Genomic DNA, 115,343 nt, shown 5'->3' with positions numbered 1-115,343 from the left:
GGAAAAACCTGATAGTGGTTTCCCTGACCTTGTTGATGATCGCCCCATTTTTGTATGCATTGGCTTTCCGGAGAGGACCTTCCCAAACCTATGCGAATATCTGGCTGAAACCTTTGTATCGCGGTCCGCTTCTGGCGCTGATTATTTCACGGATTGCCCTTTCGATCTTCTTTATCGGGTTTGTTTTTGCGAAGTATTATTCGCCGTTGGCGGCATTCATCGGGGTGTTGGTAGCAACCTTGTTTTTCGTTACACAGCGCCACCGTATCAAACGGTTCTACGGGAAAATCGAATCCCGTTTCTTGCTGAACTTGCACGAGCGTGAACGGGCGGAAGAAGAACAGCAAAAGAAACAAAGCGTTCTTGCTCCATGGGATTCTCACTTAACGAAATTTACGCTGGAAACCCGTTCACCGATTATCGGTCAACCTTTGGGGGTAATGAAACTCCGCGAAACGTATGGGGTGAATATCGTGATTATTGACCGCGGCGGACTAACGATCAATATTCCGCGGCAAGAGGAGGTGCTTTACCCGAATGATGTGATTTCCGTGATTGGAACGGATGAGCAGCTTTCCCTGTTTAAAGACGATATCACCGTGAAAGAATCCCAGGAAGAACCGAAATCTGAAGTATCACAGGTTGGTCTGCATTCCTTTTCTATTCCGGCAGATTCTGAGTTGATCGGGCAGACGATGCGGGATTCCAAGATGCGTGAAAGATGCAAGGGAATTGTGGTCGGGTTGGAACGCGATGAAAAGCGGATTGTGAACCCGGATCCGGACATTACGTTCCATGCAGATGATGTGATTTGGATCGTTGGGATCAATAAGCGTATTCAGGTATACCTGAAGGATATTCTTAAGAGTTGATATCCGCCTGAAACACCAGTAAAAAAGGACTTTTTACACATCCTGACAGACTTCGGCGTGAGCTCAGTCGAACGCTATCGGGATTAGAAATTTGTAAAATGGTGTTTTCCGGGATCAAAATTTCCTGATCGTTTGCTAATTACGGTCTTAGTTCTTGACTCTCACAGTCGGGACTCTCATTTCGTCAAATCATTCCTTTTCAAAACGCACCATATCACACTCCGGATTCAGCGGATCGCCGTGAAGCAGGTGATTGACCAGTTCGTGAGCGATTAACGGTGCGATCATGTAGCCTTTCGTACCCAATCCGTTGGCAAAAACCATTTTTGAGAATTCCGGGTGTTTCCCGATCAAGGGCCTTCTGTCCGGAACAGTAGGGCGTACACCGGCGCGGTGCTCCAGGATTTCATATGATTCGGAAGTGATAGACCGCAGGTTTTCAGCAATCGTTTGCGCCCCTTCTTCGGTTGGTTCGGTATTGTCCGTGTCCCAAACATACGTCGAACCCACCTTGAAACGTCCGTTTCCGAGTGGAAGCAGGAAGCACTTGCGGTTCAGAGACTCTTCTCCATAGATTGTGTCAGACTGAATAGTCAGCAACTCGCCTTTGGTTTGCTGCAGCGGCAGATGACTGAAAAGCGGGTTGTACTTTCCGTCTTTCCCTTCGGCAAAGAGGATGAAATCGTATGCTTCGCCTTTGTAAACACCCGTTTGAGGGTCCAGGAATGCGTGATCAAATGTCTCTTCCAGCAAAATCTCTTTCGATGCAAAGTAAGTGCGATTTCCTTCCAGGAAAGGAGTCGTGTCGATATAAGCTGCTTGTTTCACCCTTCCGGTTCCAAAAGTATTTTGCTCTATCGGAAACGTCAAATCGGCATCTGTGAGCTGTTCCATATACGGCTCAAACTCCGGGAGAAGTTGTTTTTTCTGCCAGAATTCCAGTTCCTGCTGCGAAGCAAACAAGCGCCGGATCACCAGGGGATGCAGAAAAGAAGTACCCGTAAGCTGTTCGATTTCCCGGTAAGTCTGATAAGCAAACGGAAGCAGTTCTGAAATACGCCAGCTCAGCGTCATCCTGCGAAACACCAATGGATTGATTAACCCTGCCGCAACTGCGGAAGAAGCATTCCGGTTGTTGTCCAGCAAGCGGACTTCACAGCCCTGTTTCAATAATTCATGACTCAGACAGATTCCTGCCACACCACCACCTACAACCAGTACTTTCATTTAAATAAAGTGAGAATTTAGAATTGAAAATTGAAAAGGTGTTTCGACTTAGTTCGGCAAACTCACTACAAGCCGCTCAACTGCCTTTTCACTTCTCCATTTTACATTTTCAATGAATAAGAGATTACTTTCCAAACTTCATGAAAGGAATAAAACGCGGTGTCTTGCGCTGGTATTCGGCATAATCCGGGTATTTTCCGGCAGAAATACTCTCCGAAAAATCCGAACTTCCCTTAAACAAAATCACCAGCAATAAACAACCTCCCATCGACCAGTTGATCCATTCTCCGGTTGCCACCACGCTGAATCCGTAGAACAGCAGCCAGATCGTTTGTTCCATCGCGTAATTCGGATGGCGTACCAGCTTCCACAAACCGGTATCCACGAATCCTTTGGAATAAGGCCCGAGTGCTTCTCCGTTTTTGAGGCGGCGGTGTTTTTCCGTTTGAAAATTGTACTGCTGCTGGTCGGCAATAAACTCAATCACCACAGCAACAATGATTCCTGCGGCAAGAACCCAGTCCCACAATTGAATCGTTGCCGGTGCAGATTCATACAGACCGGTCAGAGCCGGAAGTGTGAACAAAAAGATCAGTGTATTCTGGTACGAACAGATGAAAAACAAGTTGAACAACATCCACACAAACCGGTTGTTGAAACCAGGTCTTTGACGCAGGATTTCCCAGCGGTAATCTTCTTCTCCGGTCCAGAATTTCCAGGAATAAGCACCCCTTCGTGCAAAATTGTATGTCAGGCGGATTCCCCAAATGGTCACAACGACCGCCATCAAGACCAGGCGCGGAGCGAAATCTCCGGCATAAGCCACGTGCCAGACATAATAAATTGGGATGATGCTCCAGATCTTATCAATCTGTGAATTGTTTCGCGTAATCTCGCCGAGCAGAAAACAAACAGCCGTTACAACTGCCAGAACAATCCCCATTTCCGTAAGCACTTCAGTTTGAAGCGCATTCAATGGAGTGCCGAAATAAAATGACATAACCGGAACAACTACCAGCGTCAAAATCAGGATAAGTATCGTTATTAACATGAGGGAAAGTTAGCATTTATACCGTAAACTCAGATACAATTCAAAATGCAAAATTCAAAAGACGGATTTGCAATTTTTGAATTTTGCATTTTTCCTTTGAAATTTTGGATATTATTCCGCAACAGCTAACACCGCAATGCTGATTTTAGCTTTGGGAAACTGGTTCCGGAGAATCCGCACGCAGGTTTCCAGCGTTGATCCGGTTGTCACCACATCATCTACCACAACTAAATGCTGTAAATTGTGTTCCTGTTGAGTTCGGAGTGCAAAACGGTTTTGCATATTGTCCCAACGGGAAACCCGGTTTTTTTTGGTCTGACTTTCCGTGAAAGAAGTCCGCTTCAAGAGATCCTTCCGTAACGAAACTCCGGAAGCCTGGGTTATTCCTTTGCAGATGATTTCCGCCTGGTTGTAGCCGCGGATAAATTCCTTTTTGGGATGGAGCGGAACGGGAATCAGCGCATCCATATCCGAAAAGGCCGGCAGTTGTTTGAGAATCGTTCCCAATTCCCTTCCGAAGTGCAGCCCGATTTCCGGGTTATTGCCGTATTTCAGTTCGTGGAGAATTTGCTGAGTGGAGTTTTGTTGTTTGAAACGCAGCAAGGCATACGTTCCGGATAAATCCACACGTCCCCAGAACAGCTTATCGAGGTTGGTTGCTTCGGAATACGCTTCGAAATTCGTGTAGGACAATTCACTGATGCAGACCGGGCAGACAGCCAGTTTGGATTGATTGAATTCGTGCCGGCAGATCAGGCAGTTTTGAGGGTAGAGAACATGGAGCAAATCACGCGTCCATTTGTTAAAAACTGAAGCAGGTTTTGTCAGCATAATAGTGTTTATTTGGCATTGCTCACTATCAACACCGCACTGTTGATAGCTGAATAAATATAGTAAAAAACGGAATCCGTATTTCACCTAATTTTATAGGAAAGCCAACTGAAAGTCTTCATCCACTTGAAGTTGGACGAATCTGGATAATTCTTCGATGAATTGCAGATTAGGGGCTGTGAATATCTTTAGGGGGCATGTTGATAAACTCGCTAAGTGTTCATGTTAAAGGCTTTCAAAGTAACGATGTTGAAAACCTCAGACGATTGTGGATTTCTTTAATTGTGAAAGGAAAGAATTTTGACAATTTTTGTAAGCCCCTTTAACCAGAAAAGGAGTTGAATCACTCGACTAAAAATAAAGGGGAAACTAACTAAAAATTTGAAACCGATACAAATTCATCCGTGGTTGTGAAATGACCATGGCATAGGAAATATTGACTTTAAAAAAAACAAATTAACAATGGGACAGGTAGAACCAATCTTAGAAGAAAACAAAAATCGATTCGTGTTATTCCCGATTCAACATGACGATATCTGGTCTTTTTATAAAAAGGCAGAAGCGAGTTTCTGGACCGCTGAAGAGATTGATTTGTCGCCGGATTTAATTGATTGGGAAACGAAGCTGAATGACGATGAGCGTCATTTTGTGAAACACGTTTTGGCATTCTTTGCAGCATCCGACGGAATTGTAAACGAAAACCTCGCAGAGCACTTTCTGGCTGAAGTGCAGTACACGGAAGCGAAGTTCTTTTACGGGTTCCAGGTTGCGATTGAAAATATCCATTCTGAGACCTACTCCTTGTTGATTGATACCTACATCAAGGATACGAATGAGAAAAACCACTTGTTCAATGCCCTTGAAACGATAGACTGTGTGCGTAAAAAAGCAGACTGGGCTTTGCGCTGGATCGATAACGGATCTTTTGCAGAGCGTTTGGTGGCATTTGCAGCAGTAGAAGGAATCTTCTTCTCCGGTTCATTCTGTTCGATTTTCTGGTTGAAAAAACGCGGCTTGATGCCAGGATTATCGTTCTCCAATGAGCTGATTTCCCGCGATGAAGGTCTGCACTGTGACTTCGCATGTTTGCTGTATACCAAACACCTGATCAACCAGCTCCCGAAAGAGCAGGTACAGGAAATTATCCTGAATGCAGTGGAAATTGAGAAGGAATTCGTAACCGATGCTCTTCCTGTGAAGTTAATCGGAATGAATGCGGAACTCATGTCGCAATACATCGAGTTCGTGGCTGATCGCTTGCTGGTGGAATTAGGAAACCAGAAAGTGTTCAATACAACCAACCCGTTTGATTTCATGGATATGATTTCCATTCAGGGTAAAACCAACTTCTTCGAAAAACGCGTTGCAGAATACCAGAAAGCAGGTGTTATGGCGAACAAGGAGAACCAAACGTTTAGTTTAGACGAAGATTTTTAATGCATTATATTACCAATAACAACAACCCAAATAGAGCGCTATGTACGTAATTAAAAGAGACGAGAGAAAAGAGGCTGTGAAATTTGACAAAATCACTGCGCGCATCGTGAAGATGTGTTATGGGCTGGACCCGCTAGTTTCGCCTGAGGCTGTTGCCATGAAAGTGATCGAAGGAATCTATGATGGAGTAACGACGACCGCTTTGGATAACTTAGCAGCTGAAGTTGCAGCAGCTAAAACAATCGACCACCCGGACTATGCCTTGCTGGCATCCCGTATCGCGGTGTCGAATCTCCACAAGGAAACGAAAAAATCGTTTTCCGATGTGATGGAAGACCTGTACAAGTATATCGACCCGAAAACAGGTCAGCGCGCATCATTGATTGCTGATGATGTGTACGAAGTCATTCAGAATAACAAAGAGTTGTTGGATTCAAGTATTATTTACGATCGTGATTTCCGTTACGATTACTTCGGATTCAAAACCTTAACCCGAAGCTATTTGTTGCGCATCAACGGCGAAATCGCTGAGAGACCACAACAAATGCTGATGCGTGTAGCTGTTGGAATTCATAAAAACGATCTGACACAGGCAATCAAGACATACAACCTGATGTCTGAAGGATGGTTTACCCACGCTACGCCAACCCTGTTTAATGCAGGGACGCCGAAACCGCAAATGTCTTCTTGTTTCTTGTTGACCATGAAAGAGGACAGTATCGAAGGAATTTACGAGACCTTGAAATCATGCGCTCAGATTTCCCAGTCTGCCGGAGGTATTGGTTTGGCTCTCCACGATATCCGCGCTACCGGATCCTACATCAAAGGAACAAACGGTACATCCAACGGAATCGTTCCGATGCTGCGTGTATTCAACGACACAGCTCGTTACGTAGACCAGGGTGGAGGAAAACGCAAAGGATCTTTCGCCATGTACATCGAGCCCTGGCATGCTGACGTATTCGATTTCCTGGATTTGAAAAAGAATACCGGAAAAGAAGAAATGCGTGCACGTGACTTGTTCTATGCATTGTGGATTCCGGATTTGTTCATGAAACGTGTGGAAGAAAACGGAGACTGGACTTTGATGTGTCCGCATGAGTGCCCGGGACTTTCTGAAACATTCGGAGCTGAATTCGAAGCATTGTACACGCAATACGAAACAGAAGGAAAAGGTCGTAAAACGATCAAAGCTCAGGATTTGTGGTTCAAAGTATTGGAGTCACAAATTGAGACAGGAACACCATACATGCTGTACAAAGATGCGGCAAACTCGAAATCCAACCAGCAAAACCTGGGAGTCATCAAGTCTTCCAACTTGTGTACGGAAATCATCGAGTACACTGCACCGGATGAGATCGCAGTATGTAACCTGGCTTCATTGGCTTTGCCGAAATTCGTGATGGAAGACGGAACATTCGATCACAACAAATTGTTCGAAGTAACGTACCAGGCAACGATTAACCTGAACCGCATCATCGACGGAAACTTCTACCCGGTAGAAGAAGCACGCAAATCAAACATGCGTCACCGTCCGATCGGATTGGGAGTTCAGGGATTGGCAGATGCATTCATCATGATGCGTTTCCCATTCGAATCTGAAGAAGCAAAAGCATTGAACCGTGAGATCTTCGAAACGATCTACTACGCAGCAATGACAGCTTCCAAAGACCTGGCAATTGCAGAAGGGCCATACGAAACAATCGCAGGATCTCCGGTATCAAAAGGAATCTTCCAGTTCGACATGTGGGGAGTAACTCCTACAGACCGTTGGGAATGGGATGTATTGAGAGAAGAAGTGAAAAAACACGGTGTGCGCAACTCTTTGCTGCTTGCTCCGATGCCGACAGCTTCAACAGCTCAAATCCTTGGAAACAACGAATGTTTCGAGCCATATACTTCCAATATTTACACCCGCCGTGTATTGTCCGGAGAATTCATCATCGTCAACAAGCACTTGCTGAAAGACCTGGTGAAAGAAGGATTGTGGAACAAAGACATGCGCCAGAAACTGATGGCATCCAACGGATCCGTACAAAACATCAACGAGATTCCGCAGTACATCAAAGATCTGTATAAAACTGCCTGGGAAATTTCTCAGAAAGCAATTATCGATCAGTCTGCAGACCGCGGTGCATACATCTGTCAGTCACAGTCATTGAATATTTTCATGGAGAACGCAAACTTCGGAAAATTGACTTCCATGCACTTCTACGGATGGAAAAAAGGGTTGAAAACAGGAATGTACTACCTGAGAACAAAAGCAGCAACAGATGCAATCAAGTTCACAGTAGACAAAGCAGTAACTGAAGAACCTTCACAAGCAACGATTGAAGAACAACAGGCAGCCATTGCATGTTCACTGGATAATCCTGATGGATGTGAAATGTGCTCTGGGTAGGATGTAATCCTACTCAATTCTTGAAAGAATTGACTTTTGGAACAAAAGCAGAGCAATATTCGCCGAAGGCAAATGTGTTCTCTTTGAAACCTGAATAAGAACGTGTGATGTTAATAATTGTGCCGTTTTTATGATGTTACACATACCAATCCTGCGGGTTTTCCCGCGGGATTTTTTTATGTCCGATTACTCATGTTGGTTTGAGTTGCTTTTGTTGTGTCGCCTCGAGTGTCCGGACATTTCTGCTCATGTCAGTGCGAGTTCCCGAAAAGCAGCGTAACGGATTGACGGGAGTATCGAGAACACAGGAGCAATATTGCCGGAGAAATACACCATGCGGCAGTAATTTCACTATTTTTAGGACACGTAAATACACAACCAAAAATGAACTACGAAGCACATTTTGACCAATCCGCTAAATTGCGCGAAAACCATTGGAACAGTATCGGGAAATTGCATTCCGATGTGATTACGCACCTGATCAATCCGGCATTCATGGGCGGTCCGGAATGGCCTTCTACACGCCAGGCTTTTGTGATCGTGGAAACTCCTGCCGGAACAATCCTCGCATCCGATGGACTGAGCGATCCCTACAATGACTTTGATGAAAACCCGGAGAATCAATCCTACAACGGAATTGGTTGTGAATTTTACCTGGAATGTAACGAACAGCTGACCTCTTTTGATGAGGTGAAATCTTCCTGGCAGTTCTCCGTGGTGTACCAGGCCGCGCAACTGGCTGCCGGAAACCCGAATATCGCGTCCATCATCGAAGAATACGGATATGTTTCAACGGAATTATACCATTGCACCGTTCCCGAAGCGTTTTTGAACGAACACGGACGCGCTGGAGTGTTGCTGGGATTATCTTCCCGGAAAGTTCCTTCCCGCCTGCAATTATCGCTGGAAACAATCCGTTTGGTGAATGTGACCTTACTGACCCTGGAAGAGCTGGATTACATCACAACCAATGGAAGCGAAGGCCGCCTCGAAGTTGCCAAACGCCTTGAAGCCCTTGAAACATCCGGGAAATCATTTTTGGAAAGAAAATCAGTTGTTTAAAAAAGCTTTTTCAACAAACACTAGTGATTTTGATCTATAAAGGAAAGAGAGGCGACCGGTAGGGGGATTTATGTACTTTAATCAGGTGACTACAAAAAGTACTTGTATGATTCATAATTTCAGTTCCTGCTAGCAGAAACTCTTTATCTTTCCTACAATACGTAAATATCTGATGCGCTTACCAGTCGCATCTTTACTCTTTAAACAATAACATTTAGCATTTATACTATTAGAAGCGAGTGCAGCCTGTCCCGATTTCTTTCGGGAGTAGCCGAGCTAAAAATTTGCGCATTTGCGGTAAATATAAATTTCGCCTTTTTTCAAAAGAGCTTGGTGTGAGACTGAAGAATGCTGTGTGTCAAAATTTTTCTTGCGAAGTAAAATTCAGAAAGATATACTAGCGAAGCACTTAAAACGTTAGTACCTTAGCATGATGCACGCTGTACGGGTCGCACTTCTATTGCTGATCAGCATATTGGTTTGTTGGGTTCAAGGTTGGACACAGGAAAACGCGTACCGTCAAAAAACGATTCCGGCGACCAGTTCCGTGGTACAATTGGATTCCCTAAGTATTGCCCCGAATTCCTTGATTGTGCGCTGTGGGGATCGCATTTTACTCCCGTATCAATACCTCGTAGACTATGCGAAAGGAACACTTCAGCTCTACGAATCCTGTTCAGATGAACTCCAGGTTTCTTACCGCGTATTGCCTTTTTCCTTCGGGAGAAGCTACCAGCTCCGCGATACCAACATGATTTACACGGAAAACAAAGGAGACCGGGATAAATACCTGATCACCCCGACGGTTGAACCGCTTGATTTGATGGGAGCAAACGGACTCCGGAAATCGGGAAGTATCTCCCGCGGAATCACCTTCGGAAACCGCCAGGATTTGTCTGTCAACTCTTCCCTGAACCTGGAACTTTCCGGGTATCTGGCACCAAATTTACAAGTTTTGGCTTCTGTGACAGACGATAACCTGCCGATCCAGCCGGAAGGAAACACCAATAAACTGCAGGAATTCGACCAGGTTTTTATCCAGTTGTTCAACAACCAGTTCAAACTGACAGCGGGGGATTTCTGGATCAGCAAACCGGACGGTTATTTCCTGACTTACAAGAAGCGCGGACAGGGATTGACAGGAGAATATTTCTGGAAGAAAGACAAAACCGGAACGATTAAAACCCAGGCCAGCGGCGCACTTTCGAAAGGGAAATTCAACCGGCAGATTATCCAGGGAGTAGAAGGAAACCAGGGGCCTTACCGCCTGAGAGGAAGCGAAAACGAACCGTATATCATCATTTTGTCGGGAACGGAACGCGTTTACGTCGACGGGAAATTAATGACCCGCGGACAAGAGTTTGATTACATCATTGATTACAATACCTCGGAGCTGACATTCACCGCACGCAACCTGATTACCAAAGACATCCGGATCGTGGTTGAATTCCAGTATTCCGATCAGAATTACGCCCGCTCGCTCTTCCAGTTTTCAACCACGGCACAAAGTAAGAAGCTGGATTGGTGGGTGAATGCCTATTCGGAACAAGATGCCAAAAACCAGCCCTTGCAGCAAAACCTCACCGATTCACAGAAGAAACTCCTTTCCGAGATCGGAGACAGCATTCAGCTGGCGCGTTATACCACGGTTGATTCGGTGGGATATTCGGAAAACCTGGTGATGTATAAAATGATCGATTCACTCGGTTTTGACAGCGTATTGGTGGCTTCCGTACAGCAAAACCTGGCATACTACAAGGTGCAGTTTTCCTATGTGGGGCCGGGAAAAGGAGATTACGTGTTTGAAAAGTTCAATGCGATAGGTCGGGTCTACAAATGGGTGGAACCGGTCGGAGGTGTATCTGTAGGGGATTATGCCCCGATCTCCCTGATCATTACGCCGAAACGCCAGCAATTATTCACCGCCGGAGCAACTTACCGTGTGAATAACAGGCTAAAAATGACCACAGAACTGGGAATGAGCGGCTACGACAAGAATACGTTTTCGACCCTGGATCGCTTCGACGACCGGGGATTTTCCATGCGGACAAGGATCGAACACAGCAATCCTTTCGGGAAGGATTCCATCCCTGCCTGGAACTGGCAGAAACAAGTGGAAATAGAAATGCTCGATCCGTATTTCAAACCGATTGAGCAATACCGTACCGTGGAGTTTGACCGCGACTGGAACACACGGAATATGAATTATACCGGGAACCAGGTTTTGACAACCCTTGGTACGAGCATCGAGAATAAACGCTACGGAAAGATCGGGATCAATGCGCAGCAATACAAAATCGGATCGGACTTCTCCGGTCTGCGCACCCAGTTTGTGACCAATTGGAGACAAAGTGGTTTCAATGTCAATATTGACGCAAGTTACCTGAGTTCGAAAAACGTGAATACCAACCAGTTTATCCGCCACAGAGCAGATATTTCGAAACAAATCAAAAAAGTACGGATCGGGTACAAAGACGACCAGGAATGGAACAGTTTTGTGCAGGGAGATTCTCTCTTGAGCCTGCAATCCTACCGCTTTTTCGACTACCAGGGTTACCTGGCGATCGGAGATACCTCTTCGGGAGAAATACAGCTGAGTTACCGTGAAAGAATAGACGGAAAATCAGACAGTGTGCGTTTGAAAGATGCGGCAAAAGCACGAACGTTCCGGGTGGAATGGACGAAAACCAACTGGAAGAATCAGCGCTTGTATGTGGTGGCAAACTACCGTGAACTGAAAATCCTGGATACCACGTTGATTACCCAGGCTCCCGAGAATACGACGAACGGGCGGATCGACCACGACATCAAATTCTGGAAAGGAGCTGTGAACCTGACCACGTTCTACGAAGTAGGAGCCGGATTGGAGCAGAAAAAGGAATTCATCTATATCAAAGTGAATGACGGACAGGGTGTGTATACCTGGATCGATTACAACAATGACGGGGTCAAGGATCTGAATGAATTTGAAATTGCGGCTTATGCTGACCAGGCGAGCTACATCCGCGTATTTACACCTTCCAACGACTACATCAAGACGTATTCGAACGAGTACAACCAGTCGCTGATGCTTCGTCCGGAACGCGTGTGGGGAAGTAAAACGGGGTTCCGGAAAGTGGTTTCGCGATTCTCATCGCAGACACGTTTCAGATTGCAGCGGAAAACCAATGTATTCGACGGTGCAAGAGCATACAATCCGTTTGTCGGGAATATCGACGACAATTCATTGATCAGTACCGCAAATGCCATCAAAACGACCCTGTATTTCAACCGGACGAACAACATCGGAGGTGGAGATTACAGCTATGAGAGTACAAAAACAAAAACGCTCCTGGCGACCGGTTTTGACGGGAAAACGAAAGAATCTCATGAAGTCAATGCCCGAATTACGATTAGGAAGAAGTTCAGCTTTCAATCGCAGTTTGAAACCGGTCTGAAAACATCTTCTGTAGATTACACCACAGGCCGGAATTACCGCCTGCACTACTGGCAGGTGAAACCGTCATTTATTTATCAGCCGACTACCGCATTGCGCTTCAGCGTCGACGGGCGGATTGTACGAAAGAAAAACGAAGCGAACCTGGGCGGGGAAGGAGCAGACATTTACGATATCGGGATGACCGGCAAATTCAACCAAACCCAGAAAGGAAGTTTACAGGGACAGTTTAACGTTATCCGGATTGCTTTCCACGGGGATTCGAATACACCGCTCGGATTTGAGTTACTGGAAGCACTGAAACCGGGAGTAAACTATGTTTGGAGTATGGGATATCAGCGATCCTTATCCAAAAACCTGCAGATCTCCATCCAGTACAATGGCCGCAAGAGCGAAGGAAACAAAGTGATCCACGCCGGCGGAATGGAGGTGAAAGCATTCTTTTAAGAGATAAAATGTTCAAAGGGCGGCTTCGACTCCGCTCAGTCGCCAGTTGAAAATCAGAATCTGTTGGGACGTGATGCATCGGAAATTAATCACAATTGACACCCATACTTAATTATTCCCGCAAATGCGCAAATTTTCAGCTCGGCTACTCCCGAAAGAAATCGGGACAGGCTGCACTCGCTTTTGAACCAGGTAAACACAGATTTTTCAGTGTTTACAAAGTAAAGAGGCGACTGGTAAGCGCCTCCAATATTTGTGCATTTGCGGTAAAACATATTACTATAGCATTCTAGAAAGGGTTTGGGTGTGAATAGTACATATGCCCCGATGCATCGCGTACCAACAAAAAAGACCCTCCAATATGAAGGGTCTTCCGTTATAAAATCGTGATTGCTTAATGTCCTTTTTCCTCTTTCGGGAACGTCGCGATCATTTTAGTGTATTCAGTCATCAGCGCTTCTGCTTCCATACGTTTTCCGCGGGCAATATCCGCAGCATTCGTATTTCCGTCTTTTTTCGCCTTTTCCTCCTCTGCTTTGTACTTCTCAATGGAATTTTGCAGGTTGTCTTTCAAATAACCGATGTATTGAGGCATGAACATCTGCGTATACATGCCGCCGGTTTTGTATTCACTCTGGAAGATTGTCAAAGCACGCTGCTGGATTTTCGGTTCCTGGCGGGAAGAGAAGTACGTCAATGAATTCAATACGCCGATTCGGTCGAACCCGCTAACGGTATTGGATTTGAACAGGTTTTCGTAGTATGAAATCTGATCCGCATTTCCGTATTTCGCATAAATCATCCCAATTCCTGCCTGCATTTTCCCGGAAGGTTCTTTTTCCAGTTTCTTACATGCTTCCAAAGCTGCTTTGTTATTCACTTTGGAAAGTTGTGCCAGCGCAGCACTCATCACAGAATACGATTGGTCTTTTTGAAGCATTTCCGTGCACAATTGCTCCAGTTCCGGTGCAGAAAGCAATCCGGACAATGCCGTAATTGCAGCAACACGAACAGAAGAAACAGAATCAGTGCCTGCCATTTGCTTCAAGCGGGCAACCGCAGTTGTTTTGGTATCGCTGTTCATTTTCCCGATTTTATCAATGGCAGTAGAACGGATATCCCAGAACGAATCTTTCAGTGCTTCCATCACGATTCGGCTTGCTTCAGGAGAACTTGCCGGCGTTTTTTGCAAAGCCTGTTTCCGGTGCAGGTAGTGAGTGGAGTTGTTCCATTGGTAAGCATACCAGGAAGCATCTTTTTTCTCCTCCATTTTGCACAAAAGCGCTGCTTCCGCATCAAAGATTACGTTTTTCACCGTTCCTTTTGTCGGGATGGAAACCGTCGTACTTTCATCGTTGAACCAGTAGCGTGCTGTGGTAGCTCCACGGTCATCGTAAACTGTTACGTCAACCGGTAATTTGAACAATCCGAATTCCGCTTTTTGTTTTTGATTCACGGTTACGGAAACCGTATTGTCAGAAGTATTTGTTGCGTAAGAAACATCCAGGATCGGGTGTCCTTTTCCTAAATACCATTGATTGAAGAACCAGTTCAGATCTTCTCCGCTTGTTTCTTCCAGGGCAAGACGCAGGTTGTGGAACTCTGCCGCTTTAAACTGGTTTTGTTTCAAATAACTTTTCAAGCCGCGGAAAAACGCATCGTCACCGATGTATTTACGAAGCATGTGCAGAATACGCCCGCCTTTGTTGTAAGAATGTCCGTCGAACATGTCCTCGCGGGATTTGTAATCAAACCAAACCAGGTTGTGGTATCCGCCCTGATCAGCAGATGCAAAGTAACCCGCAGCTTCCTGCAATGCCTGGAATTCTGCTTCGTCCATCCCGTAGCGGTGTTCGTCCCACAGGAATTGAGAATAGTTCGCGAATGATTCGTTCACTGTCAGGTTAGACCACGATTCACACGTTACCAGGTCACCGAACCAATGGTGGAACAACTCGTGCGCAATCGTTGAATTATCGTTTTCATCCAGCAATTCGCGCTGTGTTTTATAAGCATATTCACCGAAAACAACCGCTCCGGTATTTTCCATCGCTCCGGAAACGTAGTCACGCACGACGATTTGAGAATATTTATCCCACGGATAGTCCACTCCGAGCAATTGGGAGAAGAACCCGATCATCGCAGGAGTTTCACCGAAAATAGCTTTCGCGTCTTTTTCCCACTCAGGCTCTACGTAGTAGTTGACCTCCATTTTGGTTCCGTCCGGACGGGTATACCAGTCTTTCACCACTTTGAACTCGCCAACTCCCATCATGAACAGGTAGGGTGCGTGTGCCAGTTCCTGCTTCCAGTAATCTGTGCGCGTACCGTCTGCATTCTTGGTAGAGCTAACCAATTTCCCGTTGGAAAGCGTGACGTATTTATCCTGAACGGTGATGTAAATTTCTTGTTTTGATTTTGAATTCGGAGAATCAATCGTTGGGAACCAAACCGAATTCGATTCTGTTTCTCCCTGCGTCCAGATTTGAGGCATTTTATTCGCTTCTTCGCCGCGTGGGTTAATGAAGTAAAGACCTTTATCGCTGGTAATCGCATCCGAACCACCGATTTTGCGCTCATCCGGTTTGGCAATGTAATCGATCACTACCGTATAGTTCTCATCCCGCGCATAGGTTTTATCCAGTGTGATGGTCAACACATCCTCCTTGTAATCGAAGGCACATGTTTTCCCGGACATGGAAACACTTTTAATTTCCATTCCTTTTGCATCCAGAACCAAGGTATTGGAAGCACGGTAATGCGGTTTTGCCTGAAGCGTTTCTTTCCCGATCAGCCAGGATTTGCTCCAATCAAAAGATACCTCCAGTTTGGTATTGATCAAATCTGTCAGGACTGTTCTGGAAGCGTGATATACTTTCGGCTGGTCATCCTTCGGGTTGGCAATAGCGGTTGTCGTACCTGACTGGGCAGTATTGCTCTGACTTGCTGCGTGCTCAGCACCAGACTTTTTCGGTTGACAAGCCACTAAAACCAGCGCAACCAGATAACATATTTTCTTCATTTCGGGGCGAATATGATTCTTGAATATTTTGAAGAGCAAATATAGAAAACTATGGTTTTTTTGCAATCTTTTTCTAGATGAATGGACAAATAGTTCGTATTATTGCCACAAAATTCTTACAGATGGAAATAGCTAACTGGACATCGGACGGAGAAGTCCTTCACGCTAACAGAGACGGGGTTCATATCCGTTGGGAAGACCAGCAATTTTTTACAATCACATACAAAGGGAAAAAATTCCGCGGCGAGGTGATGTCGAACCGGATGGAAGAAGGGGTGCTGATCCTCAAATTGAACCACCGGGTATTTGAAGTGAAAAAAGGCGGGCCATTGGATGAGCTGATTGCTTCTTTGGGAATGGACAAGCCGAAACTGCGCAAATTGAAGCAGCTGAAAGCACCGATGCCGGGAAGAGTCGTCAGCGTAGCTGTAGAAATTGGTCAGTCAATCGAAGTGGGTGATCCGTTACTGACTTTGGAAGCGATGAAAATGGAGAACGTACTCAAAGCAGAAGGAGTCGGAGTGGTGAAAGCCATTGCGGTGAATCCGCAGGATGTAGTAGACAAAGGTGGTCTGCTGATCGAATTCGAGTAAGAGAAACAGATCCTTCAGAAACCAAACAGATCAACATAAAAACGGCTCCCATAAGGAGCCGTTAGTCATTTATAAAAATACGTTATTTAACCTTTTGTGGCGAAAAAGCCTTTTGGATAATGGATGGGTACATAGATCCAAATTCTTTGATGCACCATTCCCTCAAGCGCTGAATTTCCTCAGAGTCCGTCATCCATTTGATGGACTTGGACAATTCTTTTTGGAATAATAGTGGGTCGAAACTTACCCGAACCAGAATTTTTTTAGTCAGTTCAAACATGGGGTTTTGTTTAAAATTTCATCTAATATAACGATCACTTTCCGGATTTGGTATTTAGAAAATGTTAAAAGTTCCTTTAACAAAAAACGTGTGCCCGGGATAACCAGACACACGCTTCGATACAGGGGATGTTAAATTTTAATGAAGGTGTTTTTCGATCACCTGGTAAATTTCTTCGGTTGTTTTATCGTAAACGTAGATATACAATTTCATGTTGTCAGCGTTGTACTGATCCGGCAAACGGTAAGAGTAGCTCACAAAATATTTGCCGTTGCTTCCTTTATCTGCATCGGTTAGAACTCTTCCGAATGTTCTTCCGTCGATACAGCCGCGCAGAATGTCACGGTGTACGTATGCCTCGTATTTTCCGTCAGGAGTGTTCGGATCACCCGGGCTTCCGTCCGGATCCATAGATGTTGGAACCAGCTGCGGTGCAACCAGTGAATCTTCGATCAGGTAAACCACCAGGCCCAGATCGCTGGTCAGAGACGCGTCTATTTTGTCGACCTCTGTGTGCAGGAATACTCCGCGTGTAGACGGGAAGTAATTCGCCACAGCCTGGATATTGATTTTCAGACTACTTGCCAGACAGGTATTCGTTTTGTTTGAAATAGCACTTCCGGCATTGGATGTAAACTGGTTGTTTGCTTTTGTTCTGTTGACGCAGAAAGCCGGGTTTCCAAGAAATGTAGATCCTGAAATGTCTTGTCCGAAGTGTTTCCCGATCTCAATCCCCGCGTCGCAATACAATACGGTAGGATATGCCGCAGATGTAACCTGGAATCCGGTCAGACCTGTTGGGCCTGCATGAACTCCAACTCCGTAAATGCGGGCAGGATTCGTTGCGATCAGCTGTTCCATGTTGGCAGTAGATGCGGGGCAGTTCACACATTGGTGTCCCGTAAAATCTTCAATCAGTACATTCCGATCCGTATTGGTATTCTGAGAAAATGTCGGCCACAATCCCTGAGACATGTAATGTGCAGAATCTCCGTCAGGATAAAGACTCCAGTCCAGGGTACTGGAAACCGGGTTTGAAGGATAGGCATTCGTTACCTTGTCGCAGGAAGCGAGTACTGTTGCAAGGACCGAAACGACAATAAAAATCTTTTTCATGTTCTAAACGTATTAATTAGAAACTTTGTGTCAGCGAAACAGTCAACCCGTTCGATGCAGGTACAAATCGGCACACACCACCCACGCAGAACAATCCGGCACGTTGTCTACCGTAGTTCAACGTTACGCGGGTTGCATCTTTAATCCAACCGAACGACCCGATTGCATAATGTACGCGTAAATCCTTGTGTGGGTTTCCGTAGTTGTACTGGTCCATAAATCCGAAGAACCAGTTAGGCGAAATGGTATATTCCAATACCACCGTCACCCAGTCGCCTTTGTCTTTACCGGTTTGGTAGTTAAACCCTGCCATGCGTTTGTTGGTTGTAAACAACGCTTGTACTTCGGCGCGCAGGTTGTGTTTTTTATTGATTTTCCACCCGGTTTCAATCACCCCGATGTGTGCATTGATGATTCCGTGTGCATCTTCCGTGATTTTGGAAACGTCGTTATTGATCGCAATGTTGAAATAGGAAGCGATCATGTAGAAATTCTTATTGAATTTGTAAGTCACGTTCACATTGATATCCTGCCACAGCAAACTATCTGATTTGTCAAACGGATTTCCCTTGTATGCCACACGGGTAGAATCTCCCGGAAGGCCGTAACCTGTTGTGTGTCTGATTGGCAGGAATGCAGTGGAATAGTTGATGTTGATTGGAATCCCATACTTTCCGCCGCCCTTTCCTTTTGGGATCGTGTACAGCACTTCCGTCTGAAATGCAACTTCTCCCAAAGGCTGTGTCGCATAAGGATACAATGTTGCAACCAGGTTATAGGTATGCGTCTTGTTCATCGCAGGCAGGTAGTTGATAAACAAATCCGCCAGGCCTTTTGTGCGGTCGGAGCGGTAGCTCATGTTATCAACGGATTTGGCAGAAACCGAAATTCCCAATCCTTTGCGGGAATACCCGAGATTGATCAAAGCGGCATGCCCTGTATTGTAAATGTATGCGTTGTCCTCACTCGGATCATTGTCCTTGTGTGTATATTCCCCGTTCAGGGTGAATTTCTTGTAGCGCAACCCGATTCTACCGCTGTAAGCAGCCACGTTCTCAGGCAATACATACAAATCGTTATCGTCTTTCTGGTACTTGCTCATGAATGAACCGCCAAGCGTCACATCCAAACCGGTGGAATCCAGTTTTGGGAATAACTCGTTCACGTGGAGCTGTAAATCAACGCCGCGTGTAAGACCGGAGGATTTTACGATGCTTCCTCCCTGGAAGGAATAACGCTGGTTTCCGTATACCGCTTTCAGTTGAACTCCTTTATACGGACGCAGGATTACGCGGGCACCATCCATCGCGTTATCGTAACCGAGGTTGCGGTCTTCGTAAGCACGAAAAGCTGTTCCTGCTCCGAATTGCTCGTAGAAGTTCCCCACGGTGATGTCGATATAGTCGTTTGACCATCCTACGTAGCGCATTCCCAAACCGGTTCCGTCAAATCTGTTCGGATACCCGTTGATTCTCGGGAGGTAGGATTCCATCCGGATTCCCGCCTTGAAATGCGATCCCGAATAGAAGACGTTCATATACGAATTCAGAAGGCCCCGTTCAACGGGCTGGTCAGCCCCGATCAACGGATCCGCTTTCAGATACTGAAAAGTCGCCTCCATATTCCCGGTGATGTTCCCTAATAAATTCGATTGTCCGAGTGCTGTGAGCGACCCGGACAATGCGCAGATTCCTAAAATCCAGTTTTTCATCTATAATAGTAAATGGCTTATGTGGCTACTTATGAACTAATTTCTTGATTTCCTCGTACAACTTCTCTTCGTCTCCGGGAGAATAATTGTTGTGTGAGTAAACGATATTTCCTTTTTGATCTACCAGGAATGTATGCGGTACGTTATTCACACCCATTGCACGTTTGAAATCTCCGTTCGGATCCATCAAAACCAAATATTCCCACCCCTTTCCGTCTACATAAACCGGAACCTGGGCTTTTGTTTTTTCATCGTCGATAGTTACTGCAACCAGCGTTACACCGGTTTCTTCCTGCCAGTCAGGATACAATTCGTGGATGGTGTTCAGCTCGCGTTTGCACGGAGAACACCAGGTTGCCCAGAAAGAGATCACTACAGGTCCTTTGAACCCGAGTTCTGCTGTGTTGACAGCTTTCCCGTTCATATCAACCAGTTTAACGGAAGGAAGGTGTTTTACGATTGTTGTTTGGTGGTCATCCTGAGCCATGGATAAGGTAGAAACCACCAGGCCCAATAATAAGAACGCAATTTTTTTCATAGTTTATATTTTAGCATACAGTTTCAAGATCCATGCCGGATAGTCAAAGATACCTTTTCCTTAACACAATTTTAAACATGTGTTCCTTCGTACTCTTGTATTCCTAAAAAATGTTAAGCTCGTAAAAAGAATTGTAATCCTAAAAATGCAGTTTTCGGTGAAAACTAAACCGTTTAATTGAAAAAACAAACATTTGAATCAAAAAAGAGGCAGTATTGTTATTCCTGGCATTGTTTTTTTGGCAAAAAAATTGTAATCTTACGAATTGATAGTTTATTTGAAGAGGTTGTTTTCAAATTCGGACTATTATATATTTGTGAAAACTAGAAAATCTGAATATGAAAAAATTATACTCCTTATTAAGTATCATGTTGCTGACTGCATCGGTTTCTACGGCGCAGACATATACCTTATATGAATTCGACGGTACAAGAGGGGCTGCCATTCAATCCGGTGATACGATCGTGATCAATAACGGAACAAACCCGGAATACCATTTCAAATTTGAATTGGGTGTTACCGGAAGCACTGGTAGCATTACGTCCAAAGTACGTGTATTGAGAGTAAACCCGAACAACTGTTATACGTACCAGTTGTGCAGCGAGTTGAATCCGGATGATGATTACCAGAACACATGCTGGGACATCAACAGTCCTGATTACATGTCTCCGACATTGACGAATCTGACTCCGTCAACACAAATCGTGTACTATCCGAAAGGAGTTCCTTGTAACGGGTCAACTCAGTTGCGTTTCATCGTGTATGCAAACGATGTCGTAGTGGATTCTGTTGATTACATCATCAACCAGGGAACATTGAGTACTCCGACGATTTCCAAACAACAGGAAGAAGTATCTCTTTCCGTTTACCCGAACCCGGTTAGCTCCTGGATGACGATTTCAACTCAGGGATTGGGAGGAAACTTCGATGTGAAAGTAACAGACGTATTAGGAAAAGTAGTTTATAACGAATCTGTTTCCGGAGCAACAAAGAAAGTAGACGTAAGCGATTTTAAAAATGGAGTTTACCTGGTGACTATTCTTGAAAAAGGAGTTGCCGTACAAACCAAGCGAGTGGTAATTAAGCACTAAGTTGGTGATACATGAAATTGAAAGCCGGGATGTTTGTTCCGGCTTTTTTGTTTGTAGAAAATTCGTGAGCTCAGTCGAACTGTTCCGCAGATCACGCGAATTACACAGGTTTATACTCTTTGCGTTTATTTTTAGTGCACCAGAACCTGAATTCTTGTAAAAGGCGATCATTAGAGGGAATTAGATACTTAATACAGGCAACGACAGAAACATATTCTCCAATAATTTAAGTGGCAATTTTCCACAGAATACGCAGATTATTTGTGGCGTCCGCCACTTAAGCGAGTGCGGTAGCTGAGCAGTTCATCTGCGCATTTGCGGGAAAAATAAGGAGTGCCTGCTAGCAGGTACTAAAATTTTAAATCACGTGGGGATATTTTGGTACTCCTTGTTTTAAGACCTCAATGAATCGATCCCGAAGAACTTTTTTAACTCCGGAACGCTTTCCACGGCACTTTTTGCAAGCGAAGTGAAGCTCGAATCAACAGGCAGTTCAGAAACTTTCGGGTCAACAATCAGTTTTTCACAGGAATTTGATACATAATGAATTAATCCAGCAGCAGGGTAGACATTCAACGATGTACCTATAACGATTAAGTAATCTGCATCGGACAGGGTTTCAACCGCGCGCTCCATTTCGGGAACACTTTCTCCGAACCACACCACATGCGGACGCAAAGGATATCCATCGTCGCATAAATCATTCATGCTGAGTTCCCAGCCTTCAATCGGGTAGTATTTTGCTTCCTGCTTCGGTCCGGAACTTTTCGCATAGCGGATATTTCCATGCAGGTGAATGACGTTCGAAGAACCTGCGCGTTCGTGCAAATCGTCAATATTCTGGGTCACCACCACCACATTGTAGTGTGATTCCAGCTCCCGGAAGAATACATGCGCCGCGTTCGGAAACACTTCCATGACCTGCTTTCTGCGCAGGTTGTAAAAGCGCTGTACCAACTCCGGGTTTGTGTTCCATGCTTCCGGTGTTGCCACTTCTTCGATGCGGTAATTTTCCCACAATCCGTTTGAATCCCTGAATGTTGAGATCCCGCTTTCGGCAGAAATTCCTGCCCCGCTCAATACGACAATTTTCTTTTTCACTGATCTAAATTAACAAATTCCGGCTATTTAGCATTCCAATTTTAATGATTCATTTACATCATTTTATCATTGCTTTAAAGTGTGAAAATAGGTTAATTTGATTTCGTAATAAATCAATAAAACATGAAACAGTCATTACTTTTATTAAGCGGGATGTTTGCGGGGTCGATGACCTTGTTTGCTCAGCAGACTCCTGTTTCCCAAACACCTCAGAACAGAAATGCAGTTCTGGAAGAATTAACAGGTATCCACTGTGGTTACTGTCCTGACGGGCACAAGCGTGCGAACGATATCGCAGCAGCTAACCCGGGACGCGTTGTTTTGGTGAACGTTCACGCCGGAGGATATGCAACTCCAGGAACTGGTGAGCCGGATCTGAGAACTACAGACGGAACAGCTTTGGATGCGTTCTTCAACCCTACAGGATACCCTGCCGGGTCTGTTCAGCGTTATCCGCACTCTTCTGACATGACTCGTATCGCTACAGGTCGTGGAAACTGGCAAGGCCAGGTGACTACTGCTTTGGCAGAAGCTTCACCTGCAAACGTAGCAATGGATGCAACAGTAGATGCTACTACACGCCAGGTAACACTGCACGTAGAGATTTTCTATACCACTCCGCAGCCTGCAGGAACAAACCATTACCTGAACGTAGGGATCCTTCAGAACAACTTCGAAGCAATTCAAAGTAACTACGGAAACTACAACCCGACTGCGATTTTGCCAAACGGAAAATACCTGCACCAGCACATCTTCCGCGGATACATCAACGCAGGAGGTACTTGGGGTGAGCAAATTGACGCTTCTCAGACAGGTGTAATCACTAAAACGATTACGTACACATTGCCTGCAAGCATCAACGCAGTAGATTTGAACATCGGTCAATTGCAGTTCTTTGCAATCTTGCATGAAGGACACAACACGGTAACAACAAGTAAAGTAGTTACAGCTGCTGAAGTAACTCCTACATTGACAAACGTACCTACTGCAACAGCAAGTGCTGGAAGCATCGTAAACGCATTGAACGTATGTGATGGAGGATCAATCACTCCAATCATCAAAGTAACAAACGGAGGTGATGCAATCACATCCATCTCTTTCTCTACCTCTGTAAACGGTGGTACTGCAACTCCTTATACGTATAACGGAAACATTCCTGCATTCGGTTCCCAGGAAATCACATTGCCTGCGATGGTAGTAAATGCTGCTCAGGGTACTAATAACGTTCAGGTAACGATTACTTCCGTGAACGGTGGTGCTGGAAACATCGGTTCTGTTTCTTCTGTTACGAAAGCAATCGACATCGCTTCTGTTGCAATGGGATTGAACGCGGTAGTGAAAATGACAACTGACCGTTACGGATCTGAAACTACCTGGAAATTGTTCAACTCTTCAAATGCAGTCGTTGCTCAGGGTGGACCATACACAGATGCTTCTGCAAGTGGTGCTTATCCACAGGCTGACGTAAACGTAACATTGAATGCAAATGAGTGCTACAAAGCAGTTGTATATGATGCATACGGTGACGGATTCGATTCAGGATACGGAAACGGAGATTTCAAAATCCTGGTAAACGGAGTAACAGTTGCTTCTGTTGCAACATTCTCTAACGGTTCTTCTATGGAAGATGCGATGAAAGTAGATGCTACAGCTTCTATCAGCGAAGCTTCTGCTGAAATCGGAATGTCTGTTTACCCGAACCCTGCTTCAGGATCGGTGAATGTAAGCTTCGACGGAAAAGGTGGTGATTATGTGATCTCTATCCTGGATATCTCCGGTCGTGTAGTTGCGAAACAAGTTGCTTCAAATGCATCCGGTTCAACAAACGTTGCAATGCCGATTGCTGACCTGCAAGCAGGAAACTACTTTGTTTCTGTTGCTCAGGGAGCATCTTCTTACACTCAAAAATTGATGGTGAAATAATCCACATATAATTTGAAGGAAAGCCCTGACATTTATCGTCAGGGCTTTCTTTTTATCCGAACTTTAGTGCTCTTGTATTAAGATTTATTAACTTTAGCACCCCTTACAATCTTATTTTATATGCCAAAAGTTCGTAAACAAGACGCGTTAGATTATCATGCTTCCGGCAGACCCGGAAAAATAGAAGTAGTTCCTACAAAGCCATATGCGTCTCAACGTGATTTATCTCTGGCATACTCGCCGGGAGTGGCTGAGCCTTGTCTGAAGATCGCGGAGAACCCTGCAGATGTTTATAAATACACGAGTAAAGCAAACCTGGTAGCTGTTATTTCAAACGGAACGGCAGTACTTGGTTTAGGAGATATTGGTCCCCTGGCATCCAAGCCGGTGATGGAAGGAAAAGGACTATTGTTTAAGATTTTTGCGGATATCGATGTGTTTGATATCGAAATCGACGCGAAGGATCCGGAATTGTTTATCCAAACGGTGAAGGCAATTGCACCTACTTTCGGAGGAATCAACCTCGAAGATATCAAAGCGCCGGAGGCGTTTGAAATTGAGCGCCGCCTGAAAGAAGAATTGGATATTCCGCTGATGCACGACGACCAGCACGGAACGGCGATTATTTCTGCCGCTGCATTGCTGAACGCGTTGGAGCTGGCAAAAAAGAAAATCGGAAAAGTTAAAATTGTAATCTCGGGAGCAGGAGCTGCGGCAATTTCCTGTGCCAAATTGTATATGGCACTTGGAGCTTCAGTGAACAATATTTTCATGTTCGACAGTAAGGGCTTAATCCATGCCGGAAGAACGGACCTGGACGAGATGAAGCAGCAATTTGCTCCACATAAAAAAGACGTAACGCTGGAAGAATCGTTTAAAGGAGCAGATGTCTTTATCGGGTTGTCAAAAGGAAATATTGTTTCAAAAGATATGGTTGCCTCCATGTCTAAAAACCCGATCGTTTTCGCCCTGGCAAATCCGGATCCGGAGATCTCATACAAAGATGCAATGGCAACGCGTGATGATATTATCATGGCAACGGGTCGTTCGGATCATCCTAACCAGGTGAACAACGTACTTGGATTCCCATTCATTTTCCGTGGAGCGTTGGACGTAAGAGCAACCGGGATCAACGAAGAAATGAAACTGGCTGCCGTGAAAGCGATTGCAAACCTGGCGAAGGAAACGATTCCGGAAGAGGTAATCCAGGCATATGGAGAAAAACACATTGCATTCGGCCGGGAACAAATTATTCCGAAACCGTTGGATCCGCGTTTGATCTACCACGTGGCTCCGGCTGTGGCACGCGCGGCGATGGATTCCGGTATTGCCCGAAACCCGATTACCAATTGGGAAGAATATGAAATGATCCTCAAAAAACGTTTGGGGCTCGACAATAAACTGGTTAGAAACCTGACTGCTAAAGCACAAAGCAACCCGAAACGCGTTGTGTTTGCGGAAGCAGATAACATCAAAATATTAAAAGCGGCTCAGACAGCTTTGGAAGAAGGAATCTGTACGCCGATCCTGTTAGGGAAAAGACGTGTCATCGAATCACTGATCGCTGAATACTCTGTTGAAATCCCGGGAATTGCAATTATCGACCCGAAATCAGATGTGGAAAAAGTCCGCAGACAGGTATACGGGAAAGCATTCTTCGAGAAGCGCAAGCGCAAGGGAGTAACGGAATTCGAAGCCATTCAGCTGATGCGCGAGCGAAACCATTTCGGAGCCATGATGGTGGAAATGGGAGACGCAGACGCCATGATTTCCGGTCTGACGAGAAACTACCGCGATGTAGTGCGTCCGGCAATCCAGGTGATCGGTTTGCAGAAAGACGTGAAAACCGTAGCCGGAGTTTACATTCTGAATACGAAGAGAGGGCCGATGTTCCTGGCAGATACGACCATTAACAGAAACCCGACGGCCGGGCAGATTGCTGAAATTACCTTCAACGTAGCAAAAACACTGCGTAAATTCAAGGTAACGCCGAAAATCGCGCTGTTGAGCTACTCCAACTTCGGTTCCTCACCGGGAGAAGACTCTGAAAAAATGGCGGAAGCGGTGAAAATCCTGCACGAAAATCACCCGACCCTGGTTGTGGATGGAGAATTACAGGCAAATTTCGCGCTGAATAACGACCTGATGAACGAAAAATTCTCGTTCTCCACATTGGCAAACAAAGAAGTGAATACGTTGATTTTCCCGAATCTTTCTTCCGGGAACATTGCATACAAATTGTTGCAGGAAATTACGGAAGGTGATGCAATCGGGCCGATTTTGGTCGGGCTGAACAAATCCGTTCACGTCTTGCAGATGGGATCATCTGTTCGCGAAATTGTAAACATGGTGAAAGTAGCCGTTGTTGACGCTCAAACGAAGTAAGAGAAAACACTGCTTTTGATAAAAGAAAACGTATGATTGCACATCTGAACGGACGCTTAATAGAAAAAAATCCAACCAACCTGATCATCGAATGCGGAGGCGTGGGATATTTCGTCAAAATTTCCCTGAGCACTTTTTCCGCAATCGGTGATTCGGAGTCCGTGAAGGTTCTGACCCAACAGATTATCCGGGAAGATGCACACTTGTTATTCGGATTTGCTACCTCCGAAGAACGCGATGTGTTCAACCTGCTGCTGTCCGTTTCGGGAATCGGCCCGAATACGGCCATTCTGATGCTTTCGTCCATGTCTCCGAATGAAATTGCGAACGCAATACAAACCGAAGATGTGCGTTCTATACAAGCGATCAAGGGAATTGGTGCAAAAACAGCCCAGCGGGTGATTATCGATTTGAAAGATAAGATGTTGAAGGTTGAGTGGGGAGAAACAACAAATATTTTTGCCGGAAACAATACAAATCGATTTGATGCGTTAACTGCATTAATTTCATTGGGTTTTGATAAGAAAACCGCAGAAAAAGCAATAGATAAAATTGCCTCAGGAAATGAATCGGTTGAAGAACTGATTAAAGGGGCGCTGAAAATATTATAAACAACTTGGAAAATAAATTGAACGCTAACTACATTACAAAAATGATACAACTGTTGACCGCGGTTGTTTTCAGTTTTGTATCGTTTGTGCTCCAGGCCCAGAAGCCGGATACGACGAATCAATTGCCATTTCCCATTACTAATCCGCTGGATCCTACTCAAAACAATCCGCAGACATTTGACCTGGGAGACCCGTCGGGGGTGAAGAAGAACATCGTATTTGATCCGATTACCGGGAAATACATCTTCTCCGAGACGATGGGTAACACAAACCTGAATTACCGGAATCCTTCCATGATGACGCTGGAAGAATACCTGGAATACGAACGCCAGAAATCCCTGAAGGAGAACTGGAAAGACAAAATTGATGCTCAGACGGAAGAAGCCAGAGCGCTTGAATTCCCGATTAAAATTCCTTCCAAAGTATTTACCAGTTTCTTCGGATCCGATGAAATCACGATTCGTCCGCAAGGATCTATCGAATTGGCATTCGGGGTAAACTCTTCCCGATACGATAACCCGATCCTGCCGGTGAAGCAGCGAAAAATTACCCGTTTCGACTTCCAGCAGCAAATCCAGATGAACCTGGTGGGACAGATCGGTACCAAACTGAAATTGAGCGCAAGCTACAACACGCAGGCGGCTTTCGACTTTGATAACGTAACGAAATTGGGTTACTCCGGAGACGAAGACCAGATCATTCAGCGCCTGGAATTGGGGAACGTGAGCTTCCCGTCATTCGGATCACTGATTCCGGGATCGCAAACCCTGTTCGGAGCATACGCCAAACTGCGCTTCGGAGATTTGACCGTAGATGCGATCGGAGCTTCTTCCAAAGGAAAACGAACGGAAATCAATATTTCCGGGAAAGCACAAATTCAGCCTTTTGAAGTAACGGCAGACAACTACGAAGCAAACCGCCACTATTTCGTGAACTTGTTCTTCCACGACCAGTACAACACGTCGATGTCGCAATTGCCGAACGTGGCCGCTGAAACGTACATTACGCGGATGGAGGTTTGGGTAACCAACCGGATCAACAATACGGAGAACTCCCGAAATATTCTTGCATTCTCGGATTTGGGAGAAGGAACACCCAACAACATTCAGGGAGGCGTCGTTCCGACAAACCCGGCGAATCCTTACCCGGACAACGATGCGAACAACTTATACAACTACCTTTCGAATGATCCTGCTATCCGTGGGTTTAACGGAGCCGTTTCCGAGCTTTCTTCCCAGGTAGCAGCACCAGGACCTTTCCTTCAGGCAATTCACTACGAAAAGGTGGAAAATGCCCGAAAACTGAGCGAATCCGAATATACCTACAACGCATTGCTCGGGTTCATTTCCCTGAGCCAGCCGCTGAACAACGATGAGGTATTGGCCGTTTCATACGAATATACCTACAGAGGACAGACTTTCCAGGTCGGTGAATTCTCCACAGACGGTGTTGCCGGGCAGAATGCGCTGATCCTGAAATTATTGAAACCAACGATCACCAACCCGACATTGAAGATTTGGGATTTGATGATGAAAAATATTTACTCGATCGGAGCCTACCAGGTAGACCAGACCGGGTTCAAACTGAATATTTATTACAACAACCCGGAAACGTCCGTTTTGGCGCCGATTTTCCCGTATCCCGGATTGGATGACAAGCAGATCATCACCCTGGTGGAAATGGACCGGATGAACGTCAATAACCAGCCGTTCTCAGATGGATTATTCGACTTTGTACCGATTGTTTACAACGGGCAGAAGGCCGAGACCGGGGGTACGATCAATACTCGGAACGGCCGGGTGATGTTTACCACTACGGAACCGTTCGGTCAGGTGCTGAGAGGCAAACTGATCCAGAACGGAATGTCTGATGTCATTGCAAATACGATTGCCTATACCGAATTGTATGACTCCACGAAGACGGCTGCTCAGCAGATTCCGAGCAAAAACCGCTTCACCTTCAAAGGAGAATACCAGTCTTCGATCACGTCCGATATTTCGCTGAATGCATTGAACGTTCCGGAAGGAGCCGTAAAAGTAACAGCAGGTGGAATTCAGCTGACAGAGGGAACGGATTACACCGTGGATTACAACCTGGGACGTGTAAAAATCCTGAACACGGGGATTTTGGAATCAAACACACCGATCAAAATCTCTATCGAGAGTAACTCGGTCTTTGGTTTCCAGTCCAAATCGATGGTCGGGACGCACTTGAATTACCGGTTTAATAAAGACTTTAATATCGGGGCCACCTGGCTCCGCATGATGGAACGACCGGTCACTCAGAAGGTGGATATGGGAAGTGAACCCTATAAAAACAACGTGATCGGGTTTGACATCAATTACCGGACGGAATTGCCTTTCCTCACGAAGCTGATCGACTTATTGCCGGTCATTTCCACGAAGGAAAAATCCTTCATGACCTTCAAGGGGGAATTTGCCCATTTGATTCCGGGAACTCCGAAAGCGATTTCAAAAGCCGGGATTTCTTATGTCGATGATTTCGAAGGAAGCCAGAGTACGATTGACCTGAGAACGCAGAGTGCATGGCGCGTTGCGTCTACTCCTCAGGGACAGTCAGACTTATTCCCGGAAGGATCGCTGAAAACACTGGCAAACGGTTACAACCGCTCCTTGATCGCGTGGTATTTGATCGACCCCTTATTCTATGCGTCCAATAACCTGACACCGCAGCACATCAAGGATGATCCGGCTCAGTTGTTCGACAGCCGTATGCGCCAGGTGAAGCAGGATGAGATTTTCCCGAACCAGCAGTTGACCTACGGATCTATTCCGACGATTCAGATCCTGGAATTGGGTTACTACCCGAAAGAACGCGGGATGTACAATTACGATACAACCTCTGTAAACGCTGACGGAACATTCTCGAACCCAACGGACCGATGGGGAGGAATCATGCGTTCATTGACAACGAATGACTTTGAGCAGGCGAACGTGGAATACATCCAGTTCTGGATTTTGGATCCGTTCAACCAGGATGCGATGGCCGCAACGCCAAACCTGAGCGGTGGAGACTTATACTTTAACTTAGGAAACGTTTCGGAAGACGTACTTGCAGATTCCAGAAAGAGTTTCGAAAACGGAATTCCGCCATACGCAGGAGCAAATTACCCGGTTGTGATCACACCTTGGGCGAAAGTGTCGACTCAGCAAGTGGTTGTAAATGCCTTTGATAACGATCCGAACTCACGGGTGAACCAGGACGTCGGATTGGACGGATACCGCTCTTCAGAAGAGGTAACGACCTATACCGGTTATGTCAACTGGGTTCAGTCGAACGGTTCATTAAGTCCGGAAGCAAAAGCGAAAATGATCGCCGATCCTTCTACGGATGATTACAACTTCTACCGCGATGACCTTTACGACCAGGAGAAACTGAACATCCTGCAGCGTTATAAGAAATATAACGGGATGGAAGGAAACTCTCCTACGACCGAAATGTCGGCGCAAATGAACCCGAACGGAGGAGGTTACCCGACACAGGCCCGTAACACGCCGGATTTGGAGGACATCAACCAGGATAACAACTTGTCGGAGTCGGAAGCATATTTCCAGTACAAAGTGAGTTTGAGACCGTCAGACATGGTGGTTGGAAAGAACTTCATCACGAGTATGGTAACCTACCAGCCTTCCAATTCAACGAAGATTGAGAAATGGTACCAGTTCAAAATTCCGATCAAGGAACCGGAAAAATCAATCAACGGAATCCGCGATTTCAGATCCATTCGTTTCATGCGGATGTTCCTGAAAGGATTTGACGAAGAAGTGATCGTGCGTTTTGCGAAACTGGAATTGGTACGTGGTGAATGGAGAAAGTACCTGCTGGATTTAACCACTCCGGGAGAAGTAATCCAGGTCGATCCGAACCTGACAACATTCAATATCGGGGCGTTGAACTTCGAAGAAAACAACGAGAAACAACCGATCGGTTACCAGATTCCTCCGGGAATTCAGCGTGAGATTGACCCGTCTCAGCCACAGCAGCGCCAAATGAACGAACAGTCATTGACACTGGATGTGTGTAACCTGCAGGATGGAGACGCCAGAGCAGCATATAAAAATGTGCAGTTTGACGTTCGTACATATAAGAAACTGAAAATGTATGTGCACGCAGAAGAAATCACTGCAAATTCACTGCATGACAAAGATTTGACTTTGTTTGTCCGTTTGGGAACAGACTTCGTGGATAACTATTACGAATACGAATTACCGCTTTACCTCACTGCATGGGGAACCAACAATGCAGATTACGTATGGCCGGAGTCAAATAACATGGAGATCATTTTTGATGACCTGCTGAACCTGAAAAAACGCAGAAACGACTTGCTTGGTTCTCCGGGTTCGGGTGTGGCATCAAATGTGGAGTACGTCATTATTGATCCGCAAAATGCAGACCGCCGCATCAAAGTAAAAGGTAGTCCGAATTTACAGGGGATCAAAACGATCATGATCGGTGTACGCAACCCGAGAAAGAACGATCCGAAACCGTGGCCGGATGACGGATTGGCGAAATGTGTTCAGGTATGGGTGAACGAGTTGCGTTTGAGCGATTTCGTTGACGACGGAGGATCTGCGGCGGTTGCGCAAATGCAGGTACAGGCTGCAGACTTCGGAAGTTTCTCCCTTTCCGGGAACTATTCCGGAGTGAACTGGGGAGCAGTGGATTCGCGGGTACAGGAACGCCAGCGAAACCAAAAGTGGGGTATGGACTTCCAAACCAACCTGCAGCTGGGACAGTTCTTCGGAAACCGCGTTAAATTGTCTGTTCCGTTCTTCTACGGGTATTCCGTTGGAATCATCAACCCGGAATACGATCCGTTTAACCCGGATATCAAACTGAGCTCATACGAAGCGGGACAACGAAAAGAGATTGCAAAAGTTGCACAGGATTTCACCGAAAGAAGATCGTATAACTTCCAGGGGGTGAGAAAGGAACGCGGAGCCGGTAAGAAAGCGCATTTCTACGATGTGTCTAACTGGACCCTTGGCTATGGCTACAGTGAAAACTTCCACCGCGATTTCAATACCAATTATGACCGCACGAAACAGTGGAAAGGAAGTTTGGCTTATGGCTATTCATTCGACAACAAACCGTGGGAGCCGTTCAAGAAGACGAAATTCATGCAGAAGTCGAAATGGTGGGGCTTGTTCAAGGAAACCAGCATCGGCTATTTACCGAAAACGCTCGGGTTCACGAATGACATTCAGCGTAACTACAACGAGCGCCAGATCCGGAATACGATCGATACTTCGGCTAACGCATTCCAGTTCAAGCCGGTTTACGTGAAGAACTTCCAGTGGAACAGAGGATACCGCCTTGGGTGGGATTTGACCAAAAACCTGAAGTTGTCGTTCAATGCTACAAACCGTGCGATCTTCCAGGAAGGTGACGGGGAAGTAAACCGCAGAGGGAACGACTCGTTGTACCGGGCTTTCAAGGAAGGGGTGTGGAGACAGATGCGTACGTTCGGAACCACGATGGATTATTCCCACGATTATAACTTCTCTTACAACGTTCCATTTAACCTGATTCCGGCGTTGGACTGGTTAAACGGAAATGCGAAATACGCCGGAGCATACAACTGGCAGCGTGCGCCGCTGGGTCAGGAACAATATGGAAACATCGTTCAGAACAGCCGGACGATCAACGCACAGCTTCAGGCCAATATGACGACGTTGTATAACAAGATTCCGTTCTTCAAGAAAGTCAATTCAGGCGGTGGAAGTGGTGGCCCGGGAAGAGGTGCTCCGGTGCGTCAGAAAGCCGGTGGAACGGATGAAAACAAAGGGGCGGCAGCCGGGAAAGAACCTGCAGCGCCAGCTGAGTTGAAACCGCCGAAGCCTTTGGAGGAAATGACCAAGAAGGAACGGCGTCAGTGGGAGCGTAAGAAACGCAAGTTCGAGCGCAAACAGAAAAGAGATCAGAAGAAAAAAGAGAATAAGGATAAAAAAGTGAATCCGGTTCTTGGTTTCGGAGCGCGCTTGTTGATGAGTGTGCGAAACGTTTCCGGAACGTACAACCAAACGGATGGAACATTGCTTCCGGGATACAGCCAGGAATCGCGAATTTTAGGATTTAATCCGGGATTCGATGCAGGAATGGGTGGATTCATCTTCGGACGACAATCCTATTCCGTAACGGGTCGACAAACAGGTTATGACTTTGCGCGAACAGCTGCAAACAACGGGTGGATGGATTCACTTCCTTCGTTGAACCGCCAGCACTCCATTACACACAGCCAGACATTTACGGGGCGTGCGACTTTGGAGCCGATTAAGGATTTGACGATCGACTTGTCGCTGAACAGAAACATGTCGCAAAACACCAACGACTTCTTCCGTTACAACGATGTGTCAGAGCAGTTCGAATCTCAAAGCCGTTTCCAGACATCTACACTGACGTATTCAACGATTTCGATCGGAAGTGCGTTTGAAAAACTGTCTGCAGGATACGAATCGGGCAACTTCCGGCAAATGAGAGAAACGACGAAGGCCGTATCTGATTTACTTGGAACCGCCAATACAAACTCGGTCGGAAGTACTGGAGGCTACCGCGACGGATATGGAATTTCGCAGCAGGAAGTGGTGATCGGCGCGTTCCTTTCATCCTATACCAACGGGAAATTGAACACCCGCTCGGTGAATCCGTTTGCTGCCATGCCATTACCGAACTGGACAGTGAACTACAACGGTCTGGCGAAATTCGAGAAAATGAAGAAATACGTGAAGAACTTCGTGATTCGCCACGGGTACTCTTCAACGGTAACGCTGGGTCAGGTTCAGTCGAATTTGAATGCGACCTTCGACCAGAATGGTTCTGCTTCTGCGCGTGATTTGAACGGAAACTTCATCAGTGAACGAAACATCCAGACAGTAACCATCTCTGAGCGCTTCTCTCCGCTGATCGGTTTCGATGCAACATGGAATATCAAAAAACAAGGATTGATCACCAAGTTCGAGATCAAGAAAGACCGCTCATCCACTTTGTCCCTGAACAACAACCAGGTGACAGAAGTGTTGGGTAACGAGATCGTAGTCGGTGCAGGATATAAATTCCCGAAAGTGCGTTTGCCGTTCAAGATCGGTAAGAACAAGCCGGAGAACCCGCTGAATATTCGTTTTGACTTCACGTTCCGTGATAACCTGACGGTGATTCGCAAAGTGGTGGAATCTACCGAACAGGCAACGGCAGGTCAGCGTGTGATCTCCATCAAGTCTTCCATCGATTACAATATCGGTGCAAACCTGATGGTGCAGTTCTACTATGACCAGGTGATCACGAATCCGAAGATTGCAACGTCATACCCGACAGGAAATATGAGTACCGGTATTCGTTTCCGCTTTAACCTGGGAGGATTGTAAGATGAACATTCGCGATGCACGTCCCGGAGATGAAACAGCCATTCTCGGATTGATCCGGGAATTGGCGGTATATGAAAAAGCACCGGATGAAGTGATCAATACGGCAGAGCAGCTGCGCACGGATTTATTCGAAGACCGGGTTTGTGAAGCGTTCGTCGTTGAAAACGAGCAATCGGAAATTGTAGGTTTTGCCTTGTTCTATGTTTCCTACTCGACCTGGAAAGGACGTTGTTTGTACCTGGAAGATTTCTATATCCAGCCGGAATTCCGCAGGGGAGGAATCGGTTCCAAGTTGTTTTTAAAAGTGGTGGAAACCGCAAAGAAGTGGGGCGTGAAACGCATGGATTGGCAGGTACTGGATTGGAACGAACCGGCAATTGCTTTTTATCAAAAACACGAAGCTATTTTGGACGGAGAGTGGATTAATGGACGCTTCTTTTTCTAGAATCTAAAATTTTCCGAGTAAATTCGCCTCATGATATTGCGTCCCTTTTTGAGTAATCGTCCGATGGTACTGCTGTTGCTGCTTCCGTTGGTAGCCGGTTTTCAATTCCTGAACGCACATTTTCACTTTCATACGGTCATGGAGGTCGTGGATCTCGGCTTGTGGGGAAAAACCACTTACCTGGGCTACTGGTGGACATCGATTCTGGCTTCCGTAGTGGTTTTGGCCAATGCGGTACAATTGAACTTCTTGTTCAACCAGCATGAATTTCTCGATAAGAACAACTACGGGCCATCGTTATTCTATGTGGTTCTGATGAGTTTTTCGCATTCCTTCTACCAGGTAGATGCGGTGTTGATTTGTCATTTGTTTTTATTGCAATCCCTGCGGCTGCTCTTTCACCTGAAAGGAAATGAAACGAACCTGCAGGCTTCGTTCAACAGCGCTTTTTTTGTTGGGATGTCGGCAACCTTTCTGCCCATGAGTGCCGGACTGATCGTTCCGTTTTGGTTTTCAGCCTGGGCATTGCATCCGTTCAGTTTCCGGCAATGGATCCTGATGATTGTGGCTTTCCTCATCCCGATCGGAAACGGACTGGCTTACTGGTGGATTTCCGGGCACACGATTTCTACCCGCATTTTGAAGCACTCATCCATGATCCAGTACGAGGAAATTTTCTTTTACGGAACGGCTGCAACAATCGTCATTTTGTTCCTGTTGAGCATCATCGGAATCCAGATCCGGGTGCGGGTGAGTAACATTCGATTCAAGAAACTGAACCGGGCGTTGGTGTGGGTTTTGGTCGGAACCTTGCTGCTCGGAGTGGCAGAAATGGTGATTTATCAACAGTCCGAATGGATTAGTTTGCTCTTCGTTCCATTGAGCTTTTTCTTTACATTCGCCTTCATTCACCGGATCTGGCAGCGCGTAGCAAGTATTTTCTTTTACCTCACATTGCTGATAGCTGTTGCTAAATTTTTCCTCATTTCATACATGGTTGTCTGAGCAGATTGACTAACTTTGTGGCCATTCATGAATTGACGGGCTTCCGTCGCAAAAATAGATCAATGAAATTTGGTGTTGTTACCTTTCCCGGTTCCAATTGTGATGAAGACATGGTATATGTCCTTGAAACAATCATGGGCCAGCAAGTAGAACGTTTATGGCATAAAGACACAAACCTGAAGGGAGTGGATTTTGTAGTGCTTCCCGGCGGATTCTCCTACGGAGATTACCTGCGTTCCGGAGCGATTGCAAAATTGTCTCCGATTATGGGTGAGATCGTGAATCATGCGGCTAAAGGTGGTTATGTGATGGGAATCTGTAACGGTTTCCAGATCCTGACGGAAAGCGGTTTGCTGGAAGGAGCTTTGCTGCACAACAACAATCAAAAGTTTATCTGTAAAAACGTGTACCTGAAACCGGCTACATCGAATACGGCTATTACAAAAGGATTGGATGCAAACCGTGCTTATAAAATTCCGATCGCTCACGGAGAAGGAAGATTTTTTGCACCGGAAGACACCATGAAGTCTATTTTGGACAACGACCAGGTTTTATTCCACTATGTGGATGAAGAAGGAACCGTTTCTGATGCAGGCAACCCGAACGGATCGTTGCACAATATTGCAGGAATCTGCAACCCGGGAAGAAATGTATTCGGAATGATGCCTCACCCGGAGCGTGCTGCTGACGGTGCATTGGCAAACGAAGATGGAAGACGTTTCTTTGAATCAATTTTGAAATTCTGTTAATATGCGTATTTTATTGTTGGGTTCAGGAGGAAGAGAGCATGCTATAGCATGGAAAATTTCTCAAAGTTCTCATTTGGAACAATTATTTATTGCTCCGGGAAATGCCGGAACCCGACTGCACGGGATCAATGTTGAAATGTCTGCGACAGATTTTCCTGCGATCAAAGATTTTGTGATTGCTGAAAATATCAACATGGTCATTGTAGGGCCTGAAGACCCATTGGTTGAGGGAATCCACGATTTTTTCCTGGCAGACAGCCAGTTGAAAAAAGTACCGGTAATCGGCCCGAACAAGGAAGCCGCACAGCTGGAAGGAAGTAAGGATTTTGCCAAAGCGTTCATGATGCGCCACAGCATTCCTACAGCAAAATACGCCACATTTACCAAAGATACATTAGAACAAGGGTATGCCTTCCTGGAAAGCATGAAAGCGCCATACGTGCTGAAAGCAGACGGTTTGGCTGCCGGAAAAGGAGTCTTGATTCCGGAAACGCTGAAAGAAGCGAAGGAAGAATTGAAAAGCATGCTGGCCGATGCGAAATTCGGTGACGCTTCTTCCCGCGTGGTGATTGAGCAGTTTCTGAAAGGAATCGAATGCTCGGTGTTTGTTCTCACAGACGGAGAATCCTACAAAATTCTTCCGGAAGCGAAAGATTACAAACGCATCGGAGAAGGAGATACGGGTTTGAATACAGGTGGAATGGGAGCAGTTTCCCCGGTTCCTTTCTGTGACAAAACCTTCATGGATAAGATTGAAAATCAAATCATCATTCCAACTGTTAAAGGACTGAAAGCGGATGGGATTACCTACAAAGGATTTATCTTTTTCGGGTTGATCAATGTGAAGGGAGAACCTTACGTAATCGAGTACAACTGCCGTATGGGAGATCCGGAAACAGAAGTGGTGATGCCGCGTTTGAAGTCCGATTTGATTGACTTGCTGGAAGGTGTTGCAACCAACACGCTTTCTGAGTGCGATATCCAGTTCGAAGAACGCAGCGCTTGTACGGTGATGATGGTTTCAGGTGGTTACCCGGATGCGTATGAAAAAGGAAAAGTCATCAACGGAATCAACAGTGTGACCGATAGTTTGGTGTTCCACGCAGGAACTTCCGGAGACGGACCTGTGGTATTATCCAACGGTGGTCGTGTGCTGGCAGTGACTTCTTACGGTAGAAACCTGGATGCGGCATTGGAACGATCATACGCAAGTATTCAGAAAATCTCATTCGACAACGCATACTATCGAAAGGACATCGGTTTCGATGTCGTTTGAAAATCGGTTTGTAACGATCTGATTGCACGTTTCCGGTCAATTTTGACCCGGATGGATTCTGTCACAGAATTTCAGGCGCACTCTGAATAAATTTTACTATTTTTCTACTTTCTTCTACAGTAGTTGAATGGATTCTTCCGTCATAATTATTCTTGGATCACTACTCTTTTCTGCATACTCTTCGGGAATGGAGATTGCATTTGTTTCGTCCAACCGGCTGAAGGTGGAGCTGGACAGAAGTAAGAACTCCTGGTACGGCGGATTGTTAAACGTTTTTTACGGACAAGACGGTCATTTCCTGGCAACGCTTTTATTGGCAAACAATGTAGGAATTGTTGTCTTCGGAATGTACATGGCCGAAGCGCTCGACCCGCTAATTGATTCCTGGGGAATCCGGCAGGAATACCTGGTGGTGTTTTTGCAAACCCTTATTTCAACGCTGATTGTACTCACTATTGCAGAATTTTTCCCGAAAGTCATTTTTCAGATCAATCCGAACGGAATTTTTCGCCTGGGAGCAGGACCGATGTGGTTGATTTACTGGCTGCTTTATATTCCTACCAAACTGATCGTGTGGACGAGTAACGGTCTGTTGCGCATTTTCGGAATCCGGGTAGAACAATCCGAGAAAGTATTCTCCAAAACAGATTTACAGCATTTTGTGCAGGACGTGAACGAGCGCATGGAAGAAGAGGCCGATTTGGGCAATGAAATCCAGATTTTGCAGAATGCGCTGGACTTCTCGAAAATCAAAGCCCGCGACTGCATGGTGCCGCGCATGGAAATCGAAGCCATCGACGTGGAAGAGAGTATTGAGAACTTACTGGCGAAATTTGTGGAGACCCGCTTATCCAAACTACTTTTGTACCGCGATTCTGTGGACAACATCATCGGGTATGTGCATTCCTATGAATTGTTCCGGAAGCCGGCAACTATTACGCAGATTCTCCGGCCTATTTCGTTTGTTCCGGAAGCGATGGCTGGTAAAGAGCTATTGGAATTGTTTACTAAGAAAAGTCAGTCAATTGCAGTAGTCGTTGATGAATACGGTGGCACGTCGGGTGTGGTGACGATTGAAGATGTCATTGAGCAGATTTTCGGTGAAATTGAAGACGAACACGACGACGAAGACTGGTTGGAAGAGCAGATCGGGGAAAACAACTACCGTTTTTCGGCGCGGGCAGAAATTTCTTACCTGAACCGCACGTATGGGTTGAAACTCCCGGAATCGGAATCGTATGAAACGCTTGGAGGCTTGGTAATTCATCACCTGGAATCCATTCCGCAGGGCGGAGAAGAGATTTTGGTCGACAAGTGGAATTTGACGGTGGAAGAGGTAACGGACCGCAGGATTGAGGTGGTGCGACTGATGCAGCAGTAACCATCTAAGTGAGCATGGAGAATGGAAAACGGATCAATCGTTTTGATGGCTTTTGTCGATTCAGAAACAAGTCGATCCCACCCCATTTTACAAATGTATAAAATGGTGTAAAAACCCTGATTTCACTAGTGTTCCAACTGTACAAGACTAAGCCTCATTCCTTAAAAGCTTATTGAGCGGTTTGTAGTGAGTCCCTGTAATGATGTTCTCGAAGGGGAAGTCGGAATGGCTTTTTAATTGTTTTCAATGTGAGCACTCTCCGGTTTCAATCGAATATTCCAATCGTTCTGTCTCTCCCGGACCCAAGCTTCTGATTCCCGCTTTTTCCTCCAGGTTTCCACTTGCATCTGCATGATCTGCCCAGCCCCACCAAGGCTCGATGCATAAAAACGGAGCCCCTTCTTTTGTCCAGAAACCAACAGCTGTCCAGTTTTCACAAGCTAAGCGAACAATGGTTCGTCCATCGTGGTGGTGTTTCAATGAAACGGACTTAAAATGCGGATTCTTCAAGACGAAAGCATCCTTTTCGAAAAGTTCGTTGCTTAGGTTCAGATGATTCGAAACGCCATAATAGGAAGTTTCGCCGGAGAAATAACTTCCTGCCAAATCCTCCCGTTCCAGCTGAATCGCATGATCAAACTCGAGGTAATAGTTTTCAAGCGCTTCGTCGAGTTGAAACGCCGGATGTCCGCCCACGGAATAATACAGGGTTTCTTGGCCTGTGTTGTGTGTTTCGCAGCGAATGGTAATCCCGGAATCGGAAAGCGTATAAACTACTTCGAAAACAAATGAAAACGGATAGACAGCCAGCGATTGAGCGTCAGAAACCAGGCGTAAGCGCAGAGACGCTTCGGTTTGCTCCACGACTTCAAACTCCCGGTCGCGGGCAAATCCATGCTGCGAAAGCGGGTAGTGTTTCCCGTTGAACGAATAGGAATCGCCCACTAATCGTCCTACAATCGGGAAGAGATGCGGCGCTGTGCGATTCCAGTGATCGGTTTGTTTCGACCAAAGGATATTCTCGTCGTTTTTGTTGCCAAGGAAAGTGAGTTCTGCGCCTTTTGTCTGAATTACAAGATTGTTCCAATGAATTATGCCAGCCATTTTGTTACTTTTGTTCTGTAAACTTACAAAAACGAATGAATCACTTAAATCGTATTTTTCTTCAAGGGATATTGTGTCTGGCAATCCTTTTAAAAGGAGCAAGCGGACATGCCCAATCAACTCCGCAGGCAGACTTGAACGCCTTTAACGCTGGATTTTACACCAAATTTGGTAACGGGAAAGGAATCAACAGGGTGTATAAAGTACTGGAACTTTCCAATGGAAAAATCCTCGTAGGAGGCACCTTTCTCGAAGTAAATGGCTTTGCAATTTCCGGAATTGCGCGATTGAATGCCGACGGAAGTTTTGATCATACTTTTCACTCGGGAATGAGCAGCGAACACACAGTGTATGCTCTTGCCGAACTACCTTCCGGTAAAATTCTGGTCGGAGGAGAATTTAGTAGTTATGACGGAACCAGCTGCGGAAATTTCGTGGTGCTAAATGCCGACGGAACCCGGGATATGAGCTATAGCGGAACAGGAGTCGGTAGTTCTTCAAGTATTTATGACATTCAGGTTGCCGCCGACAACAAAGTGATCGTAGCAGGATATTTTACCAGCTTCAACGGTGTTTCCAGGAACGGATTGGTTCGATTGACGACAGCCCTTCAGGTGGATCAGTCTTTTGTGCCGATATCAACTTCCGGCGGTGATTTCAGCAGTGTATTGATCTTTCCCAACGGAAGTATTTTGGCAGGTGGCGACGGAAATACCGTTTTGATGAAACTGACTGCTTCCGGAGGATATGATGTCACGTTTAACGTATACACCCCGGCGGGAAACAACAAACGAATCAATAAATTAAAGTTCACGGACGACGGGAAAATCCTGATGTGCGGGAAATTCTATTCCTACGGCGGGCATCCGACGCAATGTATTGCGCGCCTCAATATGGATGGAACCGTTGACACGACCTTTGAAAACAGTTCGGAAATGCAAACCAGTTCATTGGTCGACTGCATGGATTATAACGGGTATGTGGTCATTGCAGGCGGATTGGACATCCAGGGATCTTACAATGTGAAGCAAATGGCGTATCTGGATAATCATGGGAATCTCCAGGTCAGTTTGTCTGAGCAACTCAAAGTGAATACCGATGGTACAGTCAACCTGCTGGAAAAAATGTCAGACGGATCATTCATTGCGGGTGGAATTTTCTCTGCGATTTTGGAGCGCTTCTCCCGAAGTCTCTGTAAGTTTTCAGGAATCAATGCACTGGATAAAAACTTTTTCACGCCTCCTGCAAGCCACCGCCATTCTGCATTGTTGGGAGATGGAAATTCTCAGGTAATCAGGAAGTATGGAACTTCTCAATACCTGGTAAGCGGAGACTTTACGGAATTCAACGGAGATACCATCAATGGTTTGGTCAGATTGAACATGGACGGAAGCGTTGATCCGGCATTCAACGCGCATTTCCCGAATGGAGTGGTGGTGAACGCTATCGAGGTGCAGCCGGACGGAAAAGTACTGGTAAACTACCAAAACTCTTTCCAGGATTATTATCCGAAACTGGTTCGTTTGAATACAGACGGAAGCCTTGATAATACGTTTTCATGCAGTCTGCAGTATCCGGTATACAAAATACTTTTGGGTAGCGGCGGGAAAATCATCATTGCCGGAGATTATCAATCCTGGTCCGGCGAGGCGGTTTACAAACTGGAATCCGATGGAACGCTGGATCCGGCCTTTACTCCATATACTCCTGCGGGTGGAAATGATGTATACAGCGTTATCGAGTTATCTGATGGAAAAATACTCGTTGCATCCCGTTGGGGAGGTGTGACCCGGATTCTGCCAAATGGTTCGGTAGATCCTTCGTTCAGCTACAATTATTTTTCCTTCTCAACCACCATTACCGGGTTTGCCTTGCAATCTGACGGGAAAATCGTCTTTTCAGCACCCGGAGGAAACCGTATTTACCGCCTGAACGCAAATGGAACGACAGATGCTTCCTATCAAAGCGAATACAATGTTGCGGCCAACGATCAGGAGCCTTCAGCAATGGAGTTACAGCCGGATAACAAGCTGCTTGTGTTCGGGGATCATGAAGTGTTCCGCTTCAATGCAGACGGATCGCTGGATTCAGGTTTCAAACAGATTGAGATCACAGGTGGAAAGGTATATGATTTTCTCCTGGATTCATTGAATTTGCTGATTGCAGGGAATTACATGTACGTAAACGGACAACCGGTTAACGACCTGGTAGGGATCGATTACACGTCCAATAACACGGTGGGAATCGCTGAATGGAACAAAGACGAGAGCGAATTCTTCGATGTGTTTCCTAACCCGCTGGCTTCCGGTCAGCAATTAAGCTGGAAATCGGAAGAACAGATCGAATCGGTATCTGTTCATGCGATGGATGGCAGGTTTTTACAGCAGGTCAGAATTCCTTCAGGCAAAAACGAGATGGATTTAAACCTTGCTGCCGGAACCTATATTCTCCGGGCGTATGATGAAACGAAGAAATACAAAGTTGCACGTCTGGTAGTCGGACTTTAAAAACGATATAAATTTGGTTTTCAATAAAATTTGCGTATATTTGCATCACATTTTAGTAATTAGACCGAATGAGGGGACGAAAGTCCCCTCTTTTTATCTCGTATGATTTCAAAACAAAAAGTAAGAGAATTAGCTGAAGAACGCATCAAAGACCGTGACGAACGGTTGTTCATCGTGGAATTGTCGGTAAGTCCTGCAAACGTGATCCGTTTGGAACTGGATAAAACCGAAGGAAACGTTTCAATCGAAGATTGTATGTCGGTTTCGCGCAACATTGAGCACAACCTCGATCGCGAAGCGGCTGATTTTGAACTGCATGTTTCTTCTGCCGGTTTGGATAAGCCTTTGCGCGTACATGCCCAGTATGTGAAGAATGTGGGGCGCGACCTGGATGTGAAATTGAAATCAAAGGAGAAAACAACCGGAACACTGATTGCTGTGGATGAAGCCGGAATTACCCTGAAACTCGAAGAAAAACAGGCAATCGAAGGCAAAAAGAAAAAGGAACTGGTGGTGATCGAAAACAAGATCGCCTTTTCAGATATAAGCGAAGCAAAAATTGTTATTTCATTTAAATAAGGAGCTATGAACAGCTTGGAATTAGTAGAATCGTTTTCCGAGTTCAAAGAACTCAAGAGCATCGACAAGCAAACGATGCAACACGTATTGGAAGACGTATTCCGTGCAATGTTGAAGAAAAAGTTCAACACAGATGAGCACATCGATGTGATTGTCAACATCGACAAGGGAGACGTTCAGATTTTCGTGAACAAAGAAATCGTTGCGGATGGAGAAGTAGAAGATCCGAACACGGAGATCGCTTATTCAGATGCTATCAAAATCGAGCCTGACTTCGAGATCGGTGAGGAGGTATCGGAAGAATTCCGCTTTGCAGACTTCGGACGAAGAAACATCCTGTCATTGCGTCAGAACTTGATTTCCCGCATCCTGGAACTGGAAAAAGACCACTTGTACAAGAAATACAAAGAGCGTATCGGTGAAATTATTACCGGTGAGGTTTACCAGGTTTGGAAGAAAGAAATCATGGTATTGGATGATGAGAACAACGAGTTGATCCTTCCGAAATCAGAACAGATTCCTTCCGATTATTTCAAAAAAGGAGAATCGATCCGTGCCGTTGTATCCAAAGTGGATATGCGCAACAGTTCACCTGTTATTATCCTTTCCCGTATCGCGCCGGAGTTCCTGGAACGTTTGTTCGAACTGGAAGTTCCGGAAGTATTCGACGGTTTGATTACCATCAAGCGTATCGTTCGCGAACCGGGAGAAAGAGCAAAAGTAGCTGTAGAATCATATGACGACCGCATCGATCCGGTTGGAGCTTGTGTAGGGATGAAAGGTTCCCGTATCCACGGAATCGTTCGCGAGCTGCGCAATGAAAACATCGATGTGATCAATTTCACCAATAACCCGAAATTGTTCATTCAGCGTGCGCTGTCACCTGCGAAGATCACGAATATCGAGATCGACGAGGAAGATAAGCGTGCAAGTGTATTCTTAAAGCCGGATCAGGTTTCCCTGGCGATCGGAAAAGGAGGATACAACATTCGTTTGGCAGGAAGATTATCCGGATACGAAATCGATGTATTCCGTGACGGAGAATCAGACAATGAAGACGTTGACTTAGAAGAATTTGCAGACGAAATCGATAGCTGGATTCTCGATGAATTGAAGGCTGTTGGTTGTGATACGGCGAAATCCGTGTTGGAACTGTCTGTAGATGACCTGGTTCAGCGTACGGATCTGGAAGAAGAAACAATCCAGGAGGTATTGCGTATTCTTCGCTCAGAATTTGAGTAATAGCTTGAACTAAAACAAAGGTTCGTGTTGGAAAACAGCACTTCTTTTGAATAAAAAAAAGACTGGTGATTTCGGTCAGGAGAAAAATACCTGACCGATTTTCACTTAAATCTGCCCAACACTAACTATCTTTACACAGCAAAAAGTTCCGTCCATCCATCATGGAGACGAAACACTAATTAAAAAGAAGCAAATAATATATGTCTGGTAAAACACAGCGTTTAGGAAAAGCAGCAGGAGAGTTAAATGTAGGAATCTCTACGATTGTCGATTTTTTGGCATCGAAGGGGCAAACTATTGACTCCAATCCAAATACGAAGTTGGATCCGGAGCAGTATGACATGTTGCGAACTCAATTTGCCGCAGATCAGAATTTAAAGGAGCAATCCAAAATGTCGGCGGTTAAAAGAGAGAAACGCGAGACTATTACTTTGCGCGATATCAAAGACGAACCGAAAGCTCATGACGACGAGGACGACTTTGATAACAGCGTACTGGAACAAGTAAAAGCTACCCCTGTTGTTACTCCGAAAGTGGAAACTCCAAAGGCCGAAGAGAAAAAAGAAATTCCGGTGCCAGTGGAGCCTGTTGTTGAAAAACCAGCTGAAGAACCTGTTAAAGCGGAGGAAAAACCGGCAGCTTCAACCGGAAATGAAAGCGGAGGAATTCAGGTGATCGGGAAAATTGACCTGGATAAACTGAATACCAAAACCCGCCCCGACAAACGCAAGAAGGAGGATGGGCCGATTGACAAGAGCGATTACCCGAAAGCTCCGGTAGTAGAAACTCCGCAACCACCGAAAGAGGAGCCAAAAACAGAACAACCGAAGGCGCCTGCAGATGAGGCACCGAAAGAAATAGAAACAATCCGCGTTGAAAGACAGCGTTTATCCGGACCTACGGTCTTGGGTAAAATCGAATTGCCGGTAGAGAAACCAAAATCAGTGGGATCTTCACGTCCGGGAGACGACCGCAAGAAACGCAAACGCATTAAGAAAGTTGACGTAGCTAAAACTCCTGGAACCAACCCGCAGGGTGGTCAGGGAGGACCAGGCGGAAATCGTCCTGGCGGACAAGGAGGCCAGGGTGGAAACCGTCCTGGTGGAAACTTCAACCGTCCGGGAGGAAATAACTTCCGAAAAGGAGGTCCGACGTTCGATAAACCACAGGTTTCAGAACAGGATATCCAAAAAGAAATTAAAGAAACACTGGCTCGCTTATCTTCCCAGGGAGGTAAATCCAAAGCATCTAAAAACCGTCGTGCAAAACGGGATGACCGCGCACAACGCCGTGAATTAGAGCAAATGGAGGCAGAGTTGCAGGAAAAAATCTTGAAACTGACGGAATTCGTAACCGTATCGGAATTGGCGGCGATGATGAGTGTTTCCCCGACTCAGGTCATTTCGGCTTGTATGTCATTGGGAATCTTCGCTTCCATCAACCAGCGTTTGGATGCGGAAACCATCCAGATCGTTGCGGAAGAATTCGGATTCGAAACAGAATTCGTTTCAGCAGACGTACAGGATGCCATTCCGGAAGTAGAAGATAAAGAAGAAGATTTGGTTGACAGACCGCCGATCATTACGGTAATGGGTCACGTTGACCACGGTAAAACATCCTTGCTGGATAAAATCCGTAACGCAAACATTGCAGCGGGTGAGGCAGGAGGAATTACCCAGCACATCGGATCTTACTCCGTGACGCTGAAAGATGGTCGTAAAATGACGTTCCTCGATACTCCGGGTCACGAAGCCTTTACGGCGATGCGTGCCCGTGGTGCTCAGATTACCGACGTTGCGATTATCATTGTAGCGGCAGACGACGATGTAATGCCACAAACAAAAGAAGCAATCTCCCACGCTCAGGCAGCAGGAGTTCCGATGGTGTTTGCAATCAACAAGATTGACAAACCGGGAGCAAATCCGGATAAAATCCGCGAGCAGCTCTCAGCGATGAACATCCTGGTAGAAGAGTGGGGTGGAAAATACCAGTGTCAGGAAATCTCTGCGAAGCAGAATTTGAATATTGACGCGTTGTTGGATAAAGTATTACTGGAAGCAGAGATTTTAAACCTGCGTGCAAATCCGAACAAGAATGCAGTGGGTACGGTCGTAGAATCCTCTTTGGACAAAGGAAAAGGATACGTGACAAACATGCTGGTTCAGGCAGGAACAATGCGTGTCGGAGATGTGATCCTGGTAGGAAGAAACTACGGACGCGTACGTGCAATGCACGATGAAAAAGGAGTGGCTTTGAAAGAAGCAGGACCGTCTCAGCCGGTTTCCGTTTTGGGAATCAACGGCGCGCCTTCTGCAGGTGATTCATTCCACGTAATGGATGATGAGCGCGAAGCAAAATCCATCGCATCGAAACGTGAGCAGTTGTACCGTGAGCAAGGATTGCGTACGACGAAACACATTACGCTGGATGAGATCGGACGTCGTTTGGCGATCGGAGACTTCAAGGAATTGAACCTGATCGTAAAAGGAGACGTGGATGGATCTATCGAAGCCTTGTCCGATTCCTTACTTAGACTTTCTACAGAAGAAATCCAGGTGAATATCGTTCACAAAGGAGTTGGTGCGATTACAGAAGCAGATGTGAACCTTGCTTCTGCATCGGATGCAATCATCGTCGGCTTCCAGGTTCGTCCTTCCGTTTCGGCACGCAAGCTGGCAGAACAAGAGCAGATCGATATCCGTTTGTACTCTGTCATCTACAAAGCGATCGAGGAATTGAAAGCGGCGATGGAAGGAATGTTATCTCCGGATATCGAAGAGAAAGTAATCGGAACGGCGGAAATCCGCGAAACATTCGATATTACGAAGGTGGGTACGATTGCCGGATGTTACGTACTGGACGGAGTGATCAAACGTACGTCGAAAATCCGTGTGATCCGCGACGGAATCGTGATCCATACCGGAGTACTCGGGTCATTGAAACGTTTCAAAGACGATGTAAGAGAAGTGAAAAACAACTACGAATGTGGTTTGAACATTGATAAATTCAACGATATCAAAATCGGTGACCTTGTTGAAGCTTACGAAGAAGTGGAAGTTGCAAGAAAGTTGAGCTAATCAGCTAATAAAAAAAGAAAAAAACAGAAAGGGACGCGATACATCGCGTCCCTTTCTGTTTTGTGCTACTTTGCAAAAAGAATGTTTACAAAGAAACCTTAATAAATCCCCACGAACTTAATTTCTGGTATAGGATGCATCCGACGCAAATACCAAATCCTGCTTCTAAACTGGCAAAGAGAAGCAGGATTCCTCCAACGATGCTTGCCGAAACGAAAAACTGGAAAAGCAGCAAAGCGGTGAAGATGGTAATGACGAAGAACCCTATTGTTGCAGCAAATCGTTTTGGGGCTTCATTCGTAGCTTTATATCCTAACTGGAAATGTGTTACTGTTTTTTGAGCAGCATAACGCAGGGGAGACCATTGTCCCATGCCGAAAGCCCGCAATCCGAAATCAATGAGTAAGAGTCCGGAGATCAACGGGTTCTGGAAGTACAGGGCAGCTAATCCCACGAAAACAACCTGCATGGCAATCATGCGGACCACGATCTCGTTGACCTGTTTGTCATTGACCGGACAGTTTGCACCTATTACTTCTTCTTTCATCAGATATTGGGTTGCGGTGTTAAACGTAAATAAGGTTTTACTTCTGTGAATCCTTTCGGAAATTTACCCGGAATGTCTTCGGTTTTGATTGAGTTCACAACAACTACATCTTCTCCGTGTTTCCAGTCTGCCGGCGTAGCCACGCTGTAGTTTGCCGTTAATTGAAGCGAATCCAGTACACGCAGGATTTCCTGGAAGTTGCGTCCTGTAGAAGCCGGATAGGTAATGATCAGTTTCACGGTTTTGTCCGGTGCAATGATGAATAATGAACGTACAGTCAGTGTAGCAGAAGCATTCGGATGAATCATATCATACAATTCCGCCACCGTGCGGTCTTCATCCGCGATAATCGGGAAATTGACCTGGGTGTCCTGCGTTTCATTGATGTCTTTGATCCATTCGTGGTGAGAATCTACGCCGTCAACCGAAAGTGCCAATACCTTGGTGTTTCGTGCAATGAACTCATTGGTCAAACGGGCAGTTGTCCCGAGTTCGGTTGTGCAAACGGGAGTAAAATCTGCCGGATGTGAAAACAAAATTCCCCAGGAATCTCCCAGGAAGTGGTGAAAGTCGATTTCCCCGATACTCGTTTTCGCTGTAAAGTTTGGTGCTGTATCGCCGAGTCTTAATGCCATAATATCTATTTTTAGAATTAGTAAACTATATAATCTATCGAATAAGTAGACAAATATAAACAGAAATCCCGGAATCTGCTTTTTTTGAATGAAAATTTTCATGTGACCGATGTTAAATATGTGTAACTTTGTTTCATGATTGCTCCGGGATCAAAAGGATGGATTGCCAAGTATTTACAGCTGATTGAGTCAGGTGAACTGTCCGTTGAACTGCAAAAACCGGAGGATCTCACGCGGGCTGAGTTCAATCATTACACGCTTTCGCAGACCGGAATTATCTTCGGTTACCCATCCAAACTGCTCTTTGCAAAGGATTGGGATGTCTCCAAATGGACGCATGACGAACAGCTGACTGTGCTCTTGTTCGAATCGTTGTTATTTACGCATTACAACATCCTGGGAAAGGCTAAATTGAAGCCGGATGAATTCCTGGACGATCTGAATGTTTTCTATAAAAAACACCGGGTTCAATCCCTGACTTCCGTTTTGACCTTCTTCTTGAAAGAAAGTGCTTCGGAGCGGGTAGAACGCATTCTCGAAAAACGGGTAGATGTTCCCAAGAACCTCACGAGCACGAAATCCTGGATGAGTTACTTCAACAATTCGTTCATCTACCTGGACGTGATTTTGTTTGAGGATTTCCTCAAGAATAAAAAGCAGCAGACCCTGGATTACCAGAAACTGGCTTTGCTGGCGCTCGGAATCATCTCGATTGCGGCCTATTCGGATGGGGTAATCCAGGATTATGAAAAAAACCTCTTCAATACCTTTTTGCTTTCCGCCGACCTGGATTCGGATGAAAAAGAACTGGCAAAGTTGCGTTTCCGTGAAGGAATCAGCCTGAATGAACTGAAGTCCGATATGGTAGATTCCTGGAATTTCAAGCGCTATTTACTCGATCTTTCCGTACTGACCATGCACATGAACCAGAATTCACCGGAATCCGGACAGGAAACACTGGTGGTGCTGAAACGATGGATGAATTGTTCGGAACGAGACCTCGATGAAGCGATTTACTGTACGGATCAGTTCTTACTGGAAAATAACCAGAAAGTGTCCTACCTGAGTGATTCGAATTCGATGGAACAGATGCTCGACAGTGTTTCCAGACGCTGGATCAAAATCCTGGGGAGAAACAAGGACAAACTGGCACAGGAGATCAAGCAAAGCAAGGAATTGGTTTTTTTGATCCGTAAATCGGCAACGGAAGAACTCAGCAAAGAGGAAAAGGAAAAGGTGAAAACACAGTTTATGGACATCGTGAAATCAATGCCGGCACTGGCTATTTTCCTGCTTCCCGGCGGCGCTTTGCTCTTACCGATTGTTTTGAAGATCATCCCGAACCTGGTTCCTTCTGCCTTCAAAGATAACGAACTGGAAGAATGAGAGACTACAAAGCAATTTCTCATTTCAAGGGACTCAATACGCTGCGGTTTATAGCGGCTTTTCTCGTAGTGATTCATCACGCCGAATCTTTGAGAAAAGATCATGAATTGAAGCATTTAAAAGACTTCGGACTCTTTGAAAACGGGCAGCACGCCGTGAGTTTCTTCTTTGTTCTGAGTGGTTTCCTGATTACGTATTTGTTGTTGAAAGAGCGGGAGAAAAGGAATGATATTTCCGTGAAACAATTCTATTTGAAGCGCGTTTTCCGGATTTGGCCGTTGTATTTTTTAATGGTCATTATCGGGGCAATTATTCAGCCGTTCTTCATTGAATGGTTCCATATTCCGTATAAAATGCCGTATACGATCGGGGAAACCTGGTATTATTTTCTTTTTTTCGTTCCGGGAATGGTCAATTTCTTTTTCGGAAGCAACCTGTTGGAACCGCTTTGGTCGATCGGGGTGGAAGAGATTTTCTACCTGATTTGGGCGCCGTTGTTTAAGTGGTTGAAAAAACACGTGCTCAAACTACTGCTCGGAGTGATTGCCTTTAAACTCATCCTGATCGGGATCAATTCGTATATGTACCTGCATCCGGTGCTCAGCTATCTGATCCGGATTCACCAGTTCGAAGCAATGGCGATCGGCGGGTTGGGAGCGTATGGGGTGTTCCATTACGGGAGCCGGATCAACAATCTGCTGATTTACCGCATTCCCTTCCAGGTGTTTTTCTATGGGTTGATCCTGGTTTTTATCCTGTTTGGAGCCAATATCGAATGGAATATCTGGACGTTCCTGTTTGATCATCCGATGGTAGCGCCATTGATTCAAAACGGATTGTTCCTGTACCTGATTATCGGTGTTTCTGTCGTGGATCGTAATCTGTTTACGCTCGAGAACCGCTTTTTCTCTTACCTGGGAGAGATTTCCTACGGAATCTACATGTTCCACTTGTTGATCTTATCGCAGGTAATCGAATTACTGAAAGGGGTTGTTTCGGGGTCGGGAATTTTCTGGGAAAGCGTTTTCTATTACGGCGTTTCCATTCCGCTGATTATCGTGGTCTGCATGCTTTCGAAACACACGTTGGAAGCGTATTTTGAGAAGCGGAAGCAGCGGGTTTTGCAGGGGATGAAAGAGGGCTGAGTTGGAGCTTCGGGAGCCAATCTCCATTCGGGTAAAAAGACGGATAGACATCCCGCAGTGGCGGGACAAGTTGTGTCTATTTGCCCAGTGGTAGCAAGGGATTCCGAATTTTTCTTCTTCCAATGGATTGCTTCTTGAGTTCGAGCTCCTTGTGGGAGCGGTGGAACGCAATTCTTTTGTGCTTTAGGGTAAATGCCTATCTTTAGTTCAAAATTTTACTTTGGATTCGAAACTACGTATGTTCCTGCAAGAATTTCAGCTCTCGGAAGAGGAACAGGAATTGGTGTGCCGTTTGGCAGTGGAAAAAGAATACAAAGCCCACGAAATCATTTTTCATGCCGACCGGGTTTTTGATCACTTCCTGTTTATCGAAGAAGGAATGATGCGTGCTTACCGGATCATTGATGGGAATGATTTCACCTATTCGTTCTTTCTTCCCGGAGAAATCGGGGTGGATTTCCAAAGTTACCTGCAGGGCATTCAGAGCAATCACTATTTCGAAACGCTTGTACCGACACGTATTTTCCGCTTTGAAAAAGAAAAGATTGAGGCCTTGTTCAACGAACATCCACGGATTGAACGCATTGCCCGCGAAATGGCTGAAAAAGCTTACATCAAAGCGGTGGAACGTCTGAAAGAATTCCAGGCAGAAAGCCTTGAAACACGCTATCTGCGCCTGATCCGCAACCAGGAAGAACTGTTCAAAGCTGCGCCCTTGCAACACATCGCATCGTACCTCGGTGTAAAACCCCAAAGCCTGAGCCGTATCCGCGCAAAAATTGTCAACAAATTCTATTAGTGGAAAGAGCACATCTGGCTTAAAATCAGTGAATTTTCAGATTGTTGTTTCTTACAAATAAAGTAACTCTAAGGTCTTGTGCAAGGCGATCGTTAGAGGGAATTATGTATTTAGAATAGGTAGTACCAAAATATATCCAGAGGCTTAATAATTTTAGTACCTACTAGTAAACACTCTTTTATCTTTTCCGAAAATGCACTGATTGTTTGTGGCGTCCGCCTCGACGTATCGCCACTTAAGCGAGACCAGCCTGTCCCGACTCTTCGGGAGTAGGCGAGCAATTAATCTGTGCATTTGCGGAAAATGACCACTTAAATTAGTGCAGGATTTTTCAAAATGAAACGATCTCAAAGGTTACCTGTAACTATTCTTGAAACAACGTTTAAGATAAAAAGCGCTCATCCGGGGCATTGATTCGCGAATTTTACTTAACTTATCCTTCACCACGATTACACTATTCACTATGATTGAACAAGAACAATCATCCGCTATTGTCGCGCCTGTCCGCAATGAAATCTGTGTTCCGGATGCATTACTTCACATAGGTGAATTTTTACCCGGTTTTGCCCCCATAACTTTGCTTCATCAAATTCACAGAATATGAAACAGAATAGTTGGAAAGCGGCGCTGATTGCGATACAGGTACTGATCTTGCCCCAGGCCTTTTCCCAGACAGCCCCTTCATTAAAAGAAATTCTCGACAGTGCTCTGGTAGTTGACCACTCGCTTCAAAACAGCGAATTGAACGTAGAACTGTCGAAAATTGACCAGGAAAAAATCAAAGACGCCTACATGCCGAAAGTAGAAATCGATGCGCAGGGTGGTTATTTGTATTCCGCATTTAACCTCACTTCACCGGCATTTGCGCTTCCCAGCCTGGGATTGTCGCTACCGGAACACACAAACAATTACCAGCTGAGTTCCTGGGTTGTTACAACCAATGCCAAAGCATCTGTTTTGCTTTATGGCGGTGGAGCGGTTTCGAATCTCAAAAAAGCAAACCAGGCTAAGATCGAAGCTCAAACTGTGTTACTGGAAAAAGACAAACAGGAAATCATGAGTCAGACGCTTACGGCTTACGACCAGCTGGGAATGCTGAAAGAAGTGAAAAAAGTCCTGGATGCTGCAGAAAAACGACTGCTGGAAAACAAATTGACCGCAGAAAAAGCATTTTCATACGGCATCATTACTGCTTACGAGCTGAAGAAAATAGAACTGGCTCAGTCGCAGCTTCAGGCAAAACAGCGCGAATACGAAGGTAAAAGACGATTGGTATTGCTGCAACTGCATGTGATCACACACATCGAAATGAACCGCCTGGAACAGTTGGACGTGAACCTGGAAACGTTGGTGACGGAAAAACAGGAATCTGCGGCAAACAAACCGGAATTGCAGGCTTTGAGTCATTCCATTGAAGCATACCAATACAAATTGAAAGCGGCGAAAACCTGGTGGGTTCCGAAAATCGGTGCTTCAGCTTCCCTCGGATATGCAGGTTTGCTGAACGGACGTATTCAAACTAAAGATCCGTTGATGCTGACCGGGCAGCCACTCGATTACCGTTTCAACGACCTGAACATCTTTCCGTTGGTCAATGCAGGGATTGGTTTGAAATGGAATGTTTTTGACGGAAGAGAAGGCATTTCATCCGTGAAGAAAGCGAAAATCGACCTGAGAATTGCGGAGAACAACCAGCGGGATGCGCAGGAAAAACTGGATCTGAATCTTCAGAAAACACAAATCGAAGTGCAGATTTCGGAAGACCAGCTGGCGGAGAAAGCAAAAGCGATGGAAATTGCCGGCAACGCGATGAAACAAGCCAGCGAAGAATTCAAAGTCGGGCTGATCAAATCAACCCAGTTGATAGAAGCGGAAAACGACCTGCAACAGGCTGAAATGGAATATGCACAGGCGGTTTTCAACCAGCGCAGAGCTTCCGTGAATTATTTGAAAGCAGGAGGAAATTTGACAATAGAAAAAATCGGAAAATAAGAAGAACATGAAAACACAACTCAATATAGCAATTTTAGTTTCCCTGATCGTTGGATTGACGGGATGTGGAGAAACTGCCAGCCGTCCGGTTGAAGGAAAAATCAAACGAAAAATTATTTCTTTCACACCAAAAGTAACCGGACGCATCCTGAAAATCTACGTCGAAGAAGGAGATGTCGTACAACCCGGAGATACGCTGGCGATGCTGGATGTTCCGGAAGTGGACGCCAAACTGAAACAGGTTTCCGGAGTCGTGAAAGCGGCAACGGCACAGAACACGATGGCGAATAACGGTGCAACCGCCAATCAGCGCAAACAGCTGAAAGCAAAATATGCGGCTGCGAACGAGCAATTCCAGTTTGCTGAAAAATCCTACAACCGTGCAAAAGCCATGTTCGATGACGGGTTGATGGCTCCGCAGAACTACGACGAAGTGTTTGCAAAATACCAGGCTGCAAAGGCGCAACTGGATGCCGTGACTGCCGAACTGAACGAAGTGGAAAAAGGAGTGCGTTTTGAAACGAAAGAAGCTACCTTCGGACAAAAAGAACAAGCGCTCGGAGCATTGGAGGAAGTGGAAATTGCTTACTCCGAAAAATACATCATCGCAACCAATACGATGCAGATCGAAACGATCACACTCAACGAAGGTGAATTGGCAACGGCAGGATATGCCTTGTTTAACGGCTACATTCCGTCATCTACCTATTTCCGCGTAACCATTCCGGAAAGTGAAATTGGAAACTACGAAATCGGGCAGGAAGTGACCTTAACAGTTCCGTATAAGAAAGAAACGGTGAAAGGAAAAATCCGCACGATCAAACAGTTGAGCCGTTATGCAGACATTACCGCTGCTTACCCGGACTACCAGCTGGAAGATGCGATTTATGAACTGAAAATCCTTCCGGATACCGGAAACAAACTGGATAATTTGTTGGTCAACGCGACCGTAATCCTTGAAAAATAAGACGTATGAAAACAGAACGTAACTGGTTCGGATTGCTGAAAAGGGAATTCGGACGCTTCCTTCGAAACAAGACTCTGTTGTCTGTTTTCTTTCTCGCCCCGATCATTTATGCCGTTTTGCTGGCGTTTGTATACCAGGAAGGAAAAGTGACGGAAATCCCAATCATTGTGGTCGACAAGGACAACACACCACTGAGTGCGCAGGTCATTGAAATGTTGCAGGACAATGAAGGAATCCAGGTGGAGAAACAGGTTTTTGAACTGGAAGACATCAAAAAAGAAATGATTCGCAGTTCGGCAGCTGCCGTGATTGTGATCCCGGATCGCTTCGAAGCAGATATTTTGCAGGCGCGCTACCCGGAAATTCAAATCTTTTGTAATACGGCCAATATCCTGACAGCCAATTTTGCCAGTAAATCCATCCAGCAGTCGTTGGGGACTTTTGCGGTGGGAACAGAAGTGAAAGCCCTGCAAAAACGAGGCATGTCCTATTCCCAGGCAATGGCGAAATACGAACCGTTCAAACAGAATTACCAGAAAGTATTCAATGAAACGGGAAACTACTTCACGTTCATGTGGCCGGCGATGCTGGCGGTTGTCTTGCAACAAGTCATTTTGCTGGCCATGGCGGTGAGTTTTTCCACGGAATTTGAAGAGAACACATTCCACTCCGAATTGATGTCCGGACGCCGCTTCGCTACCGGTGCGATCCTGATTAAAAACATCCCGATCTGGTTGTTTTCAGTCGCAAATATCGGTTTGTTCTACCTGTTTCATTTGATCTTCAAAGCTCCGGTTCCACACCAGGTACTGAATTTTGTGATCATCACCGGTTTTTTTGTTGTGGCGGTTTCTTTGCTGGGAACTGTGGTGAGTATGCTGATCCCGAATGCGCTCAAAGCAACACAAATCCTAATGATCATTGCTTCTCCGAGCTTCATCATGGGTGGGTATACCTGGCCGATGGAAGCCATGCCGGCTGGAATCCAGTGGTTTGCGTCCATTATTCCGCTGACACCTTTTCTGAATGCTTTCAAAACCTTATTGATTGAAGGCGGAGAACTGGCGGATTGTACACAATCCCTGTCAACAATGGGAATTCAGATTGTCGTTTATGGTGTGTTGAGCATCCTGCTGGTTCGCTGGAAAATGCGTAAATCCAGACCACTTGAAATACGAGAGGAGAAATAGGATGCAAGTCACCACGAAGTACACAAAGAGCACGAGGTCGTATTTTGGTATGAACGAATCCTGATGTGACCTATGTGGTAATTAAATGCTATCTATTTCCAGGCAACATAAACAACACGCTGCACCGGGTAAAAAAACACATAGACCACAGAGCCTACTGTGTTTATAAAACTTTACACAACATCCCTTAGAACGGTTCTATTGTGTACTATGTTCCTGTGTGGTTTATTTTTTTACTGAAGAAGAACCTGCAAATAATAAACCGTTGCGTTCTTTTTCAATCAGGTTCAAGCAATTCCCTTAGTTCTTATGATACAGAAAATAAAACCCCTCAATGTTGTCCAGGTAAGCGCCGTCGAAGCCGATATTCAGCAGTTTTTGGGTATACGAATCTGAGTTTCCGTAGATGATTTCTTTCCATTCCTTGTTCCAGAATTTCACCCAGATTTCGTCTTTGTAGCCGTCGTATTTTTTCTTCAGCCAAAGCGGATGGTGGACTCCCCAGGTTTTTTTCCAGTAATAGCGGTACTTTTCAGCAGATCCGATGTTCATATAGGAAATCACCAGGCGTTGGGCTCCGTTTGCTTTCGTTTTCAGGCTTCCCACATCGGTGATTGTCAGTAATTCATCCCCGAAAAAGGCATCGATGATCACTACGTCGAAATTGGTTTGTTGAATGGCTGCCAGGAAACTGGCTTTATCCGCATAATTTTCGGTACTGATCAGGTACAGGTAATTCTGAGCTTGCGCCAGTGTTTGGATGTTGTTCGCATTCTCGTGATAAACCGTTTGAGGGATGTATTTGTAATCGTAATTCGCATTGTAGCGTGGAAAAGCGATGAATTGCTCCGCATCGGCTGCTTGTAGTGCGTTTGGATAATCGGAATCATTTGCGAGGTAGTCTGCGACCATTATTTTGAGTCCGGGACTTACTTTTCTGAGCATGTTCAGGCGGTAATCATCCGGAGTGTACGAACCGTCGTTGTAGAATAATTCTTCTACTCCGAAACCATCAATTGCGGCTACCAAATCCGAATTTACACTACCATCCGGGTCGATATCCTGGAACAAGACTTCTTCGCCGTTCTGGGGAATAAGGATGAAATTTGGATCCTGTTCCCGGGCAAATTTGCTGATTGCGATGATGAAATCCTGCATTTTCGCGCCGGCCTTCATGGTTTTTTTCTCTTTGCATGCGTTCAAAGCAAGCATTCCGAAAACAAAAAGAAGTATTTTTTTCATAAGCTGCCGATTCCTGTAACTTCTGAAATAACGTTCCAGGTTGCTTCGGCAGTATGATCCCATGAAAATAAAGTGGATCGCCGGATGCCTTTGGATGCTAATTCTTCGTGCTTTTGTTCGTCGGAAGCGAGGTAGATCATGGCTTTGGAAACTTCGTCGGTGTTGAAAGGATCTACATAAATGGCCGCATCTCCTGCCACTTCGGGCAAACAAGTGAGATTTCCTGAAATAATCGGAACACCGCAGCGCATGGCTTCCACGAGCGGAATACCGAAACCTTCAAAATAAGGAATGTAGGCAAGTGCAAAAGCCGCGCCCATGAGTTTATTGAGAATTTCAAACGGAACGTGACCGGAAAACAGGATGCGTTTTTTCAATACTTCTGAAACATCCGGAATGGAAGATGCTTTGTTGGACCACAAACTTTCGCCGACGATCAGCAGGTCAATATCGGGATTTACAGCCGCAAATTTCCCGAAAGCTTCAATCAGCCGGCCTACATTTTTCCTCGGATGAATAGCCCCTACGAAAATGAAATAAGGTCGTCCGTTACTCTGCTCTGCCCGCACTGCTTCAATTTCTTTCGCGCTTAAAGGAACGAAGGACTCGGAAGCACCGTTCCATGCCGTGGTAATTTTCGAAGGAGAAATGCCGTAAGACCGAACGATGTCCTGTTTCGAATAATCGGAAACGGTGAGAATGTGTGCTGCTTTTTTCGCAAATTTCGGGAAGAATCTGCGTAAATAACGCAATGGAGTTTTGGGAATATCTTCCGGGTGATGTTCAAAATTGAGGTCGTGAATCACCCCGATTTGCGGTACGGGAGATTTTAAAGACAAGTACCCGTCGGGAGAATAAAACACATCGATCTGATACTTTTTCAAGGCACGCCGGATAGAATATTCAAACCAGCAGATAAACAAAAGCGGGTGTCGTGCCGGGGGAAATAAAACCACCGGGGTTACATTCTTTCCGAAGACAAATTTTTCGTCAAAAGGCCGGTCGAAAAAGAACACAAATTCGTGCTCCGGATGAGCTTCTACCATCCGTTTTACCACTTCATACGTATACCATCCGAACCCTTCCATTTTGGAAGAAAGCAAAAAGCGGGTGTTTACTCCAATGCGCATCGGTTCGAAGGTACAAACTATCTGTTAAATCCGGATTAACGGATCAAAAAATGACGAAGCCGAAGCTCCGCCATTTTTAACGGGTTCACAGGTTTATTATCCTGCAACGTAGAAAGTCGCATTCGCCGTAGCGATATTATCAGGCGTTAATGTAGCATATCCGGTCCCACTGGTGATTGATCCGTAATCCGTATACGGTGTCGGCATTTCCGGGCTGCTGTAGTTAATTCTCGGACGGTAGTAAACGGTCGTGCTGTTATAGACAAAACTTCCGAAGCCGTTTGTCCCCGGAGAAGTTGGAGCAGTAAATGTTCTGACTTCCAGGTTGTCGTGATACACCAGTGTTCTGTGGTAGAAACCGGTGCTTGCGCTGTTCAGGTACCAGGTTGCTCCGGTCTTAAAAGTACTGTAAAGATTCACTGCTGCGAAGCTTCCGGATGACACGGAAAAGTTAATACAATTCGCCATTGAATTGAACAGAACCAGAGCTTTGCTGTCTGATTTTTTTGCAAAAGCTAAGGCATAGATTTTTCCTTTCTGAAGATTGAAATGATAATTGCTCCAGTCAAAGTGAAATGCAACGCCGGATTTTGAATCGCTTTCGGCTACCGGATTCGGTTTTGCGTCCTGCGACGGATCAGCTTCCTGGAATGCAATGTTGGTTTGTTCCAGTTTGGCTACATATTCCTTCAAATAGGCTTCATCGTTTGATGAAACGGTCAGATTCAGGAATCCTTCTTCCGGACGTTCTCCATAGATTTTTGCCACGGAAGAGTACGTGAGTGCGGCCTGTTCTTTCGGCTCGCTGTTCGATTGTTTGGTAGTGATTTCTTCTTTCTTGCATGCTGACAAGAAGATGAGGGAGATTGCAAGGGAAGCAACTCCACCTTTCCAGGCGATTTGATTTTTCATTCAGATGATTGTTTAATTGATTTATGTAAAAAATGCGAAAAAAGATCCGGTTTTCCAATGTTTCAGCGTGTTTTTCTATCGAATCCGGTCACTTTTTTATTGAATTTTTGATTCAATTATTTCAGGAGGAAAACAAAACAGGACTCACCGCGGTGAGTCCTTTCCTGTAATTAAATTACAATGGATTTTATCCTGCAATGTAAAGTGTCAGATTTGCCGGTGTTGACGAGCTGTCATAATTTGAAATACCAAACGCTGCAGTCACCGCAGTTACATCAATATAACCTGCTGGCATCTCGGGACTCACGTAATTTGTTCTTGGTCTGTAGTAAGAAACAATTCCGTTGATTGTGAAATATTGAAAGCCTGTATAAGTTGGAGTCGTATTGTTGGATGCATTTTGGAAAATACGCAACTCCAGGTTATCCTGGTAACTCATGATTTGGTTATAGAAATAACTTTGGGTGTTGTTAAAATACCATTTACAGTTGTTGCTGTTGTAATAGCGGAATTCTGCCGCTTCCCAGTATCGGTAAGTACTGTAAACGTTTACCGCAGCGTAACCCCAGCTGGATGTAAAGCCCGATACATTGCTGTATGCGGTATAATATACCAGTGATTTGCTTTGATCTGCGGAGGCAATCTGAACCTGGTACATTTTTCCTTTTTCCCGGTCGAATGAGAAGTGATCCCAATTGAAATCCAATGTGACAGATGAAGTTGATTCTTCTTCCAGAAGAGGTTTGACATCTTTTTCATCTTGCTCAGTGGAACTCACTTCTGTCATCACGATTTTGGTTTGTTCCAGTTTGGCAACATACTTTTTTAGATACGCTTCATCATCGGAGGAAACTTTTACTGACAAGAACCCGTTTTCAGCTTTTTCTCCCGGAATTTCTGCAACAGCAGAGAATTTGTAGTTGGGCATAGTTGCTGTTTGACTTCCGGAGTGGCTGGTAGCTTTGGTGGTGATTTCGTCTTTTTTACAAGCAGATAAAGAAATCAGGGTCAAAGCCGCAATAGCCAGACCTTTCAGTGAATAGATGTGTTTTTTCATAAAATGATTTAAATTGTTAAAGTGTAAATATACGAAAAAGAACTGATTTTGACTAAAAAATAGTCAAAAATTGTTTAATAATTATTGTGTTCAGATTATCAGCAACTTAGAAGTTTTCTATAACGAACGAGGAGTTTTGGTGTTGTTGAACCAGCACATAGCTCAATGAATTGTCAAATGCGTTGTGTTTATTTGCGGAATCAGAGGGATTTGCGGAGAAATTTTTCTTCAAACCATCCGGATGGCATCAAAACAAAAAAGGACTCACCGAAGTGAGCCCTTTTCCCCTTGGCAAGGTTTGTAGTGGTTCGGTTAGGCAGGATCCGAATGAGCTGCTATCTGGCGATATAGATTGTTAGGTTGGTAAACATTCCGGGATCCAGGATGGAAAGGTTAGGCATGGACACAGAAACAGGAGCATCAAGGGATTGTTGACGGTTTCTGTGAAGTCCGTAAGGAGCTTTCTATCTTTTAATTAGGGCGCTAATTCATTAGGTGGTTGTTTGGAATTGCTACCCTGCAAAGATACGAAAAATAAATTCATTTTGATTAATAAATAATCATTTTTTGATTAAAAAATATGCTTTCCCTGTCATTTCAAGGTGTTGTGAGATGGGAAATTTCTCTGAGAGATTCTAAAAATGGTAGCTTCTCCACCGGAAAGGCACGAAACCATCCGTATTCTCGTCACAAACAAGCGCATTTTGACGGATTTTCAGGCTGGAAATACCTAAAAAGTAGCTTGTTTCGGGCTTTAAACCATGTTTTGTCGTTTGAAAATCAGTGTCTTATTGGCTGGAGGAGTTCGGATTTCAAGAGTAAGCCAAAATATCTGAAATAATCGAATGCCTTCTTTCCAACTTTTCCTAACTTCGTGCCATCTTAGTGAAAATGAAGAATAGCGTAAAATACATTTTGCAGAAAATAATGGGTTTGAACACCTATTTGTATGTGTTTGCGCTGTATAAAATCAGAACGTTGCGCTCCGACAGAAAGGAGAATGACTTTTTCACCTTCCTTTCCTTGCTGAAGGATGGAAAAGGAGACGTACTGGATATCGGGGCAAACCTCGGAATTATGACCGTCCATCTGGCCAACCGGTTACCGAACACAACCATTCATGCTTTTGAACCCATGCCGACCAATGTGAGCGTTCTGAAGCGGATTATCGCAAAATTCAAACTGAAAAAGACTAAAATCCACGAAATCGCGTTAGGAGATGAATCCGGAACGGCAAAAATGGTCTTGCCGCTGAACGGACATACCGTCATGCAGGGACTCAGTCATATCAAACACGAAACAATCACCGAATGGAACGACGGCCGCGAGGTGGACGTGAAACTCGATAAACTCGATAATATTCTCAATGGTCAGCCGATCCAGGCAATCAAAATCGATATTGAAAACTTCGAATACTTTGCTCTGAAAGGCGCAAACCGCATTTTAACCTCCAACAAACCGATTATTTACGCTGAATTGTGGAATAACGAAAACAGATCCAATTGCTTTGAGTACCTGAAATCGTTTAATTATTCCGTTTACGTCGGAGAAAATAACCGGATTGTTCCGTTTGATTCCTCTAAACACGACACGCAGAACTTTATCTTCATCGCAGAATAACCCCGGCTAATGCAAAAACTGTTTTTAAGAGGATTAGGCATTACGCTATTGTTGAACCTGTTGGTGAAGCCTGCTACGATTTTCCTGGTCGATATTAAAATGCAGAATGAACTTGGATTGGATTCCTACGGAATTTTCCAAACCATGCTGAATTTTACCTTCCTCTTTTCCATGTTATTGGATATGGGGATCACGAATTTCATGACGCGGATGATCGCACAGCACCCGCACATGATTCATAAATACAGTAACCGCCTGTTCACATTCCGCTTGATTTTGGTCTTCATTTACGTGATCTGGACTGTTTCACTGTTCTTTATCCTGCGCTTTCCCATCGCGTGGCTGTGGGTGCTCGGAGCTTTGATTATGCACCAGGTCAGTATTATTACAGTGAATTATGTCCGCGCCTATACCGGTGGTTTGCTCAAATTCGGACTGGATGCCGTGCTCTCCGTGGTGGAACGAAGTGTGTACTTTGTTTTCGGGGGAATTTTGATGTATACCACGCTGGTCGAACCGATTTCATTGAAATGGTTTGTATTCGCCTTTGTGAGTTCTTCCGGGATGTCGCTGGTGGTGGCTACGTTTATTTACCTGCGCATCGTTGCCTGGCCGAAAATTCACTGGGATCCGGATTTTTTTAAAGCGATTTTCAGACAATCCTATCCGTATGCTATTTTGGTGATCATCATGATGCTTACGTCCCGTTTGGATGCCGTATTCCTTGAAAAACTGCACCCGGAAGGAACGGTCCAGGTTTCGTACTATACTCAAAGTTTCCGTTTGCTGGATGCCTGCTGGATGTTTGCGGTGCTCTTCGGGAGTATTTTGCTGCCGGTTTTTTCGCGCCTGTTGAAAGACAATGGTTCCACTACCGGAATCATGACCAGTGCTTTGAATATTCTTTTCTCCGGCGGTGTGTTGATGATTACACTCACAATCGGGATCAAGGAATTTATCTTCAGTAACCTGTATGAAGATGCCAACTGGTTTTCATACAACGCCTGGATTTTCCATTCCATTACGTTCATCCCGATGTGTTTCACAGTCGTATTCGGAACGCTTTTAACGGCAAACGGATCTTTGCGCACGCTGAACCAGATTGCTTTGCTCTCGCTGATCACGATGTGTGTACTGAATGTGATCCTGATTCCGTTTTTCGGGGCGGTTGGAGCGGCTATTGCCTCACTGGTGGCGCAATCTACCCTCGGAGTGTTGCAATACCTGGTTGTTCGTTACCGTATGAAACACCGCCTGGCGCCTAATACCTGGCTGAAATTGATGGTGATGACCGCATTGATGGTCGGGTTGATGTTCCTGGAAATCCGTTTCCACTGGAACGAGTTGTACTACATTCTCGGAATCGGGCTGTTGTGGGTGGTTTTGGTATTCGGACTGAAGATCATCGACGTGGTTCAGGTTCTGAAAATGCTGGATAATAAAAGCAAAGAGGGGTAGGAAGCGGTATTTTACCTCTTTGTCTTTGGATTAGCAGGTGTTTTTTTGTTTAAAAGACGGATAGACATGTGTCTATTTGCACAGTCACAGTAAGGGATGCGCTGTTTTTCCGACATCCGGAAACACACCCGTTTTCCGGATCTTTTAAATAGCTTTTTCAGCCGGATAATCCTCTAAAATCACCCGTGCCGGTAACGTAGAAATGGCTATTCTGGTAAGTATTGACTCCTGCATGATACAACTTTAAACTTTGATTCCGATTCGCCGGAACGAACAGGAATTGAATTATCTTTACATCACATGAAAGAAAAGAAAGAAATTCTGGTTACGGGAGGAACGGGTTTCATTGGTTCCCACACAGTCGTAGAATTGTTGGAGCTCGGCTACCAGCCGGTGATTTTCGACAATTGCTCCAATTCCAGTAAAGCTATCGTGAAACAGATTTCCCTCATTACCGGGAAAGAATGCGCGTTTTACGAAGGAGATATGCGCGACAAGGCCTTACTGCGTTCCGTTTTTGAAAACCATTCCATTCAGGGCGTGATTCATTTTGCGGCCTTCAAAGCAGTGGCGGAATCCGTGGCGAAACCCCTGTACTATTACGACAACAATTTAATTTCTCTGCTCAACCTGTTTTCCCTGATGGAAGAATTCCAGGTGAACGAGCTGGTTTTTTCTTCTTCCTGTACGGTTTACGGTGTTGAAAACAGCATTGATCCGCTCACGGAAACCATGCCGATGGGAAAACCGAACTCGCCTTATGGCTGGACCAAGTGGATGGCAGAACAAATGCTCATGGACATTGCCGGGAAAAGCGATCTGCGTCCGGTGATTCTGCGCTATTTCAATCCGATCGGTGCGCATCCGGGTGGAAAACTCGGGGAAATGCCGAACGGCGTTCCGAATAACGTGCTTCCGTACATTACACAAACCGCAGCGGGATTGCGCGATGAGCTCACCATTTTCGGAAATGATTACCAAACACCCGACGGAACCTGTGTACGTGATTATATCCACGTAACGGACGTTGCAAAAGCACATGTGCGTGCGCTGGAATTCCAGGTAGAAGGAACTTTTGACGTATTCAACCTCGGAACAGGAAAGGGAACTTCGGTGCTGGAACTGGTGCGGATGTTTGAAAAAATGACCGGGAAACCGCTGAACTACAAATTCGGAGCGAGAAGACCCGGAGACGTGGATGCGCTCTACGCAGACGTGTCCAAAGCAGCGAAATTTTTAAACTGGACTGCCGAAAGAACCATAGAAGATGCTATTTTAGATGCGTGGAAATGGGAACAATACCGCTTGGAAAATGAAATTTCTTAAACTACTCATCTGCCTTCTTTTAGCGGTCCAGGGTCTGGCACAGCCTCATGGCAAAGATTCGAACTTTGTTTCGAGACACCGTCCGGGTTTTTTCTGGTATAACACGGGCTGGAGACCCGCAAAAGTCGGAAAACTACGAAAATATGACCGTTTGATCCTGGATGTGACCTACAACCAGCTCATGATGTCGGGAAGTGTGAAACAACATACAGCACGTTCCTTCGGATGCAATGTCAACACGATGTGGGACATTCCGATCACGAACGGAAATACGGTTTCCCTCGGAATCGGACTGGCGTATAAATTTCAGAAAACCGGCCCGAAAGGACTGTTCTTCCGGGATACTTCAGCGAGGTATACTCATTTTTATGCAGATTCCGGGTATACGGACTACCGCAAAAACACCTTCGGGAACCACATGCTGGCTATCCCGGTCGAATTCCGCTTCCGGACACCCCGGTGGCAGCACTTCAAAGTGCATGTGGGAGCATCGGTAGGTTATCGCTTGCAGACTTTTCAAAAGTTATGGGAAGAGAACAAACACCGTCCGATAAAAGACAAAGATCTGCCGGATGTAAACGGATTGGTTTACGGTGTGCATCTGCGGGTAGGAATCCGGAACCTGGCCTTGTTTGCTGATTATACGCTGGCGCCGCAATTCAAAAGCAGTAACAGTTCCAAAATCAACTCGTTAGCGTTCGGGCTGTCACTTTCGATTTTTTAGAGTACATTGTCAAATAAAAATTCATTTGACACAGTAGAAAATCGTTTATCTGACTAATTTTGTGGCATGCGCAATTTGATCGCTTTTTTCAAACGATTTCAGATCTTCCTGGTCTTCGTGTTACTGCAGGTAGTGGCTCTTTCCGCTTATGTGCAGTACTCGGATTTTGCGCGTTTGCAGTTTTTCTCCAGCGCCTCCAAAATCAACGGCGGCTTGTTTGAAGTGAGAAACGCCGTTGCGAAGCATTTCAACCTCGAAAAAACCAACCGCAAACTGGAATGGGAAAATGCGCAACTTCGTGCAAAACTGAAAGAGTCAAACTACAAAGTGGGGCGCGATTTCATCCAGATCGAAGATACCAATTACCACCAGCAATACAAGTACATTCCGGCAGTGGTGATCAACAATACCTACGATAAACGCAACAACTACATGACGATCGATATCGGGAAAAACCACGGCATCCAAAAAGGATGGGGAGTGATTTCCTCGAAAGGAGTGGTCGGAATCGTTCACCTGGTAGGAGATTCCTATGCATTGGTGAAAACCATCCTGTCCAAAAATATCAACGTAGATGTCAGCATGCGCGATGGTGGAGCTTTCGGCTTACTGAAATGGGACGGTGTGAATCCGAAGATTTGCCAGGTGACGGGAATTTCCAACGATATTTCGATTAAAAAATTCACGAAAGTAATTACCCGCGGAGGTTCCGGAATCTATCCGAAAGGAATCCCGGTGGGAGTGATTACCAAACGAAAAACCATTGAGGGAAAACCATTGTGGGATTTACAGGTACGCATTGCAGAAGATTTCCGCACGATTCAGAACGTCTACGTGATCAAAAACGTGATGCTGGACGAACTGCGGGAACTGGAAGAAAAAATACCTGTAGATAAAGAAGAAGACGGAGATTTGTAAGTGAATAATTTTGTTTTAAATAGCATCCGGTTTGTGTTGTTTGTACTTTTCCAGGTACTCGTTCTGAATAATGTGGAGCCGGGACTGGGATTGTACATCATGATCTATCCCTTGTTTATTTTCATGCTCCCGTTCCAGATGGGAACCGTGCCGCTGATGCTGTTGAGTTTTGCCTTCGGTTTGGTGATCGATTCGTTCTCCAATACGTTTGGATTGCATGCATCCAGTGCGGTCGTGATGGCATTTTTCCGTCCGTTGATCTTTAAATGGCTTTCCCCGCGTGACGGGTATGAAAATATCGAATCGATCAGTGTTTACTCAATGGGCGGGCGCTGGTTTTTGTTCGCATACGGAACCTTGCTGCTGATTCATCACACCTGGTTCTTTTCCATCGAATCGTTCAAACTGAATGAATTTTTGTGGGTTTTGCTGAAAATTGGATTGAGTGTGCCGAGTTCATTTTTGCTAAGTTTATTGGTGCAGTTTATTTTCATCTCTAATAAAAAGGCAGTACGATGAATTTGGACGGAAGAAAATACGTCATCCTGGTGTTTTTCATCCTGGTTGGGTCTATTTACCTGATCCGCCTTTTCTTCATGCAGGTGGTGGATGACTCCTGGAAACTGAGAGCACAGGAAATCGCCGAAAAACGAAAAGAAATCACACCTCCGCGGGGAATTGTCTTCGACCGGAACGGAAAGAAAGTGGTCACGAACCGCAGTTACTACAACCTCATGATGAAAGAGGAAGATATCCGCGATTTCGATACCGTTGCTTTTGCAGAATTGGTGGGCTGGACAAAGCAGGAGGTGAAAGACCGTTTTTACCAGATTCGCAAAGGAGAAGGGAAATACCGCAATCCGAATACCGGGAGATTGCAGGAAAACTACCAGAAACAGCGCGCTTATCCCTTCATCAAAGAACTCACGATCGACGAAATCACGCGGATTGCACCGCATTTGGAGAAATTCCCCGGTTTTTTTGAAGACCTCACCTCAATGCGGAATTACCCGTATGCCGGAGGAGCAAATATTTTCGGCTACCTGAACGAGGTGTCGAAAGAAGAAATTGAAGAAGACCATTTTTACCGCCCGGGAGACCAGATCGGAAGAGCCGGAATTGAACGCTATTACGAAAAACAACTCCGCGGACGAAAAGGAATCAAGTATATTGTGACTTCTGCGTTGAACAATGCCATTGAGTCATACGCCGACGGAAAATACGATACCCTGGCACAGCAGGGGCCGGCATTGCACCTGGGACTGGATATCCAGTTGCAGGTCTACGGAGAAAAACTGATGCAGAACAAACGCGGTTGCATCGTGGCAATCGAACCGAAAACGGGAGAAATCCTGGCATTGGTTTCCGCTCCGAGTTTTGACCCGAACATATTGGTCGGAAGACGGAATATCGGGATGAACTACCCGAAGTTGTTGCTGGATGAAGGCAAACCCTTGTACCCGCGTCCGCTGGCGGCAGAATATCCTCCGGGATCCATTTTCAAGTTATTGCAGTCACTGATCGGTTTGCAGGAAGGTGTCATCACTCCGGAATCCGGTTTTCCATGTACAAAATCCATGGTGGGCTGTCACAACCACCCCAATGCAACGAACCTTCCGGACGGAATCAAACATTCATGCAACCCGTATTTCTACTACGTAATGCGCCGCATCATCCAGCAGGGGAAAAAGAAATCCATTTTTGCAGATGCGGAATTGGGGCTGAACGAATGGTACGATTACATCATGAGTTTCGGACTCGGAAGCCAGTTTGAAACAGACGTAACAGGTATGCGTTCCGGATTGATCCCGAATTCGGCCTATTATGACAAGTGGTACGGGCACAATACCTGGGCTTTTTCCACCATCCGTTCCATTTCGATCGGTCAGGGAGAGGTGAAAGTAACGCCGCTTCAAATGGCGAATATTGCAGCCATTATTGCAAACCGGGGATGGTATTACACGCCGCATTTTGTGCGTTCGGTCGGAAATGACGGAGCGCTTCCGCAATTCAAAACGGTACACAAAACAAAAGTGGATCCGGTTCACTACGAACCGGTCATTGAAGGAATGCGCAGAGCGGTTTATGAACCCGGTGGTACTGCAAAAAAAGCACAAGTTGAGGGAATGATCGTTTGTGGAAAAACAGGGACGGCACAAAATCCGCACGGAGAAGATCACTCGGTATTTATCTCATTTGCTCCGATGGACAATCCGAAAATTGCGATTGCGGTGTTCATTGAAAATGCAGGATTTGGAGGTGTTTGGGCCGCTCCAACTGCCAGCTTAATGATGGAGAAATACATCTACAGAAAGGTAAAGGATAAGGCAAAGGAACAACTGATTGTTTCTGCAAACCTGTTGAATATGAAGGCGAAGCCGAAAAAGAAGAGCCAGCATTAGCTGGTGAAGACTGAGTCATGACAAAGGTTAGTGCGGAAATGATGATGGAGAAAAATGCTTCTGATAAAAGAACAAGCGTTAGTGCGGTTCTCAAAGAGGAACATGAAGTTGAAACCTCTGATTGGAGACGGTTTTGAATGGAGAATAAAGAACGAAGTAATGGAACATTGCTTGAATTGAAGAAACAAAAGTAAATGAGAAGAGGGGATTCACTGACACAGCATATTGACTGGTGGCTGCTAGCGATAGTAGTGATCATGCTGGGTATGGGGGTTGCCAACGTTTACTCGGCGGCCTATAATCCGGATCATCCGAGCATTTTCGATTTTTCCCAGAAATATGGAAAACAGATTATGTGGGTTGGAATCTCCGGATTCCTGGGTTTTTTGGTCTTCCTCATCGATTCGGATATTTACCGGAAATTTGCCATCCCGATTTACCTCTTCTGCTTCTCGTTATTGATTGTGGTACTCTTTACCCCACCGATCAACGGAGCCAGAGCCTGGTTGGGAATCGGTTCGTTAGGGATTCAGCCTGCCGAATTTATGAAGATCGGAACGGCCATTGCCCTTTCGCGCTATATTTCTACTGTAAACGTTAAAAATCAGAATATTCAGACGGTCCTGGCGGCATTGGCCATTGTCATGGTTCCGATGGTGCTCATTTTGCTTCAGCCCGATGCCGGAACGTTTGTGGTCTTCACGTCATTTTTCTTCGTTTTGTACCGCGAAGGAATCACCTTTGATCCGCTGGTATTGCGAATCGTGAATGCATTTCCGGGTGTTCGTTTTAAGGAAACCTGGGTCGGAAGCCACTTTATCCCGATCTTGTTCTACGTTGTCTTCCTGTCGATTGTCACGCTTTTAATGAGCAGCAACAAGTACGAATTCACCTTCATGCGCGGGGTTTTGATTCCCGGGTTTTACGGCGTTGTGTCCGTGATTACGCTGATTGCCCTGGTTGCCTACCTGATTTTGCGCTGGATTTCCTCCAAACGCGATCACCGGAGAGTATTGCTGATCATTATTTCCGGCTGGCTGATGTCTTTGGCGGTATCTGCAACCGTCAACTTCTCGTTTTCGAGCCTTGCTCCGCACCAGAAAGACCGCATTGAGCTGGTATTGGGTCTGCGAAAAGATGATGACGGAAAGGATTACAACCGGAATCGTGCAATGGCGGCTGTTGGTTCCGGTGGACTTTTCGGAAAAGGATATAAAAAAGCGAGTGTTGCCAGCGTGCGTTCCAACCACGTTCCGGAAAGTGAAACCGACTTTATCTTTTGTCCGCTGGCAGAAGAGTGGGGTTTCATGGGCAGTTTGGTGATCGTTATTCTATTCATGGGCATGTTGTTCCGGATCATTGTGATTGCCGAACGTCAGCGTTCTACATTTAACCGGGTGTATGCCTATTGTGTGGCAATGATCATCTTCTATCACTTTGCCGTTAATATCGGGATGAATATCGGGTTAGCGCCGGTAATCGGAATTCCGTTGCCGTTCTTCAGCTATGGAGGTTCCTCGCTGATGTCCTTCTCCATGCTCTTGTTCATTCTGCTGAAACTAGACAGCCAGCGCAGGGATGTGCTTTTTTAAGTGAAAATTGAAAATTTACAATTGAAAAGGGGCTTCGACTCCGTTCAGCCCTCCGGAATCCGGTTTTACAGGTAAAGAAAGAGTATACTAGCTGGCAGAGCAGAGTCGAAACCAGCGTTATTCTTCCTCCTCTTTTTTCTGCTTCTTTTTGGCTTTCTTCCACTCGTAGGTGTATTCCAAAGAAAGGATGTGCTCGTTGTAATTGTTTTTGGCGTTAAACTTCTTTCCGAAATAATAGGTCACGCTCAATTCATTGGAGCCCGGCAGGTTGAAATCAAGCGAAGCACTGTAGCGTACGCGGTCGAAACGTTGTCCGTAAGGCCCGTAAACCGGGTTGTAGAAAAATTCGACACCTACTTTCGGAGTGATTTTTGACTTCGGCTTGTTCCATTCCACATACGGTTTGATCCGGAATGAAGGATCGAGATCACCCCCGGTAGTCATATAACCACCAATGTACATTTGGTAGCGGAACCGTGCCCCGATTTTGAACTGCTGAATTTTTTTCCTGAAATCCAGGTTGAAATTCAAACGGTGGCTGTTGTCAAAAATCCGGTTTTCGTCGTAGTTCGTTACCAGGCGATATTCCACAGAAGGTTTGAACCAGTCGAGTTTGGTGTATTTCAAACTGACTTCCTGGTACAGGGTTTTCACTTGTCCGTAGTCGTTCAGACGTAAATTCGTATTCAGGTTTACTTCCAGGTCATACTTGATTTTACGCGAAACACCGGCACTGAACCAAAACTGCCCCCGGGTACTCTGACTCCACGCTGCGGTACAACAAACCAGGAAAAGCGTGAGAATGGCCAGGATTCTCATTTAGTTCTTGATTAGCGTAATAGTACCGATATCGACATTTTCCTTCTTCCCGACAGTCACTTTCGTACTCACAGCTTCGAAGGTATTGTAATCGTCATCGTTGTTCGGAATGTTGTTTCCCGGATGGAAAATCTTACTGTACCCGAAAATGGTATAATTGCCCGGTTGTAAAAATTCAAATTTGAACGAACCGTCATAGGAAGCCTCTATTTTGTCATTATACATGGTGTTTCCGTCACCGTAAATGATATACAAATTTTCCTTGGCTCCGGGATAGCTGACCGTATCGGTGCAGATCCCATTGATGTATAAGCGTTCGTGAACAAGCACATTTCCTGAGATAGAAGAACGGCCGCCCTGACCTTCTACTTTTTTGCATGAAATAAGAACGGATAAGATGGAAAGTCCGAAAATTAGTTTTTTCATTCGTCTAGCATAGTTTATTGATTCACAATATTAAGAGAATTTTAATCAAATACGAGCCATGAAATAAGGAATTGTGAAATAAAAAAGAAATTCCCGGCTACTTTTCGTGAAATTTTACGTCTAGTGTTTGGATTATAACAAGAAAGATTCGTAACATTAAGCACTCTAAACAGAAACTACACATGAAATTGCTATCTCTCTTTAAAACAGCTTGTTTTGTGTTGCTGCTATTCACGGTTAAAAATGCAACCTCCCAAGTAGTTATTAATGAATATTCCTGTTCCAATATAACTGGTCCGATGGATGCGTTCGGAGAACGCGAAGATTGGGTCGAATTGTATAATGCTGGTTCTGCAGCAGTTGACCTCACGGGATATTATTTGTCGGATAATGACAACAACCCTCAAAAATGGCAGATTCCTTCCGGGTCGATTGCTGCCGGCGGATACAAAATGGTATACTGCAGCGGAAGAGGAGTGGTGTCCGGAAACGAGCTGCATCCGAGTTTCAACCTGGCACAGACATCGAATGAATGGTTCATTCTGACAAGTCCCACAGGTGTTACGGTGGATTTTGTGGAACTGACCCAGATGACCAAACAGGATCATTCGATTGGTCGTCAGACAAATGGGGCAACGACCTGGAGATTGTTTACAACGCCTACTCCGAACGCTTCGAATACGGGAGGAATTAACTTTTATACGGCAACTCCTGTTTTCAGTGTGGCTCCGGGATTCTATTCCGCTACTCAGACGATTACCATCACGTGTCCGGACCCAACAGCGACCATCCGTTACACAACCGATGGCTCCGATCCGACAACAACTTCAACGCTCTACTCCGCACCGGTTTCAATCACGACCACCAAAGTGCTTCGTGCAAAAGCGTTTTCTGCCAATCAACCTAGTTTTACCAAGTCGGGAACCTACTTTATTAATGTAAACCACACCGTTCCGGTTATTTCCATCGCAGGAGCAGGAAGTAATTCCGTATCCACTTTGCTGAACGGAAACGGTTCGATCAAACCACAGGGATTCTTCGAATTGTGGGAAGCAGATAAATCCTTTGCTGATAACGGGGAAGGAGAATTCAATAAGCACGGAAACGATTCCTGGTTTTACGATCAGCGCGGATTCGACTTTATCATGCGCGATGAATTCGGTTATAACCACGAAATTGAACACCAGATTTTCCCGAATAAAACAAGAGATCATTTCCAGCGTTTGATTTTGAAAGCAGCTGCGAACGACAACTATTCGTTCGAAACCGGGGGAGCACACATCCGCGATGCTTTTGTGGCACAACTTTCTCAAAATGCAAAACTGAAATTGGATGAACGTACCTGGAGACCTTGTGTGATCTACGTTAACGGACAATATTGGGGAGTTTACGAGATTCGCGAGAAAGTAGACGATCATGACTTTACGAAATACTATGACAACCAGGATAAATTCCATTTACAATATTTGAAAACCTGGGGTTCTACCTGGGAAGAGTACGGGTCTCCGAATGCCATTCCGGCCTGGAACAGTTTACGGACTTACATCAACACCAATAACATGGGAGTTGCTGCCAATTTCAATTACGTAGACAGTTTGCTGAACTGGGAGTCGCTGGTAGATTACTTCGTACTCAATTCGTATGTGGTTACCCAGGACTGGCTGAACTGGAACACTGCGTGGTGGCGTGGAACCGATCCGAACGGAGATAAGAAAAGGTGGCGCTATACTTTATGGGATATGGATGCCACATTCGGACATTACATTAATTATACGGGGATTCCGGATGCTTCTGCCAATGCCGATCCATGTAACGTAGAAAACCTTCCGAATCCCGGAGGCCAGGGGCATACAGCTATCCTGCAGAAACTGATCAATGAAAACCCGACGGTGAAACAATACTACATTTCGCGCTACATTGATTTGGTCAATACCCATTTCTCCTGTACCTATATGAATAACTTGCTGGACAGTATGATCAACCAGATTACTCCCGAAATGCCGCAGCAATGTACCAGATGGGGAGGAACGATGGCAGGCTGGCAGGCAAATGTGCAGGCACTGAGAAATTTCATCAACCAGCGATGTGCAGCTCTGAACCAGGGAATGACGGATTGCTACCAGGTTACCGGCCCGAATGCGATTGTCGTAACGGTGAGTCCTGTAAACTCGGGAGAAGTGAAGGTAAACTCGATTTGGGCTCCTTCTTATCCGTGGAATGCAAACTATTTCGGAGGAATTCAAACGAACCTGATTGCGCGCCCGCTTACGGGCTATGTGTTCTCCCATTGGGAGTATACGGCAAATACCATGACGGCTCCGAACGCGCAGGATACGAACTCAATGGATATTGTCGCGCCGGTAACAATCACAGCAGTGTTTATTGCTGACAACCCGGATCTGGACGGCGACGGTTGTTTGAATGTGGATGAAATTGCGGCTGGAACCGATCCGAATAACCCGGATACCGATGGTGACGGTGAAAGTGACTGTGCGGAAATCGGTCCTGATCCTGCCAATCCGCTGGATTCGGATGGAGATGGAATTATCGATGCATTGGAATCCAGTACGACAGATACAGACGGTGATGGCGTGAACGATGAAAGTGATCCTGCGAACACCGATCCATGTATCCCGAATCCGAATGCCGGCCCTTGTGACCAGGATGGCGACGGTTTGACCAACGCCCAGGAAACAACAGCAGGAACGAATCCAACGAACCCGGATACAGACGGTGACGGAATCAACGACGGAGATGAGGTGACCAACGGAACCAACCCGCTTGATCCGTGTGATCCGCCAAATACGACACCGCAGTGTAATATTGATACGGATGGTGACGGAATCCTGGATGGAACCGAAGCGCTTTACGGAACCGATCCGAACAACCCGGATACGGACGGCGATGGAATCAATGATGGTGATGAAATTGCAAACGGAACGAATCCGCTGGATCCATGTGATCCGAATCCTGCAGGAGCAAACTGCTTCAAAGGGTTCCACATGCCTACGGCTTTCTCACCGAATGGTGATGGATTGAATGATTACCTGGCACCTCGCATCGGACGGGATGTGGTATCGTTTACATGGTATTTGTATGATCGCTGGGGGAACCGGATGGTCGTAAGTTCCGATCCGAATTTCAAATGGGATGGAATCTTCAACGGAGTGAAAGTAAATACGGGTGTTTATGCATACCAGGCTACGGTGGTTTTCGCTGACGGTAAAAAAGAAACATACACCGGTAACGTAACTGTAACAAGATAATCATGAGAGCAAAAAGCATACTAGCACTGATGATTCTGACAGGTTTGTCTGCCAGTGCCCAGGATTTTCATGTTACCCAGATTCTCCAGTCCCCGAATTTACTGAACCCCGGAGCTGTTGGGGTGTATGACGGCTGGGAACGGGTTGCGGTGCAGCACCGTAACCAATGGCTGGGTGGTGGTACTACTTACATGACAACCGGTATTAACGCGGATGCCAATTTTTTCAAAAGTGACCGGAATCCCAAAGCTCATCTCGGAGCAGGGATTCAGTTCTACAATGATATTGCCGGGAATTCCGGCTACGGTCTGCAGACAGGATCCCTGATTGTTTCGGGGATTCTGCCGGTAGGTAACGGAAGTCAGTTGTCTCTGGGAATCCAGGGGGGAATCGGCAACCGTTCCGGGAATATGTCGCGCTTGATCTACGATTCGCAGTGGAACGGAAACGATGCGTATGATCCGACTCTCACAAGCGGCGAAACCGGAAGTTTGAGTTCCTTTATCTATATGGATGCTTCGGCAGGAATCTTCTACCAGTTTGACGGTGGTCAGAGCACCTTTGCCCGGAACAACGACATCAAACTCCAGGCGGGATTTGCCGGGTATCATTTAAATGCACCGACTCTGAGATACCGCACAGGTTCGGAAGAACAGCTGGCGCGCAAGTATGTGGCAATGGTCAAATACTCAATGGATATTCCGGACAGTAAATTGGCTTTCGATGCCCAGTTTGCCCAATTTATCCAGGGCGGTCATTATGAGTCAATCCTGGGGTTGATTCTGCGCCGCCGTTTCCAGGATGGAGGAAAGATCACGGGCATCAACCAGGATGCGTTCCTGGGACTGGGAGTGTATACGCGTTTGAAGGATGCGATTGCTCCTACGATGCAAATTGACTGGCGCGGATTTCATTTTGGTGTTTCGTATGATCTGACCTTGTCCGCATTGCGGTATGGATATAAAGGCGGAAGTTTGGAGCTTTCGCTGAGTTATACCAATCTGAATAATGCCATCTTTAAGACCAGGAGAAAAGGGTTTAGATAAGCATTTTTCGTTTTGGGGGATAAGTGCAAGGATATCCACCACCTACCCGGGTAAGTAAATAAAAACCCGTTTTAACGCCTTTTTTAGGGAATGATACTGCTGGCCTTCAGGAGAGTGACAATTAATTATCCGCAAACTACAACGTTTTTCCATTTAAAAAACGTACTTTTGCGCCCTCAAATCAGGTTGATTTGCAGGTGTAAATTCGAAATATGGAAAACGCAAAGAAAATTACAGGAGCTTTAATTTCAGTTTATTACAAAGATGGGCTGGAGCCGATTGTACGTAAATTGCACGAAGAAAACGTAGTGATTTACTCAACGGGAGGAACACAAACATTCATCGAAGGTTTGGGAATTCCTGTGATTCCGGTTGAATCCATGACTTCTTATCCTGAAATTTTCGGTGGACGTGTAAAAACATTGCACCCGGCAATTTTCGGCGGAATCCTGCACAGAAGAAACCTGCAGGGAGATTTAGACCAGGCAAAGCAGTTCAACATTCCGACCATTGATTTGGTAATCGTTGACCTGTACCCGTTTGAAGAAACCGTTGCTTCCGGTGCGGAACACCAGGCAATTATCGAGAAAATCGACATCGGTGGAATCTCTTTGATCCGTGCGGCAGCGAAAAATTACCAGGATGTAGTGATTATCCCGTCCGTGAACCAGTATGCAGAATTCCTTTCGATTTTGAACGAGCAGGGAGCGACAACCAGCCTGGAGCAACGGAAACAGTTCGCGAAACTGGCATTCATGGTTTCCTCTCATTACGATACACACATCTTCAACTACTTTAACGAAGGAGAAGAAACTCCGGTGTTCAAGCAAAGTATTTTGCAGAGCCAGTCGTTGCGTTACGGTGAGAACCCGCATCAGAAAGGATGGTTCCATGGAGATTTCGCCGCGATGTTTGACCAGATCCATGGAAAAGAACTTTCCTATAATAACTTGCTAGATGTAGACGCGGCAGTGCAGCTGATGGCTGAGTTTGAGAAAAACGATCCGACATTTGCGATCCTGAAACACAACAACGCATGCGGATTGGCAACACGCGCTACATTGGCTCAGGCATATGCTGATGCATTGGCTGGCGATCCGACTTCTGCTTTCGGGGGAATCCTGATTGCAAACAGAATTATTGATGCCGAAACGGCTAACCTGATCAACGACCTGTTCTGTGAGGTGGTAATTGCTCCGGGATTTGAAGCGGCAGCAGAAGAAATTCTGAAAAGCAAGAAAAACCGCATTTTATTGATCCAAAAATCAGTGGAATTGCCGAAACGCCAGTTCAGAACATTACTGAACGGGGTTCTGGAGCAAGATAAAGACATGCTTTCTGAAACCGCAGGCAGCTTTGAGCCGAGAACAAAGACGGTTCCTACCGCGCAGGAAGTGGAAGACCTGATTTTTGCAAACAAACTGGTGAAGCATACCAAATCCAACACCATTGTTCTGGCAAAGAACGGGCAATTGATTGCAAGCGGAACCGGACAAACTTCCCGCGTAGATGCATTGCGTCAGGCAATCGAGAAAGCAAAATCATTCGGGTTTGATCTGAAAGGAGCGGTGATGGCATCCGATGCATTCTTCCCGTTCCCGGATTGTGTTGAAATTGCACATCTGGCAGGAATCACAGCAGTCGTTCAACCGGGAGGATCAATCAAAGACGAGCTATCGATCGACTATTGTAATGAAAACGGAGTGGCGATGGTATTCACCGGAAACAGACATTTCAAACATTAAATAGAAAAGGAATAATCAGGAAGGGAGCTTCAGGCTCCCTTTTTTCGTTTTTGGTGACTAAGATTTTTACTTTTTTTAACGAAAACTTTACATAAGCCTTGGTACTGTTGGGATACAGAGATTTTAAGATCCTTTTAATTTTAGTCCAAAGTTCCTTTTTACACATTGAAAACCACCAAACAGGTCTTTTGGCATTCTTTAATATTTCGGAAGAAAACCGCACAATAACTTTGCCCGTAAATAGGTCGTATTACTAATTTGGAAACGTATGAAATTGGCTTTGCTTTTATTCCTTACATTATCAACCAGCCCACTGTTATTTGCACAATATCAATATAAGATTGATTTAAATTCGCCGCAGGGTGAAGGCAAATCATATCTGTCTGCCATTGAGAATTACATACCGAATACCTATAACCGGACAGTTAGTGACAGCTACATTCAGTTCAGTACGGAAATTAACTACACAGTACATTTTGTAGACTCTGTTGCACATCTCGCAGGAGTTCCGGCGGGAAGTGTGGTTCGATCCAAAGGTCAGCCTCAAATCATTGAAAAAGTAGGAGGGGTTAATTGTTCTTCGGCAGAACAGATTTGTACAAATTCGTCCCTTCCGGGAAACAGTTCGGGTGCGGGAATCCAGGAATTGAATAACACCAACCGCGGATGTTTGAACAGTGAGCACCAATCTTCCTGGTACTATATCAATATCCAGGTCGGAGGGTCGTTGTCATTCCGAATCAATCCAAGCTCCAGCTCAGATTACGACTTCGCGGTATGGGGGCCGTTCACAGCAGCAAACGCCAGCGCAAACTGTCCGCCGGTAACAGCACCGATTCGCTGTTCTTACGCAGCAGGAACCGGAAGTACCGGAATTCGCGTAGGAGAAACAAATACAACAGAAGGTTCAGGTGGAACCGGATGGGTGAATGCACTGAATGTGAGTGCAAACCAGGTATATATCTTGTTGATTGATAACTTCAGTAATTCAGGAGTTGGTTATAACTTTGATTTTAACTGGGGAACGAATATCTCCACGGCAGTGATCGGGTGTATTCCGGTTACCTTGCCGGTTGAAATGGCAGGATTCTCCGGAAGCTATTCTTCGAATGTGAATACCCTGAAATGGTATACTGAAACAGAATTGAACAACGATTATTTCGAAGTTGAATGGACAACCACACCGGGAGAAAGCGCCTCCTGGAACAGAATCGACGCAATTGACGGAGCAGGAAACAGCGAATCCCGTTTGGATTACTCCATCAATCACTATAATTATGCGCGCAATACGATCAATTATTACCGCATCAAACAAGTAGATTACAACGGGCAAACACGGACTTATCCAACATACGTTTCGATCGACAACCGACTGAAATCGGAAAAACTGGTGAAGGTGGTGAACCTCTTCGGGCAGGAAGTCTCCGAATCGGAAAAAGGAGTGGTGATTTATGTGTACGACGATGGAACCACGGAAAAGAGAATCAATTGATTTGAACTGAAACACAAATAACAGGAAAGGTATCTGATCGGTTGACAGGTACCTTTTTTCGTTTGTTTTGAGAAGCAAGGGTTCAAAGAGTTCAATTTGAACTTTTCCAGGGTATGGATCGATTCCTTCCTGTTCCGAACAGAACTCACCATCACCGCTGTTTTGGAGTACCGCTTTTTATTTTACCGGGTCGGAAACCGGGGTAATGAGCTTGTTTTTCCGCGTCTTACGGAGATTTTAAATCTGAATTGTTGAAATCAGAATTTCTTTCTGCAAATTCGAATATCCTTTTAAGCATATTTCGATTATTTAATCTAATTTTGTAACAATTTCCCGGAATTCACGAATAAAGGGATCAAACGCAAAAAGGAGCGCGCTAGATGGGATTGTTTAATTTTCTGACACAAGAAATTGCTATTGACTTAGGTACTGCAAACACACTGATTATCATGAATGATAAAGTAGTTGTGGATGAGCCTTCAATCGTAGCGAAAGATATTCAAACGGGTAAAGTTGTTGCGATCGGTAAGAAAGCACAGCAGATGCACGGAAAAACACACAAATTAATTGAAACTGTCAGACCGTTGAAAGATGGTGTGATTGCAGATTTCCAAAGTGCGGAACAAATGATTCGCGGGTTTATCAAAATGATCAATCCGGGAAGAAAGATGTTCAATCCTACCCTGCGCATGGTGATTTGTATTCCTTCCGGAATTACAGAAGTAGAGAAACGTGCCGTACGTGACTCCGCTGAACACGCGGGTGCAAAAGAAGTATACCTGATCCACGAGCCGATGGCTGCAGCGATCGGTATCGGTATCGACGTAGAAGAACCAATGGGGAACATGATCATCGATATCGGTGGAGGAACATCCGAAATTGCCGTGATCGCATTGGGGGGAATCGTGTGTGACAAATCAATCCGTATTGCAGGAGATGATTTCACATCAGACATCGAAGAATACATGCGCCGTCAGCACAACATCCTGGTTGGTGAGCGTACAGCAGAACAAATCAAGATCGAAGTAGGAGCTGCATTGCCTGAATTGGAGAACCCGCCGGCAGATTTCGCAGTTCGTGGTCGTGACTTAATGACCGGGATTCCGAAAGAGATCATCATTACATATTCCGAAGTAGCACACGCACTGGATAAAACAATCTCCAAGATCGAAGAAGCGATTTTGAGTGCATTGGAGCAAACGCCGCCGGAACTTTCTGCGGATATTTACAAAACAGGAATCTACCTGGCAGGAGGTGGTTCGATGCTGCGCGGTTTGGATCGTCGTATCAACGAAAAAACAAAACTGCCGGTACACATTGCAGAAGATCCGTTAAGAGCAGTAGCACGCGGAACGAGCATTGCGTTGAAAAACCTGGATCGATTCCAGTTCCTGATCAAAGACTAAAAGGAAACAACATACACATTAAAAAGAGTCGGGGCGAAAAATTTTTCGCCCCGACTCTTTTTGTTATATTGCCGCATGAATCACTAACCAGACGAATCATCGTTACCGCTTTGCTTCTCATTCCGCTCGGTTCCTTGGCGCAAGAATCCGATGCTGCGTATTCCAGGTGCTCTTTTTCAATCCGGGCAAAGTACCCTTTCGATTTAAAAAATAGCGCAGTGTTTCCAAAATAACTGATTTCTTTTGCAAAAGAATTGTCCTACATTTGCTTAAAGTGACACTATGAAGATTCCTGAAAACGCACACTCTTTAAGATGCTACTTTACCTGGATGGGTGAGGACGGAATTGCCCGAACCAAAGTAAAACCAGGGTCGGAAGTGGTTTTGGAAGATGCGCAGGAAAACTCCGTCGTGGTAAATGGTTTTTATGTCGACCGGAAATTCCCTCTGATGATCGACGCGCGTGGAATCAAATCCATCTCGCGTGATGCGCGAAACTTCTTCACGACTAACGGAAGGGCAACCAATACACTGGCTTTTGCCATCCTGATCGACTCATCCGTCAGTAAAGTGGTCGGAAACTTTTTCCTGGGAATCAACAAACCGGCTGTGCCGACCAAGTTATTCCTGGATGAAACCAGTGCTGCGGAGTGGTTGAAGAAATTTAAGGTCAAATGAATTCCGAAGAAGCCAGATATATCCAGGAACGTACCAATGCGATATTGGATGTCATCATGGCTTATGCCCGTTTGGATTTTACCCGGAAAACAGTCATTACCGATCAGGGCGACGTTTTTGATGCCATTGCATCAGGGGTGAACATGCTGGGAGAAGAACTGGAAAATTCCGTGATCACCCTCCAGGAGCGGGAAGCTTTGCTGCAGGAAGTGCACCACCGGGTCAAAAACAACCTTCAGATCATTTCCAGTCTGATGAGCCTGCAGGCTTCCTATACCAAGGACGAGAAGTTTCTGGCTATGATCCGCGAATGCAGGAACCGCATTATCTCCATGTCGATGATCCACGAAATGCTCTACCGGACGAAAGATTTGAGCCGGATCCAGGTTTCGGACTATATCAAAACATTGGGATTGAGCATTCACAGTTCCTTCTCGCGGCAAGACGCGGCCGTTTCGTTTTCCTACGATATTGATGACCAGATTTACCTCGAAGCAGACCGGATGATTCCCATCGGGTTGATTGTCAATGAAGCAGTGAGCAACAGCTTTAAATATGCCTTTCCCGGCCGTCCCGGGTTGATCGATATTACCTTTATTACTTCGGATGACTTTTATTTGCTGAAAATCAAAGACGATGGAGTAGGATTGCCGGATCAAATCCAAACGGAAGACTTTGAAAGCCTGGGAATTCAATTGATCAAAGCCTTATCCGACCAGCTTTCGGCAGAATTGGTCATTTTGAGAGACCAGGGCCTGGGTTATGAACTACGTTTTTTAAGGTAGAATGGATCATTGAAAAGTAAAGGACTTTCGTTCCTGATGATCACTCTTGCCTCAGTCAGTCTTGTCTCTTGCCCTCTTTTCAATTCTCAATTTTCCATTCTCAATTAGATCGCTGTGGTAATAATCTTCGCAATATTGGTCGTAAACAGCTTCACCGCAATGGCCAGCAGGATAATCCCGAATACTTTTTTCATGATCGCAATTCCTCCTGGTCCCAGCAGGTGTTCGATTCGTTTCGTTAGTCTCAGAACGATGTAAACCAATAATACATTTAGTAAAATAGCCAATACGATATTGATATTCTGGAATTCTGCCCGAAGCGATACGATCGTGGTCATGGTTCCGGCGCCGGCAATGATCGGGAAAGCCAATGGAACAACGCTGGCTGTTTTACCGGAAACAGAGTCGCGGAACAAGCGCACACCCAAAATCATTTCCAAACTCATAGCAAATAAGATGAGTGAACCGGCAACTGCAAACGATCCGACATCTACTCCGAATAATTTCAGAATGGATTCTCCCAGAATCAAAAATCCGATCATAATCCCCAATGAAACAAAACTCGTTCTGGCAGGATGGATATCACCGCTCTGTTCTTTAATCTTAATAATCAAAGGAACGGATCCGATCACATCAATTACGGCAAACAAGACCATGGATGCTTTAAATAGTTCGCCCCAGTTAAAGGCCCAGAAATACTTCATCATATCCTATGAATTTAGAATTGTTTGTGCTACAATAATAGGAAAATGTTTGTGTTCCAGCTGATGAATTTTTTCCGCAAGTGATTCAACCGTGTCTTCCGGAGTCACCGAAACCTCAAACTGCGCCAGGATTTTTCCCTGGTCAAATTCCTCGTTCACCAGGTGGATCGAAATCCCGCTTTGGTTCTCTTGATTCTCAATGACAGCCTGGTGCACATACTTTCCATACATGCCTTTTCCACCGAATTTCGGAAGTAAGGAAGGGTGGATATTGATGATCCGGTCCTGGAAACCACGGATGATATTTACCGGGATTTTACGCAGGAAACCCGCCAGGATAATCCAGTCGATTGCACGATAATCCAGTTCCTGAAGTACCGTAAGACCGCTTTCAAACTCCTCATTGGTAAACGTGAGAACCTCAACTCCAAGAGCTTTTGCCTTCGCAACAACCGGTGCGTCAGCCTTGTTGCAAACTAAGATTTTCACTTCAATTTGCGGATGCCCGCTGAAGAATTGGATCAAATTAACGGCATTTGAGCCGTTCCCGGAGGCGAATAGAGCAATGGATTTCCTGTTCATGTGGGCAAAGTTACACAATCCAAATGACACGGCACAAGCGGATTTGAAGCTGAAAACGAGAAAGGCGGATCAGTGAAAAATATAATTAAGTGACTTTATATTTTGTTTTTATCGCATTTCCTATTTTCTTTGCAAGCTGAAAAACCTTATAAAAGAATTGAGATGTCTGATATCAAATCAAGAGTAATATCTATTATTGTAGATAAGTTAGGAGTTGAAGAAAGCGAAGTAACAAACGAAGCGAGCTTCACAAATGATCTGGGTGCTGATTCACTGGATACAGTAGAACTGATCATGGAATTCGAAAAAGAATTCAACATCGCCATTCCGGATGATCAAGCTGAGAACATTCAAACAGTTGGTGACGCAGTTTCTTACATCGAGCAAAACGCTAACTAAGAGATCTTAGTTTTCCTGGCATTATTAACGAATTAAATTTTTATGGAGCTGAAAAGAGTTGTTGTAACTGGATTGGGTGCTGTTACACCTATTGGTAATACTGTTGCAGAATATTGGGATGGATTACTACAAGGGAAAAGCGGTGCTGCTCCGATTAAACAATTTGACGCTTCTCTATTTAAGACGCAATTTGCCTGTGAGATTAAAAATTTTAATGTCGAGGATTTCATCGACAGAAAAGAAGCACGGAAATTAGATCAATTTTCACAATACGCCATGGTCTCCGCTACGGAGGCTATGGCTGATTCTAAATTGATGGAGTCGGAACCGAATGTAGACCGTATCGGTGTTATTTGGGGTTCCGGAATCGGTGGATTGAAAACCTTCCAGGACGAAGCTCAAAACTTCTTCGGAGGTGATGGGACGCCGAAATTCAACCCGTTCTTCATCCCGAAAATGATTTCGGATATTGCTGCAGGTCATATTTCTATTAAATACGGACTGCGCGGGCCAAACTATGTGACGGTTTCAGCTTGTGCTTCATCTACTAACGCGATCATTGATGCATTCAACCTGATCCGTTTAGGTAAAGCAGATGCCATTGTTACAGGAGGTTCTGAAGCAGCAGTAAACGAAATGGGGATGGGAGGATTCAATGCTTTGAAAGCCCTTTCAACACGCAATGATTCTCCGGAAACCGCTTCCCGTCCGTTTGACCTTGACCGCGATGGTTTTGTGTTGGGAGAAGGAGGTGGTGCACTGATCCTGGAAGAGTACGAACACGCGAAAAAACGCGGAGCGAAGATTTATGCAGAAGTACTTGGAGGAGGAATGTCCGGTGATGCATATCACATGACAGCTCCGCATCCGGAAGGAATCGGTGCAAGAAACGTAATGCTTGCTGCTTTGGAAGACGCAGGTCTGGATCCTACGGCAATCGATTATGTAAACGTTCACGGAACATCCACTCCGCTTGGAGATATCGCTGAAACGAAGGCGATTTCACAAGTGTTCGGTGAGCATGCTTACAAGCTGAACATCAGTTCAACAAAATCAATGACAGGACATTTATTGGGTGCTGCAGGAGCAATCGAAGCAATCGCATGTATCCTTGCCGTACAAAATGATGTGGTTCCTCCTACGATCAACCACTTCACGGATGATCCGGAAATTGATAACAAACTGAATTTTACATTTAACAAAGCTCAGCACCGTACCGTGGATGTTGCCTTATCAAATACCTTCGGTTTCGGTGGTCACAATACTTCTGTGATTGTGCGAAAGTATAAAGGTTAAGACGCAGGTGCGATTTAAACTACTACCATTTCTCAAGCAAAAGCGGTCTCAGGAAGACGTGATATTCATACGATTTTTCGTGAATCGTTTTGGATACAGGCCGAAGAATATCGAATTGTTCTACCAGGCGGTGACGCATCGTTCGGTGGCTTTTCACGGTCAGAAAGACTTTTCCAACGAGCGCCTGGAGTTTTTGGGAGATGCCATCCTTGATTCCATTATTGCCGAATTTTTATTCCAGCGTTTCCCGGATGAAGACGAAGGCTACCTCACAAAGGTCAAGTCAAAAGTAGTTTCCCGTAAAACTCTTTCAGAGATCGGAGAGGAATTGGAATTGCGTTCGATTCTGCGTTACAACAAAGGAAGATCCATCAATTTATCTTCGCTGGAAGGAAATGCCTTCGAAGCCATTATCGGAGCGATTTACCTCGATAGTTCATACGAAGCCACGAAGAAGATCATTTACAACCACATCTTCCGCAAATACGTAGATCTGAACAAAATCCTGGAAGAAGAAATCGACTTCAAATCCAAACTCTTTATCTGGAGCCAGAAACGAAGGTTGAGCCTCGAGTTTGTGGTTTTGAGAGAAGAAAATAACCACGGAACCTGGTTTTATGAAGTCATCGTCCAGGTAAACGGAACGAATTACGGAAAAGGTTCGGGGAACTCCAAGAAACTGGCAGAGCAGGCGGCAGCGAAAGAAACGCTGATCCTGATGGGAGAACTGTAGGAGCTTCAAATCCGGCGGTTCAATTACCATTTCTTAACCAATTCCTAACTTCCGACCGATTGCCATTTGCAAGATATTGCGTACCTTCACAAGATAAATTTTAAAAGTGTATGAGCAAACAAAAGCGTCATGTACTTTCTCTGGAAACATCTGTCGACTTTGAATTGATTGGTATCTGCTCCCACCACAGTGACTACCGGCTGGCCTGGGGGATCAATAAAATTCTGGAACTGGAACTGACCAAAAGCGAAGAACCGCTCGTAATTCAGTCTAAAAAAGGAGCAGTCGTTTCCCAGCATAGTTTTCATGTGTATTACGATGAGGTGGATCACATGGAATGGTATTTAATTAAGAACAAATCGGAAGGAAAATTTTTGATTCCGGAAAAAAATCAGATCGACTATTTTCTGATTCTGCGCGACAATGTGCTTCACGACCTGGAGGATATTGTAGACCGCATCCGGGAATCAAACAGTGTGATGGCGGCTTATGTCTTTGAAGCAAGCGCCATTCCTTCAGCAGAATTAATAATTTTCGAATGAAAAAAACAAAAATTGTAGCAACCTTAGGTCCGTCTACCTCGGATAAAGAAGTACTGAAACAAATGATATTGGATGGTTTGAACGTTTGCCGTTTAAACTGCTCGCACGGGTCGCATGAAGACCATAGAAAAAGCATTGAAATGATCCGCGAGATCAATGCGGAAACCGGGTTGAACGTGGCAATTCTTGCAGACTTGCAGGGGCCGAAAATCCGAACGTATGAAATGGAGAACAATGGCGTGATGATGGAAGAAGGAAACATCGTGACCATTGTAACGGAACGCATTACCGGAACCGCCGAGCGTTTCGGAATCAGTTATTCCTACATGCCGCGCGATGTACAGGCAGGAGAGCGCATTTTGCTCGATGACGGAAAACTGGTGATGGAAGTGGTGAGCACAAACGGAGCAACCGAAATCCAGGCAAAAATCCTTCACGGTGGAATCTTGTCTTCGAAAAAAGGAGTAAACCTTCCGAATACGAAAATTTCATTGCCGTCATTGACTGAAAAAGACCGCGAAGACCTGGAGTTTGCACTGAATATGGATGTGGATTGGATCGGACTGTCATTTGTGCGCTCTGCACGTGATATTATCGAACTGAAGCACATCATCTCCAACCGTCAGGCGAAAGCCCGTGTCGTGGCGAAAATCGAAAAGCCGGAGGCAATCGAAGATATCGACGAAATCATCAAAGTAACCGATGCGCTGATGGTGGCTCGTGGTGACCTGGGGGTGGAAATTCCATACCAGAATGTGCCTTTGATTCAGAAAATGCTGATCCGTAAAGGACACCAGCACGCAAAACCGGTAATCGTGGCTACCCAGATGATGGAAAGCATGATCACAAACATTACACCGACACGTGCGGAAGTAAACGACGTGGCAAACGCTGTATTGGACGGTGCAGATGCCGTGATGCTGTCGGGAGAAACTTCCGTAGGGAAATTCCCGGTAGAAGTCATCCAGACGATGGTGAATATCGTGGAAGAAATGGAGAAATTTGATGGAATCTACCACAAAGACCAGCTTCCGGATAAAACACAAACGCGTTTCATTTCCGATTCCATTTGTTTCAATGCCTGCCGTTTGGCACAGCGTGTAGAAGCCGATGCAATCATCACGATGTCCTTTTCCGGTTACACGGCATATAAAATCGCTTCACAGCGACCGAATGCACCGATCTTCGTGTTTACAGGAAATAAACAGATCATTACGCAGTTGAGCCTGGTTTGGGGAGTACGTGCGTTTTATTACGATAAAACAGTTAGTACGGATCATACCATTGCCGACATCAAGTACTTATTGACAAAAGACGGGTTGCTGAAACAGGGCGACCTGGTAATCAACATTGCTTCCATTCCGATTGAAGAAAACGGAAAATCGAACATGTTGAAACTGAGTTACGTCGATTAAATTGAGAATGTATAATTGATAATTGAAAAACAGGCCGATGACTGAGCGGAGTCGAAGTCCGGTCTGCTTTTCAATTTTACCTTCTCCCTTTTTACTTAATTAATCCAGTCTTCCCGCAAGCGTGAACCCAACCCGCTTTGCAAATTGCTTTCCACCGTTGTTAACGGAAAAGGCTTCTATCACCGCCATGTAAACTCCGATCGGAGCTTTTTGGTTAGCTGACGTCACTCCATCCCAGGAAAAAGTACCTTCCGTTCCAAGTAATTCACTCGAAAACAAGGTGTGCACTTCTCGTCCCTGGTTATCAAAAATTTTCAGAGTTGCAATCATAGCTTCATCAAACCGGTACCGGAAAAGCAAGATGTCCTGGAAACCATCATTGTCCGGTGAAAAGATCGGTTCGGTTGTGCCGAAGTTGGATGAAACATTTCCACTCATGTATTGGGAATTGATTTTTCCCGGTGTTCCGAAACCAATGGTTTCCGCCGCAGTGTGCCAGTTTGAAGCATTTGAAGACGGCCCGTCCGGGTTGATGCGTTCCAGCGTTTTGTTTTCCGTGTCGTCAATCAACGACAGATGCCAGTCTTCCTTGTAACTCACTTTGTCAATCAGCAGATTATTGTACAGCAGGATAAACGTCGACGAGTCGTTATTCAAAGCCGGAAGTGTGGTCGTATAAAATGTACCCGGAACTGCTTCGGGGAACGTGTTTTTCTGGTAGTTGCTGTCGGGAGTCAAAACCACGTACGAACCCGGATTGAGCAGGTAATTTTGCATCAGTTGAATGGTGTCTCCGTTGTACCTGGAGATGCTCAGGTCATTGAGATTGATCACTTTCGAAGAACGGTTGTATAACTCCACGAAATCAGAACCACCGGTCACCGGATCGAAGAGAATCTCATTAATCACCAGGTCTTTTGCCTGTGGAATGTCAGCCAGCGCAAAATTTCCCGTTACGGTTGCCGCATTCAGCCAGCAATCCTGCACCGGGCCGTAGTTCAATTGATAATGCTGACTCAAAGCCAGGTTTTCGTTGAACGTAATAATCGCCTGACTGGAATAGGCAGAAGCGACGTAAATACTCTGTACGGTGAGATTCGGGTTCGTACCGAATGCCGCATTCACCAAACTCACAGAATCCATTCCTTCCGAAAAGTGAACCTCCAGGTAATTCGGACTCAGTGCAATCAAACCAGTCAGATGCGGAGCTTGTGTATCGGGAGTAATATCATAAACGGAATTCTGAGTGCCGGGCGTTCCGCCTGTGGGACTGTTGGAAGCAATCCAGTTGGAGGCATCGGAGCAGGGATCATTCGGATTGATCAGCTCCAGGGTGTAACCACCGGCTTTTTTTACCGCATCCCGGTACCAGCTGTCGGCGTAGGAAATCCGGTCGATGATCGTTCCGTTGTTGTCTTTCAATACCACATCGTCGCTGGAATTGTTGTAGCTCGGAAAACTGCTTACGGCATAGGCCCCGGGAAATTCGGGAACGCTGGCAGTGGCGCAGAGCACCTGGTATTGTCCCGGAGCAATAAACCCGGAAGAAATGGTTCCGTCGCCACTCTGATCACCCAGTTTCCACCCCGAAAGGTTGATGTATTTGTTACTCTTGTTGTAAATCTCTACAAATTCCAGTTCCGGGAGCCCAACAACCGGAGTAGGATCGACCATCATTTCATTGATCACCAAATCTCCTTTCACGGCCGTTTCACCGACCAGCCAGCTGAAATTAGCGCTCAGGTTGGAAGCCGTATTTCCGAATGCGTCTTCGATGGCTGTTACATTCACCTGGTAATTCTGCCCGTTGCTTAAAGCCGTTCCAAGTGTGAGGTGAAGTAAAGCGGCATTGGATCCGTCCAGAGCAACGGATGAAACCGTCACTGCGGGATTGAAGCTGTAATTCGCTGTTTGAAGCATGGAAGCACCTCCAACCGGTTCGCTGAAAAGCAAATCTACCTGCGTGCTCGTAACGGGCGTTGCGCTCAGGAGGCCTGGAGCTTGCGTGTCAATGATTTCATCTCCGATATACACATCGTCGTAGTAAAACTTGTTCGCGTTGGAAGCGGTGTACGTTTGAAACACGCCGAAATGCGTTCCGATAAGTGCGCTGGCATCCGTTCCGGAATACGGGCTTCCGAAATTGGTTCCACCGGAAGGATCGACATAGAGTTCCCAGTTTCCGGCATTGTCGCGGATCACTTTCACCCTCACGGCAAACGAAGCGGCGATTTGTCCGTCGGGAGAGGCACAAATCATTGCCGAAACTCCCGAAACGCTTTTGAACAGCCTGACAGCATCTGTAGACCCGGCTTCCCCGAACTGGAGGTAAAATCCGTCCGGGTTGGTCGTCAGATCGGCAGAGGTTGCAGTCAAATAAACACGCCCGAAATTACTGGAACTGGGGGCGAAAGTCTGCCGGACAAGGATTTCCCATTGTTTATTATCCAAAGAAGCAAGCAGGTGCGGCGTTGTGAGGTAAGAAGTTCCTGCAACGGAATTGGTAAGCTGCAATTCCTGGCTGCTATTGATGCTGTAATGGGTATCGGTACCGTTCCAGGCAGGATTGGCAGTAAAATTTCCATCTGAGAAGTCATCTGTGACCTGGTTCCATGCGAATAGCGGGAAAAGTAGTGTCAGTGCAATGAAAAGTGTTTTCATAGAAAGTAAGTCGGAATAAATATACAAAAACTCCGCTTCTATAAAATAGATTTCTATGCTAGCCGATATAAAACGCTATTATCTTCGAACTTCTGCGGGAAACAAATAAAACCATATGGCACGTTCAAAAAGTCCAACCGGTATACCAGTCAGAGCGTACAATTTTTAATCTGCGCAATTTGCGCGATTAGCGGGAAACTAGCTCGTTAAAGTGTCCGTTCCGGGATTTGCTGATTGATCAGCTTCTGAATGGCTTTGAGGTATGCCTTCTCTTCACTGGAACACAGCGTATATGCAATTCCACTGGAGCCGGCACGCCCGGTTCTACCGATGCGGTGTACATATGTTTCGGCCACTTCCGGAATTTCGAAATTAATGACGTATTCCAGCTGGTCGATGTCGATTCCGCGGGATGCGATATCCGTTGCGACTAAAAAGCTGACCGTTCTGTTTTTAAATCCTTCCAATGCTCTTTCGCGCGCATTCTGCGATTTATCGCCGTGAATTGCTTCTGCGCGGAACCCGGCCTTATTCAATTCCTTTGCAATGCGGTCTGCGCCGTGTTTGGTACGTGTAAAAACAATTGCATGGGAAATGCTCTCACTTTTGATTAACTGTTTCAGGAAAGCGCGTTTCTCCGTTTTTTCGACATAATACACGAACTGTTCTACGATTTCAGCAGTGGATGAAACAGGAGTCACGCGGACATTTACCGGATCGTGGAGGATCGTTCCTGCCAATTCCATAATGGTAGGAGAAATCGTTGCGGAGAAGAAGATATTCTGTTTGTTTTTGGGCAAACGCGGTAGGATTCTTTTGATGTCGTGGATGAATCCCATGTCGAGCATACGGTCTGCTTCATCGAGCACGAAATGCGTGATGTGTGCCAATGAAATATGTCCCTGGTTCATCAGGTCGAGCAATCTTCCCGGAGTTGCCACCAAAATGTCGATCCCGGCACTCAGCTGGTTGACTTGCTTGTTTTGGTTTACACCGCCGAAAATCACCATGGAGCGCAGTTTGGAAAACTTTCCGTATGCTTTGAAACTGTCGTTGATCTGGTTTGCCAGCTCACGTGTCGGAGCGAGTACCAGGCAGCGGATTGGTCGTCTTCCCTTCACAGGGCCGTCCGGTTCCAGGTGTTGTAAAATAGGCAATGCGAACGCGGCGGTTTTCCCGGTTCCGGTTTGTGCACAACCAAACAGGTCTTTACCTTCTAATAAACTTGGAATGGATTGTTCCTGGATTGGGGTCGGTGTGGTGTATTCTAATTCTTTCAATGCGTCCAATAAGTGCGAACGCAGGTTTAATTCATCAAAAAGCATGAAATGTTCTGTAAAAGTAATCCGAACTGATTGTCACGTGTGATGAACTTTTCCTCACTTCAAATCGGTGGAAATGGATTTTTCCGGTACAAAGATACTCAAATAATAATTAGCGCCAAAGGAGCATTTTGTAACGGATTCAATCGCTAATAATAGCATGATCTAAAAAGAACAATCTGTTGACAGGCTGATCTGTATAAATTGATTACTATTGAATCGTTATATTATTAATCTTGAAATCGATGAAAACAAAATTATCAATGCTGTGTTTTCTGGCTGTGAATCTGCTTTATGGTCAGTACGATTATTTTAAGTGGCCGAAGGCCAATACCAATTTGCTTGGAGTAGCTGTTAGCCCGAAAAGTGGTCTGGCGGTAGATGTATTTAACAGGGCTTATTACATCGATAATGTCTCTAAGAAAATCCGGTTTATGTATGGAGATGTATTGTCAACAGCACCGATTGCACGAAGTAATTCAAACCTGATATACCGGAATAACCCGACGGCCGGAGATCGTTTCTACTATGTCACCAGTACGAATAAAATTTCAAGCATTTGGTACAACAATTCAGTGAGTGCATGGCAGGTGGGGACTGAGTTTACCGGCATGACTGATAACGTTGCACCTTTGAGCTTTATTGAGGTGGTAGATGAGGATCATGTTTACTTCATTCGGGATTCCGACAAAAAGGTTTGCGAATATTGGCATACTGCCTCAGGAAGCGGATTTCGCTTGTTAAACATGTTTGCCTTGCCTGCAGCTCCTTACTCAAATATTGTAGTGAAAAATAACACACTCTACTATATTACAAATACGAATAAACCGGCCTATATGAAGTATAATTTCACTACATCTACCTGGGATGCAGCGGTGTATTTAAATACGGAAGTACTTGCAACCGGTTCAAAAATTCAGGTGGATGGTAATACCGGTCAGATCTTTTATGTAAGAGCATCCGATAACAAACTGTGCAGTTACTGGACTATTGGAAGTTCTTCCGGGTTTGGACCTGTGAATGCTATAGGGATTTCTGCTATGACCGGAACGGATATCCGCATATCTTCAAGCGGAGACCAGGTAATTTATATAGGTACAGACGGGAACTTTCACAACGAATACTATGATCTGTGTAAATGGTCTCACAATCGGTTGAATCCGGTGTGCAATTTGACCGCCAATTACAATTCTTTTGCAATGGATAACAACGGGGCGCTCTATTTCTTTGATGGTACGAATATCTGCACCCTGTCCAAAATTACTCCTACGGCAAATTTTGTTTATCGAAAAGGTTCCAGGCTTGCAATGAATGGACAAAATTACAATGCCAAATTGGCAAATTACTGTATGAATATTTACAATAACAATGGAGTATTGTTTGTTGGACCAAATAATCAATACGATTCGAATTTATCCAATTGGTTTTGTCTTACACCATCCGACTGTTCACCCTATTTGGATCAACATTTTTCAGAATTGCAGCAAGCGGGGTTCAATACGATTCGCTTAACGGGGCTTCACCTGTATTGTAATAATACTTCTAGTAATCCCAATGTTGACCCCAAAATTTACATTGATGCCTGGGATGTTTCTGATACTATTCATCTTCCAAATTCCGGAACGAAAATTGACATTAATTCCGGAAATAAATTGCAACAGATGTTAGATTTATACGAGATGGTTATTAATAAAGCTGGCGAGTATGGATTAAAGGTTAATTTTTTTGCCGGATTAGAGAAAGGTCATAAAAATTACAATACTGTTTGTCACAGTACATATGGAGTGTATTTGAACACTTTGGCGAATCGATTCAAAAATAACCCGAATGTGCTTATGTACAGTTTACTTCTGGAAGCAGATAGTTATGATTTCACATCAGAAGTTATTACTGATAAGGATTATATCTGCTCTACGGTAAATGGATGGTATGAACAGATTCGAAATGTTGATAAAAACCATTTGGTTACCATGAGTAATGTTGGAACATTTTCACTGGAAAATTGGGATCCGGGCATCTTGAATATCGATGTAATTACTTATCACATATATCCGGATTTAAGTCTTAATTATCAGAATTATAACCAACAGTACTATTTGAAAAAGCTCAAATGGGTTTCTAACATAATGAATGACAAGATACAAAAGCCCTGGATCATTGGTGAAATTGGGATTCCGGGGGTATCTAATCCCGCTACTGTAGCACCGCCGTCAAATAATATTGTTTTGGTTGTTGATTATGCTACTCAACGAAATTTTGCCATTTCTTCTCTACAAAATGTTTTTCACAGTGGGGCATCCGGTTATGGTTGGTGGCAATATAGAGACGTCTATACTAAATCAAATGGGACGCCAGTTGATCGCGGGGCTTATTTCGGATTAGTAGATAATTATGGAAATAAGAAACCGATTATTGCAACGGGTAATAGTGTGTTTAACATCACAACGCTCACAAATGGATGTAATTCGGGAACAGCACCGAACGATTATTATAATGAGTTGGCACCTTACAACGGATACGCTTATAATGTTACCGGTACTGTAAAAGATGTTAATAATCAGCCGGTTGTTAATGGTACAGTCAGATGTAATATTCCATGTGGAGCTCCGGGCGAATATAGAGAGTATAGTACTTTCACAAAAAGTGATGGAAGCTTTAAAGTATATGCAGAATGCCCGGTTATTGAGATGAATATTACTGGTGTAGGAACCTATACAAAGACTATAAATAATCCCGTAAGTGGAACCACATACACCCTGAACCCGATTACATGCAATTCCATTTACACCAAATCGATGGGACAAGACCAGGGAGGTCAAAGCCAATCCGGTAGCTTATTAGAAGAATCAAACAATGCGTTGACTGAAGAAGACCTGACAATTGCGCCAAATCCGTTTACTTCCAAAGTGAAATTTTCATTTGGTACGGAGCAAACGTTGACATCCATCCGCATTACTGATTTGATGGGTAAAGAAGTGAAAAATTGCATATTTTCAGGTAAAGAACTGGAAATTAATCTGGAAGGATCTCCGAAAGGCATCTACATGGTGCAAATTACCAATTCGGAGAATAAAACAATGACTAAACGAATCATAGCTCAATAAGCACTGAATCAGTAATGAGACCGGTCTTCTTCAAATAGTATGTTAGAGGACCGGTTTTTTTTAAGTTGATGAGGTATTTGAATCATACAAGTTATGTTGGATTCTCAAGAACATTTCCATTCCTCAATTTCTTTCACTTTTCAATGCTTTATTTTCTATTTTCAATGAAACTATCCATTATTTTTGTATAAAATTTTTGGTTATGAGAGTAGCAGTTGTCGGAGCAACAGGAATGGTTGGAAATGTCATGCTGGAAGTATTGAAAGAGCGGTCGTTTCCTATTACGGAATTGATTCCTGTAGCTTCTGAAAAATCGGTCGGCAAACAAATTGAGTTTGGTGGATTGGAATTCCCGGTAGTGGATTTGGCAACCGCTGTGAACATGAAGCCTGATGTAGCGATCTTCTCTGCAGGTGGAGATACTTCCCTGGAATGGGCACCGAAATTTGAAGCAGCGGGAACAACCGTGATCGACAACAGCTCTGCGTGGAGAATGCACCCGGAGAAAAAACTGGTCGTTCCGGAAATCAACGGAGATTTGCTGACTGCTGCTGACAAGATCATTGCAAACCCGAATTGCAGCACGATTCAGTTGGTCATGGCACTTGCTCCGTTGCACAAAGCATATGGCGTAAAACGCGTGGTTGTTTCCACCTACCAATCCATTACCGGAACCGGGGTAAAAGCCGTTCAGCAATTGGAAAACGAGCGTGCCGGAATTTCAGGCGAAATGGCATACAATTACCCGATCGATAAAAACTGTATTCCTCATTGTGATTCCTTTACGGATAACGGGTACACGAAAGAGGAAATGAAATTGACAAACGAAACGAAGAAAATTTTGGATCCGGTGATCTCTGTAACGGCAACAGCAGTGCGCGTTCCTGTTGTAGGCGGACACTCGGAAGCAGTTAACGTGGAGTTTGAACATGAATTCGACCTGGCTGATGTGCGCAAATTGCTGCACGAAACACCAGGAATTACCCTGAAAGACGATCCGACAACCAATACGTACCCGATGCCTCGTTTTGCAGAGGCAAAAGACGATGTATTCGTGGGACGCATCAGAAGAGACGAAAGCCAGCCGAAAACGCTGAATATGTGGATCGTTGCGGATAACCTTCGAAAAGGAGCTGCTACCAATGCTGTTCAGATTGCAGAATTGCTGATTAAGAAAGGAATTTTAGTTCCTGCGGCGGTCGGAACACACAATTAAATACGCTCTCCTTCGTTATAGCCTTATGCAGAACAGAATTCTGGTTTTATTCCTTTGCGTAATTTCCTCTTTGACCTGGAGTCAGAAAGCACACCGGCACAATGCGATGTCGCGTTCCGAGCTGGGCTTTATGCTCGGAGGAAGCTATTATATCGGGGATTTGAACCAGCGGCATTTCAAGCATACGAACCCCGCGGGGCAAATTCTGTATCGCTTCAATATCAATGCACGTTTGGCTTACCGCCTGAATGTTACCTACGGGAAAATTGAAGGATATGATAGCGAGCAGAAAGATGCATTTTATAAAAACCGGAATTTGTCCTTTCAGACCGATTTGTTTGAATTCGGATCCGGGATCGAAGTGACTTATTTCCCATTTGAGATCGGGAACAAACGGTATAAAGGAACGGGATACCTGCTGGCAGAGTTTTCGCTCACGCGGATCAATCCGAAAACCAATTACAACGGTACCTTGGTCGAATTACAGCCTTTGGGAACAGAAGGACAGGGAACAGCATTATCCGATCGCGGCAAATATTCCCGCATCCAGTTGGGAGTTCCATTGGCTGTCGGAGGACGTATCTCGCTTTCTCCGAATGTGGCACTGAACATTGAGTACGGAATCCGTTTTCTGTTCACTGATTACCTGGATGATGTAGGCGGATACCGCTATGCTGATCCGGCAACGTTAGCTGCAACAAACGGCCCTACTGCAGCAGCATTGAGCAACAGAAGTCTCGATGGAAACCGTTTCGGTCAGCGTGGAAACAGAGCTACCCGCGATTGGTATACTTTCTTTGGCGTTGGAATCATGGTTCGTATGGGAGGAAAAGGAAGCTGCCCTTCGGATTTCCGTTAATCCCTACGTGAGCTTTTTCCGATTTCAATAGCCTGATCACTTTGGTATCCCCCTGAATTCTCCTTCAAGACTTTTATTTAAGGGTAACATAATGTGCCGTTCAATGGTGCAGAAACGTCTTCCGGAACTCTCCCTTTTTACGTCAAACGGCACTGGCACTAAACCACACGTTGAGATCAGCGTTAAGGCAAAGGGAATGTGTAAGCTTCCGTGTAATTTATTTTTCATTTTTTGAGACATGTATTTGTGAAAAACAATCAAAATTGTAAACTTTTTTGTGTTTGTAAATTACTAATCATTTGAAATACATGTAGTTAACATCTTATTTTTGTAAACTTTTTTAAAATGAAAAATAAAGAACTGAATTCAATGTGTATTTTTGAAGTGTCAAATGACGCATAAAATATACAAAAAATGGACTCCCAGACACTTACAAAAAAAAGAAGTACTTACACAGATGACGAAGTATACGAAGCAACACTTTCCTATTTCAACGGAGACGATTTGGCCGCCAGGGTTTGGTTGAATAAATACGCCCTCAAAGATTCTTTCGGAAACATTTATGAACGGACTCCAAAGGACATGCACATGCGGATTGCAACTGAGTTGGCGAGAATTGAAGCAAAATATCCTAATCCGATGAATCGGGAACAGATTTTTTCCCTGATCGACCGGTTTAAGTATTTGATTCCGCAGGGAAGCCCAATGACCGGGATTGGAAATCCTTATCAGATCGGATCGTTGTCCAATTGTTTTGTGATCGGAAATGAAGGTAACTCAGATTCGTATGGAGCAATTTTCCAGACAGACCAGGAGCAGGTTCAATTAATGAAACGTCGTGGGGGAGTAGGACATGATTTGTCGAAAATGAGACCAAAAGGCTCTGAGGTGAAAAACTCAGCCCTTACGTCGACCGGACTTGTGCCGTTTATGGAGCGTTTTTCGAATTCTACGCGGGAAGTAGCGCAGGACGGGCGCAGAGGTGCTCTGATGTTATCTGTTTCGATCAAGCACCCGGATGCCGAAGATTTTATAGACGCCAAACTGGAGCAGGGAAAAGTAACTGCAGCCAATGTTTCCGTTCGGATCAATGATGAATTCATGCGTGCGGTTGAAAGCAATAGTCCTTTTGAACAACAATTTCCCGTTTCCGGTAAGAATCCAACGCATAGATCAACGATAGATGCCCGCTCTTTATGGAATAAAATCGTTCACAATGCATGGAAGTCGGCTGAGCCGGGAATCTTGTTCTGGGATACGATCATCAAGGAGTCTTTGCCTGATTGTTACGCTGATTTGGGCTTTGAAACGGTTTCGACTAATCCGTGTGGTGAAATTCCACTTTGTCCTTATGATTCCTGCCGTTTGTTGGCAATCAACCTGTTCAGCTACGTAGATCAGCCCTTTACTGCCAAGGCCAAATTCAATTGGGCTTTATTTAAAGAGCACGCCGCTTATGCCCAGCGTTTGATGGATGATATTGTTGACCTGGAGCTAGAGAAAATTGATGCCATACTCTTAAAAATTGATTCGGATCCGGAGAGTGATGCAATTAAGCGGGTTGAAAGGGAGTTATGGGAGAAAATTCGGAAAAAATCTATCCAGGGTCGCAGGACAGGAATCGGAATTACTGCAGAAGGAGATCTTTTGGCTGCGCTGGGATTGATATATGGAAGTGACGAAGCAACGGCATTTTCCATCGAAGTACATAAAACACTGGCCATCGAAGTATACAGAAGTTCGGTTGTCACAGCAAAAGAACGTGGGGCATTTCCGATTTTTGATGTACAGCGCGAAAAGAAGAACCCATTCATGCAGCGTTTGAAAGAGGCTGACCCGACATTGTATTCCGAGATGGAAAAATACGGGAGAAGAAATATTGCCTTGCTGACGATTGCACCAACGGGTACAACCAGTTTGATGTCACAAACCACTTCAGGAATCGAACCGGTTTTCTTACCGGTATACAAGCGCAGGAGAAAAGTAAATCCGAATGACAAAGATGCCCGGGTTGATTTCGTTGATGAGGTAGGAGATTCCTGGGAAGAATACATTGTTTTTCACCACCGGTTCAAAGATTGGATGGAAATCAACGGAATGGATACATCGGTGAATTATTCGCAAGAGGAATTGGATGAAATCGTAAAGAAATCGCCTTACTACAAAGCCACTTCCAATGATGTTGATTATCTGAACAAGGTGAGAATGCAGGGAGCGATCCAGAAATGGGTTGATCATTCCATCAGTGTGACCATTAATATGCCGCATACGGTTACGGAAGAATTGGTCGGGGAATGCTACATGGAAGCCTGGAAAGCGGGGTGTAAAGGCGTTACCGTTTATCGTGACGGATCACGTTCGGGGGTTTTGATCAGTGCGGAAAGCAAACATGAATCTGCTGAAAAGCACCGTGAATCTCTTCCATTTCCTTTGGAGCGACCGCAGGTATTGGAAGCTGATGTGGTGCGTTTTCAGAATAAAAAAGACAAGTGGATTGCCTTTATCGGGTTGATAGATGGCCGTCCGTATGAAATTTTCACAGGTTTAGCTGATGACGAAGATGGGATCTCACTTCCGAGATGGGTCAATGACGGGTATATTTTGAAAAATAAAGATCACCAGGGTCATTCACGCTACGATTTTCAATTTGTGAATCAGCGCGGCTATAAAACCACCATTGAAGGACTTTCTCATAAGTTCAACCCCGAATATTGGAACTATGCTAAATTGATTTCCGGTGCACTGCGTTATGGAATGCCTATTGAGAATGTGGTAGAACTGATTGGAAGTTTGCAATTGGATGAAGCGATTAATACCTGGAAAGCCGGTGTTGCACGCGCATTGAAACGATACATTCCGGATGGAACAGCAATGAACAAACAAAAATGCAGCAACTGCGGTTCTTCCAACTTACATTACCAGGAAGGTTGTTTGACCTGTACGGATTGTGGTTCTTCTAAATGTGGTTAGGAGAACAGGAAAATACATTTGGATGAGCAAATCCCTGCAATCTGTATTGTGGGGATTTGTTGTATTGACTCATCCGTTGTCATTGTTTGATATTTTGGTCCCAGGGACACGTGTTCGTGCTGGTAATCACTGTGTGTCGGAGGAGACAGAACAATAACACCCCGGGCGTGTTTCACATGAATTAGAATCGTTATTCGACGAATTTGAATTCCTCCAGGAGCTGGTTGATTCCATTTCTTCCTTTCCTGGAAAAGCCGTAATCATTATCCCCGGTGTAGTGCTTTTCACTGATTTTTTGTTGTCGTTCAAGAGCCGGAATCACAAATGGAGCCTCGAGATAGTTACATTCCATACAAATGCTGATCTGGCTGACATATAGGCCATCTTTGTAAAAGACAATGCCCAAACGGGGCTCGAAACATGCCATGCGCATGCCGCCATAAGTAGACCGGGCAGAAATCAGGCGGAGAAATTGATCTGCCTCGGACTGATTCATAGCATGCTGCTTTTCAATGACGTCGATAAGGAGTCCCCATCTGCTGTTGTATAACCTGTATACTCTCGGATTGCGTTCTCCCTGGTTGAAGTATTTATACGCAACAATTTGATTGTAATTCAGGGTATCAAAGGGAGTACCTACGGAATTTATCGGAACAATTTTAGGAGCATTTTTCAAACAATCTCCCAACTCCGCGCGGTCCAGGTAGATTTTCTTCTTCGGTTTAATGGAATCGGTAACACTCAGATTATTGGAGGTACTGACCGCTAGTTTTTCACGGGAATGCACTTTTCCTTCCCCACAGGAGAATAACAAAAGAGCGGTAATGCTTGCAAAAAAGAATGGCTGCTTCATACAAATTGATTTAGGGTCAATTTGCTAAAGCTACTAATTTAATGAATGTAGTAAGGAGAAATCATCAAATAAACGACTACACCGCTTGCCGCAACGTAGAACCACAACGGCCAGGTAATCTTCGTCCATTTGCGGTGTTTGTCAAATTTCCCTTCCCAGGCATACAGATACGAGAAAAGTACCATCGGGATCACGGCCACGCTCAAGATGATGTGTGTGATGAGGATGAAATAATACGTGAATTTACTTGCCGTAGAAAGCGTTGTTTTCTCGTAGAGGTCCAATTCCCCGTTTCCGTTGATATCACCGTACAATGTGGGGTCTGAAGTCATGTGGTAAGCCACGTAACACAACAGGAACAACACCGAAAGCACCATACAGATTTTGATGATCGACTCGTGGGTGCTGATTTTTCGTTGTTTAACAGCAACCAAAGCGGCAACCAGCAGAATAGCAGTCACACCATTGATTCCTGCGTAGATCGGAGGAAGGAACGACAGATCCACATCCGAGATTTTCACTTTGAAAAGAACAGCGACCAGTAATGGAATAATGATCGACAAAGCGATGATCAGCTTGCGGATTCCGGGTTTAGTGTTTTGATTTGATTCCATATTCAATGTCTAATAATTTGCGTAAATCGGTGTTCAGTCTGTTTACATCTTCGGTTTGAGTACCTCTGTAAACACCACGAACGTATCCTTCTCTGTCAACCAGTACCATTCCGTCGCTGTGGGCAAAACCTCCGGCTGCCATCGGATCTTTGTCGGCATGAACCATAAAGTGCTTCACGCCCAATGCATGCGTTTTAGCTTCGTTTCCGGTGAAAAAATACCAGTTTTTGGTCTGAATTCCGTTGTTTTTGATATACGTTCTCAGCACGTGAGGCTGGTCTGTTTTCGGATCGATGCTGAAAGACATAAACTGTACTTCTGGTGCAATATCTTGTGTGAGCAGGTTCAAGCGTTTCATCTGCGAAATCATCGGTGGACAAATGCTCGGACAGCTTGTGAAGAAGAAATTGGCGATCCAGACTTTTCCTTTCATCGATTTGGAAGAAATCATCACGGAATCCTGGTTCAGGTATTTGAAAGCAGGAATTGTCGGGTATACGGTATCAATGGATTCCACTCCGTTGGTCTCGGAGAAGACAATATCGTAATTCCCGAAGTAGGGAAGTGCTTTCGGCTTTTTTTGCGGGTCGTTGTTACAACCGGTTAGTAGGATAAGAATCAGCGAAACTTGTAAAATCCATTTCATGGTTCTTGTAATTAATTCTCTTTGTAGAACCGCGTCAACGCTTGTTCCGTTATCAATCCTCCTTAGCGGATTTCTGTTTTTTCAGTTTGTATGCCTTGATATCGTATTCCTTCTCCAGAAGCGCCATGTGATCGCGCATGGTACGAATCGTACTTTCTGTTTTCCCCGGAAGAACCATTCTCAAGTGGTTGGATTTATCTGCCAGGAGCATGAGTTCCTGGAAGCTGTTTCCACCGAAATATTTTTTGTCTTTTTGCAGGAGCGACTGCCCGTTGTGTTGGATGTTGTAGATTGCTTTGGCATCTCCGGCAACGATCATCCAGATAGTGGGATCATAGCCTTCTACGCGGTCTTTCAACATGAATTCAACATCCTGGAGGTGTTTACCGTCTGTGTCCGGATTTCCGTTTTCATCGGTAAGAATGGAAACCAATTTCACATGGCCTAGTTTTTTCCGGTTTTCACGCAGGCGCTGGTAAATCAGCTGATCCAAATGCCAGATGGAAACACCACAAGAATCCGGACAGGAAGCCTGGATGGTGGTGTAGATCACGATCTTGTTTTTGAACGTTTGGTTGGTAAAAACCTTCCCTTTCGAATTGGTAAATGAGAATGCCGGGATTACGCCGTAATCATCCAGCTCTTTGAACTTGTGTTCACATCCACGGGTGGAAATGAATATTAAAATAAGAGCCGGTCCGAATAAAAGCAGTAGTGCGAACACTGATTTTAACGAACCGGCCTTAGAATGTGACTTAGCCATCGGCTATAAATCGTTTAAATGAACTATCCTCCGTAAGTTTCCCAAGCTGTGTGGACTGCATTTGCTTCAGTCAAGCTTATGAAAATCAAATAAATGATAAAGATAAAATACGGGATTAAAATGCAATATTTCAGGATTTTCTTCTCATCACCCAAGTGCATAAACACTAGTACGATGTAACCTGCTTTCAACAAAGTCAGGGCAATGAAAATCAGTTTTACGATCCACCATGAAGGGCTGTCCTGGTGAACCAAAGCTCCAACTGCTACTTCAAAAGCGGTAATAACTGTTAAGATAGCAGTTACCAACCAGATTTTGCGGCGGATTTTTTTTCCTGCTTCTTCGCTGTGGTGCGTATCTAATGAGTATTCAATAATATCGTCTCTTTCCATGATCTGTTGTTTCTTAAAATTATACTAGGTAGAAGAATGTAAATACAAACACCCAAACTAAATCGACAAAGTGCCAGTACAATCCTGTTTTCTCAACCATTTCGTAGTGACCACGCTTGTGGTAAGTACCGCGAACAACTCCTAAGAAGATCAGGATGTTGATGATTACCCCGGAGAATACGTGGAATCCGTGGAAACCGGTAATGAAGAAGAAGAATTGACCGTATTGTGCAGGACCGTACTCGTTGTTTGTCAGGTCAGCACCGTAGATGATAGCACCTTTCTTTCCAGAGTTAACAGATTCCCAGTATTTGACCTCTGCGTCTTTCCCGTGAATCTTTGTTGTTTTGCTCAAAGAGTGACCTGTTCCGTCTGTTTTGATGATGAGCTCCATGTGCTCGTCATTTTTCTTTTTCCAGGTAGCAACAGAACCATCGTGCAAAGTAATCTTTCCGTCTTTCACCTGACCGTTCATGACCGCTGTGCGGAAATGGTGGAACAATTCATCCGGAGTTTCTTTGATTACATCACCTACTTTGTGGTGAGAACCAGCCTGAACAACCGTAAAGCTTTCCAGATCTCCGAAGTGTCCTTTTACGATAGCACGTGAACCGGTATGTTCTCCGGACATGATTTCAACACTTCCGAAATGTGAACCGTGAATGAAGTGAGACCATTCCCAAGCCTGAGACCCGAGGAAGAAGAAACCACCGATGATCGTAGCGATCATCCATTTCATTACACCTTTCTTGTCCATTCGGTGACCTGCTTCAACCGCCAATACCATCGTTACAGATGATACGATCAGGATGAAGGTCATCAAAGCCACATACATCAACGGATACCCGTGACCCAGGAACGGTAAAGAATCGAATGTTTCCTCACCGATCGGCCAAGCGCTCTGAGTTGTGTGGCGCGTATAACCGTAAGCAACTAACAATCCACCGAATGTCAAAGCATCCGATACCAAGAAAAACCACATCATTAGTTTTCCGTAACTCACGTTAAACGGAGAAACCTTACCGCCCCAAGCGGTTGCAGCGTCGACATGTGTTGTAGCGTGTCCTGCCATTTTACAATTTTTTGTGCAAGTTTAATGAATAAAAAGCAAAAAAAGCAATAAATAAACCCATAATACGCCTAAAAAATGCCAGAAAATGGCAAGGGTGCGTACCGGAAGGAAATTATCTGCTGCTAATTTACCTGAGAATGAACGAATTGAAGCTCTGAGCACGAAGATCAGAGTTACAAGGATGTGAAGTAGGTGCAGAAAAGTTAGCATGAAAAGGTAGGATGTCGCTGTGTCTGAGGCAGATTCCATCTTCAACTGCAATGGAGCACTCAGCGGAATTCCCTTGTAGTACAGGTTTCTGTTCTTGTATTCCAGTTCCTGTTTTTTGTAGTACACCTTGAAATCCTTCCCGAATTTCCCTCTGTGGAAGAAGTCTCCGCGTCCGTCTTTCAGGTGAACAGAAAACTGCTGCAAACGAATCAGATCCACAGGAGTCAGTTTCACGGAATCCTGCACGTAGAAAGCGCCGTTTTTAAATGATACGGGTTGGTGCTTGTATAATAAGGTGTATTTGTCCAGTCCGGAGATCTTCGGATCTTTTTCTGTGTCGATTTTGTCGAATTGTTTTGCGAAATCGGAGACACCTTTTTTCTGTTCGTCCGAAAGTACTTTATCTCCGACCAGGTAATCGTTTCCGTCAACTTCCATGTACTTTCCGTCGATCTGCAGTTCGTAATACGTGCCGTAACGGCCTTCGGAAACGGTGATTTTGGAAACAACGTGTGATCCGTCTTTAAACAGTTCGGAATATCCCACAAACTGGAAGTAGGCAAATCCAACACCTAAAATAAAGGTGAGCGGAACCATCGTTTTCAGGATGTTTGCATTTCCCTTTTGAGCAAGTTTGATCCCGACCGAAAGCACGATACTGCTCAGGATAATCAGAACCGTTGAAATGTAAAATGCCGGCGGAAAATTGTATTTCACCCAAAAAGAGTCTCCGGCGCTTACGATGTAACCGGATGATAAACCTGCAAACAGCATCACTACGCTGAAAATTCCTACGTAAATGAGGTTTTTGCGCATTTTCTCCCGAACCTCGGGAGTCAGTTCCTGATTGTAATCGATTTGCGACATATGCGTTTAAAAAAGTGTGCCGTGCTTCCACAATGCTTCTAAAATATTAGAATCAATTTTGGTGAACACGTATAAAAATTGAACTACCGGAAGCCAGATGAAAGAGGCAAACATGAGCTTTCTGGCATCTGCAATGGTTAAGCTTAAATACAACTTATAGGACTGCAGGAAGAACAGGATCGAACTTGCACCTGCAATGACTAAAGACCAATTGTCTGTCCAGCCCATGAGCCAGGGCAATAATGAAAAAGGGATCATTGCCAGGGAGTAAATCATGATCTGGAATGCGGAACCTTTGGTACGTCCCAATTTAGAAGGAAGCAAGGAAAAACCTGCCTGCTGGTAATCGTCATATGCTACCCAGGCAATTGCCCAGAAATGTGGAAACTGCCACACGAACTGTACAAAGAACAATACTCCCGGAACCAACCCGAAACTGTCGGAACCTGCTACTGCTCCAAGCATCGGGGGAATAGCGCCCGGAAATGCACCCACAAAAACAGCCCATGTTGAAATGCGCTTCATCGGGGTGTAAATAAATACGTAGGAAACAAATGCCGCCAATCCGAGCAACATAGAGCCCAGATTCAGTTGATACAACATCCATAATCCGGGAAGTAAACACACCGCTACAACGATTAATCCTTCGTTAACGGACATTTCGCCCATCGGCAGCGGACGCTTTCCGGTACGGTTCATCAACACATCCAGTTCGCGTTCCCAAATCTGGTTCGAACCGTTGGACGCTGCCGTAACGAGCAAGCCTCCGAGCATTAAGTATGTGATTTCCAGTCCGTCGCTTGCGCCAACAAATAAATAACCGGAGAGAGCAGAGAGAATAACAAGGGCAGAGAGTCTGAATTTCGTGAAACTCATATACATCTTCACTTTTTTGCCGATCCCCATAATTGTTATTTTAAAGACTGCACAAATGTACGCATCCAAGTTGGAAAACGCACCCAACTTCCAATTCAAAATTTTAATTCAGGGTTAAATTAGATTGATTTTAGATAAAGATTATTTCAACTATTCTTTAAAATCACCCAAATGTTACTTCGTTCTTACCTCCTGTTAATTTTGGTAGTTATAATTTAACTTAAAAGATACCTTTGCTATGTATCAGGTTAAGTGAGTTTCTTCTTTGAAACTCTAAAATCGGGTCATAGGTGTGTTAGTTTGAGGGAGGAAGTGGTAAGCCTCCCTCTTTTTTTTGTCCCGAATTTCGGTCATTTTCAAATTGAAACACACCTTTTCATTTTGGCGAACAGCAGATCTTCCCATCATACTCCAATAAACTGTTGTTTTCGCGGAGAATCCCTTTATTTACAGGGTTTTTATCAATAAATACCTTGAGAGAAGATTCTTTTGGCACATCCTTGGCTAGTACCTGTCAAACTTAAAATACACGATTATGAAAAGGTTGCTGTTATTGGTATTGCTGGGGTGCGCGGGATTCACCATGCAGGCGTGTAAAAAGAATAAAGAACTTGCCCAGGGAAAAATGGAAGTTCGCATGACGGATTCCCCGGGGGATTTCGTAGCGTTGAACGTCCAGATCATGAAAATCGAAGCTTACCTGGATAATTCCGGATGGGTGGTTTTGAATGAAACCATGAAGGAAGTCAACATCCTTGATTTGACAAACGGGGCGGAAGTAACCGTTTCCAGTGCAACCAATGTACAAGCAGGCCTATATACGAAATTACGTTTGACCTTTAGCGGACAGAACAGTTTGACATTTAACGGTTCCGCCGGACAAAATACCGTAAACCTGTCGTTCGGGTCGAATTATTCGCACCAGGTTGAGGTTCCGATTCATTGCCAGGTCGACAGCGGATTGACTTCCAGCATTCTGCTCGACTTTAATGTGGCGCTGTCTATTAAAGAAAGCGGACAAGGATTTGAACTGAACCCGGTCATTGCGGAGATCGTTGACCCGAACACGGGTGTGCAGGGACAAATTGAAGGAACTGCTCAGGCAGCCATTACCTTAAGTAACGGAACAGACAGTTTCAGTGCATATACCAGTGAAAGCGGCTATTTCCTGATTCGGGGAGTTCCTTCCGGAACATACGCCCTGAAAATTGAAGGACAGCAGTCCGGAAATGTGCTGGTATTGCAAAAGAATATTCAAAATGTGACGGTTTCCGGTGGACAGATCAAAAGTCTCGGAAGCATTCAGATGTAGTGATTTTGTGGGAGTGAAGGTGAAGAGGAGGAATCCTGATCCTGTGTATGCAGGGTCAGGATTTTATTTTTACCGCAAATGCAAATATCTGATGCGCTTACCGGTCGCATCTTTACTCTGTAAACAATAACATTCAGCATTCATACTATTAGAAGCGAGTGCAGCCTGTCCCGATTTCTTTCGGGAGTAGCCGAGCTAAAAATTTGCGCATTTGCGGTAGAAATGAAGCGTGGGTTCATAGTGTGATGAATACTCTAACTTTTTTGTATCCAAACCTACCTGACTTAAGTACATAATTCCCACTGGTAAGAGCCATAAAAAATCTGTGCATCTGTGGGAAAGATTATTTGAATCTTTTGACGAAATTATCAGAAGAATTTCTGAAAGAGGTTACCAGGCTTAAATACATTAAGTGCCTCCAACGATCGCCTTATAATATTAAGTGAACCCAACCGGTATTCGTTTTCCAGATTTTAATTCCTTTCACTATATCATTAATGAATCTTCCGGTCGTTGAACAGGCTGTTGCGCAGTCCGACGCAGATGAGCGGAGTGGTGCTCTGTCCGAGTTCTCCCCAGCTGTATTGCAGTCCCGCCTGGATGTACATTTCCAGCAAAATCTTGTTGAGGGTAGTCGAAGCGTTTGCCTGGAGAGAAACAGCGCGTTGCGTCATTCCCTGCCCGATGGTGTTTCCGTATTCTTTCGGGTGAGACGTATAGCTTTTATAAATGTCTCCTCCGTAACTGATCGAAGAGTTGTCGTAGCCTTTCAGGTAGAAGGATGAGAACAATGTCAGCTGGAAATGATTGAAGGGAATCTTTGCGGTGGCAAGTAGTTCTGCAAAATTACTTCCCAGGTAATGACCCAGCGGTAAACCTAAAGCTCCGTTGTTTTGACCACTTGAAATATGCGAGAAGGTATAGGGACGCACGACATTTCCTTCCAGCATATACGACCATTTTTTGAATCTCCCTTTGATTCCGAGCTGTGCCCCGTATTTGTTGGCCCACCATTTTGACCGGTTTTTAATTTCTTTCAACACAAATTCATCCAGCGGCAACTGGAAATAAATGCAGTGTCTTTTCTGAGCGAACGAATAAGATGTTTGAAGTGCCAGTAAAATATTGTCGGTGGAGCCGAGGCTGTATTCCTGCGGTCGGAAGAAAACAAACGGATTGAGGTATTCTACTTCGTAGCCGCGTTTGTAGGTGCTGTCCTTTCCCTGGAAAACAACCGATTCCAGGAGCATGACGTTGAAGTTCGAACCGATGTTGACACTTAAATAATGAGTCGTGTTGTATTTCCAGTCCCGTGTTTTAGTTGTGTAATTGTTGTCGTGCATGAATTGGTAAAGCAGTCCGTATTCCAGGTTCCAGAAGTTCACGCGGAACATGACAAACGGATTCGGTGCAACCTGGTCTCCCTGGATCAGTGAGCGGTAGCCTTCCCCGAAAAACTGGTTGTCGATCCCGGTGCTGATGTGGAGCATCTCATTCGGAGTGTAGCCGATTCGTGTGCGGATATCCGTAAACCAATAAGAACTCCGGTTCTGCAATGGGGAAAACGCGACGTGAGATTGGGTATAGTCCTCGCGCAGGCTCCATCCCGACGTGAGCTGGGTGCGATTGTACCATTTTCCCCAGGTTTTTTCGACATTGAAACCGACGGCTGCCCGGTAATTCACGGCGGTATCGTACTGAAAATAACTATCCGCTGCCGGAAGAATGGCGAAACCTCTTCCACGTCCCTGCGGGCTGAAAGTGCTGTTGGAAACAACCGTTTTTTCGTTGATGATGATTGTGTCCGGTTTTTCCAGTACGATAGGCACATAGCGAATCATCGGTTGAATAGCGGCATGAACCGAACGTGAAGACGGGGAATCCTGTTTCAGGTTAAAATGCCGGATGCGGTCGATCGTTCCCTGGGAGAAGCTCCTGTTGCAGAACAACATGCATACAAATACTATGAGGGTTTGAACGCGCATCAGAAGTCGAAATAATGATTGTTAAGTGCTGTGCGGAGTCCGATTCCAAACCAATAGGATTGTTGATCCTGCAGTGGCTTTTTCACCATGCGCAGTTTGGCCGATCCGAAAATTTCGAGTCCGTAGGAACGATTGAAATTATACCCGATTTCGAGATTTTCGTACAACACCTGTTGATTTAGGCCTGTATTGGCTGCATAAATGGGTAAAAGCTGCCTGTAATTACCCGACTGGTTGAGGTAGTAATTGGTCGATGAACTCACGAACAGGTGATTCCATTCGGCACGCAGTCTTAAAACCAACTCATCCACTCCTGCTCCCATCGGGTGACCGATCGGTAAGTTGAAATTGCTGTAGTGAATGCGCGGATTCGAAGCCTGGTAAGCATTTGCGGAAGTGTGATTGTATTCCACATGAATCAGGTAGTGGTGAGATTTGAACGGCCAGTAGCGCAGCCCGATTTGTCCCACATCACTGGCTTTGGTGTACGGATTCCGGCCATATTGACCATACACAAGCAGTTTCCAAACCCGCCAGTTGAAATCCAGTCCGAGGTACGCATAGCTTTTTCCGTTAATTCCTTCCTGGATGGTTGCCGCGCCGGGAATCGGGATATAAAAACCGCCTTCCACCGCTTGCTTTTGAAGGGAGTCTCCCCGTGTCCAGGTTCCGCCTTCCACCAATCCGATCCGGAGGTGTTTGGTAGGTTGGAAGTAGATCGTTGCGAGACTGAGTGCTTTTCGTTCATACAATGCTTCGCCGTTGGTCGAAAACGGGATGCGGAGCATGTTAAGTCCCTGCATGCGGATGAGCTGGAAATTCCATTTTTCCCCCAGGGAATAATTAATGCGGAAGTTCATGGTTGGCAGCGAATTATCTGAATACAGGACAGAGCGGTAACCACTTCCGATGAAAACGGGGCTGTTTCCAACGGTAACAGATAAACTTTTCAATACCTGCCATTGCACCATTCCGGTAGCGTAGGCATAATCAAACCCGTTCGATTTAAATGGTTTGGTGCGTGCTCCGCCAGGAACTACGCCATTCACCTGGGAATAGTTTGAATCGCCCGGATTGGGGTAAAATTCGCCATGGTTGGTGACGTATTGCTGTACATAATATGGAAATACTGCCTGGTTTTCGTAAAACGATCCGGAAAAGAAGACTTTGTTTTTCATGCTTCCTTCAATCCGGACACCCCGGACATTGAGGTATTGCCGCATACTGGTGTCTCCCCGTTCAACGCCTGTTTGCAGATCCAGGATCGGGCTGATCCAGATCGAACCTTCCTTTTTGCTGAGTTGGATCAATTCACGCTGATAGACAAAATACCCAACATCGGAGTAACGCAGTTTTTGTTCTTTGACGGTGTTGTAATAGTTTACCTGTTGGTCGTTCACGGGAAAAACCGGTGCGAACGATGAATCGGTGAAAAAGGCAACATCTCTGAAATAACTTTCGATAGGTAAAACGCGGTATTGCTGTCCCCAGGCTGAAGAAACAAGTATCAGTGAAAGAAAAATGTTCAGTAGCAGTTTCATTTTTTCAACCGGTCGATCACAGCTTTTGATTTTACAATAAAGTAGGGATTATACAGATTTTCCTTGTTGTACGATAGAGGTTGACCCGTTTCGGCATGTTCCACAATTCCGCCCAAAGCTTCTATAATAGCCTGTCCTGCAGCAATATCCCATTCCATGGTTGGCGCAAATCTCGGGTACACATCAGCGATTCCAAGGGCAATGTCGAAAAACTTCAACGCACTTCCTTTCTTGACGAATTCCACTTCTCCGAAAACTTCGCGCATCACCTGGTTGAATTTTAGTTCTGTTCCCGAATGGTGCGAACGGCTTCCGGCAATTTGCAGCGGATCGTTGACGGCTTCCTGCGGAGAGATTGTTCTCCAATTTTCCGGGTTGTTCAATTCGGCGAATGGAACCACTGCCGGAGTGATGTCTTTTCCCCCGATCAGGATTTCTTCGTTAACCGGAGAAGCAATGAATCCCAGAACAGGCCGGTTTTGATGAATCAGCGCGATGCAGATGGCAAACTCACCGTTTTTCTTGATGAATTCCTTGGTGCCATCCAGTGGATCCACGATCCAGACACTGTCCCACTGCCTGCGGTCTTCAAACGCAGCATTCCGTATTTCTTCCATGATGGCAGGAACGTTTGTTTGTTCCAATGCTTGTTTGATGATGGCATTGGAAAGCAAATCTGCTTTGGTCACAGGGCTTCCGTCTACTTTGATGTTTGGGTCGAAATCAGTCTCGTATACCTGCATAATGGCTTCCGAAGCTTCTACGCAGGCTTTCAGTACGATAGGAACAAATGTGTGAATGTCTGAAGGATTCATTGGTTAAAAATAAGGAGAAAAGAGGACATTGGAGAAAAAATTGGCTGATAATGAAAGATATCGCGGGAAAACCGGCATTTTCAGTTTTGGGGGATAAGTGTAAGGATATCCACCAGCTACCCGGGTAAATAATTACCGCCTGTTTCATCTTTTTCTTGCTAATTCCTTTTAGCTCGATTTCTTTCCTAAAAATTAACCCCCGATTCATTTCCTCTAAGTATCTTTGATTAAATCCCATTCAGTTACATGAATAGAAATAAAACACTCAAAAATATCCCTGATTTCAAGCTTTCACCATCGATAGACAAAGTGGGAGTGGAAGAGCGTGTGGCGCGTTTTCAAACCAGGAGCATCAAGAACGAAGCAAAAATTCAAGGACTGAAGCTGGTTTTGAACATGATCGACTTAACGACGCTCGAGGGAAAAGATACTCCGGGGAAAGTACGTCAGATGTGCTACAAAGCCCAGCATTTGCATGATGCCTATCCGGGACTGCCAACTGTTGCGGCGATCTGTGTTTATCCGACCATGGTTGCCGAAGCAAAAAAAGCATTGGGAGATTCGGGGATCAAGGTAGCATCTGTTTCGACGGCATTTCCGAGTGGACAATCCACGCGTGAAATCAAACTGGAAGATACCCGCTTTGCCGTGGAAAATGGTGCGGATGAAATCGACATGGTGATCTCGAGGGGAAAATTCCTGGCGGGAGAATACGATTTTGTGTTCGATGAAATTGCGGCGATTAAAGAGGCATGCGGAAAAGCCCGGCTGAAAGTGATTTTGGAAACAGGTGAACTGGCTTCACTTGACCAGGTTCGCAGAGCGAGCGATATCGCGATGTATGCCGGAGCAGATTTTATCAAAACCTCAACGGGGAAAATCCAGCCGGCAGCAACGATGCAGGTAACGTATACCATGCTGTGCGCGATCAAGGATTTTTACCTGAAAACCGGCATACAAGTTGGAATGAAGCCTGCTGGAGGAATTTCTTCTTCCAAACTGGCATTGCACAACCTGGTGATGGTAAAAGAAACACTCGGAAATGAGTGGCTGAATAATGAATGGTTCCGTTTCGGGGCAAGTTCATTGGCAAACGACGTCCTGATGCAATTGGTGAAGCAGCAAACGGGACATTATCAGAACGCAGATTATTTTTCAATAGATTAAAATTTAGTTTCCCCTTCGAAGGGGGAGCAAGGGGGAGGATATGGCAAAAAAAGACAAGCAACAAAAAACCGAATCGTTCGATTTCAATGGTGGATGGGATTACAGCCCGAGTCCGGAAAGCGTCAGTCATGTGAAATTGAAAGCGCGCTATGATCTGTACATCGACGGGAAATTTGTAGCACCAAATTCCGGGAAATACTTTCAGTCTACGAATCCGGCGACGGAAAAAGTGCTGGCAGAAGTAGCTCACGCCAATGAAGCAGACGTAGATAAAGCGGTAAAAGCAGCGCGGAAAGCCTACGAAGCTGTTTGGTCGAAATTGTCCGCCAAAGAACGTGGGAAATACATCTACCGCATTGCCCGACTGATGCAGGAAAGAGCCCGCGAACTGGCTGTTGTTGAAACACTGGATGCCGGTAAAACCATCCGTGAATCACGCGATGTGGACGTGCCGCTGGCATGCAATCACTTTTTCTACTATGCCGGCTGGGCAGATAAGCTGGAATATGCGTTTCCAAACCAAAAGGTGAGTTCCCTGGGAGTTGCCGGACAAATCATTCCGTGGAACTTCCCGTTGCTGATGGCAGCCTGGAAAATTGCTCCGGCACTGGCGGCAGGAAATACCGTGGTGCTCAAACCGGCAGAAACAACGCCGCTTACAGCCATGCTCCTGGCCGAAATTATCCATGAAAGCGGACTTCCGGCGGGAGTGGTGAATATTGTGACCGGTTACGGAGGCACCGGAGCAGCCATTGTGAACCATGATGACGTCAATAAAATTGCCTTTACGGGTTCCACAAATGTTGGAAAGATCATTCAGAAAGCCATTGCCGGAACGGGTAAAAAACTGACCCTGGAATTGGGCGGGAAATCGGCAAACATCGTTTTTGAAGACGCACCGATCGACCAGGCAGTAGAAGGGATTGTGAACGGGATTTTCTTCAACCAGGGACACGTATGTTGTGCAGGATCCCGCTTGTTTGTGCAGGAATCTGTGGCAAATGAAGTGATTCGTAAATTGAAAGACCGCTTGGACACCTTGTATGTCGGAGATCCGTTGGATAAAAACACCGATATCGGGGCGATCAACTCCAAAGAACAATACGATACCATTCAGAAATACATCGAAATAGGGAAACAGGAAGGAGCGGAAATGTATGAAAGCACCTGCTCCATTCCGAAAAACGGATTGTTTATCCGGCCTACTTTGTTCACCGATGTGGCGCAGTCGAGCAGAATTGCACAGGAAGAAATCTTCGGACCGGTACTGACGATTCAAACCTTCCGCACCATTGATGAAGTGATTCAGAAAGCGAATAATTCACCATACGGCTTAGCAGCCGGAGTTTGGACGGATAAAGGTTCCCGAATCTTCAATCTCACTGCGAAACTGCGTGCCGGAGTAGTTTGGGCAAACACATATAATAAATTCGATCCTACTTCCCCTTTCGGCGGCTATAAAGAAAGCGGCTTCGGAAGAGAAGGAGGTTTGCAGGGGTTGGGTGCTTATTTGAAAATAGAAAGATAACTTCAAATTCTGCCACCCTCCTTAATCCTCCCTCAAGGGAGGAGACAGATTGAAATTTCTCCCTTTGAAGGGGGATGGCTGAAAAAAACAATATTTACAAACTATGTCAAGATTGGAAATACTAAAAACATACAAAATCTTCATCGGCGGACAATTCCCGAGAACAGAATCAGGAAGATATTACACGCCCCTTGACAAGAAAGGTCAGCCTTTGGCAAACATGTGTTTGTCTTCGCGCAAAGATTTTCGAAATGCAGTAGTAGCGGCCCGCAAAGCATTTGGTTCGTGGTCGGAAAGAGCGGCATTTAACCG

General features: G+C 45.2%; 87 protein-coding genes (2 of these 87 running past the window's edge). 54 read left to right on the top strand and 33 right to left on the bottom strand.

What is annotated here, in order from left to right; translation table 11 throughout:
- Nucleotides 1-872, top strand: the 3' portion of a protein-coding gene (locus ABDV94_RS10850; protein ID WP_343747197.1) for a cation:proton antiporter. It extends 1,360 nt beyond the left edge of the window; 872 of the gene's 2,232 nt are visible here — the last part of the coding sequence; its start codon lies beyond the left edge, outside the window; the stop codon is at nt 870-872.
- A gap of 189 nt (nt 873-1,061) precedes the next feature.
- On the opposite strand, the gene ABDV94_RS10845 is transcribed toward ABDV94_RS10850, so the two are convergent.
- The 3 genes from ABDV94_RS10845 to ABDV94_RS10835 all read right to left on the bottom strand — a co-directional run bounded on the left by ABDV94_RS10845 (nt 1,062) and on the right by ABDV94_RS10835 (nt 3,981).
- Complete coding sequence (locus ABDV94_RS10845; protein WP_343747196.1) at nt 1,062-2,099, bottom strand: FAD-dependent oxidoreductase; 1,038 nt, start codon at nt 2,097-2,099, stop codon at nt 1,062-1,064.
- 124 nt (nt 2,100-2,223) lie between these two features.
- A complete protein-coding gene (locus tag ABDV94_RS10840; protein WP_343747195.1) occupies nt 2,224-3,150 on the bottom strand; it encodes a DUF1295 domain-containing protein in 927 nt (308 codons plus the stop codon).
- Between the two features lie 111 nt (nt 3,151-3,261).
- Entirely contained in the window at nt 3,262-3,981 is a 720-nt protein-coding gene (locus tag ABDV94_RS10835; RefSeq protein WP_343747194.1) for a phosphoribosyltransferase family protein, read from the bottom strand.
- Between the two features lie 462 nt (nt 3,982-4,443).
- Here ABDV94_RS10835 and ABDV94_RS10830 point away from each other — a divergent pair, with 462 nt between their 5' ends.
- From ABDV94_RS10830 to ABDV94_RS10815, 4 genes are all read left to right on the top strand, one after another.
- A complete protein-coding gene (locus ABDV94_RS10830) occupies nt 4,444-5,418 on the top strand; it encodes a ribonucleoside-diphosphate reductase small subunit (protein ID WP_343747193.1) in 975 nt (324 codons plus the stop codon).
- A 40-nt stretch (nt 5,419-5,458) separates the two neighbouring features.
- Nucleotides 5,459-7,819, top strand: a complete 2,361-nt coding sequence (locus ABDV94_RS10825; RefSeq protein ID WP_343747192.1) for a ribonucleoside-diphosphate reductase subunit alpha — start codon at nt 5,459-5,461, stop codon at nt 7,817-7,819.
- A 384-nt stretch (nt 7,820-8,203) separates the two neighbouring features.
- Entirely contained in the window at nt 8,204-8,881 is a 678-nt protein-coding gene (locus ABDV94_RS10820; RefSeq protein ID WP_343747191.1) for a hypothetical protein, read from the top strand.
- Nucleotides 8,882-9,311: 430 nt separating this feature from the next.
- Complete coding sequence (locus ABDV94_RS10815; RefSeq protein ID WP_343747190.1) at nt 9,312-12,764, top strand: hypothetical protein; 3,453 nt, start codon at nt 9,312-9,314, stop codon at nt 12,762-12,764.
- A 394-nt stretch (nt 12,765-13,158) separates the two neighbouring features.
- On the opposite strand, the gene ABDV94_RS10810 is transcribed toward ABDV94_RS10815, so the two are convergent.
- Entirely contained in the window at nt 13,159-15,786 is a 2,628-nt protein-coding gene (locus ABDV94_RS10810; protein ID WP_343747189.1) for a M1 family metallopeptidase, read from the bottom strand.
- A gap of 122 nt (nt 15,787-15,908) precedes the next feature.
- Here ABDV94_RS10810 and ABDV94_RS10805 point away from each other — a divergent pair, with 122 nt between their 5' ends.
- Complete coding sequence (locus tag ABDV94_RS10805; protein WP_343747188.1) at nt 15,909-16,379, top strand: biotin/lipoyl-containing protein; 471 nt, start codon at nt 15,909-15,911, stop codon at nt 16,377-16,379.
- A gap of 82 nt (nt 16,380-16,461) precedes the next feature.
- Here the strand turns inward: ABDV94_RS10805 and ABDV94_RS10800 are convergent, their stop codons facing one another.
- The 4 genes from ABDV94_RS10800 to ABDV94_RS10785 form a co-directional block, all read right to left on the bottom strand.
- A complete protein-coding gene (locus ABDV94_RS10800) occupies nt 16,462-16,659 on the bottom strand; it encodes a hypothetical protein (RefSeq protein ID WP_343747187.1) in 198 nt (65 codons plus the stop codon).
- 138 nt (nt 16,660-16,797) lie between these two features.
- A complete protein-coding gene (locus ABDV94_RS10795) occupies nt 16,798-17,775 on the bottom strand; it encodes an Omp28-related outer membrane protein (RefSeq protein ID WP_343747186.1) in 978 nt (325 codons plus the stop codon).
- A 16-nt stretch (nt 17,776-17,791) separates the two neighbouring features.
- Nucleotides 17,792-19,486, bottom strand: a complete 1,695-nt coding sequence (locus ABDV94_RS10790; RefSeq protein ID WP_343747185.1) for a DUF6029 family protein — start codon at nt 19,484-19,486, stop codon at nt 17,792-17,794.
- A gap of 25 nt (nt 19,487-19,511) precedes the next feature.
- The gene (locus ABDV94_RS10785) at nt 19,512-20,024 is read right to left on the bottom strand and encodes a TlpA disulfide reductase family protein (protein WP_343747184.1); all 513 of its coding nucleotides are present in this window, start codon (nt 20,022-20,024) and stop codon (nt 19,512-19,514) included.
- A gap of 338 nt (nt 20,025-20,362) precedes the next feature.
- Here ABDV94_RS10785 and ABDV94_RS10780 point away from each other — a divergent pair, with 338 nt between their 5' ends.
- Nucleotides 20,363-21,115 (top strand): T9SS type A sorting domain-containing protein, encoded by a 753-nt coding sequence (locus ABDV94_RS10780; RefSeq protein ID WP_343747183.1) that lies wholly within the window; start codon nt 20,363-20,365, stop codon nt 21,113-21,115.
- Nucleotides 21,116-21,508: 393 nt separating this feature from the next.
- Here the strand turns inward: ABDV94_RS10780 and ABDV94_RS10775 are convergent, their stop codons facing one another.
- Complete coding sequence (locus ABDV94_RS10775; RefSeq protein WP_343747182.1) at nt 21,509-22,216, bottom strand: NAD-dependent deacylase; 708 nt, start codon at nt 22,214-22,216, stop codon at nt 21,509-21,511.
- Between the two features lie 123 nt (nt 22,217-22,339).
- On the opposite strand from ABDV94_RS10775, the gene ABDV94_RS10770 reads away from it, so the two are divergent.
- From ABDV94_RS10770 to ABDV94_RS10730, 9 genes are all read left to right on the top strand, one after another.
- Nucleotides 22,340-24,139 carry a T9SS type A sorting domain-containing protein gene (locus ABDV94_RS10770; protein ID WP_343747181.1) on the top strand — a complete coding sequence of 600 codons (1,800 nt, stop codon included), beginning with the start codon at nt 22,340-22,342 and terminating at the stop codon, nt 24,137-24,139.
- Between the two features lie 120 nt (nt 24,140-24,259).
- Nucleotides 24,260-26,524 carry an NADP-dependent malic enzyme gene (locus ABDV94_RS10765; protein ID WP_343747180.1) on the top strand — a complete coding sequence of 755 codons (2,265 nt, stop codon included), beginning with the start codon at nt 24,260-24,262 and terminating at the stop codon, nt 26,522-26,524.
- Nucleotides 26,525-26,556: 32 nt separating this feature from the next.
- Nucleotides 26,557-27,135 (top strand): Holliday junction branch migration protein RuvA, encoded by a 579-nt coding sequence (ruvA, locus tag ABDV94_RS10760; protein WP_343747179.1) that lies wholly within the window; start codon nt 26,557-26,559, stop codon nt 27,133-27,135.
- A gap of 41 nt (nt 27,136-27,176) precedes the next feature.
- Nucleotides 27,177-34,517, top strand: coding sequence for a cell surface protein SprA (sprA, locus tag ABDV94_RS10755; RefSeq protein ID WP_343747178.1), 7,341 nt, complete (start codon nt 27,177-27,179; stop codon nt 34,515-34,517).
- A gap of 1 nt (nt 34,518) precedes the next feature.
- Nucleotides 34,519-34,962, top strand: a complete 444-nt coding sequence (locus ABDV94_RS10750; protein ID WP_343747177.1) for a GNAT family N-acetyltransferase — start codon at nt 34,519-34,521, stop codon at nt 34,960-34,962.
- A 30-nt stretch (nt 34,963-34,992) separates the two neighbouring features.
- Entirely contained in the window at nt 34,993-35,967 is a 975-nt protein-coding gene (locus ABDV94_RS10745; protein ID WP_343747176.1) for a hypothetical protein, read from the top strand.
- Between the two features lie 62 nt (nt 35,968-36,029).
- The gene (gene purQ, locus ABDV94_RS10740; RefSeq protein WP_343747175.1) at nt 36,030-36,716 is read left to right on the top strand and encodes a phosphoribosylformylglycinamidine synthase subunit PurQ; all 687 of its coding nucleotides are present in this window, start codon (nt 36,030-36,032) and stop codon (nt 36,714-36,716) included.
- Between the two features lies 1 nt (nt 36,717).
- Complete coding sequence (gene purD / locus ABDV94_RS10735) at nt 36,718-37,992, top strand: phosphoribosylamine--glycine ligase (protein ID WP_343747174.1); 1,275 nt, start codon at nt 36,718-36,720, stop codon at nt 37,990-37,992.
- 127 nt (nt 37,993-38,119) lie between these two features.
- Entirely contained in the window at nt 38,120-39,373 is a 1,254-nt protein-coding gene (locus tag ABDV94_RS10730; protein WP_343747173.1) for a hemolysin family protein, read from the top strand.
- Between the two features lie 243 nt (nt 39,374-39,616).
- Here the strand turns inward: ABDV94_RS10730 and ABDV94_RS10725 are convergent, their stop codons facing one another.
- A complete protein-coding gene (locus ABDV94_RS10725; RefSeq protein ID WP_343747172.1) occupies nt 39,617-40,477 on the bottom strand; it encodes an aldose 1-epimerase family protein in 861 nt (286 codons plus the stop codon).
- Nucleotides 40,478-40,512: 35 nt separating this feature from the next.
- Between ABDV94_RS10725 and ABDV94_RS10720 the strand changes: the two genes are divergently transcribed.
- The 4 genes from ABDV94_RS10720 (at nt 40,513) to infB (ending at nt 47,882) form a co-directional block, all read left to right on the top strand.
- The gene (locus ABDV94_RS10720) at nt 40,513-42,984 is read left to right on the top strand and encodes a T9SS type A sorting domain-containing protein (RefSeq protein ID WP_343747171.1); all 2,472 of its coding nucleotides are present in this window, start codon (nt 40,513-40,515) and stop codon (nt 42,982-42,984) included.
- A gap of 102 nt (nt 42,985-43,086) precedes the next feature.
- On the top strand, nt 43,087-43,563 hold the full coding sequence (gene rimP / locus ABDV94_RS10715) for a ribosome assembly cofactor RimP (protein ID WP_343747170.1): 477 nt from the start codon (nt 43,087-43,089) through the stop codon (nt 43,561-43,563).
- A 6-nt stretch (nt 43,564-43,569) separates the two neighbouring features.
- A complete protein-coding gene (gene nusA, locus ABDV94_RS10710; protein WP_343747169.1) occupies nt 43,570-44,805 on the top strand; it encodes a transcription termination factor NusA in 1,236 nt (411 codons plus the stop codon).
- Nucleotides 44,806-45,005: 200 nt separating this feature from the next.
- On the top strand, nt 45,006-47,882 hold the full coding sequence (gene infB, locus ABDV94_RS10705) for a translation initiation factor IF-2 (RefSeq protein WP_343747168.1): 2,877 nt from the start codon (nt 45,006-45,008) through the stop codon (nt 47,880-47,882).
- 85 nt (nt 47,883-47,967) lie between these two features.
- Here infB and ABDV94_RS10700 read toward each other — a convergent pair whose 3' ends face one another.
- Nucleotides 47,968-48,429, bottom strand: a complete 462-nt coding sequence (locus ABDV94_RS10700; RefSeq protein ID WP_343747167.1) for a DUF4395 domain-containing protein — start codon at nt 48,427-48,429, stop codon at nt 47,968-47,970.
- Nucleotides 48,429-49,067 carry a peroxiredoxin gene (locus tag ABDV94_RS10695; RefSeq protein WP_343747288.1) on the bottom strand — a complete coding sequence of 213 codons (639 nt, stop codon included), beginning with the start codon at nt 49,065-49,067 and terminating at the stop codon, nt 48,429-48,431. The genes ABDV94_RS10700 and ABDV94_RS10695 overlap by 1 nt, the downstream gene beginning before the upstream one ends.
- A gap of 132 nt (nt 49,068-49,199) precedes the next feature.
- Between ABDV94_RS10695 and ABDV94_RS10690 the strand changes: the two genes are divergently transcribed.
- The 6 genes from ABDV94_RS10690 (at nt 49,200) to ABDV94_RS10665 (ending at nt 56,543) form a co-directional block, all read left to right on the top strand.
- Nucleotides 49,200-50,450: an LETM1-related biofilm-associated protein gene (locus tag ABDV94_RS10690; protein ID WP_343747166.1), complete on the top strand. Its 1,251-nt coding sequence runs from the start codon at nt 49,200-49,202 to the stop codon at nt 50,448-50,450.
- Complete coding sequence (locus tag ABDV94_RS10685; RefSeq protein WP_343747165.1) at nt 50,447-51,595, top strand: acyltransferase; 1,149 nt, start codon at nt 50,447-50,449, stop codon at nt 51,593-51,595. The genes ABDV94_RS10690 and ABDV94_RS10685 overlap by 4 nt, the downstream gene beginning before the upstream one ends.
- Nucleotides 51,596-51,815: 220 nt before the next feature.
- Entirely contained in the window at nt 51,816-52,394 is a 579-nt protein-coding gene (locus tag ABDV94_RS10680) for a Crp/Fnr family transcriptional regulator (protein WP_343747164.1), read from the top strand.
- A 600-nt stretch (nt 52,395-52,994) separates the two neighbouring features.
- Nucleotides 52,995-54,386, top strand: a complete 1,392-nt coding sequence (locus ABDV94_RS10675) for a TolC family protein (RefSeq protein WP_343747163.1) — start codon at nt 52,995-52,997, stop codon at nt 54,384-54,386.
- A 7-nt stretch (nt 54,387-54,393) separates the two neighbouring features.
- Entirely contained in the window at nt 54,394-55,353 is a 960-nt protein-coding gene (locus ABDV94_RS10670) for a biotin/lipoyl-binding protein (protein WP_343747162.1), read from the top strand.
- A 5-nt stretch (nt 55,354-55,358) separates the two neighbouring features.
- Entirely contained in the window at nt 55,359-56,543 is a 1,185-nt protein-coding gene (locus tag ABDV94_RS10665) for an ABC transporter permease (protein ID WP_343747161.1), read from the top strand.
- A 300-nt stretch (nt 56,544-56,843) separates the two neighbouring features.
- On the opposite strand, the gene ABDV94_RS10660 is transcribed toward ABDV94_RS10665, so the two are convergent.
- The 4 genes from ABDV94_RS10660 to ABDV94_RS10645 form a co-directional block, all read right to left on the bottom strand.
- Nucleotides 56,844-57,785: an endo alpha-1,4 polygalactosaminidase gene (locus ABDV94_RS10660; protein WP_343747160.1), complete on the bottom strand. Its 942-nt coding sequence runs from the start codon at nt 57,783-57,785 to the stop codon at nt 56,844-56,846.
- Nucleotides 57,782-58,915 (bottom strand): glycosyltransferase family 1 protein, encoded by a 1,134-nt coding sequence (locus ABDV94_RS10655; protein ID WP_343747159.1) that lies wholly within the window; start codon nt 58,913-58,915, stop codon nt 57,782-57,784. The genes ABDV94_RS10660 and ABDV94_RS10655 overlap by 4 nt, the downstream gene beginning before the upstream one ends.
- Before the next feature lie 96 nt (nt 58,916-59,011).
- Nucleotides 59,012-59,827 carry a hypothetical protein gene (locus ABDV94_RS10650; RefSeq protein WP_343747158.1) on the bottom strand — a complete coding sequence of 272 codons (816 nt, stop codon included), beginning with the start codon at nt 59,825-59,827 and terminating at the stop codon, nt 59,012-59,014.
- 187 nt (nt 59,828-60,014) lie between these two features.
- On the bottom strand, nt 60,015-60,884 hold the full coding sequence (locus tag ABDV94_RS10645) for a hypothetical protein (RefSeq protein ID WP_343747157.1): 870 nt from the start codon (nt 60,882-60,884) through the stop codon (nt 60,015-60,017).
- Between the two features lie 891 nt (nt 60,885-61,775).
- On the opposite strand from ABDV94_RS10645, the gene ABDV94_RS10640 reads away from it, so the two are divergent.
- The 8 genes from ABDV94_RS10640 to rodA all read left to right on the top strand — a co-directional run bounded on the left by ABDV94_RS10640 (nt 61,776) and on the right by rodA (nt 70,924).
- A complete protein-coding gene (locus tag ABDV94_RS10640) occupies nt 61,776-62,504 on the top strand; it encodes an FkbM family methyltransferase (protein ID WP_343747156.1) in 729 nt (242 codons plus the stop codon).
- A gap of 9 nt (nt 62,505-62,513) precedes the next feature.
- Nucleotides 62,514-63,962, top strand: a complete 1,449-nt coding sequence (locus ABDV94_RS10635; RefSeq protein ID WP_343747155.1) for an oligosaccharide flippase family protein — start codon at nt 62,514-62,516, stop codon at nt 63,960-63,962.
- A 300-nt stretch (nt 63,963-64,262) separates the two neighbouring features.
- Entirely contained in the window at nt 64,263-65,288 is a 1,026-nt protein-coding gene (galE, locus tag ABDV94_RS10630) for a UDP-glucose 4-epimerase GalE (RefSeq protein WP_343747154.1), read from the top strand.
- Nucleotides 65,275-66,012, top strand: a complete 738-nt coding sequence (locus tag ABDV94_RS10625) for a hypothetical protein (protein ID WP_343747153.1) — start codon at nt 65,275-65,277, stop codon at nt 66,010-66,012. The genes galE and ABDV94_RS10625 overlap by 14 nt, the downstream gene beginning before the upstream one ends.
- Before the next feature lie 66 nt (nt 66,013-66,078).
- Nucleotides 66,079-66,930, top strand: a complete 852-nt coding sequence (gene mreC / locus ABDV94_RS10620; protein WP_343747152.1) for a rod shape-determining protein MreC — start codon at nt 66,079-66,081, stop codon at nt 66,928-66,930.
- A 33-nt stretch (nt 66,931-66,963) separates the two neighbouring features.
- Nucleotides 66,964-67,449, top strand: a complete 486-nt coding sequence (locus tag ABDV94_RS10615) for a hypothetical protein (protein WP_343747151.1) — start codon at nt 66,964-66,966, stop codon at nt 67,447-67,449.
- Nucleotides 67,446-69,332 (top strand): penicillin-binding transpeptidase domain-containing protein, encoded by a 1,887-nt coding sequence (locus ABDV94_RS10610; RefSeq protein ID WP_343747150.1) that lies wholly within the window; start codon nt 67,446-67,448, stop codon nt 69,330-69,332. The genes ABDV94_RS10615 and ABDV94_RS10610 overlap by 4 nt, the downstream gene beginning before the upstream one ends.
- 194 nt (nt 69,333-69,526) lie before the next feature.
- The gene (gene rodA / locus ABDV94_RS10605; RefSeq protein WP_343747149.1) at nt 69,527-70,924 is read left to right on the top strand and encodes a rod shape-determining protein RodA; all 1,398 of its coding nucleotides are present in this window, start codon (nt 69,527-69,529) and stop codon (nt 70,922-70,924) included.
- A 117-nt stretch (nt 70,925-71,041) separates the two neighbouring features.
- Here rodA and ABDV94_RS10600 read toward each other — a convergent pair whose 3' ends face one another.
- Both ABDV94_RS10600 and ABDV94_RS10595 read right to left on the bottom strand, forming a co-directional pair.
- Entirely contained in the window at nt 71,042-71,743 is a 702-nt protein-coding gene (locus ABDV94_RS10600; protein WP_343747148.1) for a DUF2490 domain-containing protein, read from the bottom strand.
- Entirely contained in the window at nt 71,744-72,169 is a 426-nt protein-coding gene (locus ABDV94_RS10595) for a hypothetical protein (RefSeq protein ID WP_343747147.1), read from the bottom strand.
- A gap of 182 nt (nt 72,170-72,351) precedes the next feature.
- Here ABDV94_RS10595 and ABDV94_RS10590 point away from each other — a divergent pair, with 182 nt between their 5' ends.
- The 7 genes from ABDV94_RS10590 (at nt 72,352) to ABDV94_RS10560 (ending at nt 82,587) form a co-directional block, all read left to right on the top strand.
- Entirely contained in the window at nt 72,352-75,435 is a 3,084-nt protein-coding gene (locus ABDV94_RS10590; protein ID WP_343747146.1) for a CotH kinase family protein, read from the top strand.
- Nucleotides 75,436-75,437: 2 nt separating this feature from the next.
- Complete coding sequence (locus ABDV94_RS10585; protein ID WP_343747145.1) at nt 75,438-76,481, top strand: PorP/SprF family type IX secretion system membrane protein; 1,044 nt, start codon at nt 75,438-75,440, stop codon at nt 76,479-76,481.
- A 212-nt stretch (nt 76,482-76,693) separates the two neighbouring features.
- Nucleotides 76,694-78,226, top strand: a complete 1,533-nt coding sequence (gene purH, locus ABDV94_RS10580; protein WP_343747144.1) for a bifunctional phosphoribosylaminoimidazolecarboxamide formyltransferase/IMP cyclohydrolase — start codon at nt 76,694-76,696, stop codon at nt 78,224-78,226.
- A gap of 268 nt (nt 78,227-78,494) precedes the next feature.
- Nucleotides 78,495-79,718: a hypothetical protein gene (locus tag ABDV94_RS10575; RefSeq protein WP_343747143.1), complete on the top strand. Its 1,224-nt coding sequence runs from the start codon at nt 78,495-78,497 to the stop codon at nt 79,716-79,718.
- A 380-nt stretch (nt 79,719-80,098) separates the two neighbouring features.
- Nucleotides 80,099-81,124: a rod shape-determining protein gene (locus tag ABDV94_RS10570; RefSeq protein ID WP_144332395.1), complete on the top strand. Its 1,026-nt coding sequence runs from the start codon at nt 80,099-80,101 to the stop codon at nt 81,122-81,124.
- A 282-nt stretch (nt 81,125-81,406) separates the two neighbouring features.
- The gene (locus ABDV94_RS10565) at nt 81,407-81,802 is read left to right on the top strand and encodes a hypothetical protein (RefSeq protein ID WP_343747142.1); all 396 of its coding nucleotides are present in this window, start codon (nt 81,407-81,409) and stop codon (nt 81,800-81,802) included.
- Nucleotides 81,799-82,587, top strand: coding sequence for a sensor histidine kinase (locus ABDV94_RS10560; protein WP_343747141.1), 789 nt, complete (start codon nt 81,799-81,801; stop codon nt 82,585-82,587). Before ABDV94_RS10565 ends, ABDV94_RS10560 begins: the two co-directional genes overlap by 4 nt.
- Before the next feature lie 104 nt (nt 82,588-82,691).
- Here the strand turns inward: ABDV94_RS10560 and ABDV94_RS10555 are convergent, their stop codons facing one another.
- Together ABDV94_RS10555 and ABDV94_RS10550 are read right to left on the bottom strand one after the other, a co-directional pair.
- Entirely contained in the window at nt 82,692-83,294 is a 603-nt protein-coding gene (locus tag ABDV94_RS10555; RefSeq protein WP_343747140.1) for a MarC family protein, read from the bottom strand.
- A gap of 3 nt (nt 83,295-83,297) precedes the next feature.
- Nucleotides 83,298-83,873 carry a phosphoribosylglycinamide formyltransferase gene (locus ABDV94_RS10550; RefSeq protein WP_343747139.1) on the bottom strand — a complete coding sequence of 192 codons (576 nt, stop codon included), beginning with the start codon at nt 83,871-83,873 and terminating at the stop codon, nt 83,298-83,300.
- Between the two features lie 162 nt (nt 83,874-84,035).
- Here ABDV94_RS10550 and ABDV94_RS10545 point away from each other — a divergent pair, with 162 nt between their 5' ends.
- From ABDV94_RS10545 to pyk, 5 genes are all read left to right on the top strand, one after another.
- A complete protein-coding gene (locus tag ABDV94_RS10545) occupies nt 84,036-84,272 on the top strand; it encodes an acyl carrier protein (RefSeq protein WP_013686655.1) in 237 nt (78 codons plus the stop codon).
- 42 nt (nt 84,273-84,314) lie between these two features.
- Nucleotides 84,315-85,568 (top strand): beta-ketoacyl-ACP synthase II, encoded by a 1,254-nt coding sequence (gene fabF / locus ABDV94_RS10540; protein WP_343747138.1) that lies wholly within the window; start codon nt 84,315-84,317, stop codon nt 85,566-85,568.
- A 79-nt stretch (nt 85,569-85,647) separates the two neighbouring features.
- On the top strand, nt 85,648-86,301 hold the full coding sequence (rnc, locus tag ABDV94_RS10535) for a ribonuclease III (RefSeq protein ID WP_343747137.1): 654 nt from the start codon (nt 85,648-85,650) through the stop codon (nt 86,299-86,301).
- Nucleotides 86,302-86,411: 110 nt separating this feature from the next.
- Entirely contained in the window at nt 86,412-86,843 is a 432-nt protein-coding gene (locus ABDV94_RS10530; protein ID WP_343747136.1) for an IPExxxVDY family protein, read from the top strand.
- Nucleotides 86,840-88,258, top strand: coding sequence for a pyruvate kinase (gene pyk, locus ABDV94_RS10525; RefSeq protein ID WP_343747135.1), 1,419 nt, complete (start codon nt 86,840-86,842; stop codon nt 88,256-88,258). The genes ABDV94_RS10530 and pyk overlap by 4 nt, the downstream gene beginning before the upstream one ends.
- A gap of 99 nt (nt 88,259-88,357) precedes the next feature.
- Here pyk and ABDV94_RS10520 read toward each other — a convergent pair whose 3' ends face one another.
- Both ABDV94_RS10520 and ABDV94_RS10515 read right to left on the bottom strand, forming a co-directional pair.
- Nucleotides 88,358-90,919: a lamin tail domain-containing protein gene (locus ABDV94_RS10520; RefSeq protein ID WP_343747134.1), complete on the bottom strand. Its 2,562-nt coding sequence runs from the start codon at nt 90,917-90,919 to the stop codon at nt 88,358-88,360.
- Between the two features lie 206 nt (nt 90,920-91,125).
- Complete coding sequence (locus ABDV94_RS10515; RefSeq protein ID WP_343747133.1) at nt 91,126-92,244, bottom strand: DEAD/DEAH box helicase; 1,119 nt, start codon at nt 92,242-92,244, stop codon at nt 91,126-91,128.
- Between the two features lie 242 nt (nt 92,245-92,486).
- Here ABDV94_RS10515 and ABDV94_RS10510 point away from each other — a divergent pair, with 242 nt between their 5' ends.
- From ABDV94_RS10510 to ABDV94_RS10495, 4 genes are all read left to right on the top strand, one after another.
- Entirely contained in the window at nt 92,487-95,345 is a 2,859-nt protein-coding gene (locus ABDV94_RS10510) for a T9SS type A sorting domain-containing protein (protein WP_343747132.1), read from the top strand.
- A gap of 202 nt (nt 95,346-95,547) precedes the next feature.
- Nucleotides 95,548-96,561 carry an aspartate-semialdehyde dehydrogenase gene (locus ABDV94_RS10505; RefSeq protein ID WP_343747131.1) on the top strand — a complete coding sequence of 338 codons (1,014 nt, stop codon included), beginning with the start codon at nt 95,548-95,550 and terminating at the stop codon, nt 96,559-96,561.
- Nucleotides 96,562-96,631: 70 nt separating this feature from the next.
- The gene (locus ABDV94_RS10500; RefSeq protein ID WP_343747130.1) at nt 96,632-97,420 is read left to right on the top strand and encodes a DUF6089 family protein; all 789 of its coding nucleotides are present in this window, start codon (nt 96,632-96,634) and stop codon (nt 97,418-97,420) included.
- Nucleotides 97,421-97,834: 414 nt separating this feature from the next.
- Entirely contained in the window at nt 97,835-100,390 is a 2,556-nt protein-coding gene (locus tag ABDV94_RS10495; protein ID WP_343747129.1) for an adenosylcobalamin-dependent ribonucleoside-diphosphate reductase, read from the top strand.
- Between the two features lie 190 nt (nt 100,391-100,580).
- Here ABDV94_RS10495 and ABDV94_RS10490 read toward each other — a convergent pair whose 3' ends face one another.
- From ABDV94_RS10490 to cyoE, 8 genes are read right to left on the bottom strand one after another with little or no spacing between them, the layout of a single operon-like run.
- The gene (locus ABDV94_RS10490; protein ID WP_343747128.1) at nt 100,581-101,243 is read right to left on the bottom strand and encodes a hypothetical protein; all 663 of its coding nucleotides are present in this window, start codon (nt 101,241-101,243) and stop codon (nt 100,581-100,583) included.
- 38 nt (nt 101,244-101,281) lie between these two features.
- Nucleotides 101,282-101,857, bottom strand: coding sequence for a DUF420 domain-containing protein (locus ABDV94_RS10485; protein WP_343747127.1), 576 nt, complete (start codon nt 101,855-101,857; stop codon nt 101,282-101,284).
- The gene (locus ABDV94_RS10480) at nt 101,835-102,503 is read right to left on the bottom strand and encodes an SCO family protein (RefSeq protein WP_343747126.1); all 669 of its coding nucleotides are present in this window, start codon (nt 102,501-102,503) and stop codon (nt 101,835-101,837) included. Before ABDV94_RS10480 ends, ABDV94_RS10485 begins: the two co-directional genes overlap by 23 nt.
- A gap of 52 nt (nt 102,504-102,555) precedes the next feature.
- Entirely contained in the window at nt 102,556-103,266 is a 711-nt protein-coding gene (locus tag ABDV94_RS10475; RefSeq protein WP_343747125.1) for an SCO family protein, read from the bottom strand.
- Between the two features lie 23 nt (nt 103,267-103,289).
- A complete protein-coding gene (locus ABDV94_RS10470) occupies nt 103,290-103,658 on the bottom strand; it encodes a cytochrome C oxidase subunit IV family protein (protein WP_343747124.1) in 369 nt (122 codons plus the stop codon).
- A 19-nt stretch (nt 103,659-103,677) separates the two neighbouring features.
- Nucleotides 103,678-104,730: a cytochrome c oxidase subunit 3 gene (locus ABDV94_RS10465; protein WP_343747123.1), complete on the bottom strand. Its 1,053-nt coding sequence runs from the start codon at nt 104,728-104,730 to the stop codon at nt 103,678-103,680.
- Between the two features lie 21 nt (nt 104,731-104,751).
- Entirely contained in the window at nt 104,752-105,807 is a 1,056-nt protein-coding gene (locus ABDV94_RS10460) for a hypothetical protein (protein ID WP_343747122.1), read from the bottom strand.
- A 6-nt stretch (nt 105,808-105,813) separates the two neighbouring features.
- Nucleotides 105,814-106,713 carry a heme o synthase gene (cyoE, locus tag ABDV94_RS10455; RefSeq protein WP_343747121.1) on the bottom strand — a complete coding sequence of 300 codons (900 nt, stop codon included), beginning with the start codon at nt 106,711-106,713 and terminating at the stop codon, nt 105,814-105,816.
- 505 nt (nt 106,714-107,218) lie between these two features.
- On the opposite strand from cyoE, the gene ABDV94_RS10450 reads away from it, so the two are divergent.
- The gene (locus tag ABDV94_RS10450) at nt 107,219-107,995 is read left to right on the top strand and encodes a DUF4382 domain-containing protein (protein WP_343747120.1); all 777 of its coding nucleotides are present in this window, start codon (nt 107,219-107,221) and stop codon (nt 107,993-107,995) included.
- A 494-nt stretch (nt 107,996-108,489) separates the two neighbouring features.
- Here ABDV94_RS10450 and ABDV94_RS10445 read toward each other — a convergent pair whose 3' ends face one another.
- From ABDV94_RS10445 to ABDV94_RS10435, 3 genes are read right to left on the bottom strand one after another with little or no spacing between them, the layout of a single operon-like run.
- The gene (locus ABDV94_RS10445; RefSeq protein WP_343747119.1) at nt 108,490-109,947 is read right to left on the bottom strand and encodes a hypothetical protein; all 1,458 of its coding nucleotides are present in this window, start codon (nt 109,945-109,947) and stop codon (nt 108,490-108,492) included.
- Nucleotides 109,948-109,979: 32 nt separating this feature from the next.
- On the bottom strand, nt 109,980-111,521 hold the full coding sequence (locus ABDV94_RS10440; protein WP_343747118.1) for a hypothetical protein: 1,542 nt from the start codon (nt 111,519-111,521) through the stop codon (nt 109,980-109,982).
- Entirely contained in the window at nt 111,518-112,336 is an 819-nt protein-coding gene (locus ABDV94_RS10435; RefSeq protein WP_343747117.1) for a 3'(2'),5'-bisphosphate nucleotidase CysQ, read from the bottom strand. The genes ABDV94_RS10440 and ABDV94_RS10435 overlap by 4 nt, the downstream gene beginning before the upstream one ends.
- Nucleotides 112,337-112,582: 246 nt before the next feature.
- Between ABDV94_RS10435 and deoC the strand changes: the two genes are divergently transcribed.
- The 3 genes from deoC to ABDV94_RS10420 form a co-directional block, all read left to right on the top strand.
- Nucleotides 112,583-113,503, top strand: coding sequence for a deoxyribose-phosphate aldolase (gene deoC / locus ABDV94_RS10430; protein ID WP_343747116.1), 921 nt, complete (start codon nt 112,583-112,585; stop codon nt 113,501-113,503).
- 40 nt (nt 113,504-113,543) lie between these two features.
- Nucleotides 113,544-115,031 (top strand): aldehyde dehydrogenase family protein, encoded by a 1,488-nt coding sequence (locus ABDV94_RS10425; RefSeq protein ID WP_343747115.1) that lies wholly within the window; start codon nt 113,544-113,546, stop codon nt 115,029-115,031.
- Nucleotides 115,032-115,134: 103 nt separating this feature from the next.
- Nucleotides 115,135-115,343, top strand: the 5' end (the start) of a protein-coding gene (locus ABDV94_RS10420; RefSeq protein WP_343747114.1) for an aldehyde dehydrogenase family protein. 673 nt of this gene lie beyond the right edge of the window; the window shows 209 of its 882 coding nt (coding positions 1-209); its start codon is at nt 115,135-115,137; its stop codon lies beyond the right edge, outside the window.

Source organism: Fluviicola sp. (assembly GCF_039596355.1).
GTDB lineage: Bacteria > Bacteroidota > Bacteroidia > Flavobacteriales_D > Crocinitomicaceae > Fluviicola.
This window is presented reverse-complemented; position numbering and strand designations above follow the sequence as displayed.

Coding starts and splice junctions, on each gene's coding strand:
- ABDV94_RS10845 (WP_343747196.1), bottom strand. CDS start 2,099: ATGAAAGTACTGGTTGTAGGTGGTGGTGTGGCAGGAATCTGTCTGAGT.
- ABDV94_RS10840 (WP_343747195.1), bottom strand. CDS start 3,150: ATGTTAATAACGATACTTATCCTGATTTTGACGCTGGTAGTTGTTCCG.
- ABDV94_RS10835 (WP_343747194.1), bottom strand. CDS start 3,981: ATGCTGACAAAACCTGCTTCAGTTTTTAACAAATGGACGCGTGATTTG.
- ABDV94_RS10830 (WP_343747193.1), top strand. CDS start 4,444: ATGGGACAGGTAGAACCAATCTTAGAAGAAAACAAAAATCGATTCGTG.
- ABDV94_RS10825 (WP_343747192.1), top strand. CDS start 5,459: ATGTACGTAATTAAAAGAGACGAGAGAAAAGAGGCTGTGAAATTTGAC.
- ABDV94_RS10820 (WP_343747191.1), top strand. CDS start 8,204: ATGAACTACGAAGCACATTTTGACCAATCCGCTAAATTGCGCGAAAAC.
- ABDV94_RS10815 (WP_343747190.1), top strand. CDS start 9,312: ATGATGCACGCTGTACGGGTCGCACTTCTATTGCTGATCAGCATATTG.
- ABDV94_RS10810 (WP_343747189.1), bottom strand. CDS start 15,786: ATGAAGAAAATATGTTATCTGGTTGCGCTGGTTTTAGTGGCTTGTCAA.
- ABDV94_RS10805 (WP_343747188.1), top strand. CDS start 15,909: ATGGAAATAGCTAACTGGACATCGGACGGAGAAGTCCTTCACGCTAAC.
- ABDV94_RS10800 (WP_343747187.1), bottom strand. CDS start 16,659: ATGTTTGAACTGACTAAAAAAATTCTGGTTCGGGTAAGTTTCGACCCA.
- ABDV94_RS10795 (WP_343747186.1), bottom strand. CDS start 17,775: ATGAAAAAGATTTTTATTGTCGTTTCGGTCCTTGCAACAGTACTCGCT.
- ABDV94_RS10790 (WP_343747185.1), bottom strand. CDS start 19,486: ATGAAAAACTGGATTTTAGGAATCTGCGCATTGTCCGGGTCGCTCACA.
- ABDV94_RS10785 (WP_343747184.1), bottom strand. CDS start 20,024: ATGAAAAAAATTGCGTTCTTATTATTGGGCCTGGTGGTTTCTACCTTA.
- ABDV94_RS10780 (WP_343747183.1), top strand. CDS start 20,363: ATGAAAAAATTATACTCCTTATTAAGTATCATGTTGCTGACTGCATCG.
- ABDV94_RS10770 (WP_343747181.1), top strand. CDS start 22,340: ATGAAACAGTCATTACTTTTATTAAGCGGGATGTTTGCGGGGTCGATG.
- ABDV94_RS10765 (WP_343747180.1), top strand. CDS start 24,260: ATGCCAAAAGTTCGTAAACAAGACGCGTTAGATTATCATGCTTCCGGC.
- ruvA (WP_343747179.1), top strand. CDS start 26,557: ATGATTGCACATCTGAACGGACGCTTAATAGAAAAAAATCCAACCAAC.
- sprA (WP_343747178.1), top strand. CDS start 27,177: ATGATACAACTGTTGACCGCGGTTGTTTTCAGTTTTGTATCGTTTGTG.
- ABDV94_RS10750 (WP_343747177.1), top strand. CDS start 34,519: ATGAACATTCGCGATGCACGTCCCGGAGATGAAACAGCCATTCTCGGA.
- ABDV94_RS10745 (WP_343747176.1), top strand. CDS start 34,993: ATGATATTGCGTCCCTTTTTGAGTAATCGTCCGATGGTACTGCTGTTG.
- purQ (WP_343747175.1), top strand. CDS start 36,030: ATGAAATTTGGTGTTGTTACCTTTCCCGGTTCCAATTGTGATGAAGAC.
- purD (WP_343747174.1), top strand. CDS start 36,718: ATGCGTATTTTATTGTTGGGTTCAGGAGGAAGAGAGCATGCTATAGCA.
- ABDV94_RS10730 (WP_343747173.1), top strand. CDS start 38,120: ATGGATTCTTCCGTCATAATTATTCTTGGATCACTACTCTTTTCTGCA.
- ABDV94_RS10725 (WP_343747172.1), bottom strand. CDS start 40,477: ATGGCTGGCATAATTCATTGGAACAATCTTGTAATTCAGACAAAAGGC.
- ABDV94_RS10720 (WP_343747171.1), top strand. CDS start 40,513: ATGAATCACTTAAATCGTATTTTTCTTCAAGGGATATTGTGTCTGGCA.
- rimP (WP_343747170.1), top strand. CDS start 43,087: ATGATTTCAAAACAAAAAGTAAGAGAATTAGCTGAAGAACGCATCAAA.
- nusA (WP_343747169.1), top strand. CDS start 43,570: ATGAACAGCTTGGAATTAGTAGAATCGTTTTCCGAGTTCAAAGAACTC.
- infB (WP_343747168.1), top strand. CDS start 45,006: ATGTCTGGTAAAACACAGCGTTTAGGAAAAGCAGCAGGAGAGTTAAAT.
- ABDV94_RS10700 (WP_343747167.1), bottom strand. CDS start 48,429: ATGAAAGAAGAAGTAATAGGTGCAAACTGTCCGGTCAATGACAAACAG.
- ABDV94_RS10690 (WP_343747166.1), top strand. CDS start 49,200: ATGATTGCTCCGGGATCAAAAGGATGGATTGCCAAGTATTTACAGCTG.
- ABDV94_RS10685 (WP_343747165.1), top strand. CDS start 50,447: ATGAGAGACTACAAAGCAATTTCTCATTTCAAGGGACTCAATACGCTG.
- ABDV94_RS10675 (WP_343747163.1), top strand. CDS start 52,995: ATGAAACAGAATAGTTGGAAAGCGGCGCTGATTGCGATACAGGTACTG.
- ABDV94_RS10670 (WP_343747162.1), top strand. CDS start 54,394: ATGAAAACACAACTCAATATAGCAATTTTAGTTTCCCTGATCGTTGGA.
- ABDV94_RS10665 (WP_343747161.1), top strand. CDS start 55,359: ATGAAAACAGAACGTAACTGGTTCGGATTGCTGAAAAGGGAATTCGGA.
- ABDV94_RS10660 (WP_343747160.1), bottom strand. CDS start 57,785: ATGAAAAAAATACTTCTTTTTGTTTTCGGAATGCTTGCTTTGAACGCA.
- ABDV94_RS10655 (WP_343747159.1), bottom strand. CDS start 58,915: ATGCGCATTGGAGTAAACACCCGCTTTTTGCTTTCTTCCAAAATGGAA.
- ABDV94_RS10650 (WP_343747158.1), bottom strand. CDS start 59,827: ATGAAAAATCAAATCGCCTGGAAAGGTGGAGTTGCTTCCCTTGCAATC.
- ABDV94_RS10645 (WP_343747157.1), bottom strand. CDS start 60,884: ATGAAAAAACACATCTATTCACTGAAAGGTCTGGCTATTGCGGCTTTG.
- ABDV94_RS10640 (WP_343747156.1), top strand. CDS start 61,776: ATGAAGAATAGCGTAAAATACATTTTGCAGAAAATAATGGGTTTGAAC.
- ABDV94_RS10635 (WP_343747155.1), top strand. CDS start 62,514: ATGCAAAAACTGTTTTTAAGAGGATTAGGCATTACGCTATTGTTGAAC.
- galE (WP_343747154.1), top strand. CDS start 64,263: ATGAAAGAAAAGAAAGAAATTCTGGTTACGGGAGGAACGGGTTTCATT.
- ABDV94_RS10625 (WP_343747153.1), top strand. CDS start 65,275: ATGAAATTTCTTAAACTACTCATCTGCCTTCTTTTAGCGGTCCAGGGT.
- mreC (WP_343747152.1), top strand. CDS start 66,079: ATGCGCAATTTGATCGCTTTTTTCAAACGATTTCAGATCTTCCTGGTC.
- ABDV94_RS10610 (WP_343747150.1), top strand. CDS start 67,446: ATGAATTTGGACGGAAGAAAATACGTCATCCTGGTGTTTTTCATCCTG.
- rodA (WP_343747149.1), top strand. CDS start 69,527: ATGAGAAGAGGGGATTCACTGACACAGCATATTGACTGGTGGCTGCTA.
- ABDV94_RS10600 (WP_343747148.1), bottom strand. CDS start 71,743: ATGAGAATCCTGGCCATTCTCACGCTTTTCCTGGTTTGTTGTACCGCA.
- ABDV94_RS10595 (WP_343747147.1), bottom strand. CDS start 72,169: ATGAAAAAACTAATTTTCGGACTTTCCATCTTATCCGTTCTTATTTCA.
- ABDV94_RS10590 (WP_343747146.1), top strand. CDS start 72,352: ATGAAATTGCTATCTCTCTTTAAAACAGCTTGTTTTGTGTTGCTGCTA.
- ABDV94_RS10585 (WP_343747145.1), top strand. CDS start 75,438: ATGAGAGCAAAAAGCATACTAGCACTGATGATTCTGACAGGTTTGTCT.
- purH (WP_343747144.1), top strand. CDS start 76,694: ATGGAAAACGCAAAGAAAATTACAGGAGCTTTAATTTCAGTTTATTAC.
- ABDV94_RS10575 (WP_343747143.1), top strand. CDS start 78,495: ATGAAATTGGCTTTGCTTTTATTCCTTACATTATCAACCAGCCCACTG.
- ABDV94_RS10570 (WP_144332395.1), top strand. CDS start 80,099: ATGGGATTGTTTAATTTTCTGACACAAGAAATTGCTATTGACTTAGGT.
- ABDV94_RS10565 (WP_343747142.1), top strand. CDS start 81,407: ATGAAGATTCCTGAAAACGCACACTCTTTAAGATGCTACTTTACCTGG.
- ABDV94_RS10560 (WP_343747141.1), top strand. CDS start 81,799: ATGAATTCCGAAGAAGCCAGATATATCCAGGAACGTACCAATGCGATA.
- ABDV94_RS10555 (WP_343747140.1), bottom strand. CDS start 83,294: ATGATGAAGTATTTCTGGGCCTTTAACTGGGGCGAACTATTTAAAGCA.
- ABDV94_RS10550 (WP_343747139.1), bottom strand. CDS start 83,873: ATGAACAGGAAATCCATTGCTCTATTCGCCTCCGGGAACGGCTCAAAT.
- ABDV94_RS10545 (WP_013686655.1), top strand. CDS start 84,036: ATGTCTGATATCAAATCAAGAGTAATATCTATTATTGTAGATAAGTTA.
- fabF (WP_343747138.1), top strand. CDS start 84,315: ATGGAGCTGAAAAGAGTTGTTGTAACTGGATTGGGTGCTGTTACACCT.
- ABDV94_RS10530 (WP_343747136.1), top strand. CDS start 86,412: ATGAGCAAACAAAAGCGTCATGTACTTTCTCTGGAAACATCTGTCGAC.
- pyk (WP_343747135.1), top strand. CDS start 86,840: ATGAAAAAAACAAAAATTGTAGCAACCTTAGGTCCGTCTACCTCGGAT.
- ABDV94_RS10520 (WP_343747134.1), bottom strand. CDS start 90,919: ATGAAAACACTTTTCATTGCACTGACACTACTTTTCCCGCTATTCGCA.
- ABDV94_RS10515 (WP_343747133.1), bottom strand. CDS start 92,244: ATGCTTTTTGATGAATTAAACCTGCGTTCGCACTTATTGGACGCATTG.
- ABDV94_RS10510 (WP_343747132.1), top strand. CDS start 92,487: ATGAAAACAAAATTATCAATGCTGTGTTTTCTGGCTGTGAATCTGCTT.
- ABDV94_RS10505 (WP_343747131.1), top strand. CDS start 95,548: ATGAGAGTAGCAGTTGTCGGAGCAACAGGAATGGTTGGAAATGTCATG.
- ABDV94_RS10495 (WP_343747129.1), top strand. CDS start 97,835: ATGGACTCCCAGACACTTACAAAAAAAAGAAGTACTTACACAGATGAC.
- ABDV94_RS10490 (WP_343747128.1), bottom strand. CDS start 101,243: ATGAAGCAGCCATTCTTTTTTGCAAGCATTACCGCTCTTTTGTTATTC.
- ABDV94_RS10485 (WP_343747127.1), bottom strand. CDS start 101,857: ATGGAATCAAATCAAAACACTAAACCCGGAATCCGCAAGCTGATCATC.
- ABDV94_RS10480 (WP_343747126.1), bottom strand. CDS start 102,503: ATGAAATGGATTTTACAAGTTTCGCTGATTCTTATCCTACTAACCGGT.
- ABDV94_RS10475 (WP_343747125.1), bottom strand. CDS start 103,266: ATGGCTAAGTCACATTCTAAGGCCGGTTCGTTAAAATCAGTGTTCGCA.
- ABDV94_RS10470 (WP_343747124.1), bottom strand. CDS start 103,658: ATGGAAAGAGACGATATTATTGAATACTCATTAGATACGCACCACAGC.
- ABDV94_RS10465 (WP_343747123.1), bottom strand. CDS start 104,730: ATGGCAGGACACGCTACAACACATGTCGACGCTGCAACCGCTTGGGGC.
- ABDV94_RS10460 (WP_343747122.1), bottom strand. CDS start 105,807: ATGTCGCAAATCGATTACAATCAGGAACTGACTCCCGAGGTTCGGGAG.
- cyoE (WP_343747121.1), bottom strand. CDS start 106,713: ATGGGGATCGGCAAAAAAGTGAAGATGTATATGAGTTTCACGAAATTC.
- ABDV94_RS10450 (WP_343747120.1), top strand. CDS start 107,219: ATGAAAAGGTTGCTGTTATTGGTATTGCTGGGGTGCGCGGGATTCACC.
- ABDV94_RS10445 (WP_343747119.1), bottom strand. CDS start 109,947: ATGTTGTTCTGCAACAGGAGCTTCTCCCAGGGAACGATCGACCGCATC.
- ABDV94_RS10440 (WP_343747118.1), bottom strand. CDS start 111,521: ATGAAACTGCTACTGAACATTTTTCTTTCACTGATACTTGTTTCTTCA.
- ABDV94_RS10435 (WP_343747117.1), bottom strand. CDS start 112,336: ATGAATCCTTCAGACATTCACACATTTGTTCCTATCGTACTGAAAGCC.
- deoC (WP_343747116.1), top strand. CDS start 112,583: ATGAATAGAAATAAAACACTCAAAAATATCCCTGATTTCAAGCTTTCA.
- ABDV94_RS10425 (WP_343747115.1), top strand. CDS start 113,544: ATGGCAAAAAAAGACAAGCAACAAAAAACCGAATCGTTCGATTTCAAT.